Consider the following 110,886-nt stretch of genomic DNA (forward strand, 5'->3'; position numbering starts at 1 on the left):
CGCCCTGGCTCATTCCGCCGACCACCGCGGTTTCGACGCCGACCGCGTCGAGCACGCGCAGACCGTCCTCGGCCAGGTCCCAGTAGTCGAAGCGCGGGTCGGCGCCGTAGCCGGTCCGGCCGTGACCGCGGGCGTCCCAGGCGATGACGTTGATGCCGTTGTGCGCCAATATGGTTCGAATCGGATCGAACATGGATTCGTCCATCAGGAATCCGTGGGCGAGCAGCAGGGTGGGCCCGCGAACCGCGCCGGTACGGAAATGGATGTTCACCGAGTCGGAGTGCACATAAGGCATGTTCGAAACATACAAGTGCTGACGACCATTTCGCCCCGCCGTCAGAAATGTGGTCACCGCCGGTTCTGTGAATTCACTGGCGAGTGTATGTACCTCGAGGGGGTGTGCCGATTTACCGCCTGCTATGGACACATGTGTTCACGGCCGATTGGATCGAAGGACAACGACGTACGGCTCGATCAGAGAATTTCGGGGAGTGAACTGATGAGGGTGACGGAGTACGGAAATCACGCACATATATGGCTTGCCGCCGCGGGCGACGGGCTCTCGGACACCTTCGCGGTGTGCGGTGCGGAAGGCAGGGCCATCTGGTATGGCCCCTATCTCGACGCCGATGTCGACCATCCACGCGGTGACCGCCACGCCGCGGCCATGGGTGCCGCGGGCCGCGCGATCTGGCTGGCCGGCCGGGCCCGCGACGATACGGGCGTCGACAAGGCGACCCTGCACCTGTCGGTCAGCGACGACGAGCTCGACGCCGTCACGCTGGCCTGCACCGCATCGATGGCCGGTCTGGCCCTCGATCTCCTTGTCACCGAGGACAATCCAGCCCAGGACTGGTGCCATGCCTTCGGCAGGCTCGACTGGAACTCGGGCCCACTGACCAGCCTGGTCGATCCCGCCGAGCCGCCGAGCGCGCCGGTGCTCCGCTCGATCACCGGCGGCCTCGAACAGCAGTCCGAACCACAGGAAGGGCCTGTCATGCACGAAAACGCCACGGATCACTGGTCGGAACTGCGCTCGGCGTTGGAGGGGCTGCTGCTGCACGACGCGATCGGCATGGACGCCAAGATGCGCCACGCCGTCTCCGCCGTCGTCCACCTCACTGTCGACACCCCGCACGGCCCGCCCGAGGACGCCGAGGAGTTCCTCGGCCGCTTCGACGCCTCCTGGCTGGTGGCGTCCTGGCTCGGCCACGACACCGAGCTCTCCCTGATCGCCACCCTCGCCGCGGGCGAGATCCCGGCCCTGTCCTGGTGCGAACTGATGTTCACCACCACCCTGGCTCCGTGGTCGACCAGCCCTGTCGCCGTGCACGCCCGCCGGGTATTCACCACGGTGCAGCGCGGAAAGCTGGGTGCGGTCCGGGCGCACGTCAGCTGACCGCGCCCGGGCCGATCGGTCAGACCGCCGCGCCGACCTCGACCTCGGTGAACGACCCGACCCAGCGATGCGGCGGGCGCGGCGGGTTGGGTTCGCCCGTGCGGTGCACGCCGACGGCCTGCCATCCGGCGGCCACGGCGGCATCGAGTTCGTCCGGGTGGTCGGACAGGAACAGGATCTGCGCGGCCGGGACGCCGATGCGCTCGGCGATGACGTCGTAGGACGCGGCCTCGCGCTTGGGGCCGGCGCTGACCAGATCGAAGTGATCGGTGATCAAGCCGGACAGGTCGCCGGACTCGGCGAAGGCGAACCAATCCCGTTGGTTGCGTTCGGAACCCGACGAGTACACGTACAGGTCGAGCCCGGCCGCGTGCCAGGCCGACAGCGCGGGCACCACGTCGGCGAAGAACCGCCCGTGCAGCGCGCCCGCCCGGAACCCCTGGGCGCAGATCGCGCCCTGCGCGGCCTTGAGCGGCTCGGCCTTGACATCGGAACGCAACCAGCCGATGAGGATCTCGGCGATCCGGTCGGTGCCGGCGTAGGGCTCACCGGCCAGCTCCCTGGTCTGGGCGAGCACGGATTCCGCAGCGCCGGCAGCGTTCTCGGCCAGCCAGGCGGGCAGCCGCTGCTCGGTGTAGCCGTAGAGGTCGTTGCGCACCGAATCGGTGGGGCTGGTGGTGCCCTCGATGTCGAGGACGACGGCGCGGGTCACGACGCGGCGAGCAGTTCGTCCAGCGTCGGGAAGCCCGCGCTGATCTTGTCGCCGGTGAAGTCGCCGATCCAGCCGTCGGCCTCCTCGAAGAAGCGGATGGCGATGAAGTCGGGCCGGGTACCCATGTCGAACCAGTGCAGGGTGCCCGCGGGGACCGAGAGCAGATCGCCGGCTTCGCAGACCGTCGCCAGCACGGCGTCGCCGAGGTGCAGGTAGAAGCAGCCGCGACCGGCGGCGAAGAAGCGCACCTCGTCCTCGGCGTGGCGGTGCTCGTCGAGGAACTTCGCGCGCGCGCCCGCCGCCGTGGCGGGCCATTCCGGGTTGTCGTCGTCGGGGTGGATCCGGGCGACGTCGATGTGCTCGTAGCGGCCCGCCGCGTTGAGTTCGCCGATCTGCGGAGCGTAGTGGGCGAGCAGGGTGTCGGAGTCGGTGTTCGCGGCGTCGGCCAGCACGTCCCAGCGTGAGAAGGCGATGCCGTGCTTGTCCAGCTCGGCGGCGATCTCGGCGGTATCGGTGGTGCGTACGCGCACGTCGGCGGCGTTGTCGGCGGCCATCACTTGCAGCAGGGTCATTGTCTATCCGATCTCGAGTGGCGTGGCGTCGGTGCGCCCCGTGCGGGCGATCAACTCGCACAGGGCTTCCAGGCATTCGGCGCGATCGCGCGCCTGGGCAAGAGTGTCACCCCAGGTGGTGATGCCGTGCCCGGTGATGAACAGAATCGGTGGGGCGCCGGGGTTATCGCGCAGATAGGTCTCGATGTCGGCGCCGATGCGCGCGACCTCGGGCCAGTTCGGGAACACCGGGACCGCCACCGCGGCCGGGTCGGCCAGGCCGAAGCCCTTGAGCAGCTCGTATCCGGTGATCGACAGCGTACTCACCGCGTCACCGGGCCGCGCGGCGGTGGTCGCCAGCGCGGTCGCGAACGGCGAGTGCACGTGCACGACGGCCCCGGCCGCGCGGGTGCGGTAGACGGCGGTGTGAATGCTGGTCTCCGCGGACGGTTTCCGGCTCTGGCCCGGGCGCGGCGTCGTGTCGGCCACGGCGACCAGGACCATATCCCGTTCGGTCAGTTCGCCTTTGGACAGCCCGCTCGCGGTGATCAGCGCGTCCTCGTCGAGCCGCACCGAGATATTGCCCGCGGTGCCCGGCATCCATCCGCGCTCGTAGAGCTGGCGCGCGGTGGCCGCGATCGCCGCGCCCTGGGTGGCATGCGGCTGCGAAATCCCGTAGACCACACCGTTTTCGGTGACGACGGCGGTCACCAGATCGGCGGGGGTCACGTCGAAGGCGGGGTTGAACACGGCGGTACCCGCGGGTGCTGTCGCCACTGCGCCGAACCCGGTGACCTCGGCGGCGGCCCGCTGCTCGACCACGATCTGCGCGCCGGTCGCCATCGCGGTGTCACGGGTGGACTCCGGCGCGACCACGATGAACGGGATGCCGTGGTGGCGGGCGGCCAAAGCCAGGGTGAAGGTGCCGATCTTGTTGGCGACGTCGCCGTTGGCCGTGATCCGGTCGGCCCCGACGAGCACGGCGTCGACCTGCCCGGTGGCCATCGCCCAGGCGGCGGCGGAATCGATGGTCAGCCGGTGCGGGATGCCCGCCTCGGCCAGCTCCCACGCGGTGAGCCGGGCGCCCTGCAGCAGCGGCCGGGTCTCGTCGACGATCACGTCCGCGACCGCGTCGCGCTCGTGCAGCACCCGCAGCGCGCCGATCGCGGTGCCGACGGCACTGGTGGCCAGGCGGCCGGTGTTGCAGTGTGTGAGCAGCCGCAGCGGCCCGTCGCCACACAGCCGCTGCACCAGGTCGGCGGCGTGGGTGGCGGCGGCCAGGTTCACCCGGCCGTCCTCGGCGAGCAGGTCGAGGGTCTCGGCCAGCACTGCGTCGGCGCCGTCGGCGATCCGCCCGCGCACCCGCTCGACCGCCCAGGCCAGGTTGACCGCGGTCGGCCTGGCCGCCGCGATCCGATCGGCCTCGGCCTGCACGGCGGCCTCGTCCACCACCCCGCCCGCGGTGTGCGCCCTGGTCGCGATGACCACGCCGAACGCCCCCGCGATCCCGATCGCCGGGGCGCCGCGAATGGCCAGCGTGGTGATCGCGTCGATGATCTCGTCGACGGTACCCAGGCGCAGCTGCCGCGCCTCGTGCGGCAGCCCGCGCTGGTCGATGGTGAGCAGCGCTCCGTCGTCCCAGGTGAGCGAGCTGTCGTCCATCGGTGTCCTTACTTCGGGTCGGTCATCGTGCCTGATAAACGGTATCCGACCTGGTCCGGGCACGAAGCCCGGGCCCGGTCGCCCCGGTCACTCGGCGACGTATTCCGCCTCGCGCTCCACGGCGTCGATCGTGGCCTGCGGTACCTGGATCGGACCGGGGGTGTAGGTGATCGCCCGCAGCGACCCCGTGTACCGGAACGGCCCACGGCGCTCGCGCAGCTCCCCGTCGACCGGACCGCGCGCGTCGACGCCGACCGAGATGCCGGTCCACGGCGCCATGCCGACCAGCTGCACCTGATCGGTGAGCTCGGCGACCGCCGCCCCGTCGACCTCGACCACGAAGTCCCAGCGCAGGTGCGGCCGGATCGCCGCGCGCACGGTGATCTCCCCGGCCCCGCCCGGCAGTGCGGCCGCCACCGACGCGTAGCGGCCGTAGCTGTTGACGCCGAACACCACCTCGTCGTTCTCGACATAGAGCAGGTAGCCGCCCAGCGGGTCGCCGTGCGCGACGAGCACGCCTTCGTCGCCCGGCCGGAAGCCGGTGACCGTGGGACTGTCCCCGGCGGGCGTCGGCGACTCCGCCCGGCGACCGGTGAGCTCGGCGGTGATGGTGAAATCGCGGTAGGCGATCAGGCGCTGTGAGCGGTAGCGCTCCAGGGTCGGCGTGCCGGGCAGCAGCCGCACCGGTGCGGCGAACCGGGCTTCCTCGGGACGGCGCCGGAACAGGTCGGCGCGGGTGAGCAGCGGGAACACGGTATTCGCCCAGGCCGATTCGTCCCAGGCCGCGGCCAGCTCGGCGGCCTTGTCCGGGTACTGCGCCGAGAGATCGTGCAGCTCGGTCGGATCGGCGCGCACATCGAACAGCTGCCAGTGCGGCGCGTCCAGATCGGCCCCGGCCTCGTACAGCGACAGCAGCTTCCACCCATCGCGATAGAACCCGCGATGCCCGGTCATCTCCGAGTACTGCTCGGTGTGGCGGGTCGGCGCGGCCGGATCGCGCAGCAGCTCGGCCGCCGAGACACCGTCGAACTCTTTGGCGGGCAGCCCGTTACGCACCGACGGCCGCTCCAGTCCGGCCAGCTCGAGCAGGGTCGGGGCCAGATCGGTGACATAGGCGTACTCGTGCCGGATGCCGGTGTCGGCGTCGGTGCGCGGCAGGCCCTTCGGCCACGACACCACCAGCGGCACCCGCACGCCACCGGCGAAGGTCTGGCCCTTGTAGAAGCGGAACGGCGTGTTGGACGCCTGACCCCAGCCGCGCGGGTAGTGCACACCCAGCTCGGCGGTGCCGATCAGGTCCTCGTCGTGCGGGACGTCGCCGACCCAGTCCGGATCGTCGATATGGGCGAACTCGGCGAAGTACGAGCGGGTGCCCTCGGGGCCGCCCTCGGCGGTGCCGCCGTTGTCGGAGGTGAACACGATGATGGTGTTGTCGAGTTCGCCCAGGTCCTCGAGCAGATCGACGATGCGGCCCAGGCTCTGGTCGATGCTGTCGACCATGCCCGCGTACACCTCCATGTACTTGGCGTAGCGCCTGCGCTCGTCGTCGGAGAGCGAATCCCATTCCGCGGCTTCGTAACCGGGCTCGGTATTGCGCGGCTTCTGCTGCGTGCCGGGCGGGAACAGGCCCTGGGCCAGCTGTTCGGCGAAACGCTGGCGGCGCAGTTCGTCCCAGCCCTCGGCGTAGCGGCCGCGATACTTCGCCTGGTCCTCGGCCTTGGCCTGCAGTGGTCCGTGCATCGCCACGTGCGCGAAGTACAGGAAGAACGGCTTGGTGGCATCGTGGGCGCGCAGGTCCTTGAGGTAGGCCAGCGCCTTGTCGGTGAGATCGTCGGTGAGGTAGTAGCCCTGCGGGTACTCCTCGATATCGACCACCGAACTGTCGGAGACCAGCTGATTCGGGTAGTAGAACGAATTCAGCCCCTCCAGCGATCCGTAGTAGCGGTCGAAACCCCGTTGCGTCGGCCAGGAATCGCGATGCGCCGACGGATTCATCGTGGCGTCCCGCACGAGATGCCATTTCCCCACGGCGTAGGTCGCGTATCCGTTGCCGCGCAGGATCTCCGGCAGCGTGAGCACGTCGTCGGCCAGTTCCAGGCGCAGTCCGGGATAGCCGGGATCGGCATTGGCGACGAAGCCGAAACCCGCGCGGTGGGAATTGATTCCGGTCAGCAAGGCCGCGCGCGAGGGTGAGCACAGCGGCGTGGTGTGGTAATTCGACAGGCGCACGCCCTGGGCGGCCAGCCGGTCCAGCGTCGGCGTCTCGATCTCGGAGCCGAACGGGCCGATATCGCTGTAGCCCATATCGTCGACGAGCACGACGACGATATTGGGCGCGCCGGCGGGCGCGGTCGGGGGAGAGGTCCATTCCGGGGTGGAATCGGCCGAGGTGCGACCGGCCGAACCACCGAAGGATTCGTAACCGCGAGCGTGGGGTGGAACAGGCATTCTGGCAGTAAAGGTGACATATTCCCTGGTCACCAGGGTTATATGCATCTTGCGCGGAATCGGTGACCCCTGCGGCGCAACTTGTTAGCGTCACTGCCGTGCCCACGAATCAGCCCTCTCGCTGCTGTTCGTGTCGCGTCCTGCGTGGCTGACGTACGTCTGCTGACGTACGCGGCCGAACGAGCCGATGTGTCCCCTTTCCCCGGTGCGCTCCTGTGCTGCGCGCCGTTCGGCCCGCAGCGCGGGTCGACGTGTCCTCGAGGAATCCCACGATGAGCTTTACCCCCGGCGGCCTCGATCGCCGTAACTTCCTGCGCGCAGGCGGCATCGCCGCGGCGGCCATCTTCGGTGGCACGGCGCTGGCGGCCTGCACCTCGGCCGTCTCGGAGCAGAAGGCCGGCGGTGACAACGCGACTCCGGTGCGCGGCGGCACCCTGAAGGTGGGTATCCGCGAGGACCTGGTGCCCGCCAACCTGCTGACCAACACCGCCGCGACGCCGGTCGTCATCGGCCTGGTCTACGAATCGCTGATCCGCTACCCGAACGACACGCTGGAACCGCGACCGCTGCTGGCGAAGTCGTGGCAGCTCGCCGCCGACGGCCGCTCGATCGCGCTCGACCTGCGCGACGACGTGAAGTTCCACTCCGGCAGGCCGTTCACCGCCGAGGACGTGGAGTTCTCCATCCGCACCTACGCCGACGCCAAGTGGTCGGCCCAGCTGCGCAGCACCGCGGCCGCGGTCACCGGCTTCGACATCGTCTCGCCCACCCGCATCGTGTTGCAGCTGGCCCATCCGCTGAGCAACATCTACGACCTGCTCGACACCGTGCCCATCCTCGACAGCGAGACCATCGACCAGCTGGGCACCGGCGACACCTACATCGGCACCGGGCCGTTCGAATACGTCCAGCGCGTACCGAATTCGCAGATCGTCTTCGAGAAGAACCCGAACTACTGGGTCCCCGAGCGCCCCTACCTCGACCGCGTCGAGGTCTCGATCATCCAGGACCCGCAGGCGCTGCTGAACGCGCTCAAGTCCGGGCAGATCGCGGTGGCCAGGGAACTCGGCTACCGCGACGCCGAGAACCTCGCCGAGGCGGGCGGCTACCGGGTGCTCGACCTCGAGGGCGCGGAACTGCAGGCCTACGTCGGCGTCAACGTCACCGAACCGGCGCTGGCCGATGTGCGGGTGCGCCAAGCCATCGCCTACGCCCTGGACCGTGAGCGGATCATCGCCGAGGTCTTCCGCGGCGCGGGCTATCCGCTGAACGTGCCGTGGCCCAAGACCTCGCCCGCCTTCGACGAGTCGCGCAACACCAAGTACAGCCGCGATGTCGCCAAGGCCAAGGATCTGCTCACCCAGGCGGGCAAGCCGCCGAAGCTGCCGCTCACCTTCGCGCCCGGCTACGAGGAGACGGCCCAGATCGTGCAGGCCAACCTCGCCGAGGTCGGTATCGAGGTGACCCTGGACCCGGTCGACGCCGCCACCTTCGTCAAGCAGCTCACCGGTCAGCAGTTCCGTGGCCTGTGGGTGACTGATCACTCGTGGGCGCAGTTCGTGCCGTCGACGCTGACCGTGAGCGCCTACCCGTTCAACGCCCGCCGCAACGCCTCCCGCTACGAATCGCCCGCCTACACCGCGGCGGCCGACGCGGCCTGGCAGCTGCCCCAGGGTACCGGCCCGGACGCGGTGCGCGCCTTCCACACCGTCAGCGACCAACTGCTGGAAGGACTGTTCCTGATCGAGATCGGCGTGCGTTTCCAGCAGTACGCCACGGCGAACAAGGTGCACGAGCTCGCCTGGACCAAGCGCCGTGAGCCCGTGCTCACCGACACCTTCCTGTCATGACCCGCTATCTGCTGCACCGGCTGCCGTCGGCACTGCTCGTGCTGTTCGGCGCCTCGGTGCTGATCTTCCTGCTGCTGCGCCTGGTGCCCGGTGATCCGGCCACGATCCTGGCGGGCAACGACGCGACGCCGCAATCGATCGCGGCGATCCGCCATCAGCTGGGCCTGGACCGGTCCATCCCGGTGCAGTACCTGAACTGGCTCGCTGACCTGTTCACCCTCGATCTCGGGCGTTCCTACATCATCGGCGGGCAGATCACCGATCTGGTCGGCCGCGGTCTCACCAACACCCTGGTCCTGACGGTGACCGCGCTGATCCTGGCCGTCGTGGCGAGTCTGGCGGTCTCGCTGGCGTCGGTGCTGTGGCCGAGCCGGTGGCTGAGCGCCGTTGTCGCCGCGGCCAATACGGTCGCGGTGGCCCTGCCGACCTTCGTCGTCGGGCCGCTGCTGGTGCTGGTCTTCGCGGTCGCGGTCCCGGTGCTGCCCGCCGGTGGTGTGCCGCCGGACGGCTTCATCGCCCGGCCCGATATCGCCGTGCAGTATCTGCTGCTGCCCGCGATCTGCCTCGCGCTGCCGGTGGCGGCGGCGCTGACCCGGTTCCTCACCGAGTCGCTGCGCACCGAACTCACGAAACCGTATGTGCTGACCGCGCGTTCACTCGGCGTCCCGCACCGCGAGATCGTCACCCGAGGCGCGCTGCGCAACGCGCTGCCGACCCTGCTCACCGTGCTCGGCCTGCAGACCGGGCAGTTGCTCGGCGGTGCCGTACTGGTGGAGGCGGCCTTCGTCTGGCCGGGCATCGGCCAGCTCATCGAACAGGGCATCAGTCGTCGCGACTACCCGCTGGTGCAGGTGCTGTTGCTGCTGTCGGTGGCGGTGTTCGTGGTGATCCAGCTGGTGACCGATATCGCGCACGCCTGGCTGGATCCCCGCATCCGGATCGGAGGACGGTCATGACCGCGACCATCGAGAAACCGGCTGCCGCCCAGGAGGGGTCGCCTCGTCGCGCCGGTGCGCTCGCGGCGCTGGGCACGGGGCAGGGGCTCGCCGGTGTCGCGCTGATCGCGGTGATCGCGCTGGCGGGTGTGTTCGCCGGTGTGCTCAGTTCCTACGACCCGCTCGCCCAGATCCCCGGCGCCAATCTGCTCGGCCCGAGCGGGGAGCACTGGCTCGGCACCGATCACCTGAATCGGGATGTCGCGGCGCGGGTGCTCGCCGGCATCCGCGTCGACCTGCTGATCGTGCTGCTCGCGGTGCCGATCGGCGCGCTGATCGGGTCGCTGGCCGGGCTCGCCGCCACCGTGAATCCCTGGGCCGATGTCACCGTGCAGCGGGTGTTCGACCTGATCCTGGCGTTCCCGGCGCTGATCTTCGCGATCGCGCTCGCCGCCGTCACCGGACCCGGCTGGCACGCGGTCGTCATCGTCATCATCGCCACCGAGATCCCGATCTTCGGTCGCCAGATCCGCACCGCCGTCCTGGCGGTGCGCGAGCAGCCGTTCGTCGAGGCGTCCGAGGTGATCGGCGCCGACACCTGGTGGACGCTGCGTAAGCATGTGCTGCCCAACGTGATCGAACCGCTCGGCGTGCAGCTGGCGCTGTCGCTGTCGCTGGCGGTGTTCATCGAGGGCGCGATGAGCTTCATCGGCATCGGGGTGCGTCCGCCGGAACCCTCGCTCGGCTCGCTGATCGGCGAGTCCATCGCCAACCTCGACGCCAACCCGTGGATGGCGATCGGCCCGCTGACCGTCGTGGCCGGGCTGACGCTCGGCTTCCTGTTGATCGCCCAGGCACTGGGCCGGGCAAGGAGACTGGCATGACCGACGAGCTGGTGCTCGATATCGACGGCTTGACTGTCGGTTTCGGCGATCGAACCGTGGTCGACCGGGTGAGCCTGCGGGTCCGCCGCGGCGAGGTCGTCGCCCTCGTCGGCGAATCCGGCTCCGGGAAGTCGCTCACCGCGCGGTCGGTGCTCGGCCTGCTGCCCGGCACCGCGCACGCCACGGGTTCCCTCCGGCTGGCGGGCACCGAGGTCATCGACGCGTCCGAGACGGCCCTGCGAGAACTGCGCGGCACCAAGGCCGCCATGGTGTTCCAGGAGCCGCAGACCGCGCTCAACCCGGTGCAGAAGATCGGTACCCAGATCCGGCAGGCGCTGCGAGCCCACGGCGTCACCGACAAGGCCGCCGCCAAGGCCCGCGCGATCGAACTGCTTGCCGCCGTGGACATCCCGGAGCCGGCGAAGCGGCTGGACTGGTATCCCCACCAGCTCTCCGGCGGGCAGAAGCAACGCGTGGTGATCGCGCTGGCCCTATCCGGCGACCCGGACCTGCTCATCGCCGACGAGCCCACCACCGCGCTCGACGTCACCGTCCAGGCGGAGATCCTCGACCTGCTGCGGACCCTGCGGCGCGAGCGGGGCACGGCGATCCTGTTCATCACCCACAACCTCGGCGTGGTCGCCGAGATCGCCGACCGGGTGGTGGTGATGCGGGCCGGGCAGGTCGTCGAAGAACAGACGGTGTTCGGGCTGTTCGGCGCACCGGAGGCGGAGTACACGCGGACCCTGCTGGCGTCGGTGCCGCGGCTGCCCGCGGTGTCCGAGCGTGGGGCCGGGGCCCGTACGGGTGAGATCGTCGGCGCCGCGAGTGAAATCGACGCGGCGCAGCCCGATCCCGCCGGAGTGAGCGGTACCGCGAGTGACGGCGACGCCGAGCGCGCCGAGATCGACGGCGACGAGCGTGCTGCGGGCGACGGTGGCGAGCGTAGTGCGGGCGATGGCGTCGGTGCTGCGGGTGGCGATGTCGTGGGATCGGCTGCGGGTGAGGGCGTGAACTCCGCGGACGATGGTTCGTCCGAGGGAGCGACGGCCGGTGATGCCGAGGAGCCGGAACCGGCTGCCCGCCGGATCCTGCGGCGCGTCGTCGTGCGCGGTCCGGCTGTTGTCGCCGAGAAGGGCGGCGGTACCGACGAACCCGACTATCGCGACGTGTTGCGCATCGACGACCTGTCGGTGACCTACCCGGGCCGCCACGGCGCGGCACCTTTCCCCGCGCTGCGCGACATCGCGCTGGCGCTGGGCCCGCGCGAAGTGCTGGGCTTGGTCGGCGAATCCGGCTCGGGCAAGAGCACACTGGGCCGCACCGCGCTCGGACTGGTGCCCGCGACATCGGGCACCGTGGAACTGCAGGGTGTCTCCCTGGCCGGGCTGTCACGACGCGAACTACGGGGCCTGCGCAAGAACGTCGCGCTGGTGCATCAGGACGTGAGCGCCTCGCTCGACCCGCGGCGCAGCGTCGCCGACGCGATCGCGGAACCGCTGCAGGTGCATCGCGCCGCCTCGGGCGCGCTGCTGCGGGCCAAGGTCGGGGACCTGCTCGAGTCGGTGCGGCTACCACGGGATTACGCGCAGCGGCGGCCGGGCGAGCTCTCGGGCGGTCAGCGTCAGCGGGTGGCACTGGCCCGTGCGCTGGCGCTGGCGCCACGGCTACTGGTGGCCGACGAACCGACCAGCGCGCTCGATGTCTCGGTGCAGGCCCAGGTGCTCGACCTCTTCGCCGACCTGCGCGCCGAATACGGCTTCGCCAGCCTGTTCATCAGCCACGATCTGGCGGTAGTGCACCAGGTCGCCGACCGGGTGGTGGTGTTGCGGCAGGGCCGGATCGTCGAAACCGGCGAGGTCGGTGCCGTCTTCGCCGCACCGGCCCAGGAGTACACCCGCCGCCTGCTCGACGCGGTGCCGGCTCCCGACCCGTCGACGGCTCGCCGTGGCCGGGACGGATCCGCGGCGAGCGCGCTCCAGCGCATCGGGGCCTGACGTGGACGAGCCGCCGGAAGGGGAACCGGCGGCTCGTCGACACACGTGGATCAGCGATGGTCGGGGCGGCGCGGTTCACGCCGATCGTCCTGACCTGCTCGCGTCATACCTTGCGAGTTCTCGCCCATCTGCTCCTGCCGCTGTTGCTGCTGCTGCCGCGGCATCTGCTTGGGCATTTTCTTAGGCGTTTTCTTGGACTTGTCAGCCATCTCCACACGGTCCTTTCCGAGGGATAGTGTTTCGCCTAACGCGCCAACGATAGCCAGCGCAAATGCACTTCGGTAGAGGTGTGCGCAAAATGATGGTCCGACCAGGGGAATTCCCGGCGTGTCGATTGTTCGGGAGAATTCTCGAACATTATTTGCCGACGCATTAATCGTGGCAATTCGCCGCCTGGACGGCGGTTTTCCGGTCAATTTTCTTCGGCACGGTAACGACGTTGCGCGCGCAGCAGCATCTGGCGAATTCCCGCGATCATCCGGGTGCGGTCCAACGGCTCGGCGATGATCGGATCGCCCGTCCTGGCGTAGTAGCGCCCGTCCGGGAAGTCCATCCACCAGAACGTGCGCTCCGGTGTCGACGGGCGAGCGTCCACCGCGCCCCCGGCGTAGGCGGCGATCTCGCCGTGTCCCGAACGTGGCCGCCGGAACACCCGGGAGATCTGATCCGCCGCGCTGACCGCGCCCCTGCGGTACTCGAAATGCTCGTCCTCGTCGGCGATCCGCGCGCGCGGGATCTCGATCGGCGCGAGCCTGCCCGGCCCGCGTTCCGGCAGGGCCGCCACCGCGGTCTCGGCGACCTCGTCGATACCGCACCAGGTGAGGACCACGTCGCCGCCGGTGTCGTCGCCGCTGTCCGGCTCCTGGGTCAGCGTGGCGCCCGACGCACCCCGGATCGCGCCGTGGAATCGAATGATCTGCGGACTATCCTGTCCCGCATATCCTTTCGACTCCAGCCGGGCATCGGGATGCAGCAGGGTATGGATGGCGCGCTCGACCATCGGGTCGTACTTGTCGAGCAGCGAGCGCACGGCCAGCTCCCGGTCGCGTTTCAACTCGTCGAAATCGCTGATGCGCGTACGGAATCGCAGCGGATACGGCAGTCGGTCCCGGCCGTAGGCGGCCCACAGGATCTCAAACTCCTGCCCGGTGAAGCTACTGCTGGGCACTGTCGTTGTCCGCTCCGATCACCGGCGGCACCGTCCTGATGTCGCCGAGCCCGGTGAGGATCTCCCCGTTCTCCTGATTGACGAGATAGTCGGGGACGGTGTGGGTTTCGTCGTCGTTCTGCCCACCACGTCCCGCGCCCGCGCCCATGCCGCCCATCCCCGGCATACCCGCGCGGCCCGCGGCGCCCGCCGCCGCGCGCCCGGCGGCGGCAGCGGTGGTCGCGCCCACCGGGGCGGCGGTGACGGATCGGCCAGCGCCCGGCGCGGTCGCCCCGCCGCGCCCGCCGGTCGACCCACTGCTCCCACCCCGGCCGCCGCCGGGAGTCGTGCCGATCGGTGTGGTGGTCCCCGGTGTGGACGGATTCGTGCCCGTCGGCGATCCCGACGGGGTGGTGGTCGTGGGCGAGGTCGTCGTCGGCGACGTGGTCGAGGCCGCCGTGGTGTCGTCGGTCGACGACGACGTGGTCGAGTCGTCGGCCGTGCCGCCGTCGTCGGTGGTGGTCGTGCCCTCGGTCCCGGTGTTCTCCGACGCCTGCCCGTCCTCGGTCCCCGCCGTGGTCTGCCCGTCCGTGCCCGCCGTATCCCCGGTGGTGCCACCGGACTGCGTGCCCTGGTCGCTGCCGCCGCCGCCCGGAATCGACGGGTCGCCGCCGTCGCCGCCGACGACCTTCGGCGCGGTCGGCATGAACGGGACACCGGTATCGGATTGCACCGCGACCTGGCTGTACACGGTGCGCAGGATGCGACGCGCTTCCTGTAGCGCCTCGTCTCCCTCGAACTGGTCCAGCTTCATCTCGCCGTCGGCAGGCAGGGTCTTGCCCGCGACGGTCGGACGCTCGGTGAGCCCCGGCATCAGCGCCTGCGTCTGCTCCAGACCCGTCTTCATCTCGGCGAGTTTGAGGCTGACCGCCGTCGCGGCGGCGGGCAGCGTGGCCGACTGCGCGGCGTAGTTCTTCACCGCCGTGACCGCTGCCGTCGCCGCTTCGCCGACCCATCCGTTCGGCCCGTTCGTCGTCGCCTCGAACGCCTTGTTGAACGCGACGATGGTCGTCGACAGATCGGCGCCGATCTTGCTCCACACCTCCGAAGCGCTGTGCACCACAGCCGGTTTCATCGCGGACACCGCGCTCAGAATCTCCGGCAGCTGCATGTGGTCGTAGCTGTCCACCGTTCCGACGAGATGGTTCGGCTGGGTCTCGCCCGCGAAGATCTGGGAGAAGTTCGCCAGGTTCTGCGTCAGATAGATGACGCTGCGCTCCTGGTTCCATTGCTCCTGCGCGGCGATCACCCGCGCTTTGTACTCCTCATAGGTCATCAGTTCCCCCCGAGACCGGTGTATTGCCCAGCGTTGTCGTCGTCTTGGGCTTGGAAGTTGGCGATCGCCTTGAGGACAACTTCTTTGGCGGTTGTGACGGCCTCGATGTGCTGCGTGATGGTGTCGCGGAGCGACCGGTCACCGCCTGCTGCCGTCTGCGAGAACTTGTTTTCGAGGATCTTGCTGGAGTTGAACGAGCCGAATCCGGTGATCTGTTCGATCTGCAGGAGTCGCGTCAGCACTGTCTCCAGCGCATCGAGATGGTCGTCGCACACCCGTGCGAGGTTCGTGCCGACTGCTGGATCGATGGACAATTGGCCCGCGGCAGCCTGCGCGTCCAGCTTCGTCCATTCGGCCGGGTCGATGTTCGACAGCATCGGTCCGCCTCAGTGTGCAGGAACGTTCTGAACCAGGGCATCGGCGAGCCGTCGTGTCTCCTGGCAGGCTTCCTTGGCGACAGCGCGCGCACTATGTCGGTTCAGGACGCTGAAGTCGACCATCTGGCTGCCGATCGGCAGGCTGATGAAGCACCCGGCGTCATGCGCAGATCCTGACGGGCGATATTGGAGACCTTCGTACGGGCCGACTCGGACGGTGACGAAATCGGTCCGGTCGGCACGTGAGCGGACCTCGTCCAAAGTGTGGCTACTCGCGTAGATGGTGAACGAGTACGTCTTCGCCGAATCCTGCCAGGCGCAGACCTTCCACCCCTCGAACGCCACTCCCGCGACATCTTTTTCCTTGGTGGCGGTGTTCAGCCCGGCGGCGGACAGTGCTGAATCGGGCAGGGTGCAGGGGTCCCAGAGCCCGGCACTCGGATCGACACTCGTCGTAGCCGCTGCTGCGGTAGTGGCGGGCGGTGCCGTCTGGACCGGCTCGGCCTCATCGCACCCGCTGACCAGCGCTCCGACCACGATCGCGACAGCTGGGACAGCCTTTCGCCACCTGTGCATGATTCCCCCGAATGGTTCGATTCTCCCCGCCGGATCCCCGGCGCCGACTATCGCGACGACTCTACCGGACCGTCGTCCCAGCTCAACCGACCTGGTTCGGCGGGGTTTCGCCCGCGACGATGGTCGAGAGCTGCGCTAAGTGCTGTGTCGGTCATCAGTTCCCCCCGAGACCGGTGTCTTGCCCAGCGTCATAGTCGTCTCGGGCTTGGATCGCGCCGAGTACATCGGCCAATGCGCGCCGAACCTCCGCACACGGCTCGGGCGCGGTGTCGCGGGCGGTGTGCTTGGCGCGGTTCCACCAGCCGCCGATCTCCTAGGTGTCAGGCCAGTCCTGGTTGGGCAGCAGGCGGAGCAGGGATGCGCGGACGAGGGGTTCGACCGCTCGGCCGCGCCATGACGTCCAGGACCGCTAGGGCGAGGTCGCCACGGCCGCGTTCGACGAGGGGAATGCCGCGTTCCAGGAAGGCCGGCCAGAAACGCAGGTAGGAGTCGGTGATTCGGTAGCGCTTGTTCTTGGTGTCGGTGGCGGTCGACAGCGGGAGGTCGGCCGCGACTATCCGCTTGTCCCGCAAGGTCGTCAGGTGACAGCGGGTCGGCGGTGGCGACGTCCGGTGATGATGACCGCTCGCCCGCTCAATGGGGCAGTGGGAGGAATTCGACGATGGTGCCGTCGGGGGCATCCGGCGGGACGATGACGAGGCCGTCGCGGTCGATGAGGCCGGCCAAATGGGCGGTGCGGACGGAGGTGTCGGCGGTCCAGCCGCCTTCGGGGGTGTAGCGGGCGGGGGTGATGCGCTGGACGGGGCCCGCTGTTTCGGCGGCGTTGTGGAGGGGGCCGTAGGCCGGGCGGGGTGGGGGTGCGGCGGTGCGGGCGGCGACGATGGCGGGGGTCAGGGCGAGCAGGACGGCGATCGCGGCGAAGGGATTGCCGGGGAGGCCGAGAACCGTGGGGCCGGTAGGGAGTTCGGCGACGATGGTGGAGCCGCCGGGGCGCATGGCCAGTCGCGGGACGACGACACGAGCCTCGGCGCGGGCGATGGCGGAGCGGAGCTGGTCGGCGGCGCCGCCGCCGGTGGCGCCGACCACCACCAGGAGATCGAAACCGGCGGTGGCGGTGAGCATGTCGTCGAAGCCGTGGTCGGTGTCGCGCAGGTGGACGCGGTCGAGCACGGTGACGCCGAGGCCGGCGAGCAGGTCGGGCAGGACGGGGCCGATCGAGTCGCGGGTCTGACCGGCTTGCAGCGGGCCGCTGCTGCGGATCTCGTCGCCGGTCATGACGATGCGGGCCCGGACGGGACCACGGACCAGGCCCGCGGTGACCTCCACGGAGGCGGCCGCCGAGCGCAGGGCGGCGGTGACGCGCGTGCCTGCGGGAGCGAGGAGATCGCCGACCATCTGGTCCTCGCCGCGGGTGCGGATATCGCCGCGGATCGGGGTGTCGGGGCGGCGGGTGAGCTCGTCGCCGGTGACGTCGGCGAACTCGTCACGCAGGACGGAGGTGGTGCCGTCGGGGACGTGCGCGCCGGTGGCGATGCGCACCGCTTCGCCGGGCAGCAGGCCGACCGGGCGGGCGCCGCCCGCGAAACCGATATCGCGGCGCAACTGCCAAGGCCCGTCGCCACACACGGCGTAGCCGTCCATCGCGGAGACGTCGAAGCGGGGCAGCGCGCCGGCGGCGACGATCGGGGCGGCGAGGGCGGCGCCGCTCACTTCGCCCAGCTCGGCCTCGTAGGCGACCAGCGGGGTCAGCTCGGCGGCGATGCGGGCCCTGGCCGCGGTGAGGTCGAGGCGGGTGGCGGCGCGGTCGGCGATCGTCTCGCGGGCGCGGCGGACCTCCTCCTCGGTGTCACAGTCGCCGGTGCCGGGCAGTTCGATCAGGGTGGTCTCGGTGGGGACGATCGCCTTCATCGGCTGGTTCTCCAGCGCGTCCAGCCCGGCCAGTGCCGCGGCCAGGGCGGTGCGACGCCAGACCCCGACGAGGTATTGGGGTCGGCCGGAGGCGTCGATCGCGAAGACCGCGTCGGTGGTCGATTCGGCTGCGCGGCGCAGTAATTCGCGCACGGTGTCGGGAGTGAGGAACGGCATGTCCGCGGCGAGGACCACGATCCACGGCGCCGGGTCGGGGCCGAGCGCGCTGAACCCGGTGCCGATCGCCGCGACCGGGCCGGAACCCGGTGGGACCTCCCTGACCTGCTGCACCCCGGGATCCAGCGCGGGCCGATGTGGACCGACCAGCACGATCCGGCCGCAGTCGGCCACCGCGGCCAGCGCGGCGTCGAGCATCGATCGGCCGCCGATCACGATCGCGGGTTTGTCCACCCCGCCCATCCGGCTCGCGCGTCCGCCCGCGAGCACGATCGCATCGGCGGCGGTCATCGACTGATCCGGCGTAGGGTAATCGGCACGAAAGTCATGCTAGCGGGGCGTGACGTCGATGCTCGAGCGCCCGACGGCGGCGTCGCGTCGCGGTCCGGCAAGGGGGTGGGGATGTCCGGTGCAGGTGGACCGGGTCAGCCGACGATGCTCGGCGACGTGATCCGCGGATTCCTGTTCGTGGTCGTCACACTCGGCGGGTTGTTCGGCGCGCTCGGGGTGGTGGTCGGACTCGTCGAACGCGATATGGGAATCCTGGTCGTCTACCTCGTGTGGTCGGTGGTGTTCGCGATCCTCGGTGCGCTGGTGTTCTGGTGGATCAAGTCCTCGCGGTCGCCGACGAAACGTGGTGTCGGTGCGGGGCGATTGTCGGCGTATCCGCCGGGGAGCGCACAGGCGGGAGCGAGTCCTTCGCACACTCCGGCGGCGGCGTACGAGCAGCCCGGCCGAGCGCAGTCGCCCGCGATCCAGCAGCCCGGCATGGCGCAGCCGCCCGGATATCAACAGTCGGGTGGGGTGCATCCGCCCGCGCCTCAACAGTCGGGCATGGTGCAGCCGCCCGTGCCTCAACCGTCGGGTGGGGCGCATCCACTCGCACCTCAACAGTCCGGTGGGGTGCAGACGCCCGGGCGTGAGCAGTTCGGTGGGGCGCAGACGCCCGGGAACTGGCGGGGTGGGGCCGCGGCATCGGGGAGTGGGCCCCACCCGGAGCGGACGCCGAAGCGCCCAGATGCGGGAGCACGGCGACCGCAGGACGCGCCCAGCGGAGCGGCGGCGCGACCTGGTGAGCTGAGCGCGCCGCCCGGTGGTCTCGATTCGCGGCCCAACGGTCCTGCCGTGCGGCCCAACGGCACTGCGGTGCGGCCCAGCAATCCTGACCTGAGGCCCGGCGGTCCTGACACGGGGCCCGGCGCCTCGGGCCTGAGGCCTGGCGGTCCTGACCTGAGGCCCGGCGCCCCGGAAACGAGGCCCGGCGGTCCTGACCTGAGGCCCGGCGCCCCGGACACGAGACCCAGCGCCCCGGACGCGCGAACCAGTGCGCCGAATGCATCGAAACCTGCTGTAGACGAACGGCACTCGGCGCCGACCAAAACAGCGGGGCCCGTGCGGCGCTCCGATGTCGGTGCGCCGTTGACGCCGCCGCCGGTGCGGCCGGGGGACCGGCCCCCGGTGCACTCGCCCTCGGCGGATACCTACGCGGAGGACCCGGCTCGCCGCTCCTCCCCGGTCACACCTCCGGCTAGACCGGTAGCGCCCTCGGATCCGACTGTGCAGCAGTCCTTTCCGGACGAGCACTGAGTCGCCGCCCGGCCGACGGCCATCGCTTCGGGGCGGGTCGGATCGGTCGCGGATCGAGCACGACCGGCGGGCATTGCGTGATCGAGCGCGAACCGACGGCCGGGTAACGCTCAGAGCCGGGCTGTGCGGAGGTCGACGCGACCGTCGACGATCGGCACCCCTTCTTCGGCGAGCAGACGCAACTGCCGGGCGGCGAGGTGGGCGGCGGGGCGGCCGGACGCGCCGATCACCCGGTGCCAGGGGAGGTCGGCGGAGTCGGTGCGCATGATCCAGCCGACGGTGCGCGCCGAGGACAGACCCGCACCCTGGGCGATATCGCCGTAGGTCGACACCCGGCCGGGCGGGATGGCCGCGACCAGTGCGCGGACTCGTTCGACCTGCTCCTCCGTCGTCGCCGCCATCGCCGCTACAGTGCCGCGGCGATCAGCGCGGCCGCCTCGGCGGGGCGGGCCTGGGCGATCATGTGATCGCACTCCCACACCTCGACGGTGAGCCGGTCGCCGAGGTGAGCGGACAGCGCGGCCAGGAACTCGGCGGTGACATAGGGCGGCTGCACCTTGGCCGCGCGGACCAGCACGGTGGTCAGGTCGGCGGGCGGCAGCACGAACGGACGCGCGAGCTGACCCCAGTACGAGGTGATCGCGGGCTGGAAGACGCGCCAGCCCACCCGGCCGCCCTCGGTGGGCACCAGATGCTCGGCCAGCTCGCGTTCGAGCAGCGCCGGGTCGACCTCGTCGGGGCTCCACGCGCTGTGCTGCTTGTCGGACCTGGCCTCGGCGAGGTCGGTGTAGTCGGGGGAGGCGAGGTTGGCGAGGGCGACCTGTTCGATGAGCTTCGGATCGATGCCGATCGCGGGGTCGAGCAGGATCAGCGACCGCACCAGGTCGCGATGACGACGGGCCAGGTGGATGCCGATCGCGCCGCCGAAGGAGTGGCCGACGACGACCACCGGACCGTCGGTCTCCACCCGCACGAGGGCCGCCAGATCGTCGACGATCGTCTCGAAGTCCCACGGTGGCAGCGAGGTCGAGCGGCCGTGTCCGCGCAGGTCGGGAGCGATGACCCGGGCCTGGCGCAGGTGCTCGGTGGCCAGGGTTTCCCAGCGGTTGCCGTGGCCGGTGAGACCGTGCAGGGCGAGGACGGCAGGGCCGTCGGCGGGACCGAAACGGTACACATGAAGCGAGGACACGACAGCCATTCTGGCCGGTCGCGCACCATCGCGCAGCGTGTCCCCCCGGCAGGGGAGTGCTGGCGTGTCGTACTGGTCTGTTGCAATAGCCGACGTGGTGCGATCGGATAGCTCGGTGCGACTCGTGCGCCGGACGACGCGGGCGCCCCGGCCGCGAGCCTGGGGCGCCGCTGTTCGCGCGCTGTTCGCCGAGCAGGCCCAGCCCGCGCCGTCGCGCCCCGGCTGGCTGCCCTGGCAGGTCCTCGGCGGCCCTGGTACCGGCAAGACCGCGCTGTTGGTCGACCTGGTGACCGCGCGGATCACCGACGGTGCGGACCCCTCGTCGGTGCTGGTCCTCACCCACACCAAGCAGGCCGCCGCCGCGCTGCGCGACGCGATCACCGTCCAGCTCGGACCGCACGCGGGCGGCATCCCGGGCGCGAGCCGGGAACCGATGGTGCGCACACTGCACTCCTACGCGTTCTCGGTCCTGCGCCGCCACGCCGAGCTGCACGGCAACCCGCCGCCGAGACTGCTCACCGGCGCCGAACAGGACGCCGTGCTGCGCGAGATGCTGCGCGGCGACCTCGCCGACATCGAGGCGGGCGCGCGCGGACTGTGGCCGCCCCGGCTGCACCCCGCGCTCGCGCTGGGCGGATTCGCCGAACAACTGCGCGACCTGATGCTGCGGGCCACCGAACGCGGGCTCGGCCCCGAGGATCTGATGGCGCTGGGCCGGGAACACGACAACGACGCCTGGGTGGCGGCGGGGCGGTTCTTCCAGCGCTACGAACAGGCGTCGATGCTGCGCTGGTCGGTCGGTGTCGCGGCCCCGGAGGCGACAGCGCCCGCCCTCGACGCCGCCGAACTCGTCGGCGCGGCCCTCGACGCGCTGGCCGGTGACCGGAATCTGCTCGCCGCCGAACGCGATCGGATCCGCTACCTGCTCGTCGACGACGCCCAGCACCTCGACCCGCAGGCCGCGACCCTGGTGCGCGCCATCGGCAGCGGCAGCGCGAGCACGGTCGTCACTGGTGACCCGGACCAGAGCGTGTTCACCTTCCGCGGGGCGGACTCCCGCTTCCTGATCGATATCGACACGGTGCCGCAGCGGCGAATCATCTTGCGGCACAACCACCGCAGCGGCGAACCCATCCGCCTGGCCACCGCGCGGATCGCGGCGCGACTGCCGGGAAGTGCGCGTCACCGCGTGCTACCCGGGCAGGCCGCTCCGCCGGAATCCACCGAGCACGGTGGTACCGAAGGGGATTCGGCTGGTCATCGGCCGATGCCGGAGTTGTTCGACACGAGGGGCCACGCCGAGTCCAGGCGCCGCGGTGAGTCCCGGCCATCGACGTCCAGCGACACCGACGACGCGGGACCGGATCGGTCCGGCAACTTCGGCGGTGGTTCGACGGCGGCACCGGGCCGGGCCGACGAGGTGCCCGACCACGAGGTCGAGTCGAGCGTGCGGGTCCGGGTGTTGTCGACCGCGGCCAAGGAGGCGGCGCTGATCGCCGATCACCTGCGCCGGGCGCATCTGACCGACGGCATCCCGTGGTCCGCCATGGCGGTGATCGTGCGCTCGGTCCCGCTCTCGCTCGCACCGCTGCGGCGCGCACTGCTGGCCGCGGGTGTTCCGGTGCGCCGACCGGCCTTGGCCGAACCGCTCGCCCGCAGGCGCGGTGCGGCGTGGATGGTGCTGGCGCTGCGTGTGCTGCTGGCCGGTGACTCGTCACGACCTGGTTCGCGGCGCGCGATCGATGGCATGTTCTCGCCCGAGGACGCCATGGATCTGCTGTCCGGCCCGCTCGGCGGCGCCGATCAGATCGCCCTGCGGCGGCTGCGCCGCGGTATCCGCCGCACGGTCCTGGACCTGGAGCGCACCGGTGCGCTGGCCGCCGCCGACCCCTACGCCGACGCCGACCAATTCCTGCTCTGGGGCGAAACACCGCCGCCCCCACCGGAAGCGCCCGAACCGGAACCGGATCCGATCGACGGCGAATGGCTGCCGCCGCAGGCCGACCCGGACGATCCGCTGCGCCCGGAACCCGAACCGGACTGGGACATCGCCGAACGCCTGCCCGACGACATCGACCTGCTCGACGCCGAAAACCCGCCCGCCGCACCGCCGCCCGTCGTCGGCCCGCCCCGGCCCGAACCCGAACCCCCGGCGGTGCCGCTCATCGACCAGTCCTCGGCGGAGGTCCTGCGCGACCTGATCGTCGGCATCGGCGAGGAGCGGCTGCTCGACGGACTCACCGAAGTGGAGGCCGCGCCGCTGCAGCGGGTGCTGCGGGCGGTGCGCAAGGCGAGGGAGACCCAGGCCAGAGGCCAGGGCGTCGAGGACGTGCTGTGGACACTGTGGACCAGTTCCCGCCTGGAACGGCGCTGGTTCCGCCAGTCCCGGCGCGGCGGCGCGGCGGGCATGCAGGCCGACCGCGACCTCGACGCCGCCGTCGAATTGTTCGACGCCGCGGCGGGTTACGTCGACCGGCTGCCCAAGGCGAGCATCGACGGTTTCGTCGAATACTTGCTGCACCAGCAGATTCCCCAGCAGGGCAGGCCGCTGACCGCCGAGGGTGAGGCCGTGTCGCTGCTCAGCGCGCACGCGGCGGCGGGCCGGGAGTGGGATGTGGTGGCGGTGGCCGCGGTGCAGGAGGGGATCTGGCCCAACCCGCGCGCCAGGGGAACGCTGCTGCACACCGAGGATCTCGTCGACCTGGTCGCCGGTGTCGACCTCGGGGCGACCACGAGCCGGGCCGCGCCGATCCTGGCCGAGGAACGCAGGCTGCTGCTCGTCGCGTGCAGCCGGGCCCGGCGATCGCTGCTGGTCACCGCCGTCGAATCCGCGGCGGGCGACCAGGATCTGGTGCCCTCGCGCTTCCTCACCGAACTGCTCGGCGACGACGACACCGGCGAACCCGGCGCGCTGCCCGTCGCCGATCCCGGTCGCGCGCTGGTGATGCACGCCCTGGTCGCCGAACTGCGCGGCGTGGTCTGCGATCCCACCACCGCCCCGGACCGGCGGGACCGGGCCGCCCACCAGCTGGCCCGGCTCGCCGACGCCGGTGTCCCCGGTACCGATCCCGGCGACTGGTACGGCACCGCCGAGCTCAGCTCGGACAAGGGACTGTGGGACGACGACGATTCCCCGATCGGCCTGTCCCCGTCGACGGTCGAACTGCTGCGCACCTGCCCGCTGCGCTGGGCGCTGGAACGCCACGGCGGCACCGACGGCGACAATCCGCACGCCGTCAAGGGCAATCTCGTGCATACCCTGGTGCAGGCGCTGGCCGGTGACGTGCCGGAGGCACAGGTCCGCGCGGCGCTGGACCAGGCGTGGAAGTCGGTCGACCCGGCCACCGGCTGGCACTCCCGGCAGGAGCTGCGCCGCACCGAGGCGATGCTGGAGACCTTCCTGTCCTGGGTCAGGACCACCCGCGGCGAGCTCACCCAGGCGGGTGTCGAGGTGCCCGTGGACTGCGTGCTGCCCGCGCGGTCGGACGACGAACGCGCGGTGCGGATCCGTGGCCGGATCGACCGTCTGGAGCGGGACGCGCAGGGGCGCTTCGTGATCGTCGATGTGAAGACCGGCAAGACACCGGTCAGCGCGAAGGCCGTCGCCGAGCACGCCCAGCTGGCGACCTACCAGGTCGCCGCCGCGCACGGCGCGCTCGACGAGGCGGAATCGGCCGCGCCCGCCGATCCCGGTGGGGCCAGGCTGGTCTATGTCGCCAAGCCACATCACAAGACCGGTGCCACCGAACGCGCGCAGACCGCGCTGGACGCCGAGGGGCTCGACACCTGGCGCGAGACGATCCACGACGCGGCGGCCGCCACGCGTGGGCCCGGCTACCTGGCCGTGCGCAACGACGGGTGCAGGCACTGTCCGGTCGCGGGCAGTTGCCCGGTGCAGGACACCGGACGGCAGGTGACCGACGAGTGAGCGGCGTGCGCGTCACCCCGCAGCGGTTGGCCGACGCGCTCGGGCTGCCGCCACCGACCGCCGAGCAAGCGGCGGTCATCGCCGCGCCGCCGGGCCCGACACTGGTCGTGGCGGGGGCGGGCGCGGGCAAGACCGAGACCATGGCCGCGCGCGTGGTGTGGATGGTGGCCAACCAGCTCGTCGCCCCGGACGAGGTGCTCGGCCTCACCTTCACCCGCAAGGCCGCCCAGCAGCTGACCTCGCGTATCCGCACCCGCCTGGCCCGCCTGGCCGGCGCGCCGCTGGTGCGTGAGATCGACCCGACCGGCGCGCTGCGCACGCTGATCTCCGGCGCCGAACCGGAGATCAGCACCTATCACTCGTACGCGGGCAGGCTGCTCACCGCGCACGGCCTGCTGCTGCCCGTCGAGCCGTCGGCCGCGCTGCTCACCCAGACCCAGTTGTGGCAGCTCGCGCACGAGGTGGTGCGGTCCTGGGACGGCGACCTCGACACCGACCGCACCCCGGTCTCGGTGACCGAGGCGGTGCTGGCGCTGTCCGGCCAGCTCGCCGAGCACCTGGTGGAACCGGAGCAGCTCGCCGAGGCACACGCCGAGCTGGAGAAACTGGTGTACACCCTGCCCGCCGGGCCGCGGCAGCGCGGCGGGCCGAGCAAGACGCTGACCGCCGTGGTCGACGCGCAGCGGGAGCGGGTCGCGCTGCTGCCCTTGGTCCGTCAGCTCGCCGAGGCGCTGAACCGCCGTGGCGCCCTCGATTTCGGCTCCCAGATGTCGCTGGCCGCGCAGCTGGCCGTCGACCATCCAGAGGTGGCGGCCGCCGAACGCGCCCGGTTCAAGCTGGTGCTGCTCGACGAATACCAGGACACCGGGCACGCCCAGCGGGTTCTGCTGTCGGCGCTGTTCGGCGATGCCGACGCGGTGCGCCAGGATCGGCCGCGTCCGGTGCGGGTTCGCGGTGGTTCGTCGACAGCCCCGGCACCGGGACCCGAGACGCTCTGGGGCCCGGATCATCTCGGTGCGGGAGAGCCCGATCTCCTCGGCACCGGACCCGTCGACCCCGCGGATCACTCGCTCGCGGCGGCGGGTGATTTCGGTGTCACCGGGGCTGCGGCTGTATCGGCGAGCCGCGAGGGTGGTCGGCCGGAGAGCGGGTCGGCGGGCGGCCACGCGTCGAGCGGAACCGATAGGTCTCTCGCCGTCACCGCGGTCGGTGACCCGATGCAGTCGATCTACGGCTGGCGTGGCGCGTCGGCGGCCAACCTGCCCCGTTTCGCGACCGACTTCCCCGAAGCTTCCGGTGCCCCCGCGCCGATCCTGCCGCTGCTGACCAGCTGGCGAAACCCGCCGCAAGCCCTCGCCCTGGCGAACCTGGTCGCCGATCCGCTGCGCCTGCGGGCCAAGGCCGCGGGCGGGGCGACCGTCGACGCGCTGCGGGCCAAACCCGAGGCGCAGCCCGGTGTCGTCGAACTGGCGCTCACCGAAACCGTTGCCCAGGAACGGGACTGGATCGCCGAACGGATCGCCCACGAATGGGCGAACGCCAGGGCGGCCGACCAGCCGCCACCGACCTCGGCGGTGCTGATCCGGCGCAACGCCGACGCCGCGCCGCTGGCCGAGGCGCTGCGCGAGCAAGGACTTCCGGTCGAAATCGTCGGTCTCGGTGGGCTGCTCGCGACACCGGAGGTCGCCGACATCGTCGCCACCCTGCGGCTGATCGCCGAACCCGGCACCGGCAGCGCCGCCGTGCGCATCCTCACCGGCGCCCGCTGGCGGCTCGGCGTCGCCGATCTCGCCGCCCTGGCCCGGCGGGCGCGGATGCTGTCGATCGGCAGCCTGTCCGGCGACGCGTCCGCCGCCATCACCGACGCCGCCGGACTGGCGAGCGCGTTGCGGGAAGTGGCGCCGGAACCCACCGAACAAGCGGGCCTGGCCGACGCCATCGCCGATCCCGGTGCGCCCGATCAGTATTCGGAGGCGGGGTTCGCCCGCATCGTCGCGCTCGGTGCGGAACTGAGCGCCCTGCGCGAACGCAGCGGGCAGCCACTGGTCGAGCTCGTCGCCGATGTCGAGCGCACCATCGGCGTCGGCGTGGAGACCCAGGCCAGACGGGCCATCGCGGGCGGTGGCGCGGGCCGTGAGCACCTCGACGCGTTCGCCGAGGTGGTGGCCGGCTACGCGGCCGACTCGCGCGCCTCGCTCAGCGGTCTGCTCGCCTTCTTCACCGCGGCGGAATCGGTCGAGAACGGCTTGGAACCGGGCGAAGTGGAGGTCGCCCGTGATCGGGTGCAGGTGCTCACCGTGCACGCGGCCAAGGGGCTGGAATGGGAGGTCGTCGCGGTGCCGCACGTGAGCGCGTCGGTGTTCCCCTCGACGACCGCGCTGAGCACCTGGCTCGGCGCGCTCACCGAACTGCCTACCACCCTGCGCGGCGACCGCGCCCAGCCCGACGCGTCCGAGGGCGTGCCGGTGCTGGACCTGAGCCGGGTCGGGGACCGCGCCGAACTCGAACGCGCCATCGCCGACCACAAGGACGCGCTCAAGAGCCGCCGCCTCGACGAGGAACGTCGGCTGTTCTATGTGGCCCTCACCAGAACCGAACGGGTCCTGCTGGTTTCGGCCTACTACTGGCCCGAGACCGGTACCGCGCAGAAGGGTCCGTCGGACTTCCTGCTCGAACTGAAGCAGGCGAACGAGGACCCCGGCAGCGCCGCCTTCGGTGTCGCCACCATCGCCCGCTGGGACGACCCGCCCGCGCCCGACGCCGTCAACCCGTTCGCCGACAACCCGCCCACCGCCCCCTGGCCGCGCGATCCGCTCGGCGGCCGGCGCGATCCGATCGAACAGGGCGCGGAGCTGGTGCGCGCGGCACTCGAGCGGTTGCGTTCCCGCCCGGCCGATCCCGAGCCGACCGACGACGAGGACGATCCGGAGGGCTGGGCCACCGACGTCGACGCGCTGCTCGCCGAGTTCACCGCGGCCGAACTCGCCGACCAGCAGGTGGAGCTGCCCGGCCAGCTGCCCGCGACCGCGCTGGTGGAACTGCGCGCCGACCCGACCCGCCTGGCGGCCCGGCTGCGCCGCCCCCTGCCGTATCCGCCGAACCCGATGGCCAGGCGCGGCACCGCGTTCCACGCCTGGGTGCAGTCCTGGTTCGGCACCGAACAGCTGCTGGGTCTCGACGAACTGCCGGGTGCCGCCGACAGCGGCACCGAACTGGGCCGGGCCGACCGCGAACTCGCCGCCATGCAGGCCGCGTTCCGTCGCTCACCGTGGGCGCACCGCAATCCGATCGATGTCGAGGTGCCGTTCGAGACCAGCATCGCCGGCACCGTCATCCGGGGGCGGATGGACGCGGTGTTCGCCGAACCCGGCGGCCGCTGGGTGGTGGTCGACTGGAAGACCGGCGCCGAGCCCGGCCCCGCCGACGAAGCCGCCGTCGCGGTGCAGCTGGCCGTCTACCGGCTCGCCTGGGCGCGGCTGATGGCCGCGCGCACCGGTGCCGACGAGGCGACGATGCTCGAACGGGTCGGCGCGGCATTCCATTACGTCCGGTCCGGGCGCACCATCGCGCCCACCGACCTGGCCGGTCCGCGCGAACTGGAACAGCTCATCCGCGACGCGGCGCCGGTCCCTGATGTCGAATGAGCCCGAGACGCCCGCACGCAGTAGGCTCCCGGGTTGTGCCGGAGCCCAGCGGTGACGGGCCGAGCGAAAGGAGGGGGCGATGCTAGGCGACAAACGTGGCCCGATCGGGCTCAGCAGCAGCCCGGACTACGCGCTGGTCGGTCTCTTGCGGATTCCCGCCGTGCAGACCAGTCCGTGGGTGTCGCTCACCCGCCGCGTCCTGTTCGCGATCGCGCTGCTGTTCGCCGCGGCGACCGTGGTGTACATCGGCCGGGACGGCTACCGTGACAACTCCGGCGACGAACTGTCGTTCCTGGACGCGATGTACTACGCGACCGTCTCGCTCTCGACGACCGGGTACGGCGACATCGCCCCGATCACTCCCTCGGCGCGACTGATCAACACGATCGTCATCACGCCACTGCGCGTCCTGTTCCTGATCGTGCTGGTCGGCACCACCCTCAGCGTGCTCACCGAACGGTCCCGGCAGGCGTTCAAGATTCAGCGATGGAGGCACACCGTGCGCAATCACACCGTCGTCGTCGGCTACGGCACCAAGGGACGCACCGCGATCGACGCCATGCTCGCCGACGGGGTGCAGCAGGCCGACATCGTGGTCGTCGACACCGACGCGGTGGCGCTGGAAGCGGCGGCGAGCGCGGGACTGGTCACCGTGCACGGCTCGGCGACCAAATCCGATGTGCTGCGGCTGACCGGCGTCCAGCGGGCCGCCTCGGTCATCGTCGCCACCAACCGGGACGACACCGCGACGCTGGTGACGCTCACCGCCCGGGAACTGAACAAGACCGCCAAGATCGTGGTCGCCATCCGTGAGGCGGAGAACACCCACCTGGTGCGCCAGTCCGGCGCGGACTCGGTCGTGGTGTCCTCGGAGACCGCGGGCCGGTTGCTCGGCATCGCCACCACCACGCCCACCGTCGTGGAGATGATGGAGGATCTGCTCACGCCCGAGCAGGGCTTCGCCGTGGCCGAACGCGAGGTCGAACCGGCCGAGGTCGGTGGCTCGCCGCGCCATCTCAGTGACATCGTGCTCGGCGTGGTGCGGGACGGGAACCTGATCCGGGTGGGCGAGCCCGAGGTCGACGCGCTCGAGGCGAGCGACAAGCTGCTCTACATCCGGCACACCGGCAAGTGATCCGGGACCGCGCGACCGGCTAGGCTCGGACGTGTGTCGTTCCGGTTGAAAGACGTTCCGCTGCTGTCGCGTTCCACGATCGATCGAGCCGAGCACGTCCGGCTCGACCCCGACGCGCTGCGGGAGGGGTGGGGCAAGGCCAAGGTCCTGCGCGTCGACGCGCGGGGACGGGTGCGGGTGGAGAGCGCGGGCGTCGTCCTGGACGCGGCGATCACGATCGCCGACGAGCCAGGCGCAGGCGCGGTGTTCCTCGGTGTCGCCGAGGACAGTCACCTGTGGGCCGTGCGCGAGCCCGAGCTCGACGGGACGCTCAAGGACCTGCGGGCCCTCGGCGCTGTGGACGACTTCACCGCCGACCTGCTCGCCACCGCCTACGCGCTGCTCAACTGGCACGACCGGGCGGGCTACCACGGTGGCGACGGCACCTCGACGACCTCGGCGCGGGCGGGCTGGTCCCGGCTGACCGCCACCGGCGAGGAGGAATTCCCCCGGATCGACCCCGCCATCATCTGCCTGGTGCACGACGGCGCCGACCGGGTGCTGCTGGCCCGCCAGCACGCCTGGCCCGCGACCATGTTCTCGCTGCTGGCCGGATTCGTGGAGGCGGGCGAATCGCTCGAGCACTGCGTCGAGCGGGAGATCCGCGAGGAAGTGGGCGTCGACGTGCGCGAGGTCACCTACCTCGGCAGTCAGCCGTGGCCCTTCCCGCGCTCGCTGATGGTCGGCTTCGCCGCGGTCGGCGATCCGGAGCAGGAGCTGGTGTTCTCCGACGGCGAGATCGCCGAGGCGCACTGGTTCACCCGCGACGAGGTCCGCGCGGCGCTGCGGGCCGGAGATTGGACCGCGGCGCGCGAGCAGGGCGCGCGGCTACTGGTGCCCGGTTCCATCTCGATCGCTCGCACGATCATCGAATCCTGGGCCGAGTAGCCGGCGCGCGGCGCTCAGGCCAGGGCGGCCAGGGCCTGCTTGACCTGCGACAGTGACGGGTTGGTCGCCGTCGAGCCGTCCCGGTACTTGATGGTCGGGACGACGTGGTTGCCGTTGTTCACGCTGCCGACGAATTCGGCCGAAGCGGGGTCGTCCTCGATGTCGATCACGGTGTAGGTGATGCCCGCCTCGTCGAGCTGGGTCTTGAGGCGACGGCAGTAGCCGCACCAGGTGGTCGAGTACATCGTCAGATCAGTGGTTGCTTCAGTCACGGGATGTGCAACGTCTGAGGTGGGCGTGGTGTTCCGCTGGTGCCACCGCGGGCCGGCGTCGCGCTGGCCAACCGGGCGCTCGTGGCCGTGGAGAACTGCGACCGGAGCCTTTTCGGGCCGCCGGGCGGGCGTCGGCGGCTTCGCCGGTGCCCAGCGCACGTTGCGCGACGGCACGCCGTAGGCGCAGGTCGGCGGCCGTCGGGCCCGGTTGTCGGCGGGCGCTGTCATGATGGTGCCCGTGCCAGCACTCGATCTCACCGCCCTCGACCCGGAACAGGCCGCCGCGGTGCGGGCGCCACGAGGCCCGGTGTGCGTGCTAGCCGGCGCGGGGACCGGCAAGACCAGGACGATCACCCACCGCATCGCGCATCTGATCGCGGGCGGGCACGTGAAGGCCGACCAGGTGCTGGCGGTGACCTTCACCGCCAGGGCGGCGGGGGAGATGCGCAACCGGCTGCGCTCGATGGGGCTCGGCGGCGACGCCGGACAGGTCCAGGCCCGCACCTTCCACGCCGCCGCGCTGCGGCAGTTGCGGTACTTCTGGCCGCAGGTCGTCGGTGACGTGCCGTGGCGCCTGCTCGACAGCAAGTTCCCGGTGGTGTCGCAGGCCGCGCACCGCGCCGGCCTGGGAACCTCGACCGAACTGATCCGCGACCTGCTCAGCGAGATCGAATGGGCCAAGGCCTCGCTGATCGCGCCGGAGGACTACCCCGCCGCCGCGGCCAGGCACCATCGGGACGCGCCGGTCGAGGTCACCAGGGTGGCCCAGGTCTACGCGGGCTACGAATCGATGAAGACCTCCGCCGACGGTCTGCTGCTGGACTTCGACGATCTGCTGCTGCACACCGCCGCCGCGCTCGAGGACTACCCGGCCGTCGCCGACGAATTCCGCGGCCGCTACCGCAGTTTCGTGGTCGACGAATACCAGGACGTCACCCCGCTACAGCAGCGGGTGCTCGACGCCTGGCTCGGCGAACGCGACGACCTCACCGTCGTCGGCGACGCCAACCAGACCATCTACTCCTTCACCGGCGCCACCCCGAACTACCTGCTCGACTTCTCCCGTCGCTTCCCCGACGCCACCGTCATCCGGCTCGAACGCGACTACCGCTCCACCCCGCAGGTGGTATCGCTGGCCAACCGGGTGATCGGCGCCGCGCGCGGGCGCATCGCCGGGACCAGGCTGGCCCTGATCGGCCAGCGGCCCGACGGTCCCGAACCCGAGTTCGCCGAATATCCCGACGTGCCCGCCGAGGCGGCGGCCGTCGCGGGCCGGATCAAGAAGCTGATCGCGGCGGGCACCCCGGCCGCCGAGATCGCCGTGCTCTACCGGATCAACGCCCAGTCCGAACCGTTCGAGCAGGCACTGAGCGCGCGCGACATCCCGTTCCAGGTGCGCGGCGGCGAGGGTTTCTTCCAGCGCCAGGAGGTGCGCCAGGCGGTGCAGGCGCTGCGACAGGCCGACGCGCGCGACGACCTGCCCGACGAGTCGCGCAGCGGCGCCGAGCTGATCACACTGGTCCGCGCCGTGCTCGCCCCGGTCGGGCTCACCGCCGAGGAACCGGCGGGCGCGCAGGCCAAGGAACGTTGGTCCTCGTTGCTGGCGCTGGTGCAGCTCACCGAGGAACTGGTCGGCCACGACGAGGAGATCGACCTCACCGGACTGCTGCGCGAGCTCGCGACCAGGGCCGAGGCGAAGCATCCGCCGACCGTCGACGGCGTCACTCTGGCCTCACTGCACGCGGCCAAGGGCCTGGAGTGGGACGCCGTGTTCCTGGTCGGCGTCGCCGACGGCACCCTGCCGATCCAGCACGTCCTCGGCGACGACGGCAGTCCGTCCGATCAGGCGGCGCTCGAAGAGGAACGCAGGCTGCTCTACGTCGGCGTCACCCGGGCGCGCGAACACCTCGCCGTGTCCTGGGCGCTGGCCCGCACCGAGGGCGGCAGGCGGGTGCGCAGGCGCTCGCGGTTCCTCAACGGCCTTGTTCCCGACGACTCGCCCGCCTCCCGCATCGCCGCCACCGCGACCGGCCCGAAGGACGCCGACGGCAAGCGCCCGCTGTGCCGGGTCTGCGCGAAACCGCTGATCGGCACCTACGCCACCATGCTGGGCCGCTGTCGCCGCTGCCCGGCCGAACTCGACCCCCAGCTCTTGGACGCGCTCAAGGAGTGGCGGGCCGAGAAGGCCGAGGTCCTGCGGGTGCGCGACTTCGTGGTCTTCACCGACACGACGCTCACCGCGATCGCCGAGCAACTGCCCGCCGACGACGCGGCGCTGGCCGCGATCGCCGGCATCGGCGCGAAGAAGATCGAGCAGTACGGCGCGGATGTGCTCGCCATCGTCGCGTCCCGAATGCGGGCCACGACACAAAACCGCAGGTAGAAAATAGGTTGTTCGGTTCTCGATCATTGCCTATGGTGGAGAACACGCACCGAGAGTGATCTCGGCGCGAGTTTCTATCAGCACACGAGTTCAGGAGGGAGGCAGTCAGATGAACAGCAACACCACGTTCGACGCGATGGGCAATCGCGTCCTGGTGAACGCATCCATGGTGTCGGCCTCCCGGGGGGTCCTCGCTCTGCAGGGGACCGGTCTGTCCGGCGTCGATACCAAAGCTGTGCCGATGACTGTCGTCCATCAGCACACCCCGATTCGTCTCCAGGACAAGCCCAGCGTGGGTTGGCAGCCGGCGGCCTTCGAGGCACCGGCAGCTCCGGCCGTTGAATTCGGATACGCACCCGAGTTCGCCGGCGCAATCCGCCTCCGTGTCCACCCAGCGACCGTGATCAGGTCTCGGCAGAAATGTCGAACTAGGTAGGGAACTCCTCCCAGACCTCCTGGCCACGGATCGCGAGAAGCGAAATCCGTGGCCTTTTTCATTCGGCTCTTCAGCCGTTGGCACCGGGTTCGCACACCGAACGAACAACCGCTGCAAACGAGCTGAAGGAGAACGACGTGTTCACCGCCCAGGAATGGCCGACGGCCACTGCTGACGTGACATGCCGAAACGTGGCGTCCCTGCCCTGCCGGGCCGGAAACCCTGATCTGTGGTTCGCCGAGAGCCCGAACGACCTCGAGCAGGCCAAGCAACTGTGCGCGTCCTGCCCGATCCGTAAGGGCTGCCTGACCGCGGCCATCGACCGCGCCGAGCCGTGGGGTGTCTGGGGTGGCGAGATCTTCGACCAGGGTGTCGTGATCGCCCGCAAGCGCCCGCGTGGCCGTCCGCGCAAGGTCGCGATCCCGGCATGAACCCCGGAAAAGGCCTGTACCGCAAACGAACCGCTCACCGAGTCCTGGTGAGCGGTTCGTTTGTCATCGGCGGCCGGTACGTGTGACCGTGCGGTCGTCGGCGACAGCGACGACCAGGGTGGTGGTGTCCGGGGAGTGCGCCCACCACCGGTGGGTGACGCCGGCCCCGCGTGACGGACTAGGAGGCGCGTTCGGCGCGGAAACCCGGGACCCAGGTGCGAACCAGGTTCATGAACCCGAGTTCCGCGTCGAGCTGGGCCAGGATGCCGACCGAACCGCCGAGCACCCGGAAGATCGTCAGGTATTCGGCCGGAAGCTGCAGGGCACGCGCGGTCTTCATCTCCGGGCTGGTGAACTCCGAGGCCTTGCCCGCGACCCGCTGCATCCAGGAACGGGTGAAGTGGAAGGTGTCGGTGCGGATCGGGTCGCTGAACGGGCGAAGGTACGCCTCGATCTCCTCGTGGGTGACCGTGCGGCCCGGGATCACCCAGCCGTGCTCGTAGAGCAGTTCGGTGAGCGCGGCGTGGTCCTCCGCGACGGCCAGGGCGAGCATCCGCCCCAGGATCTCGGGGAAGCCGTCCGGCATCGGCGCGCAGGCGCCGAAATCGAGCACGGCCAGCCTGCCGTCGGTGAGCACCAGGAAGTTGCCCGGGTGCGGGTCGCCGTGCAGCAGGCCCACTCGCTCCGGGGAGGAGAAATGGAAGGTGCCCATCAGCTCGGCGATCCGGTTGCGCTGCGCCCGTGTGCCTTCCGGGTCGGCCGCGCCCGCGGCGATGAGCGCGGAGACGGGGGTGCCGTCGAGCCATTCGGTGACGATCACCTTCGGGGCGCCTGCCACCACCCGCGGCACCACGATCTGCGGGTGGCCCTCGAAGGCGGCGGCGAAACGGCGCTGGTTGGCGGCCTCGATGCGGTAGTCGAGCTCCTCCTCGGTGCGCTCGGTGATCTCGGCCAGCAGCGGCTTCACATCGGCGCCGGGGATGACCGAGGACAGCAGGCCGGTCATTCGCGACAAGGTCTTCAGATCGGCGCGCAGCGCCTCGTCGGCGCCGGGGTACTGCACCTTCACTGCGACGGCGCGCCCGTCCGACCACACCGCCCGGTGTACCTGGCCGATGCTGGCCGAAGCGGCGGGGGTGTCGTCGAAGGACTGGAAGCGCTCGCGCCACTTGGTGCCCAGCTGCTGGTCCAGCACCCGGTGCACCGTCTCGGCAGGCATCGGCGGTGCGGCGGCCTGCAGCTTGGTGAGCGCCTCGCGATAGTGCTCGCCGAACTCCTCCGGGACCGCGGCCTCCATCACGCTCAGCGCCTGGCCGAACTTCATCGCCCCGCCCTTGAGCTCGCCGAGCACGGTGAACAGCTGCTCCGCGGCCTTCTGGTTCAACGTGGCGTTGATCTGCTGCTTGTCACCACCCACGAGCTTCTTGCCGAAGCCGACGGCGGCTCGTCCGGCGATGCCGAGCGGAATTTTGGCCAACTTGGCATTGCGGCTGGAACTGCGGCGCACGATCTCGGACACGCTACCCATCATGGCCGAACTTGCCGGTGGTGTGCCATAAGAATGCTCACACCGCACTGTGGGAGCCCTCATAGGCCCGTTCCCGGCTCGGTCGTGGACAGGGTGCGGCAGCCGCAGTCCGGATGCGGTGGCCAGGGGCGTCGCTGCACCTCGTGGGTGTCGAGATTGAGTTCCATGGTGGCGTCGAGCGTGCCCGGATCCTGGCGGGGTGAACAGGCGACGATGGTCTCCAACTCGCCCAGTGCGAGGGCGGTGGTCGCCGCGATCCCGGCCGGTGAGGCGTGCCCGGTGCGGCCGAGCAGCTGCGCCGCCAGGTGCGGCCAGTCGGCGTCGAACCCGGTGCGGGTCAGATCGGCGCAGCGCAGGCAGCTGGTCTCGCCCGGCAGCACGAGTGGACCGACCACGCCGATACCGTCCCGGATCCGGACCTGCAGGTGCGGTATTCGGCGCAGCACCAGGTCCACCGACAGCCGTGGATCGACCATCAGCGCGTCGGTGAGCACCACCAGATTGCCGCCGGCCCCGACCGCCGTGCCCGGGCGGTACTCCCGCGAGCGGGTCGGCCGGATGCCCATACGCCGCAACCCGATCGTCACCGCGTCCGACAGCGGCCCGAGACCGTGCACGGTGACACCGCGCACCGTGCCCTGTTTGCGCTCCGGTTGCAGCAGCAGCCCGGCCTCGTCGATCGCGCTGACGAGTGCGACCGTACGCGCCGGCGCGATGCCGAATTCACCGGCGCGCCAGACGATCTGGGGTAGCGATTGCAGGCCGTCGAGCAGGCGCAGGAACGCGAGGACGGTGCCGGTGTCGAGCTCGGTGGTCTCGAGCAGCAGCGCTCGTTCCGGGTCCCACCCCAGCTGCACGGTCCCGGAGGGCCGAACCAGGGTGATCACCCGCGGGTGCAACATCGGTCCGCGCAGTGGCGTCGTGGTCGTCATGGCGCAAGTATCGGCGCGGGCCCGGGTCCGACGGTGCGCGAAAAGTGCGGTTATCCACAGGCTTTCGGCGTGTCGTGCTCGGACGGTCAGCCTGTGGACAACTCGTGTCCGGCCGGTCGTGACGGCGTTTCTGGGCGGGTGTCACCCCGGAAACCGTGTCGCGCCACCATGATCCGCAGATTTTTCGGCGGTCGTGGTGGCGCGTCGGCTCAGCTCAGGACTGGTCGGTGTCGGGATCGGTCTTGCCGCGCTCGGCCTCGTCGCGTTCGCGCGCCTCGGTCTCGGCCAGCTGGGCCAGCGGATCGTCGAAAGCGCCGGTGCCGCCGCCGATCACGGAGTCGATGAAGCCGGCGGGGGAGTCCAGGTCGCTGGAGTCGGGCAGCAGGTCGGGGTGCGCCCACACGCCGTCACGGCGGTCCATGCCCACATCGGTGGTGAGACGGCGCCACAGCGCGGCGGCCTCGCGGACCTTGCGCGGACGCAGTTCCAGGCCGACCAGGGTGGCGAAGGTCTGCTCGGCGGGTCCGCCGGTCGCGCGGCGGCGGCGCAGCGTCTCCGAGAGCGCGCTCGCGCCGGGCAGTCGCTCGCCGACGGCGTCGGTGACCACCACGTCGACCCAGCCCTCGATCAGCGCGAGCAGGGTCTCCAGGCGCTCGAGTGCCTGCTTCTGCTCGGGGGTGGTCTGCGGCTCGAAGGTGCCCTGCGAGAGCAGTTCCTCGAGCTTGGACGGATCGCTCAGCGACATCGGGTCGATGTTCTGCGCGGCTTCCTCCAGCGCGGAGAAGTCCATCTTGATGCCGCGCGCGTAGTCCTCCACCGCGCCGAGCACCTGCTGACGCAGCCACGGCACGTGCGCGAACAGTCGCTGGTGGGCGGCCTCCCTGGCCGCCAGGAAGACCATGATCTCGCTTTCGGGCTGCTCGAGGCCCTCGCTGAACGCCGAGATCGCCGTCGGCAGCAGCGCGGCGGTACCGGCCGGGCCCAGCGGCAGACCGATATCGGTGGAGGTCAGCACCTCCTTGGCCAGCTGGCCGAGGGCCTGACCGAGCTGGGAACCGAACGCCAGCCCGCCCATCTGCCCGAGCATGCCGACCATCGGCCCGGCGAACTGCTTGGCCTCCTCGGGCAGCTGCGCGGTCCACATGCCCGAGATCTGCTCGGCCACCGGATCGCACAGGCGCTTCCAGGTCGGCAGGGTCTCTTCGATCCAGTCGTTGGCCGTCCAGGCGACGGTTTTGCTCGCGCCCGCGGGCAGCACGGTGGCGCCGTCGAGCCACAGCTCGGCCAGGTGCGCCGCGTCGGTCACCGCGGAGGTCGTCTTCGCCGCGATCGGGGCGACGGTGGCGCCGAGTTGCTGGCGGGCCAGCCGCTTGGCCACGTCGTAGTTGACCGGCCCGGCCTGCGCGCCGCCGGGGCCGCCCGCCTGGCCCATGCCGCTGATCATCTGCCCGAGCTGGGTCAGCATCTGTCCCAGCTGCGACGGGTCGAAGCCGCCCGCGCCCGCAGCTCCGAACCCGAACGGATCGTTTCCGCCGGGGCCGTTCGCCTCGTCGCGACGCTTGCCCGATTCGTCGTCGTCGCGGTTCGAGAAGCCGAAGGGGAGATCGCTCATACCTCATACGTTACGCGGACACCAGGGGGCCACGGTGTTCGCGCATCGCGAAATCGATGGCACCGGGTACCCGGCAAAAGCGTGCCACTCCCGTCGGTCACGGCCGGTGATCACTACTGTGGTCCGAGTGAATCGTCGGATCCTCACCCTGATCGTGGCCCTGGTACCCGTGCTCGTCCTCGGTGTGGTCGGCAGCGTGGTCACCGTGCCGTTCGTCGCGCTCGGACCCGGGCCGACCTTCGACACCCTCGGCGAGGTCGAGGGCAAGCAGGTGGTCGACGTCACGGGCGCGCCGCTGGATCCGACGAGCGGGCACCTCAATATGACCACGGTGTCCGTCCGCGACGGACTCAACCTGTTCGAGGCGTTCGGCTTCTGGGTCAGCGGCGAGCACGGACTGGTCCCACGCGCGGAGGTGTACCCGCCCGGGGTGTCGCGCGAGGAGGTCGACAAGTCCAATCAGCAGGACTTCAAGGACTCCGAGAGCAACGCCGAGGTCGCCGCGCTGCACTACCTGAAGATGCCGACGGTCGTGCTGGTGCGCGGACTCGGGGACGAGGGCCCGGCCAAGGACGTGCTGCAGGTCGGCGACGAGCTGATCAGCATCGACGGCACGCCGATCACCGCGCCCAAGGACGTCGTCGACCTGGTCTCCACCAAGGGCCCCGGCACCACCATCACCGTCGTCTACCGCCGCGGTGACGCCCAGCAGACCACGCCGATCACCCTCGCGCCTCGTCCCGACGACTCGACGAAGGGCTACCTCGGCATCACGCCGGGGGAGGGCGGCCGCCCGCCGCTGCAGGTCGAGTTCAACCTCGCCGACATCGGCGGACCCTCGGCAGGGCTGATGTTCAGCCTGGCGCTGATCGACAAGCTCTCGCCCGGTGAGCTCAACGGCGGCCGGTTCGTCGCCGGGACCGGCACCATCGACCAGGAGGGCAAGGTCGGTCCGATCGGCGGCATCCAGTACAAGATGATCGCCGCCCGGGAGGCGGGTGCCGAGACGTTCCTGGTCCCGGCCGACAACTGCAACGAGGCCAGGCAGCGCGCCCCGGAGGGGCTGCGCCTGGTGAAGGTCGACACGCTCGACAGCGCGGTGACCTCGCTGGCCGACATCGACGCCGGCCGCGAGGCCGTCAGCTGCGGCTGATCACTCCAGCGTGTGGTGCAGGGCCTCGACCAGGCCCGGCGCCAGATTCGGGTAGGTGCGCAGGTCGAGGTCGCCGAAACCGTCGTCGTCCTCGGGGCGGATCTGCAGCAGGCACAGCGAGGTGCCCTGGCGCAGCACGCCGGCGATGAGCCGCGCGTCCCGGCGGCCGGGATGGGCGTGCGCCGCGGCGCGCCCGGCCGCGTCGGCGGCTTCGTCGTCGGCCAGCAGCGGAACGAGCGCCTCGTCGAGGTCGCTCTCGGCGTCGGGCGGGAGCACCACGATCTCCTGGACCAGCACGCAGCCCTCGACGGCGGGCGGCCAGGTGGTGGTCGCGAGGAATTCGTCGAGCGCCATCGACCCGCCGGTGATGTCGTCGGGAAAGGCTTCCTGCGCGATCGGGGTGAGTTCGCTGCCGTCGTCGAGCTGATCCTGGAGATCGGGTTCGGCCGCGGCGAGGTCGGCGGTCGGCACCAGGGCGAACATCTGCGGCGGGTTACCCCAGCCCTCGGCGTCGGCGAACTCGACGACCTCGCGCACACAACGGGCGAGGACGACTTCGGCGTGCTGGTCATCGGTCACCCGCCCATCCAATCATTTTCGGCCCAGGCGCTTGCACGGTGTCCGATTTCCGTAGAGTGGGCGCCAACGGTCCGGCAACGGACCATCCGCAACATCGGACTGCGGTGCTGCGCCGATCAGCGGCGCGGTTGCCGCCGGACCCTTGGAGAGTGGCACCGTGGGCATGCGGCCCCCCACCGGTTTACCTTCGTTGTCCCGACGCAGCCGAGTGCTGCTGGTGACAGCAGTCGTCCTCGCGGCGTTACTGCTGCTCGGGCCCCGGCTCACCGACGCCTACACCAACTGGTTGTGGTTCGGCGAGGTCGGCTATCGCAGTGTGTATCTGGGTGTGCTGCGCACGCGGTTGCTCCTGTTCGTCGTGGTCGCGTTGTTCGTCGGCCTGGTGGTCTGGGCCGCGCTGCTGCTGGCCTACCGGTCGCGGCCGGTCTTCGTGCCCGTCGCCGGGCCCAACGATCCGATCGCGCGCTACCGCACCACCGTGATGGGCAGGCTGCGGCTGTTCGGCATCGGCATCCCGGTGCTGCTGGGTCTGCTGTCGGGACTGGTGGCGCAGTCGAACTGGGCGACCGTGCAGCTGTTCCTGCACGGTGGTGAGTTCGGCCAGCAGGACCCGCAGTTCCATCTCGACATCGGCTTCTACACCTTCGATCTGCCGTTCTACCGGATGGTGCTGAACTGGCTGTTCGTCGCCGTGGTGATCGCCTTCTTCGCGAACCTGGTGACCCACTACGTCTTCGGCGGCCTGCGCCTGGCCGGTCGCGAGGGCACGCTGACCCGGGCCGCGCGCGTGCAGCTGGCCGTGATCGCCGGTATCTTCGTGCTGCTCAAGGCGGTCGCGTACTGGTTCGACCGCTACGACCTGTTGTCGAGCACCCGCAAGGAGCCGACCTTCGGCGGTCCGTCGTTCACCGACATCAACGCGGTGCTGCCGGCCAAGCTGATCCTGCTCTCGATCGCGGTGATCTGCGCGATCGCGTTCTTCGCCGGCATCGTGCTGCGCGATCTGCGGGTGCCCGCGATGGCGGCCGCCCTGCTGGTGCTCTCGTCGATCCTGGTCGGCGCGGTGTGGCCGATGGTGGTCGAGCAGTTCTCGGTGCGCCCGAACGCCGCCGACAAGGAGAGCCCGTACATCGAGCGCAACATCATGGCGACGCGCCAGGCGTACGGCATCACCGACGACAGGGTCGAATACCAGGACTATCAGGGCGAGAGCAAGAAGAGCCCGCTCGAGGTTCCCGCGGACGCGGCCACCATCGGCAACGCCCGCCTGCTCGACCCGAACATCCTCTCGCCCACGTTCACCCAGCTCCAGCAGCGGAAGAACTTCTACGGCTTCCCCGAGTCGCTCGACATCGACCGATACACCCTCAACGGCGACACCCAGGACTACATCGTCGCCGCGCGTGAGCTGCATCCGGCCGCGCTCTCGGGCAACCAGAAGGACTGGATCAACCAGCACACCGTCTACACCCACGGCAACGGTTTCGTCGCCGCGCCGGCCAACCGGGTGAACAAGCCGCAGTCCGACGCGCCGAGCGTGGTGGGCGGCAGCGATTCCGGCTATCCGCTGTTCATGGTGAGCGATCTGTTCACCAAGATGGACGATCAGCAGATCAAGGTCGAGCAGCCGCGGATCTACTACGGCGAGCTGATCGCCCAGACCGATCCCGACTACGCGATCGTCGGCACCGCCGAGGGCCAGGCCCCTCGCGAATACGACTCCGACCAGGCCTCCTACACCTATGAGGGCAGCGGCGGCGTGCCGATCGGCAACTGGTTCAACCGGCTGGCCTTCGCCGCCAAGTACGCCGAGCGCAACATCCTGTTCTCCTCGGCGATCAGCGACGATTCCAAGATCCTGTTCAACCGTGGTCCGCGTGACCGGGTGCAGAAGGTCGCCCCGTGGCTGACCACCGACGGCAACGCCTACCCGGCGGTCGTCGACAAGCGCATCGTCTGGATCGTCGACGCCTACACCACGCTGGACAAGTACCCCTACGCCCAGTCGACTTCGCTCGACGGCGCGGTCGAGGACAGCATCGACAAGAAGACCGGGCGCGTCATCCCGCGCAAGGAGGTCAGCTACATCCGCAACTCGGTGAAGGCCACCGTCGACGCCTACGACGGCACCGTCACCCTGTACGAGACCGACTCCACCGACCCGGTCCTCAAGGCTTGGCGCGGAGTGTTCCCGAACGCGGTGAAGCCGCAGAGCGAGATCTCGCCGGAGCTGCGGGCGCACTTCCGTTACCCGGAGGATCTGTTCAAGGTCCAGCGCGACATGCTCACCAAGTACCACGTGGACAACCCGCGTGAGTTCTTCACCAACAACGCGTTCTGGTCGGTCCCCAGCGATCCCACGATCGAGGGCGGCACCTTCAACCAGCCGCCGTACTACGTGTTGCTCGGCGATCCGAAGACGAACAAGCCGGTGTTCAACCTGACCTCGGCGATGGTCGGCTACAACCGGCAGTTCCTCTCCGCCTACATCTCGGTGCGCTCCGACCCCGACGGGTACGGCAAGTTCACCGTGCTGCAGTTGCCGGTCGAGACCCAGACCCAGGGTCCGCAGCAGACCCAGAACTCGATGACCACCGCCGACGCGGTGTCTCGTGAGAAGACCCTGCTGTCGAACTCCAACAAGATCCGCTACGGCAATCTGCTCACGCTGCCGGTGGCCGACGGCGGCATCCTCTACGTGGAGCCGTTCTACAACGAACGCAACACTGGATCCTCGACGTTCCCGCAGCTGCTGCGCGTGCTGGTGAGCTACCGCGACGCGGCGGGCAGCGTGAAGGTCGGCTACGCGGCGACGCTGGCCGAGGCGCTCAACCAGGTCATGCCGGGCGCCGGTTCGCTGGCGACGCCGTTCGGCGGCGATCCGGCCGTGAAGCCGAAACCGGGCGTCACGCCGCCGGTGGACCAGGGCACCACCACTCCGCCGAACGGCGGCACGACCCCGCCGCCCGGGACGACGACCCCGCCGGGGTCGACCGCCCAGGAGGCCGCGGCCGCCGAGCTCAGCCGCAAGATCGAGGCGGTGCGCACGGCGATGCGCACGGGCAACTTCACCGATTTCGGTAAGGCGCTCGAGGAACTGGACGCCGCGGTGAAGGCGTACCAGGATGCCGGCGGCCGGTAGTCGTCGGTAGCGAGAGCGAGAAAGGCCCCGCTGGATGGCGGGGCCTTTCTCGTGCAGGGGGAACGGTGGATCAGCCGCCGATCGAGGCGATCAGCGGGGCGCCGGCGTTGAGCAGGTCCTGGTACTGACCGGCGACGCCGTACTGGTCGGCCAGGGCCTGACCCGCGGCCTTGGCCTGGTCGACGGCGTTCTGGACGTCGGTCTTGGTCTGGGCGGGCAGCTCGACCGGGAGCTCCGCGGCGGGCTCCTCGACGGCGGGCTCGGGCTCGGAGGTGCCTGCCTGCAGGTAGCGGCCGCAGTGCGGCCACGCGCCGACACCCTGGCTGGCGAGCACGTTCTCCGCGACGCGGATCTGCTCTTCCTTGCTGGCGTTGTGCGCCGAACCCTGACCGCCGTTGGCGGCCCAGGTGCTCTGCGAGAACTGCAGGCCACCGTAGTAGCCGTTACCGGTGTTGATACCCCAGTTGCCACCGCTCTCGCACTGCGCGACACCGTCCCAGTTGTGGGTCGCGGCGGAGGCGGTGCCGGTGGCCAGGCTGAACGGAACGGCAACCAGGGCGCCGGTGATGGCGGCGACGCCAAGGGCACGGGTGCGGAATTTCCGGGTCTCAGTCATGGGGGAGACGCTAACCAAGAAATCCATGACGATCACATCTTGATAACGAGACAATTGTATGAATGAAATAGCCGTCTTACCAATGTTTACGCTGCATAGCGTGGGGGAATACCTAGATCCCGGTCGGTCTGTTATTGGTCCGTTATGTGCGTGAGATCACGCCGAAATAGTGACCCCGGTCACGCGAATCCGGCTCTCCGCACGCGCCGCTCGTCGAGTCGAGCGAGAATATGACGTCGGTCACAATGTGCGGTTCCGCGCGGCCCGGCAGCTCGTCGAAGATCGCGTGCAGCGCCGGGAAAACCTGCCCTGACCTCACGATTTGGCATCCGCGCTAACCCGTGTGTAATGTTGTATTCACCGACGCGGGGTGGAGCAGCTCGGTAGCTCGCTGGGCTCATAACCCAGAGGTCGCAGGTTCAAATCCTGTCCCCGCTACAAGCGCCTCAGGCCGGAAGATCGAAAGATCTTCCGGCCTGAGGCATTTTCGTCGACTGACTGCGTGGATGCGGCACGCGATCTCCGCGCCTCGCGGTCCTGGCTAGGGGCCGGTAGTCCGGTCCTCAGTCGTCGGATGCGGTAGTGGGCAATCGAACCAGGGTGGAGTCGGTACCGGCGTCGCGCGGGTCTGCTCGATGTGACGGCGGGTCGGGCTCGAGGTAGTGGCCGGCGAGGATCTCGCCGAAGCGGGTTGTCTGGGCGACTATCCCGGCGGGGTCGATGGCGATGGTGCCCGCACGCCACGCGGTCGTCAACTCCACGAAACCGCCGACGGCCATCAGCACGGTGCGGTGGAACTCGTCGTAGTTCACGCCGTTTCGTAGCGACGGCCGCATGCCCGTCGCGAGCATATCGGTGACGAGGAATATCAGGTCGCGGCGACGGCGCTCGAGTACTTCGCTGCCCGCGTGGTCGCCGAACAGGACCTGGGTGCGGCGTTGGTCGGTAGCGAAGCTGGTGACCACGGCTTCGACTGCGCGACGCAGCACTTCGAGCGGTGGTGAACTCCCGCGATCACTGATCGCCGTGGCCAGGGTGGCCGTCGTTTCGTCGCGCACCTGGTCCCATGCCGCGGCAAGCAACGTGTCTCGATCGGCGAAGCTCTCCCGGAAGTATCGATCGTTCAGCCCTGCCCTGGCGCATACGCTGCGCAGGCTCACCGCCGCCCAGCCGCTGTCGGCCCAGATGTCGATGGCGGCGTCGATCAGCTGCTGGCGGCGCGCGGCACGGCGCGCCTGGGCAGTGCGCCCGCCCCAGGTCTGGGAGGTGGTCATGGCTCCATCTTGACAAAGGCGGGCGGCAAGAGAGCTAATTGGTGACGGAGTGTCACCAATTTGGTGGCTGTCACCGTGCCTCCGTCGAACCTTCGCAGCGTCGCGAAAGGACACCACATGCACCACGACATTCGCCGCAGGATTCAACAGCGTGCCGCCGACTTGGCCGACCTGTATCCGTCGAGAACCATGCCGCTCGCCGAGCCACCGGCTGGAAGCGGTCTGCTTCCGGTGCCGGGCAACGCGGGGTTACCTCTGATCGGCCAGTCGTTGCGGGTCTACACCGACCCGCTCGCATGGGCGCGCAGCACCTTCGACAAGTACGGCGAGGTCTCCTGGACGCAGGTGTTCGGCCACCGCGCCGTCTGCGCGCTGGGCCCGGCCGCGCTGGAGACCGTCTGGGCCGACCGGGACAAGGCCTTCTCCAGCGAGAAGGGCTGGGAATTCTGGATCGGGCCGTTCTTTCGACGTGGCATCATGCTGCTCGACTTCGATGAGCACATGTATCACCGGCGCATCATGCAGCAGGCGTTCACGCGGCCTCGACTGATCAGCTACCTCGACCTGATGGGGCCGGGCATCGATCGGGACCTCGCATCGTGGCGGCCCGGCAACGGCTTTCGGTTGTACGACGCCGTCAAGCAGATGATGCTGAACCTGGCGACCGAGGTTTTCGTCGGCGAGGAAATGGGTTCGCGCGCCGAACAGTTGGAGCGCGCGTTCGAGCACACAGTGGTCGGCGGCCAGGCGTTGATCCGGGCACAGGTGCCGGGCGGTACGTGGTCGCGGGGGTTACGTGGCCGCCGGGTCCTCGAGGAGTACTTCCGTGCCCGACTGCCCGCCAAACGCGCCGGGGAGGGGAACGATCTGTTCAGCGTGCTGTGTCGCGCGAGGAGCGAGGACGGGGAGGTGTTCTCCGACGCCGACGTCGTCAACCACATGATCTTCGTCCTGATGGCCGCGCACGACACCACCGCCGTCACGGCCTCCATGCTCACCTATCTGCTCGGCGCCGATCCGCACTGGCAGGAGCGGCTGCGCGCGGAATCGCTCGCGCTGGGGAAAGCCTCGCTCGACTACGACGACCTCGATCGCCTGCCGTCGCTGGATCTCGCGTTCAAGGAAACACTGCGCATGTACGCCCCGGCGGGAATGCTGATTCGCCAGGCGATCGAGGACACCGAGATCCTCGGTCACTACATCCCGGCGGGTACCGACATCCTCCTCGGCGCGTATCCGTCGATGCGGCTGGCGCGGTGGTGGCCGCGACCGGACGAGTTCGACCCGGAACGGTTCGCCGCGGATCGGCGCGAGGACAAGGTGCACCGCTATGCCTGGTCCCCCTTCGGCGGCGGGGCGCACAAGTGTATCGGTCTGTACTTCGGCGGGATGACCGTGAAATCCATCATGCACCGAATGCTGCTTCGATACGAGTGGAGTGTTCCCGTCGGCTATCAGCCACCGTTGACCTGGGGCACCGGGCCCACTCCCGACGACGGCCTGCCGATCGACCTCCGGCCACGGCACGCCCGCGCGGCCGAATCGACCTCGGCCGTATGACGCCCAGGATCAGCGTCGACCGGAACCGATGCGAGGGCCACGCGCTCTGTGTCGCGTTGGCGCCCGACGTCTACGGGACCGACGACGAAGGCAAGGCGACCGTGCTGGTTCCGGTCAGCGAGGACCAACTCGACACCATCCGACTCGCGGTCGACACCTGCCCGGTCGCGGCCCTTCGCTTGGAGGCGCCGCGACCGCCCGCGTACTGACGACCCCCTATGGCGGCCGTTCTCGCCCGGCGCCGCCTCCCATCGGTCGGCCTTACCGTGACTACCGGCATGGCTGCGCGGCCCACGGTGTACGCGTCGAAAAGTGCGCACCGGCAATCGAGCCCGGCCGGGGTCCCCGATTCGGACGGCCGGGAGCCGGTCGACGGCACCGGCGGGTGTGAACAGCATCGTCAGCAAACCGATCCCGGCCGTTCGAGTGGCGGCCGGGAACCCTTGTCGGGCAGGGTGCGTGCCGCACAGTCGAGCCTGCGGGCGGGACGTCGGACGACCCCCGTCCGTCGGTCACGGCGGGACCGTTCCCGGCGACGTTCGCCGTGGCCGGTGGCGCTGCCACCAGTCCCCCGAGTTCCTCGGGTCCGAATCCCGAGGTGCGCAGGGCAATCCGGTAATGATGGGCCGGTGAGGCCCGGCGGAGCGCGAGCGCGGGCGGCCGGGCCGTCGCGCGATCGGCGCGGAACGGCCGAGCGGTACCAGTGCCGGGCAACATTCCAGCCACCGAACACTGCGAAGCGGCTCGGATCGTGGGAAGCTTTGTGAGTAATCAGCGCGATGAACGGGAAGAAACCGGACGGTTGACAAGCTCGAGATACCCCAAATACTGTGCAGTTCAATGAGTCCTGTTCTGCCGTTCGAACCTTTCGAGAGGGATCAGCGCGCCGGTTCGCCCGGCCGAGACGCCCTCAGACCCGCGCCTCGGGCCGCCGGAATGGCGACGTAGCGCGTCAGCTTTCCGGCCGAACGGCCGACTCCAGCCGGGCCCGCACCCACTGCGCGACCACGGCAATCCGCGGACGATCTCCGCGCCCCTTCTGCTCGACCGCATCGAGATTCGTTGTGTCGACGCACGAATCGTCTGAGTCGTCGAACTCATTAGTTAGTACTACGAATCGATGGTGACATGACCCGCTCCGCGATCTGGTAGCCCCCACACATACTCGGCAGGGGGCTCGGGGGAATTAGCGTGTTTCGCGGAAGGATGTTCAGAGGTGACCGGTTCGACGTTCGACGTCGCGATTGTCGGTATGTCCTGCAGATTGCCGGGCGCCGCTGATCTCGAGGGGTTCTGGCAGCTGCTCAGTCAGGGGCGGGCCGCGATCGGGACCGCGCCCGCCGGGCGGGACGCGATCACCGAGCGGGCCGGATTCCTCGACACCGTAGGTGATTTCGATGCCGACTTCTTCGGTGTCTCGCCCAACGAGGCACGTGCGGTCGATCCCCAGCAGCTGCTGGCGCTGGAGCTGAGCTGGGAGGCGCTCGAGGACGCCGGGCTGGCGGCGCCGGGGCACCGGTCGCGGCCCTATGGCGTGTTCCTCGGCAGCACCGGCAGCGATTTCGCCGAGGTCATGGCCCTGCGCGGCGGTCCCGGCGTCAGCAGGCACGCGCTGTGGGGGACCGGGCGCGGCATCATGGCCAACCGGATCTCGAACCACTTCGGTTTCGGCGGACCGAGTCTCGTGGTCGACAGCGCCCAGGCATCGTCGCTGGTCGCGGTCCACCTGGCCTGTGAGAGCCTGCGCAGCGGCGAGAGCGAGGTGGCGCTGGCCGGCGGCCTGAACCTGATCCTGTCACCGTCCAGCGGTGCGCGGATCGAGCAGTTCGGCGCGCAGTCGACGCGGGGCGCCTGCTACACCTTCGACGCCAGGGCCGACGGGTTCGTGCGCGGCGAGGGCGGCGGCATGGTGGTGCTGAAACCGCTGGACCGGGCGATCGCCGACGGCGACCGCGTCCACGCCGTGATCCGCGGCAGCGCGGTGAACACCGGCAACGAACGCAGGGTACTGAGTGCCCCGAGTCGGACGGGGCAGGCGGCGGCGATCAGCGCCGCATTGCGCGCGGCCGGGGTCGACGCGTCCTCGGTGCAGTACGTCGAATTGCACGGCACCGGAACACCGGCGGGCGATCCGGTGGAGGCTGCGGCCCTGGGTGACATCTACGGCGCGGACCGGGCGCCGGACGCCCCGCTGGCCGTGGGCTCGGTCAAGACCAACATCGGCCATCTGGAAGGCGCCGCCGGCATCGCGGGCCTGATCAAGACCGCCCTCTGCCTGAGTCGCGCAGACCTGGTACCCAGCCTGAACTTCGACTCACCCAATCCACGAATTCCCTTGAACGACTTGGGCTTGCGCGTAGTGACCGCCAACGAGGGCTGGTCGACCGACACCGTGCGCCGGGCCGGAGTGTCCTCGTTCGGCATGGGCGGTACGAACGCCCACGTGATCCTGGAGGAAGCCCCGGCGGTCATCCCTCACCACGGGACAGCTGTCGCCCCTTCTACCACTCACCGTGGGCAATTCGCCACCGCGCGCACTGCACGCGGTGGGGTCGACGTCGGGGTGGTGCCGTGGGTGTTGTCCGCGCGCACCGAAACCGGTGTGCGGGCCCAGGCGGAGCGGTTGCGGAAGTGGTTGGGCGGCCGTCCCGAGCTGGATGTGGTCGATGTCGCGCATTCGCTGGTGACCACCCGGGTCGCGATGGAGTGGCGCGGGTACGCGGTCGGCCGGGATCGTGCGGAGTTGCTGGCCTCGTTGGCGGCTGTGGCGGGGTCCGGGGCGACGATCGTCGAGGCGGCGCCGCGAAAGGTCGCGTTCGTTTTCCCCGGGCAGGGCAGCAGGTGGGCCGGTCTGGCGCTGGGGCTGTTGGCGTCGGACCCGGCGTTCGCCGAGTCGATCGCGGATTGTGAAGCGGCGCTGGCGCCGTACGTGGGCTGGTCGCTGCGCGCGGTGCTGCGCGGCGACGAGGGCGCGCCGTCGGCGGATCGCCCGGACGTGGCGCAGCCGGTGTTGTTCGCGGTCATGGTGTCGATGGCTCGGCGGTGGCAGGCGTCGGGCGTTGCACCGGATCTGGTGCTCGGCGACGGGCTGGGCGAGATCGCCGCCGCGCACATCGCCGGTGGGCTGTCGCTGGACGACGCGGCGCGCGTGGTGGTCGTCCGGTCGCGGACCGAGGACGCCGCCCGACAGCGGCGAGACCTGGCGTCGATCCGACCACGCTCGGGGGCGGTCCCGTTCCGCTCCACGGCCTCGACCGACCCGGTCGACACCGCGGACCTGGATGCCGAGTACTGGCTCCGATCGCAGCCAGCCCCGGGCCGGTTCGCCGAGGTGGTATCCGCGCTGATCGCCGACGGCATCACCGGATTCGTCGAGATGAGCCCACACCCGGCCCTCACCTCCGATCTCGCCGACGTGGCCTCCGACACCGTCGCGGTGCTCGGTTCGCGGCGGTTGGGTGAGGACGGTCCGGACTGGTTCGTCGCCCTGCTCGCCCAGGCCTACTGCGCCGGCCTGTCGGTCCGACCGGACGCACTCGTCACCGGCGGATCGCGAGTCGATTTGCCGCCGTACGCATTCCAGCGCCGGAACTTCTGGTCCGGAACCCCGAGGACCCTTCCCCCGGGCGTCTATTCCCCCACCGAGCGCGATGCCGCAGGACTCAGGGCACCGGATCTCAGCGGAGCGGGTGACGGCACCGCAGGGGTCCCGGCAACGCAGCTCGACGACCCGGAGCGCGACGGCACCCGGTTCAGCGCCTCAGGGCGGGGGGCTCTGGGCCACGAAGATCCGGCATTCGGAGTGGCGGGCCACAACGGCGCGCAGCCGACGACCACGGCGAATGGTGCTGGGGATCACGGTGATCAGGTCCGGGTAGATGCTCGGGACGACACCGACCTGGCGCGGACTCTCGCCGCCGCACCCGAATTCCAGCGCGACGCACTAGTTCTCGACATTGTGCGGCAGCAGGCCGCCGCGGTCCTCGGCCACGAGTCGCCGACGGCGATCCACCCCGACCTGCCGTTCACCGAGAGCGGCTTCGACTCGATCAGCGGTGTGGAGCTGCGCAATCGGTTGACCACGGCCACCGGTGTGCCGCTGCCCGACACCCTCGTCTTCGACTATCCGACCGCGACAGCGGTGGCGGGGCTGCTGCGGGCCCGTGTCGCCGGGCGCGGGCAGGACCGGCACCGGGTCTCGCGGCGCACGACCACCGACGAACCGATCGCGATCGTCGGCATCGGCGCGCGTTTCCCCGGTGGGGTGGCCTCCGCGGAGGATCTGTGGGACCTGATGATCGCGGGACGCGACGCCATCGGTGAATTCCCCACCGATCGCGGGTGGGACCTCGACCGCCTCTACAACCCTGATCCTGGTACCCCGGGCACCGTGTACACCCGCCACGGCGGATTCCTCGACGGTGCGGGCGATTTCGATCCCGGCTTCTTCGGCATCAGCCCGCGCGAGGCCTTGGCGATGGACCCGCAGCAGCGCGTGCTGCTGGAAACCGCCTGGGAAGCGCTGGAGGACGCGGGCATCGACCCGACCTCACTGCGGGGCGGCGACACCGGCGTGTTCGTCGGCGCCTGCTCCTCGGGGTACGCGCGCCGGGTGACCGGTGACCTGGAGGGGTTCCGGCTCACCGGTACCTCGCACAGCGTCATCTCCGGCCGGATCGCGTACGTGTTCGGCCTGGAAGGGCCCGCGGTCACGGTGGATACGGCGTGTTCGTCCTCGCTGGTGGCGCTGCATCTGGCGTGCCAAGCGCTGCGTCAGGGGGACAGTTCGCTGGTCCTCGCCGGTGGCGTCACCGTCGCGGCCAGCCCGTACCTGCACGTCGACTTCGCCCGCCAGCGCGGCCTGGCTCCGGACGGCCGGTGCAAGCCCTTCTCGGCCGCCGCCGACGGCGTGGCCTGGTCCGAGGGCTCCGGCGTGCTGGTGCTGGAACGGCTCTCGGACGCGCAGCGATCCGGCCACCAGGTGCTGGCCGTTGTCCGCGGCAGTGCCGTGAACCAGGACGGCGCGAGCAACGGCCTGACCGCGCCGAACGGTCCCTCCCAGGAACGGGTGATCGCGCAGGCGCTGGCCAACGCGGGAATCACGGCGGCCGACGTGGATGTCGTCGAGGCGCACGGGACCGGAACCGCCCTCGGTGACCCGATCGAGGCGCAGGCCCTGATCGCCACCTACGGCCAGGGTCGCGCGGACCGCGAGCCGCTGCGCATCGGTTCGCTGAAGTCGAACATCGGCCATACCGTGGCCGCCGCGGGTGTGGCCGGGGTGATCAAGATGGTGCAGTCGATGCGGCACGAGCGGTTGCCGCACACCCTGCATCTCGATTCGCCGTCGCCGCATGTGGATTGGTCGGCGGGCGCGGTGCGTCTGCTGACCGAACCCGAAGCGTGGACCGCCGGGGAGCGGCTCCGGCGAGCGGGTGTCTCGTCGTTCGGGATCAGCGGCACCAACGCGCATGTCATTCTCGAGGAAGCGCCGGCCGCACCGGTCACCGAGGACGCGCCCGCGCGGACGGCGACGATCACGCCGCTGCTGGTGTCCGGGAAGGGTGAGCCGGGTTTGCGCGCGCAGGCCGCGCGACTGCACGCGTGGCTGTCGGACCACCCCGAGGTGGAGGTCGCCGACGCCGCCTATTCACTGGTCAGCACCCGCGCGCACCTGGATGCGCGCGGTGTCGTGCTCGGTCGCGATCGCGATGAGATCCTCGCGCGGTTGGCCGACCTCGCCGCTGGGGGAACCGGAGCCGGTGTCGTCGACGGCAGCGCCGGTGCGGGACGGACGGCCTTCCTGTTCACCGGTCAGGGCGCACAGCGGATCGGCATGGGCGCCGATCTGTACGCGGCGTTCCCGGTGTTCGCGACCGCACTCGACGCGCTGTGCGAGCACTTCGATCCCGTGCTGGGCCAGTCGCTTCGCGAGGTGATGTTCCACGGCGACAGCGCGGTGCTGGACCGGACCGAATTCACCCAGCCCGCCTTGTTCGCCGTCGAGGTGGCGCTGTACCGGCTGCTCGAATCCTTCGGTGTGACACCGGATGCGGTGATCGGCCATTCGATCGGTGAGCTGGCCGCGGCCTATGTGGCGGGAGTGTGGTCGCTGCCGGACGCGTGTGCGCTGGTGGCAGCGCGGGGTCGGTTGATGGGCGCCCTGCCCACGGGCGGCGCGATGCTCGCCGTCGCGATCGACGAAGCGCGCGCGGTCGCGATCGTCGCCGCCGTCGGCGATCGCCTCGCGGTCGCGGCCGTGAACGGCCCGTCCTCGACGGTGCTGTCCGGCGATGCCGACGCGATCGAGGAGATCGAGCAGCGACTCGTGGCGGCCGGCGTCAAGACCAGCCGATTGCGCGTCAGCCATGCCTTCCACTCGGCGCGCATGGACCCTATGCTGAACGAATTCCGTTCTGTAGCAACAGCTATCGCCTACTCATCGCCCCGGGTGCCGATCGTGTCGAACCTGACCGGTGAGCTCGCCGGGAACGAGATCGTCGACCCGGAGTACTGGGTCCGCCAGGTGCGGGGCTGTGTGCGGTTCGCGCCGGGCGTGGACGCGCTCGCCGCCGGCGGCGTGCGCCGGTTCGTCGAGGTGGGTCCCGACGCGGTGCTGTCGGCGCTGACCCGGAACTGCCTGGCCGAGCACCCGGAGGTCGAACCGGAGTCGACGGTGGTCGCCACCGCGCGACGGTCGGCCGAGGAGGTGACGCAGTTCGTCACCGGTCTCGCGCAGGCACATGTCGCCGGTGTTCGGGTCGACTGGACTGCGCTGTTCGCGGATCGCGCGGCGCGACGGATTCCGCTGCCCACCTACGCGTTCCAGCATCGCCGGTTCTGGTTGCCGCCGGTGCAGGACGCGCCGCATTCGACCTCGGGTCACCCGATCCTCACCGAGGTGGTGGGCCTGGCGGGTACCGACGAGTGGCTGGTCACCGGCCGTCTGTCGTTGCGCGCGCAGCCGTGGATCACCGATCACGCCTCCTACGGCGTGGTGGTCGTGCCCAGCGCGGCCCTGGCCGAGTTCCTGCTCGCGGCCGGTGATCGAATCGGTTGCGGTGTGCTGGAGGAGCTCACGCTCCAGGCGCCGATCCTGCCGTCCGGCACGGACGAGGTCGAATTGCAGGTACTGGTGCGGGCGCCCGACGCGTCGGGATCGCGCCAGTTCGAGTTCTCCTTCCGGACCTCGCCGGAGGGGGCATGGACGCGCAACGCGACCGGTGCGCTGTCGGCGCGAGCCGGCGATTCGGCCCTGCTCGCGCGCCTGCGCGGCGAGCAGTGGCCGCCGGTGGATGCCGAACCGATCGCCGCCGAGGAGATTCCGGCGCTGATGTCGAACGGCTCCGGCCTCGAGTACGGCCCGGCGTTCACCGGCGTGCGCGCCGCGTGGCGACGAGACGACGTGGTCTTCGCCGACCTCGCCCTCGTCACCGACACGGCGGGGGACTCGGGCCGCTACGGCCTGCATCCCACGCTGCTGGATATGACCCTGCACGCCGGACTCGCCCAGCTGGTGTGGCGTGACGCCGCCGCCGACGCGGCCACCGGCAAGCTGCTCTTCCGCTGGGGCGGGGTCCACTTCCACGCGCCGACGGCCGAGGTCACCTCGCTGCGGGTCATCGCCGTGGCGACCGGCCCGGAGACCGTATCCGTCGCCGCCGTCGATCCGGACGGCACGCCGATCGTGTCGGTCGAGGCGGTGGTGATGCGTCCCTACGACGTGAACGCCTTCCGGAGCGCACTGGCCGACGACGACGCACAGCTGTACGAGGTGCGCTGGGAGCCCGTCGTGGTCACCGGTGGGTCCGCGCCGTCGATGGCGGCGCTCGCGGGCACGGTGGTGCGGGGGATCGACGTCTCCGTCACCGTGACCGATCTGGCTGCCGCTGAACAGCTTCCGGATGCGGTGGTGTGGCGGGCGCCCAGCGGTGAGACGCCGGCGGCGGTCCGCGACGGCGTCCTGACCACCCTCGCGACGCTGAAGTCCTGGCTCGCCCACGAGCGATCGCCTCGCCTCGTCGTGGTCACTACCGCGGGCGCCACCCTTCCCGGCGAAACGCCAGATCTGGGCGCGGCCGCCGTGTGGGGCCTCGTGCGCAGCGCGCAGTCGGAGCACCCGGGGCGCTTCGTCCTCGTCGACGAAGATCCCGCCGCGCCGCTGGACGCGGAGCGGATCGCGGCCGTCACCCGGTCGGGGGAGCCCCAGGTCGCGGTCCGCGGCGCGGAGCTCCTGGTACCCAGGCTGACGCGCACGTCCGCGTCGGCGGACACCGGCGCCACGTCGTTCGGCGACGGCACGGTGCTGATCACCGGCGGCACCGGCGGACTGGGCGCCCTGTTCGCCCGCCACCTCGTCACCGCGCACGAGGTCCGCAGCCTGGTGCTGACCTCGCGCCGGGGTCCCGCGGCTCCCGGCGCCGCCGACCTGGTCGACGAGCTGCGGCGCGCGGGCGCCGACGTCCGCGTCGTGGCCTGCGATGTCGCCGACGCCGACGACATCCGGTCCCTGCTCGACACCATCGCCGCCGACGGGCGGCTGACCGCCGTCGTGCACGCCGCGGGCGTCCTCGACGACGGCGTCGTCGAGTCGATGACCGACGACCAGATCGACCGGGTCCTGGCGCCGAAGGTCGACGGCGCGTGGCACCTGCACGAGCAGACCCACGAGCTGTCGGCGTTCCTCGTGTTCTCCTCGGTGTCCGGGCTGCTCGGCACGGCCGGACAGGGCAACTACGCGGCGGCCAACGGTGTCCTGGACGCGTTGGCCGAACAGCGTCGCGCCGCCGGTCTGCCCGCGACCGCGCTGGCCTGGGGTCCGTGGAACCAGGCGGGCGGGATGACCGGCGCGCTGGATCGCGTCGCCGTCGCGCGCTGGGACCGGCTGGGCCTGGGACAGCTCGGTGACGACGAGGGACTGCGCCTGTTCGACGCCGCGCTCGCTCGCCCGGACGCCCGCCTCGTACCGATCCGGTTCGACGCGACCGTCCTGCGTCGCGAGTCCGACCCCGACACCGTCCCCGCCGTCCTGCGCGGTTTCGTCCGCCGCCCGGCCGTGGCCCCCACGCCCACCCTCCACGCGGCGGGTTCGCTGGGCGCGCGCCTGGCGGGCGTGCCCGAGGCGCAGCGCCCCGCCGTGGTGCTGGCGGCGGTCCGCGACCAGGTGGCCGCGGTACTCGGCCACGATTCGGGTGAGGCGGTCGACGCGGGTAAACCGTTCCGCGAGCTGGGTTTCGACTCGCTCGGTGCGGTGGAGTTCCGCAACCGGCTGGGCAAGGCGACCGGCCTGACCTTGCCGTCGACCTTGGTCTTCGATCATCCGACCCCGGCGGCCGTGGCGAAGCTGGTGCAGTCGCGGGTCGAGCCGAAGGCGGCGAGCGACCCGGCCGCGCGGCCGGGTCGGCGGGCGCGGGCGGACGAACCGATCGCCATCGTCGGCATGGCGTGCCGGTACCCGGGTGGGGTCGCCTCCGCGGACGAGCTGTGGGAGCTGGTGTCCACGGGCACCGACGCCATCGGCGACTTCCCGGCGGATCGCGGCTGGGCGCTGGATCGGCTGATCGATCCCGACCCCGATCACGTGGGCACGACCTACTCCGGGAAGGGCGGCTTCCTGACCAGGGCGGCCGACTTCGACGCGGACTTCTTCGGGATCGCGCCCCGCGAGGCGATCGCGATGGACCCGCAGCAACGACTGCTGCTCGAGGTGTCGTGGGAAGCGCTCGAGCACGCGGGCATCGATCCGATGTCGTTGCGCGGCACCGATACCGGGGTGTACTCGGGCGTGATGTACCAGGACTACGAGACGCTGACCCGGCAGACCCCCGAGGTCGAGGGCTACGTCGTGACCGGGGCCGTGGGCAGTGTGGCGTCCGGGCGGGTGTCCTACGCGCTGGGGTTGGAGGGCCCCGCGATGACGGTGGACACCGCGTGCTCCTCGTCGCTGGTGGCCTTGCATGTGGCCTGCCGGGCCCTGCGCCAGGGGGAGAGTTCCCTCGCGCTGGTCGGCGGCGCGACCGTGATGGCGACGCCGATGGTGTTCCTGGAGTTCTCCCGGAATCGGGGGCTGGCCTCGGACGGTCGGTGCAAGTCCTTCTCGGCGGCGGCCGACGGCGTTTCGTGGTCGGAGGGCGCGGCCGTGCTGGTCGTGGAACGGCTTTCGGACGCGCGGCGGCTCGGCCACAACGTGCTCGCGGTCGTGCGGGGCACCGGCGTCAACCAGGACGGCGCGAGCAACGGCCTGACCGCGCCCAACGGACCGTCGCAGGAACGGGTGATCGCGGCGGCGCTGGCCGACGCGGGCCTGACGCCGGCGGACGTGGATGTGGTCGAAGCGCACGGCACCGGCACCACCCTGGGCGATCCGATCGAGGCGCAGGCCCTGATCGCGGCCTACGGGCAGGACCGCGACGAGCCGCTGCGCATCGGCTCGCTCAAGTCGAATATCGGACACTCGCAGGCCGCGTCCGGCGTGGGTGGCGTGATCAAGATGGTGCAGGCCATGCGCCACGACACCCTGCCCAAGACCCTGCACGTGGACGCGTTGTCGCCGCATGTGGACTGGTCGGCCGGGTCGGTGCGGGTGCTGGCGGAGGCCGAACGGTGGCCCGCCGGTGCGCGGCCGCGGCGGGCGGGGGTGTCCTCGTTCGGGATCAGCGGCACGAACGCGCACGTCATCCTCGAGGAACCGCCGGTGGTTCCGCTCGCCGCGCGAGCGTCGGCCGCCCCCTCCGGGATCGTCCCGCTGCTGGTGTCGGCGAAGTCCGAGCAGGCAATGCGGGCGCAGGCGGATCGGCTGCGGCAGTGGCTGATCGAGCGCCCGGACGCCGACCTGCGGGACGTGGCGTCGGCCCTGCTCGACACCAGGGCGCTGCTGGAGTGGCGCGGTGGCGCGCTGGGCGTCGACCGCCAGGAGCTCCTGGACGGGCTCGCCGACCTCGCGGCCGGGACGGGATCGTCCATGTCGGTCACAGGTGTTGTGGGACAGGGCAAGACGGCCTTCCTGTTCACCGGGCAGGGCGCGCAGCGCCCCGGCATGGGCGCCGAATTGTCCCAGGACTTCCCGGTGTTCGCGGCCGCGCTGGACGAGGTCTGCGCCGAGCTCGATCGCCACCTCGGCGGATCGTTGCGCGCGGTGATGTTCGACGCCCCCGAGGCGGGGCTGAGCCGCACCGAGTTCACCCAGCCCGCGTTGTTCGCCTTCGAGGTGGCGATGTTCCGGCTGCTCGAATCGTGCGGTGTGCTCCCGGATGTCGTCGCCGGTCATTCGATCGGCGAGCTGGCGGCCGCCTATGTCGCCGGTGTCTGGTCGCTCGCCGACGCGTGCGCGCTGGTGGCGGCCCGAGGCCGGCTCATGGGCGCGCTGCCCGAGGGCGGGGCGATGCTGGCGGCGGCGGTGTCCGAGAACGAGGCGATGGAACTGGTGGCCGGATACGGTGACCGGCTGGCGGTGGCCGCGGTGAACGGCCCGGAGGCGGTGGTGTTCTCGGGCGACGAGGACGCGGTCGACGAGCTCGCCCGCCTGTTCGCCGAACGTGGCGGCCGCACGCACCGGTTGCGGGTCAGTCATGCGTTCCATTCGGCCCGGATGGATCCGATGCTGGCCGAATTCCGCACGGTCGCCCAGGGTCTGACCTATCGCGCGCCGCTGCTGCCGATCGTGTCCAATGTGACCGGCGCCGCGGCGGGCGACACGGTACTCGACCCGGAGTACTGGGTGGCCCAGGTGCGCGGCTGCGTGCGCTTCGCGCCCGGGGTGGACGCGCTGGTCGAGTCCGGAGTGCGCCGGTTCGTGGAGGTGGGCCCGGACGCGGTGCTCACCGCGATGACCCGGTCGTGCCTGGCCGAACACCCCGAGCTGGAGGCGAAGTCGGCGGTGCTGACATCGTCGCGGCGCTCGGTCGCGGAGACGGCCGGGTTCGTCACGGCGCTGGCCCAGGCGCACACCGTGGGGCTGCCGGTGGACTGGACGCCGGTGTTCGCCGGCCGGGCCGCACGACGAGTGACCCTGCCCACCTATGCCTTCCAGCATCAGCGGTACTGGGTGCGGCCGGTCGAGGCCTCGGATGTCCGGCAGTCGGGCCTCGACGACGCGGCCCATCCGCTGCTGAGCGCGATGGTGCGGCTGCCGGATTCCCCGGACGTGGTGTTCACCGGCAGGCTCTCGCAGGCCGGTCATCCCTGGCTGGCCGATCACGCCGTCGCCGGGGTGGCGCTGCTGCCCGGCGCCGCGCTGGTGGAGCTGGCTCTGCACGTGGGCACCGTGGTGGAGTGCCCGCTGCTCACCGAGCTGGTGATCGAGGCGCCGCTGCCCATCGCGGCCGAGTCCGCCGCCGAACTGCGTGTGGTGGCGGGCGGCCCGGACGACACGGGCGCCAGGACGGTGTCGATGTATTCGCGGGCGGCAGAAGAGGATTCGGACCGGTGGGTCCGGCACGCCGTCGCGACGATGACCGCCGCGCCGACCTCCGCCGCCGGATCCGACCTGGTGACCTGGCCGCCCCCGAACACCGCCCCGATCGCGCTCGCGGACGCCTACGCGGGCCTGGCCGAGCGCGGCTACGAGTACGGTCCGGCCTTCCGCGGGCTCACCGCGCTGTGGGGTGGCGAGGGCGAGGTGTTCGCCGAGGTCGTCCTGCCGGAGTCGGTGCGCGCGGACGCCGCCGCCTTCGGCCTGCATCCGGCACTGCTCGACGCGGCCCTGCACGCGATCCTGCTCGGTGGCCTGGTTCCCGACCAGCCCACCGGCACCGTGGCCGTCCCGTTCACCTGGGAGAACGTCGTTCTGCGTGCCACGGGAGCGACCACGCTGCGCGTGCGCGCGACCTCGGCCGGGACCGGTCCGGGCGGTGCGCGGATCACGTTGACCTTCGCCGACCAGGCGGGTTCGGCGGTCGCCGAGGTCGGCCTGCTGACCCTGCGGTCCCTGTCGACCGACGCGCTCGGCACGGTCACCCGCCGCGCGGACAGCGTCGGCTACGAGCTGGACTGGGTCGCCGCCCCCGAGCCCACCGTCGCCCTCGGCCTGGGCGACTGGACCACCTCCGACGACGCCGAGACCGTCACGATCGACGGTCGAACCGCCACGGTGGTGCGCCTCGACGGCGCGTCGACCGGCACCGATCTGCCCGCCACCGTGCGTGCTGCGATGACGGAGCTGTCCGTGCGGGTCCAGCGCCTGCTGGCCGACGACGGACGCATCGTCGTCGTGACCAGCCGGGCCGTCGCCGTGCACCCCGGCGAGCAGGTGGCCTTGGCCGTCGCGGCGGCCTGGGGACTGCTGCGCACCGCGCAGAGCGAGAACCCGGACCGGATCCTGCTCGTCGATGTCGACTCCTGGGCCGACTACCGCGCCGCCGTGGCCCTGGCTGTGGCGACCGACGGCGAATCCCAGCTGGCCGTGCGGCGGGGCAGCGCGTACCTGCCCCGGCTGCACCCCGGCGGGGGCGCGCTCGAGGTGCCGGACGCGGTGGAGTGGGCGCTGACCCCGCTCGACCAGGGCACGTTGTCCAGCGACAACTTCGCGCTGGTCGAGCGCCCGCGCACCGCTCTCGCCCCGGGACAGGTGCGAGTGAGCATGCGGGCGGCCGGGCTCAACTTCCGTGATGTGCTCATGGCCTTGGGTACCTATCCCGATCCGAACGGCCGCATCGGCGGCGAGGGCGCGGGCATCGTGCTCGAGGTCGCGCCCGACGTCATCGAATTCGCGCCGGGTGACCGGGTGTTCGGCTTCACCCCCGGCGTCGCCTCGGTCGCGGTGACCGATCACCGGCTGCTCGCGCGGATGCCGCGCGGCTGGTCGTTCACCCAGGCCGCGGCCGTGCCGATCGTGTACGCGACGGCCTACTACGGCCTCGTCGACCTGGCCGCCGCGCGACCCGGCGAGACCCTGCTGCTGCACGCGGCCACCGGTGGGGTCGGTATGGCGGCTGTCCAGCTCGCCCGGCACTGGGATCTGCGTCTGCTGGTCACCGCCAGCACACCGAAGTGGAATGTGCTGCGGGAGATGGGCTTCGACGACGATCAGATCGGTGACTCGCGGACCCTGGACTTCGAGCGGAAGTTCCATGCCGTCACCGGCGGTCGCGGCGTCGACATCGTGCTCGATTCGCTGGCAGGCGATTTCGTGGACGCGTCGTTGCGGCTGCTTCCGCGCGGTGGCCGGTTCGTCGAGATGGGCATGATCGACCGCCGCGATCCCGCCGCCGTGGCGGCCGCCCACCCGGGTGTGCGGTACGCGAGTTTCATGCTGATGGAGGCGGGCCCGGACCGGCTCCGGGAGATCCTGGCCGCGCTCGTCGACCTGTTCGAGCGCGGTGCGCTCACGCCGAGCGCGACCACGGCGTGGGACCTGCGCCGGGCGCCCGAGGCATTCCGGCACCTCAGCCAGGCCAGGGGGATCGGCAAGAACGTCCTCACCGTGCCGACACCGTTGCGGCCCGAGGGCACTGTGCTGATCACCGGCGGCACCGGCGGGCTCGGCGCCGTGGCCGCGCGCCACCTGGTCACCGCGCACGGCGCGCGGCGACTCGTCCTGGCGGGCAGGCGGGGTCCGGCGGCTCCCGGTGCGGCCGAACTCGTCGCCGAGCTCACCGAACTCGGCGCACAGGTCGACGTGGTCGCCTGTGACGCGGCCGACCGCGCCGCCCTGGACGCGGTGCTGGCGGCGATCCCGGTGGAGCATCCGCTGACCGCCGTCGTCCACTGCGCGGGCGTGCTGGCCGACGGCCTGCTCGCCACCATGACCGCCGACCGGATCGCCCGAGTGCTGCGGCCGAAGGTCGACGCCGCGTGGAACCTGCACGAGGCGACCGCGCACCTGGACCTGTCGGCGTTCGTGCTGTATTCGTCCGTCTCCGGTGTCATCGGCAATCCGGGGCAGGCCAACTACGCCGCAGCCAACGTCTTCCTCGACGCGCTGGCCCGGTACCGCCAGGTGCGCGGGCTGCCCGCGACCTCGGTGGCGTGGGGTCCGTGGCAGCAGAGCAGCGGCATGACCAGCGGCCTCGGCGAGGCCGACCTCGTCCGGTTGCGGCGCGAAGGTCTGCTCCCGCTGGGCACCGACGACGGCATGGCGCTGTTCGACGCGGCCCTGGCGGGCGGCAGGTCCGCGTTCGTCGCGGTCCGGATCGACCCGGGCGCGTTCGGTGCGGTCGATCCCGGCGAGGTCCGGCCGGTCATGCGCGCCCTGGCCCGGCCGACCCGGCGCAGGGTCGGCGACGCCACCGGGTCGCGGGCGGCGTCGAACGACGCGGCGTCGTTGGCGGCGCGGCTGCTCGGCCGCGGTGTCGCCGAACAGGACCGGCTCGTCCTCGACGTCATCCGTGCCCAGGCCGCGGCCGTGCTCGGTCACGCGAGCGCGGACGCGACGGCCCCGGACAAGCCGTTCAGCGATCTCGGATTCGACTCGCTCGGCGTCATGGAATTCCGCAACCGGCTGAAAACCGCTGTCGGCCTGCAGTTGCCCGCGACCGCCATGTTCGACTACCCGACCCCGGAAGCGCTGGCCGGATTCGTCCGCCGGGAGATCGCCCCCGTCGACGACCCCGCGCAGCGGATCACCGACGAGGTCGACGCGCTCGCCCGCAGCTTCGACACCGCCGACCTGTCCGCCGCGGACCGGTCCGGGATCGCCGACAAGCTGGCCGCGCTGGTGCGCAGGCTCGAAGGCAGAGACCCCGGCGAGGTCGACATCGCCGGCCTCGACGCCGCCGACGACCGCGAGCTATTCGACTTCATCGACAACCTCAGCTGAGCTGAACGAGCAGGAGTTCCACCGATGGCCGACAACGACGAGCTACGCCGGTACCTCAAGAAGACCGCGAAAGAGCTGTACGAGACCAAGCAGCAGCTTCGTGAGCTCACCGACCGGTCGCAGGAGCCGATCGCCATCGTCGGCATGGCCTGCCGGTACCCCGGCGGCGTGCGGTCACCCGAGGACCTGTGGCGGGTGACCGCCGACGGGGTGGACGCGGTCGGGGCCTACCCGGCCGATCGTGGCTGGGACCTGGACCGGCTCTTCGACGAGGACCCCGACGCGCCGGGCACCGTCTACACGCGCGACGGCGGATTCCTCGACGCCGTCGGCGAATTCGACGCGGCGTTCTTCGGGATCGGCCCGCGCGAGGCGGCCGCGATGGACCCGCAGCAGCGGCTGATGCTCGAAGCCTCCTGGGAGGCGCTCGAGGACGCGGGCATCGACCCGGTGTCGTTGCGCGGCAGCGACACCGGCGTGTTCGCCGGTGTCATCCACCAGCACTACGGTCCGCGCATCGGCTCGGCGACCATCGGCGCCGAGACGGAAGGCCATGCCTACCTGGGTGTGTCGAACAGCGTGCTGTCCGGGCGGATCGCCTATTCGTTCGGGTTCAAGGGCCCGGCGATCTCGGTCGACACCGCGTGCTCGTCCTCGCTGGTGGCCCTGCATCTGGCCTGCCAGGCCCTGCGTCAGGGCGACGCCACGCTCGCGCTGGCCGGTGGCGTCACCGTGATGTCGGATCCCTCCCTGCTGATCGCGTTCGCGCGGCAGCGGGCCCTGTCCCCGGACGCCCGCTGCAAGGCGTTCGCGGCCGCGGCGGACGGAACCGGGTTCTCCGAGGGGCTCGGCGTGCTGGTGCTGGAGCGGCTGTCGGACGCGCGGCGGCTCGGCCACCCCGTGCTGGCGGTGGTGCGTGGCAGCGCGGTCAACCAGGACGGCGCGAGCAACGGCCTGACCGCGCCGAACGGTCCGTCCCAGGAGCGCGTCATCGCGCAGGCGTTGGCCAACGCGGGGCTCGAGCCCACCGACATCGACGCCGTCGAGGCGCACGGGACCGGCACGATGCTCGGTGATCCGATCGAGGCACGGGCGCTGATCAGCGTCTACGGCGCGCGGCGCGCGGGTGCGCCACTGCGGCTGGGCTCGCTCAAGTCGAACGTCGGCCACACCTCGGCGGCAGCGGGCGTCGGCGGCGTGATCAAGATGGTGCAGGCGCTGCGCCACGAGGTGCTGCCGAAGACCCTGCACGTGGACGCACCGACGCCGCATGTGGATTGGTCGGCGGGCACGGTGCGGCTGTTGCGGGACAACGAGCCGTGGCCTGCGGGGGAGCGGACCCGGCGGGCGGGGGTGTCCTCGTTCGGGGCCAGCGGCACCAACGCGCACCTGATCCTCGAGGAGGCGCCCGCCGAGCCGGTCGTCGACGACACCGAGCCACTCGCGACACCCACCGAGACGGAGATCGTTCCGCTGGTGCTGTCGGCCAAGTCTCCCGACGCCCTGCGCGCCCAGGCGGATCGCCTGCGGCAGTGGCTGATCAACGATCCCGACCGGGACGTCCGCGACGTCGCGCACGCGCTGACGACCTCGCGGGCGCTGCTGGAGTGGCGGGGCGCGGTCGTCGGCCGCGACCGCGACGACGTGCTGGCCGGGCTGGCCGAGCTGGCGGCGGGCGCGCCCGGCGTGCTCGAGGCGAAGGCCACCCAGGAGCGCACCGCCTTCCTGTGCACCGGTCAGGGCGCGCAGCGAATCGGTATGGGCGCGGAGCTGTATCGGGCGTTCCCGGTGTTCGCGGCGGCGCTCGACGAGCTCTGCGCGGCATTCGATCCGCTGCTCGGGCGGTCGTTGCGCGAGGTGATGTTCACCGACACCGACGGTGTGCTCGACCGGACCGAATTCACCCAGCCCGCGCTGTTCGCCTTCGAGGTCGCGATGTGCAGGCTGGTCGAATCCTTCGGTGTGACACCGGATTTCCTGATCGGGCACTCGATCGGTGAGCTGGCGGCCGCGTTCGTCGCCGGGGTGTGGACGTTGCCGGACGCGTGCGCGCTGGTGGCGGCGCGGGGTCGGCTGATGGGCGCGCTGCCGGTGGGTGGGGCGATGCTCGCGGCGGCGGTCACCGCCGACCGGGCGGGCGAGATCGTCGCCGGCCTCGGTGACCGGGTGTCGATCGCGGCGGTGAACGGGCCGACGTCGTCGGTGTTGTCCGGGGAGGCCGACGCGATCGAGGAGATCGAGCGGCGGCTCGGCGCCGACGGGGTGCGGACCAGTCGGTTGCGGGTCAGCCATGCCTTCCACTCGGCGCGCATGGAGCCGATGCTTGCCGAATTCCGCGCGGTGGCCGAGGGCGTCGCGTACGCGACGCCGCGGGTGCCGATCGTGTCGAACGAGTCCGGTGCGCTCGCCGACGCCGCGGTGACCGATCCGGAGTACTGGGTGCGGCAGGTGCGCGGCTGCGTGCGGTTCGCGCCGGGCGTGGACGCGCTGGTCGCGGCGGGCGCGCGGCGCTTCGTGGAGCTGGGCCCGGACGCGGTGCTCACGGCGATGACCCGGGAGTGCCTGGCCGAGGTTCCCGAGGTCGAGTCGGTCGCGACCGCGGCGGCGACATCGCGTCGGTCCGCCGACGAGGTGGCGCAGTTCGTCACGGCGCTGGCGCGATTGCAGGTCGCGGGTGTGCCGGTGACGTGGGCTCCGCTGTTCGCGGGCCGGCCGGTGCCACGGATGTCGTTGCCCACCTACGCCTTCCAGCGTCGGCGCTACTGGCTACAGCCGGACCAGGGCGCTGCGGCGGGCGCGTCGGATCATCCGATCCTGACCGGTGTGGTCGGGGTGGCGGGTACCGACGAGTGGCTGCTCACCGGCAGGCTCTCGCTGCGCACCCATCCGTGGATCGCCGATCATATGACCTACGGCGTGGTCGTCGTGCCGAGCGCGACCCTGATCGAGTTCCTGCTCGCCGCCGGGGCACGGATCGGTTGCGAGGTCGTCGACGAACTCACCTTGCAGGCACCGATCCTGCCGACCGACGACACCGAGATCGAGCTGCAGGTCCTGGTGCAGGCCGCCGACGACTCGGGTCGCCGCCCGTTCGAGTTCTACTTCCGCACCTCGCCGGAGTCGGACTGGGTGCACAACGCCACCGGCGTGCTGGCCGCCCGCTGGGACGGCGACTCGGCCTTGGCACAGCGCCTGCGCGACGAGGACTGGCCGCCCGCCGACGCCGACATCGTGGACAGCGCGGGACTTCCGGCGCGGATCTCCCGGGACGCCGGGCTCGAGTACGGTCCCGCCTTCCTCGGTGTGCGCGCCGCGTGGCAGCGTGACGACACGGTCTTCTCCGAGATCGCCCTGAACCTCGACGCGGCACCCGAGGCGGGCCGCCACGACCTGCATCCGGCCCTGCTGGACATGGTCATGCACGCCGGGTTCTCCCGATTGCTCTGGGACGAGGGGAATCCCGATCCCGACACCGGCAGATTGCTGTTCCGGTGGGGCGGCGCGCGATTCCACAAGTCGGGGCCCTGGCCCGCGGCGGTGACCTCGCTGCGCGTCATCGCGGTCGCGTCCGGGCCGGAGACCATCTCCGTCGCGGCGATCGATCCCGAAGGCGCACCGATCGTCTCGGTCGACGCGGTGGTGATGCGTCCCTACGACGTCAAGGAATTCCGGAGCACGGTCGCCGGTGCCGAAGCCGAGCTGTACCAGGTGCGATGGGAGCAGGCGGACAGCGCGGGCCCGGCGCCCGTGCCCGCGATGGTCACGCTCGCGGGAACCGCTGTCCCGGGGCTCGACGCGGCCGCCTCGATCGCGGATCTCGCTGCGGCTGAACCTGTTCCGGCTGTCGTGGTGTGGCGGGCTCTCGGGGCACAGGTCTCCGACGACCCGGCAGCGGTGCGGGCGAGCGTCCGCGACACCTTGGCGACGCTGCGACGCTGGCTCGCCGAGGACCGGCTGTCCGACACCCGGCTGGTCGTCGTGACGACCGGCGGCGCGGGCCTGCCCGGTGAGACACCCGATCTCGCCGCGGCCGCGCTGTGGGGCTTGCTGCGGAGTGCGCAGTCGGAGAACCCGGACCGGTTCGTCCTGGTCGACGAGGACCCGGCCACCCCTGTCGACGCGGACCGGATCGCGGCCGTGGTGCGCTCCGGCGAACCGCAGGTCGCGGTGCGTGGTGGTCGGCTGCTGACACCGCGACTGGTGCGCGCGGCCACCACGGACGCGGCACCGGTGTCCTTCGGCGACGGGACCGTGTTGATCACCGGCGGGACCGGGGGGCTGGGCGCCCTGTTCGCCCGCCACCTCGTCACCGCGCACGGTGTCGGTGACCTGGTGCTGACCTCCCGTCGCGGCCCCGCGGCCGCGGGCGCCGCCGCCCTGGTGGCCGAGCTGGCGCGCCTGGGCGCCCAGACGCGGATCGTCGCCTGCGATGTGACCGATCGGGACGCGGTGCGCGACCTGCTCGACAGCATCGGCACCGGGCTGACCGGTGTGGTGCACACCGCGGGCGTGCTCGCGGACGGCACGGTGGCGACGCTGACCGACGACCAGGTGGACCGGGTACTGGCCCCCAAGGTCGACGGCGCCTGGCATCTGCACGAGCTGACCCGGGACCGGACTCTGGCGGCGTTCGTGCTGTTCTCCTCGATCGCGACTGTGCTCGGCTCGGCCGGGCAGGGCAACTACGCCGCCGCGAACGGCGTCCTCGACGCCCTGGCACAGCGGCGACGGACCGCGGGTCTGGCCGCCACGTCACTGGCGTGGGGGCCGTGGAACCAGGGCAGCGGGATGACCGGTGGTCTGGACGAGGCCGCCCTCGCGCGGTGGGATCGGCTGGGCCTGAGCCCGCTCGCCGACGTCGACGGCGTGCGTCTGTTCGACGAGGCGCTCGCGCACACCGAGGCGCGGCCGGCACCGATCCGGTTCGACGCCGCGGCATTGCGCCGCGAGACCGACCCCGCCGCCGTGCCCGCCGTCCTGCGCGGCTACGTGCGACGCTCGACCCGCCCGGCGCACGCGGCGGCAGCGCCGGTCGGCGCCCTGGCTGCCCAGCTGGCCGAGGTCCCCGAGGCGCGTCGCGGCGAACTGATCCTCGATGTCGTGCTGACCCAGGCCGCCGCGGTACTCGGCCACGAGTCGGGCGGCGATATCCGGCCGGACCAGCGCTTCGACGAGATCGGCTTCGACTCCCTCGGCGGCGTGGAGTTCCGCAACCGGCTCGGCAAGGCCACCGGCCTGCAACTGCCGTCGACCCTGGTGTTCGACCACCCGACCCCGACGGCGGTGGCCGAGCTGGTGCGCTCCCGCGTCACCCCGGCGACCGGCGGTCCCACCGCCAAGACTGTGCGCCGGGTACGGGCCGACGAGCCGATCGCGATCGTCGGCATGGCCTGCCGCTTCCCCGGCGGCGTCGAATCACCGCAGCAGCTCTGGGATCTCGTCGCGTCCGGCATCGACGCCACCGGCGAATTCCCCGCCGATCGCAGCTGGGATCTGCCGCGCCTGCTCGACGCCGACCCCGACAAGCCCGGGACCGTCTATACCAATCGCGGCGGATTCCTTTACGACGCGGGCGATTTCGATCCCGGCTTCTTCGGGATCAGCCCGCGCGAGGCGTCCGCGATGGACCCGCAGCAGCGACTGCTGCTCGAGGTCTCCTGGGAGGCGCTCGAGGACGCGGGGATCGACCCGATCTCCCTGCGCGGCAGCGATACCGGCGTGTTCGCCGGCGCGGGAGCCTCGGGCTACGTCGACCGGGTGGTCGGCGACCTGGAGGGCTACCGGCTCACCGGCACCACCAGCAGTGTGATCTCCGGGCGCGTGGCCTACGTCCTCGGACTCGAAGGGCCCGCGGTCACCGTGGACACCGCGTGCTCGTCGTCGCTGGTCTCCCTGCATCTGGCCTGCCAGGCGCTGCGCCAGGGCGAGAGCTCGCTGGCGCTGGCCAGCGGCGTGACCGTCGCGGCGACCCCCTACCTCTACGTCGATTTCGCCCGGCAACGCGGCCTCTCGCCGGACGGGCGGTGCAAGGCGTTCTCCGACGCGGCCGACGGCGTCGCGTTCTCCGAAGGCGTCGGCGTGCTGGTGCTGGAACGGCTCTCCGACGCCCGGCGCCTCGGCCACGATGTCCTCGCCCTGGTGCGCGGCACGGCCGTCAACCAGGACGGCGCCAGCAACGGGCTGACCGCGCCGAACGGCCCCTCCCAGGAGCGGGTGATCGCCCAAGCGCTGGCCAGTGCCGGACTCACCCCCGCCGACGTGGACGCGGTGGAAGCGCACGGCACCGGCACCCCGCTGGGCGACCCGATCGAGGCCAACGCGCTGATCGCCGCCTACGGCCAGGACCGCGGCGAGCGCGAACCGCTGCGCATCGGCTCCATCAAATCGAATATCGGGCACACGGTCGCGGCGGCCGGTGTCGGCGGCGTGATCAAGATGGTGCAGGCGCTGCGGCACGAAACGCTGCCCGCCACCCTGCACGCCGACGTGCCCTCTCCGCATGTGGATTGGTCGGCAGGGTCGGTGCGCCTGCTGACCGCGCCGGAACCGTGGCGTGCGGGCGGGCCGGTGCGCCGGGCCGGTGTGTCGTCGTTCGGTGTCAGCGGGACCAACGCCCACGCCATCCTCGAGGAAGCACCCGCCACCCGGTCGAGCGTCGCCGCGCGCGCCGCCGACGGTCCGCGCACGGTGCCGCTGCTGGTGTCGGCCAAGAGCCGGACCGCGCTGGCGGCCCAGGCGGCGCGCCTGCGGACCTGGCTGCTCGAGCATCCCGACACCGATCCGGTCGACGTCGCGTACTCGCTCGCGACGGGCCGCGCGCAGCACGAGTACCGCGCGGCGGTCCTCGGCCGTGACCGCGACGACCTGCTGGACCGCCTGGGCAAGCTGGCCGCCGGTACCGCCGCGACCGGCGTGCTGTCCGGCACGGTCGGCGCCGGGAAGACCGCGTTCCTGTTCACCGGTCAGGGCGCGCAGCGGGTCGGCATGGGCGCGGGTCTGGCCGAGGCGTTCCCGGTCTTCGCGACCGCCCTCGACGAGGTGTGCGCCCGGTTCGACCCGCTGCTGGGGTGCTCGCTGAAGCAGGCGATGTTCACCGGAGGCCTGGTCGACGATCAGGGCGTCGCCGCGGCGAGCGGGGTCCTGGACCGGACCCGGCTGACCCAGCCCGCGCTGTTCGCCTTCGAAGTGGCGCTGTACCGGCTGGTGGCGTCGTTCGGGCTCGTCCCGGACCTGGTGATCGGACACTCGATCGGGGAATTGGCCGCGGCGCATGTCGCGGGGGTGTGGTCGCTCGACGACGCCTGCGCGCTCGTCGCGGCCCGCGGCGCGCTGATGGACGCGCTGCCCGAGGGCGGGGCGATGCTGGCCGTCGCCGCGACCGAAGCCGAAGTCGCTACGGCCATCGCGGAATTCGGTGATCGGGTGTCGATCGCCGCGGTCAACGGGCCTGCCGCTGTGGTGATCTCCGGCGACGAAGACGTCGTCGACGCCCTCGATCGGCGGTTCACCGAGCAGGGGCGCAAGACCAGCGGGCTGCGGGTCTCGCACGCGTTCCATTCGGCGCGGATGGAACCGATGCTGGCCGAATTCGCGACGGTCGCGGCGGGTGTCACTTACCACTCGCCGCGGATTCCGCTGGTGTCCAACGTCTCCGGCGCGCTCGCCGGCGATGAGATCCTGGCTCCCGCGTACTGGGCCGCGCAGGTGCGCGGCGCGGTGCGGTTCGCGCCGGGCGTCGAGACCCTGGTGACCTCGGGGGTGCGCCGATTCCTCGAGATCGGCCCCGACGCCGTCCTCGCGGCGATGACCCGCCAGAGCCTGCCCGCCGAGCTCGAGCAGCGCGCGGTGGTGGCCGCGGCGGCCCGGCGCGAGCACGACGAGGTCGAGCAGTTCCTGACCATGCTCGCCCAGGCCCACACCGCGGGCGCGAAGGTGGAGTGGAACGCACTGTTCACCGCGGGCCACGCAGCCCGAGTCACCCTGCCCACCTATGCCTTCGAGCATCGGCGGTTCTGGCTCGACCCAGCGCCGGGCGATTCCGGCACGGGGTCGGCGGACCACCCGCTGCTCACCGACGTGGTGCGGGTGGCCGATCGCGACGAGTGGCTGTTCACCGGCCGCTTGTCGCTGCGCACCCATCCCTGGATCGCCGACCACATGACCTACGGCGTCGTGCTCGTGCCGAGTGCCGCGCTCATGGAGATGCTGCTGGTCGCCGGGGCTCGCATCGGGTGCGGCGCGGTCGAGGAACTGACCCTCGAGGCGCCGATCCTGCCGCCGCCAGAGGGCGCCGTGGAGCTCCAGGTCCTGGTGCGGGAACCGGATTCGGCGGGCCGCCGGTCGTTCACCTTCCACTACCGCCTCGCCGACGCGGCCGACACCGCATGGACGCGCAATGCCAGCGGCGTGCTGAGCGGTCATCAGCTCACCGACATCGGGCTGATGGCGATGCTGCGCGCCGAACCGTGGCCGCCGGTCGGGGCCACACCCGTCGATCCCGCCTGGATTCCGGCCCAGGTGGGTCGGGTGGCCGGCCTGGAATACGGGCCGTCGTTCTACGGGATCGACGGCGCGTGGCGCACCGGGGACACCATCTTCTCCGAGGTCACCCTGAGCCCGGAGGTCCCGGTCGACCGGTTCCGGCTGCATCCGGCACTGTTCGACATGGTGATGCACGCCGGACTGGTCTGCCTGATCTGGTCCGCGGAAGCGAACAACCCCGCCGAGGGCAAACTGCTGTTCCGCTGGGGCGCGACCCGCTTCCACACCACCGCGACGGTGACGTCGCTGCGGGTGATGGCCATCCAGCGCGACAGCGAGACCATCACCGTCGTCGCCGTCGACCAGGACGGCAACCCGGTCGTCTCCATCGACGAAGTGGTCATGCGTTCCTACGACGTCCAGCAGTTCCGCGCCAACCTGGCCGGTGGCCGGGCAGGCCGATACGGAGTGCGCTGGACCGCGGCCGCGACGCCGGACGGCCTCGCACCGCCCGGCAGCGCCGCCGTGCTCGGTGTCGCACCGATCCTCGGTGTCGACGAGCGCTACCCGGATCTGGCGGCACTCGCCGCGGCGGCAGCGGTGCCCGACCTCGTCGTCTGGTCCGAAGCGGCGGCGGCGCCGCAGGACGCGCTGACGGGGGACCGGGTACGGGCCGCGCTGGACACGGTGCGCGGCTGGCTGGCGGACGACCGGTTCGCCCGATCACGGCTGGTGGTCGTCACCCGGCGGGCGGCCGGGCTGCCCGAGGAGACGCCCGAGATCGCGGCGGCCGCGGTCACGGGCCTGATCCGCAGCGCGCAGACCGAGTACCCGGGGCGGATCGTCCTGGTCGACGCCGACGCGGCACCGGTCTCGGCCGACGCGATCCTGGCCGCGGTCGCGACCGGCGAACCGCAGATCGCGGTGCGCGGCGATCGCGTCCTGGCGCCGCGACTGGAACCGGTGACCGCACCGGCCACCGCGCCGGTCTCCTTCGGTCCGGGCACCGTGCTGATCACCGGCGGCACCGGAGGATTGGGTGCGTTGCTGGCCCGGCACCTGGTCACCGAACACGGTGTGCGGCGGCTGCTGCTGGTGTCGCGGCGCGGTGAAAATGCCGAGGGCGCGGCAGAACTCGCGCGGACACTGGCCGGGCTGGGCGCCGAGGTGCGCATCGCCGCGTGCGATGTCACCGACCGCGACGCGCTGGCGAAGCTGCTCCACGACCTGCCCGCCGAGCATCCGCTCACCGGCGTCGTCCACACCGCGGGCCTGTTGGCGGACAGCACGTTCCACGCCCTGACCGCCGATCAGGTCGATCGGGTGTTCGCGCCGAAGGCCGACGCGGCCTGGCACCTGCACGAACTCACCCGGGACCTGGAGCTGTCCGCGTTCGTCCTGTTCTCCTCGATCGCCGGCGTGCTCGGCTCGGCGGGGCAGGCCAACTACGCCGCGGCGAACAGCTTCCTGGACGCTCTCGCCATCCGGCGCCGGGCCGAGGGGCTGCCCGCGCTGTCGCTGGCGTGGGGGCCGTGGCAGCCGGACCTCGGCATGACCGGCACCCTGGACCGGCTCGCCCTGAGCCGGATGGAACGCCTCGGCCTGGCCCCGCTGGACCGCGCCGACGGCCTGCGCCTGTTCGACGAGGCGCTGACCACCGCCGAACCGGTGCAGGCCCTGGTCCACCTGGACACCGACAAGCTCCGCATCGAAGCGCACACCGGCCCGGTGCCCGGCGCCCTGCGCGGCTTCGTCCGCACCAGGGACCGCGCCGCAGCGACCACGAGCACCGAACCCACGCTCGGGGAGCGCCTGCACGGGGTGGCGGAGGCCAAGCGCCGCGGACTCGTCCTGGATCTGGTGCGCGAGACCGTCGCCGCCGTGCTCGGCTACGCCTCGGCCGACGAGATCGCCCCCGATCGCGGGTTCGACGAACTCGGATTCGACTCGCTCGGCGCCGTCGAGTTCCGCAACCGGCTGGCGAACCTGACGGGTCTGTCGCTGCCGTCGACCCTGGCGTTCGACTACCCGACCGCCGCAGACCTCGCCGACTACCTGCTGTCTCGGACCACGGTGACCGCACCGGCCGCGCCAACGGCGGCGCCCGACGACATCGCCCGGCTCGAGTCGCTGCTCGACCGGATCCTGGCTACCGCGGGCGACGACGACGAGACCGTCGCCGGTCTGCGCGGTGTCAACAACCGCCTGCGCACCTACCTGTCCGGCCGCTGGCCGGACACCGAGTACGACGATCTCGACCTGCCGTCCGGCAGTGAGCTCTTGGATTTGATCGACGAGGAGTTTGGCCCAGCATGAGCAACCCCGGCACCAGCAACGAGGAACGACTCAGCCGGTATCTGCGCAAGCTCACCGGAGACCTCCGCGCCGCCAAGAAGCACATCGACCAGCTCGAGGAACGGGCCGCCGAACCGATCGCGATCGTGGGCATGAGCTGCCGGTATCCCGGCGGTGTCGAGACCCCGGACCAGCTGTGGGACCTCGTCGCGACCGGCACCGACGCGGTCGGCCCGTTCCCGGCCGATCGCGGCTGGGACCTCGAGCGCCTGTTCGACCCCGACCCCGATGCGGCGGGCAGCATCTACACCCGCGAGGGCGGGTTCCTGGACGCGGCGGGCGACTTCGACGCCGCCTTCTTCGGGATCGGCCCGCGCGCGGCCGAAGCGATGGACCCGCAGCAGCGGCTGTTCCTCGAAGCCGCGTGGGAGGCGCTCGAGGACGCGGGCATCGACCCGGTGTCGTTGCGCGGCAGCGACACCGGCGTGTTCGCCGGTGTGATCCATCAGGACTACGGTCCGCGCGTGGGTTCGCCCGGCCTGACGGCCGAGGCGGAAGGTCATGCCTATCCCGGTGTTTCGGCCAGCGTGCTGTCCGGGCGGGTGTCGTTCACCTTCGGCCTCAAGGGTCCGGCGCTGTCGGTGGACACCGCCTGCTCGTCCTCACTGGTCGCACTGCACCTCGCGTGCCAGGCGCTGCGGCAGGGCGATACATCGCTCGCGCTGGTCGGTGGCGTGACCGTGATGTCGGATCCCACCCTGCTCATCGCCTTCGGCCGCCAGCGGGCGCTGTCACCGGACGCGCGCTGCAAGGCGTTCGCGGCCGGGGCGAACGGCACCGGGTTCTCCGAGGGCCTGGGCATGCTCGTGGTCGAGCGGCTCTCCGACGCCCGCCGCCACGGCCACCCGATCCTCGCGGTCGTGCGCGGTACAGCGGTCAATCAGGACGGCGCCAGCAGCAGGCTGACCGCGCCGAACGGTCCCTCGCAGGAGATGGTGATCGCCCAGGCCCTGGCCAACGCCGGGCTGACGCCCGCCGACATCGACGCCGTCGAAGCGCACGGCACCGGCACCACCCTCGGCGACCCGATCGAGGCGCAGGCCCTGATCGCCGCCTACGGCCGCGATCGCACCGGCGAACCGTTGCGCATCGGTTCGCTCAAGTCGAACATCGGCCACACCTCCGCCGCGGCGGGCGTCGGCGGCGTGATCAAGATGGTGCAGGCGATGCGGCACGAGATGCTGCCCCCGACACTGCATGTCGACGCGCCCACCCCGCAGGTGGAATGGTCGCCCGCGACGGTCCGGCTGCTCACCGAGGCGGAGCCGTGGCCCGCCGGCGAGCGGGTGCGGCGTGCGGGTGTGTCCTCGTTCGGCGCCAGCGGCACCAACACCCACGTCATCCTGGAAGAGGCGCCCGCTCCGGTCGAGATCGCCGTCGAGCCGTCGGACGAGGACCCGCCGCCCGCCGTGGCGCTCGGTGTCACCCCGCTGTTGCTGTCCGCGAAATCCGCTCCGGCCCTGCGTGATCAGGCCGCCAAGCTGCTGCGATGGGTAACCGAGCAGCCCGCACTGCGGGTCGACGATCTCGGATACTCGCTGTCGACCACGCGTGCCCGGCTGGAGTGGCGCGGTGCGTTCGTGGCCGCCGACCGGGACGGGATGCTCGCCGGACTGACCGCCCTGGCGGAGTCCTCGCCCGCGCCCGGGGTGGCCACGGGCCAGGCGGTGCTGCGCAAGACCGCGTTCCTGTGCACCGGCCAGGGCGCGCAGCAGGACGGGATGGGACGTGCGCTGTATGCGGCGTTCCCGGTGTTCGCGGCCGCGCTGGACGAGGTGTGCGCGCAGTTCGATCCGCTGCTGGGAGTCTCGCTGCGGCAGCTGATGTTCGACGGCGCCGACGGCTCGCTGCATCGCACCGAGTACACCCAGCCCGCCCTGTTCGCCTACGAATTCGCGCAGTACCGCCTGTGGGAATCCGTCGGGGTGACACCGGATGTGCTGCTCGGTCATTCGATCGGTGAGCTGACCGCCGCGTACCTGGCCGGCGTGTGGTCGCTGCCGGACGCGTGCCGGGTGGTGGCGGCGCGTGGCCGTCTCATGGGGCGGCTGCCGGAAGGCGGCGCCATGCTGGCCGTCGCGACGAGCGAGGCCGAGGTCGCCGAGGCGTTGACCGCCGCTGTGGACACGGTGTCCGTCGCGGCGGTGAATTCGCCGACCGCCGTGGTGGTTTCCGGTGACGAAGACGCGGTGACCGCGCTCGAGCGGCTGTTCGCCGAGCGCGGCCGCAAGACCTCGCGGCTGACGGTGTCGCACGCGTTCCACTCGGCTCGGATGGACCCGATGCTGGCCGAATTCGAGTCCGTCGCCCGGGGCGTGACCTATCGGCGTCCGCAGGTTCCCCTGGTCTCGAACCTGTCCGGCGAGCTCGCCGGTGACGAGGTGCTCGAGCCCGCCTACTGGGTCCGGCAGGTGCGCGAGGCCGTGCGGTTCGCCCGCGGCGTGGACACGCTCGTGGCCTCGGGCGTGCGCCGGTTCGTGGAGATCGGCCCGGACGCGGTGCTGTCCGCGATGACCCGGCAGTGCCTGCCGGACGAGATCGAGGCGCGGTCACTGGTGGTCGCGGGCGCGCGGCGCGGACAGGCCGAGGTCGAACAGTTCGTGCGCTGCGCGGTGAGTGTCGACACGGTCGGCGTCGACGTCGACTGGGCGGCGTTCTTCGCCGCGCGGCCGGTCGCGCGGGTCTCGTTGCCCACCTATGCCTTCCAGCGCCGTCGCTACTGGCTCGAGACCTCGGCCGGTGCCGCCGACGTCGCGTGGGCCGGGCTGGGTGCCGTGCGCCATCCGCTGCTGGGCGCGGTGGTGTCGGAACCGGAATCCGGCGGTGTCCTGCTGACCGGGCGGCTGTCGGTCGCGACCCAGCCGTGGCTGGCCGACCACGTGGTTGCCGGCTCGGTCCTGCTGCCGGGTACCGGATTCGTGGAGCTGGCGCTGCGCGCCGGTGCCGAGGCCGGGTATCCGGTGGTCGAGGAACTGACCTTGCAGGCCCCGCTGCTGCTGCCCGCCGCGGGTGGGGTGCAGGTCCAGGTGGTGGTCGGCGGGGCCGCCGACGACGCCCCGCACCGGTCGGTCTCGATCTACTCGCGTGGCGAGCACGACCGCGACGGACAGTGGCTGCTGCACGCGCGCGGTCTGCTCGCCGGGGAGCCCGCGGCGAGCCTGACCGCCGCGCCGACCTGGCCGCCCGCCGCGACCGAGATCGACGTCGAGTCCGCGTACGCCGCGCTGCTGGTGCGGGGATACGAGTACGGTCCGGCCTTCCAGGGCGTGCGCGCGCTGTGGCGCCACGGTGCCGAGGTCTTCGCCGAGGTCGCCGTCGACGCCGAGACCGGCGCCCGCGCGGAAGGATTCGGTATCCATCCCGCGCTGCTGGACGCGGCCATGCAGGCCGGTCTGCTCGCCGGGGTAATGGACAGCGCTGCCGATGCGGCACGGTCGCCGTTCGCGATCCCCGCCGGACAGGTGGTGCTGCCCTTCTCGTGGGAGTCGGTCTCGCTGCACGCGGCCGGCGCGTCCGTGCTGCGCGTGCGGCTGGCCTCGACGGGATCATCGGTGGCCTTCACTGCGACCGACGAGCAGGGCCTGCCCGTGCTGTCGGGAACGCTGACCACCCGGCGGACGCCGCTCGACCAGCTGACCGCCGGCGTGGGCAAACCCGCCGCGCCGCTGCTGGAACTGACCTGGTCACCGGTCACGGCCGAACCCGCCACGACACCCGCGACCATCGGCCGATGGGAGCGGCTCGACGCGGCGTCGCCGGTCCCGCCGGTGGTCGTCGTCGACGCCGGAGCCGGCGGGACCGGGAGCACCGGCGCGGACACGGTGGCGACCACCCACACCGAACTCGCCCGGATCCTCACCGTGATCCAGCAGTGGCCGGCACAGGACCGTTTCGCCACGAGCACCCTGCTGATCGTCACGCGCGGCGCGATCGCGCTTCCCGGCGAAGACCTCCTCGACCTCCCCGGTGCCGCTGTATGGGGCCTGGTGCGCTCCGCGCAGTCGGAGGATCCCGGCCGGATCGTGCTGGTCGACGCGGACACCGTCGTCGACGAGCATCTCGCGGCCACCGTCCTGGCCGTGGGCGAACCCCAGGTCGTCGTCCGGGCGGGCGTCACCCACACCGCCCGGCTCACCCGGCGCACCGGCGTGAACACTACGAGTACCGCCGCTACCACCGCCTTCGGCGAGGGAACGGTGCTGATCACCGGTGGCACCGGTGGTGTGGGTGGCGTGATCGCGCGCCACCTCGTGGCCGAGCACGGGGTGCGGTCGCTGCTGCTGGTCAGCCGTCGGGGTCCGCGGGCGGACGGCGCGGCGGCGCTGTGTGCCGAGCTGGCCGAGTCCGGCGTCCAGGTGCGGGTGCTGGCATGTGATGTCACCGATGCCGCCGCCGTGGCCGCGCTGCCGGGTGAGGTGCCCGAGCAGTGGCCGTTGACCGGGGTGATCCATGCCGCCGGTGTCCTCGACGACGGGGTCATCGCCTCGTTGACCGGCGAGCGGATCGACACCGTTCTGGCACCGAAGGCGGATGCCGCCTGGTATCTGCACGAGGCGACCGCGGACCTGGACCTGTCCGCGTTCGTGGTGTTCTCCTCGGCCTCGGGCACCGTCGGCGGACCCGGGCAGGGCAACTACGCCGCCGCCAATACCTTCCTCGACGCGCTGGTGGCGCATCGCCGGGCCGCCGGGCTGGCGGGTCAGTCGTTGGCGTGGGGGCTGTGGGCCCGCTCGAGCGGGATGTCCGGGCAACTCGGTGACACCGACGTGGCCAGGATGAGCCGCAGCGGATTCACCGCCATGCCGGACGCGCAGGCGCTGGCCGGATGGGACGCGGCCATCGCCCACGGCGCACCGCATGCGGTGATCGCCGTCCTCGACACCGCCGCGATCAGGGCCCAGGCCGAGGCCGGGCTGTTGCCCCCGCTCCTGCGCGACCTGGCGCCCGCGCCGCGCCGCGCCGCCACCTCGACAATGGTGTCGGACTTGCGGATTCGGTTGGCCGGGGCGGACATCGACCGGCAACGGCAGCTGGTGCTCGACACCGTGCGCACGCACATCGCGGCCGTGCTCGGTCACGACAGCGTGGCCGCGATCGATCCCGGCCGGGCCTTCCAGGATCTCGGGTTCGATTCGCTGAGCGCGGTCGAGCTGCGCAACCGGCTCAAGACCGTCACCGGTCTCGCCCTGCCCGCCACGGTCGTCTTCGATTACCCGACACCGCAGGCGCTGGCCGAGCACCTGGCCGAGGAATTCCTGGGCACGGCCACCGAGATCGCGGTCGTCGCGGACCGGGCCGTCGACGGCGATCCGATCGCGATCGTGGGTATGGCCTGCCGCTACCCGGGCGGCGTCAGCACGCCCGAGCAGCTGTGGCGACTGGTCGCCGACGGCGTCGACGCGGTCACGGAGTTCCCGGTGAATCGCGGGTGGGACACCGCGCGGATCTACGACCCCACCGGTGAGACGCCCAACACCACCTACACCCGCGAGGGCGGATTCCTGCACGGCGCGGGCGAATTCGACCCCGCCTTCTTCGGCATCAGCCCCAACGAGGCCGCGGCGATGGACCCGCAGCAGTTCCTGCTGCTGGAGAGCTCGTGGGAGGCCTTCGAGCGGGCCGGGGTGGATCCGGCGGTACTGCGCGGCAGCGCGACCGGCGTCTTCACCGGCATGATGTATCACGACTATCCGGTCAACGCGAACTCCGGTTCCCTCGCCTCCGGCCGGGTGTCGTATGTGTTCGGCTTGGAAGGGCCGTCGGTCACCGTCGACACCGCGTGCTCGTCGTCGCTGGTCGCGCTGCACCTGGCGGCGCAGTCGCTGCGCTCGGGGGAGTGCGATCTCGCGCTCGCCGGTGGTGTCGCGGTGATGGCCACGCCGGAGACGTTCGTGGAGTTCAGCCGTCAGCGGGGGCTGGCGCCGGACGGGCGGAGCAAGTCCTTCGCCGATGCCGCCGACGGTGTCGCCTGGTCCGAGGGTGTCGGGGTCCTCGTGCTGGAGCGGCTGTCGGACGCGCGCCGCAACGGTCATCCGGTGCTGGCGGTGGTCGCCGGGTCGGCGGTGAACCAGGACGGCGCGTCGAACGGTCTGACCGCGCCGAACGGTCCGTCGCAACGGCGGGTGATCCGGCAGGCGCTGGCCAATGCCGGGGTCTCGCCGGTCGAGGTCGACGTGGTCGAAGCGCACGGCACCGGGACGACGCTGGGTGATCCGATCGAGGCGCAGGCCCTGCTGGCCACCTATGGCCGGGACCGCCCCGAGGATCGTCCACTGTGGCTCGGCTCGCTGAAATCCAACATCGGGCACTCGCAGGCAGCTGCCGGTGTGGGTGGTGTGATCAAGATGGTCATGGCCATGCGGCACGGTGTGCTGCCCAAGACGCTGCACGTGGACCAGCCCAGCACCAAGGTGGACTGGTCCGCGGGACACCTGCGACTGCTGACCGAGGCGGTCGAGTGGCCGCAGGTCGATCGGCCACGTCGCGCGGGCGTGTCCTCGTTCGGCATCAGTGGCACCAACGCGCACGTGATCGTGGAACAGGCTCCGGCGGTGGCGGATTCGGTGTCGCCCGGCGCTGCCGCCGGGCTGCTGCCGTGGGTGCTGTCGGCGCGCGGTGACGATGCCCTCGCCGCGCAGGCCGCGCGGTTGGGTGCGCAGGTGGATGAATTCGGTTTCACTCCACAGGATGTCGGGTTCTCGCTGGTCGCCACGCGCGGTGTGTTCGAGCATCGCGCCGTGGTCCTGGCCGAGGACGCGGCTGGTCTCCGGGCGGGAATCGCGGCGCTGGCCACCGGTTCGGCCGCCGCCGGTGTGGTGACCGGCCGGGCGGTGGCGGGCGCCACAGGTCTGGTGTTCTCCGGTCAGGGCGCGCAGTGGGCGGGCATGGCGGCCGAGCTGTGTGCCGCGTATCCGGTGTTCGCGCGGACTTTCGACGAGATCGTCACCGGCGTTAATCCGCTGCTGGAACAGTCGTTTTCGCTGGTGGACGCGCTCGCGGACGACGAGGCGGTCGACCGGACGGTGTTCGCGCAGGCGGGCCTGTTCGCCTTCGAGGTGGCCCTGTTCCGTCTGCTCGAATCCTGGGGCGTTCGCCCGGATGTGGTGGCCGGTCATTCGATCGGTGAGATCGCCGCCGCACACGTGGCGGGCGTGTTGTCCCTCGGCGACGCCTGCGCCCTGGTGGCGGCCCGCGGCCGGTTGATGCAGGCGCTGCCCACGGGCGGGGCGATGGTCGCGGTGGGTGCGCCGGAAGCCGAGGTGTCGCCCCTGCTGGGCGAGTCGGTATCCCTCGCCGCGGTCAACGCCCCCGGCGCTGTCGTGCTGTCCGGTCCAGGGGATGCCGTCGCGGCCGTGGCCGAGGTGTGTGCCGAGCGCGGATGGCGTACCCATCGGCTGCGGGTCTCGCACGCCTTCCACTCGACGCTGATGGAGCCGATGCTCGCCGAATTCGCCGCGGTGGTCGGGGAATTGCGGTTCTCGCGGCCGAGCATCGAGCTCGTGTCGACCGTGACCGGACGCCGGGTCGAGGACGAGCTGTCGGACCCGGCCTACTGGGTCGAGCAGGTCCGGGCGACGGTGCGGTTCGCCGACGCGGTCGCCACCATGGCCGAGCTGGGGGTCACGCGGTTCGCCGAGGTGGGACCCGATGCCGTGCTCACCCCGATGGTCACCCAGATCGTCGACGACACCGCCGCGACGGTGGTGGCGCTGGCGCGCCGCGACCGCGCAGACGCGTCGTCGGTGCTGAACGGCGTCGCGGGTCTGTTCGTCTCCGGCGGGGTCGTGGACTGGGCCGGGGTGTTCGCCGGGACCGGTGCGCGCCGCGTCGACCTGCCCACCTACGCCTTCCAGCACGAGCGGTTCTGGCTCGATGCCAAGCAGGCGCTGGCGACATCGTGGCTGGGCGCCGAGCTGGGTGGGGTCACCTCCGTCGGTCTCGACACGGTGGATCATCCGCTGCTCGGCGCCGTGGTGGCACATCCGGAGTCGGGCGGAATCAGTTTCACCGGCCGCTGGTCCCCGGCGACCGTGCCGTGGCTGGCCGATCACAGCGTGCTCGGTGTCGTGCTGCTACCGGGCACCGGCTTCGTGGAGCTGGCCGGCTATGTCGGCGGACTGCTCGGCTGTCCGATGGTGGACGAACTCGTCCTGCACACCCCGTTGACGGTACCGGCCGACGGCAGTGTCGCGGTGCAGGTCGTCGTGGCCGCCGCCGATGACACCGGCCGCCGACGGCTCGGTGTGTACTCACGGCACAGCGTCGACGGTCCGTGGGCCCGCCACGCCGAAGGCGTGCTGGCACCGGCGGACACGACCGCCGATTTCGAGCTGACCGCCTGGCCCCCGGCCGGCGCGCGGCCGATCGACGTCGACCGCGCCTACGACGAATTGCTCGATGTCGGTTACGGATACGGCCCGTTCTTCCAGGGCTTGCAGGCCGCCTGGCAGCGTGGCGACGAGCTGTTCGCCGAAGTGTCGCTGTCCGATCCGCGCGATGCCGCGGGCTTCGGCATCCATCCCGCGCTCTTCGACTCGGCGCTGCACGCGGGGATCATCCACGGGCTGCGCGGCGGCGTCGAGGGCTTCCCGGCACTGCCGTTCACCTGGAACCAGGTCGTCGTGCACGCGGCGGGTGCCGCCGCGGTGCGCGTTCGCATCGTGCTGGACGGCACCAGGTATGCCCTGCAGATCGCCGACGACCAGGGACAGCCGGTGCTGTCGGTGGGCGCCTTGATCTCGCGCCCGGTCTCGGCCGAACGACTCGGTGCGGACCGGATCGCGGAATCGCTGTTCGCCGTCGACTGGGTGCCGTACGCCATGCCGACGGCGACGGTCGCACCGGAGCGCATCGCTGTGCTCGGTGCCTCGAGCACGGGCGAGGTACGCGGGTACCCGGATCTCCCGGCCCTGCTCGCCGATCTCGACGCGACGCAAGAGCCGGTGATCCCCGAGCTCGTGCTGCTCGTCGCGCCGGACCCCGAGGGCGCGGTGCCGGAGGCGGCTCGCGCGGCCCTGGCCGGTGTCCTCGACACCGTGCAGCGGTGGCTCGCCGATCCCCGCTGCGACGATGCGCGGTTGGTCGTGCTCACCACACACGCGGTCCATACCGACGAGGTGAACCCGGTGCAGGCGCCGGTGTGGGGGTTGCTGCGCGCCGCGCAGGCCGAACACCCCGGCCGCTTCCAGCTCCTCGACCTGGATGCCGATCCCGACCCCGTCCGGATCGCGGCGGCCGTCGCGGCCGGGGAGCCCGAGGCGGCACTGCGCGCGACGACGCTGCTCGTCCCGCGCCTGACCCGCCAGACCGCCGGCACGATCACGCGGTCGCTCGATACCGGCACGGTCCTGATCACCGGTGGCACCGGCGGTTTGGGCGCGGTGTTCGCGCGGCACCTGGTCACCGCGCACGGTGTCCGGCACCTGCTGCTGACCTCGCGGCGCGGTGCGACCGCGGCCGGTGCGGCCGAGTTGCGTTCCGAACTGGTCGAACTCGGCGCCGAGGTCACCATCGCCGCGTGCGATGTGGCCGACCGCGCCGCCCTGGCCGCCCTGCTCGACTCGGTGCCCGCCGAGCATCCGCTGGTCGGTGTGGTGCACGCGGCGGGCACCGCCGACAACGGGCTGATCGAGGCGCTCACCCCGGAGCGGATCGAGCGGGTGTTCCGGCCCAAGGCCGACGCCGCCTGGCATCTGCACGAACTCACCGCCGAGCGCGCGCTGTCGCTGTTCGTCCTGGTGTCCTCGGCCGGCGGCCTGGTCCTGCCCGCCGGGCAGGCGAACTACGCGGCGGCCAACGTCTTCCTCGACGCCCTCGCCGCGCACCGGCACCGGCTCGGCCTGCCCGCGATCGCGCTCGACTACGGCATGTGGGCACGCGCCACCGGGCTCGGCGCCGAACTGTCCGAGGCCGACTTCGACCGGATGCGCAGGCAGGGCTTCCCGCCGCTGACCGAGGCGGAGGGGCTGGCGCTGTTCGACGCGGCCATCGCCTCCGACACCGCCCAGCTGGTACCCCTGCGCGTCGATCCGGCTGTGCTGCGCACCAGGGACGAACAGATCCCGGCGCTGTTGCGCGCGATCGCACCGGCCCCGGCACGTCGTCCCACCCGCACGGCGGCGGGCCAGGCGTTCCTGCGCAAGCTCGCCGGGCTCTCCGATGCCGATCGCGGCGGCGCCCTGCTCGACCTGGTCCGGTCGGTGGCCGCCGACATCCTCGGGCACGCCTCGGCCGAGGCCGTCGTCGCCGATCGGCCGTTCCAGCAGCTCGGCTTCGACTCGCTCGGCGCGGTGGAGTTCCGCAACAAGCTCAACGCGGCGACCGGTCTGCACCTGCCCGCCACGCTCATCTTCGACTACCCCACTCCGGGGATCGTCGCGGAGTTCCTCGATTCCCAGCTCTCCGGCACGGGGGCGGCCGAGGAACGCGTGGTCGGCCGGGTCCGCGCCGACGACGAGCCGATCGCGGTGGTGGCCATGAGCTGCCGCTACCCGGGCGGCGTCGCCTCACCCGAGGACCTGTGGCAGCTGGTGACCTCCGGCGGCGACACCACCGGGGACATGCCGCTCGATCGCGGCTGGGACCTCGACGGCATCTACGACCCCGAACCCGGCAAGCCGGGCAAGACCTACACCCGCCGCGGCGGATTCCTCTACGACGCCGCGGAATTCGACGCGGACTTCTTCGGGATCAGCCCGAACGAGGCCACCGTCATGGACCCGCAGCAGCGGGTACTGCTCGAGGTCTCGTGGGAGGCGCTCGAGCGCGCCGGTCTGGATCCGGCGGTGCTGCGGGGCAGCGCGACCGGGGTGTTCACCGGCGTGATGTACCACGACTACGCGCAGGGCTCCGGTACCGGCAGCAGCGCCGCGGGCAGCCTGGTCTCGGGCCGGGTCTCCTACGTGTTCGGGCTGGAGGGGCCGTCGGTCACGGTGGACACGGCGTGCTCGTCGTCGCTGGTCGCGCTGCATCTGGCGGCGCAGTCGCTGCGGTCGGGAGAGTGTGAACTCGCCTTGGCCGGTGGTGTGGCCGTGATGGCGACCCCGGACATGTTCCTGGAGTTCGGCCGTCAGCGCGGGCTGTCACCGGACGGGCGATGCAAGTCGTTCGCCGACGACGCCGATGGTGTCGGCTGGTCCGAGGGCGCGGGCGTGCTCGTGCTGGAGCGGCTGTCCGACGCTCGCCGCAACGGCCATCAGGTACTGGCGGTGCTCGCGGGCTCGGCGGTCAACCAGGACGGTGCGTCCAATGGGTTCACCGCGCCCAACGGTCCCTCGCAGCAGCGGGTGATCCGCCAGGCGCTCGCCAATGCGGGAGTCTCGGCCGTCGAGGTCGACGTCGTCGAAGCCCATGGCACCGGAACGACATTGGGTGATCCGATCGAAGCGCAAGCCCTGTTGGCCACCTACGGCCAGGATCGCGCCGAGGATCGTCCGCTGTGGCTGGGCTCGCTGAAATCCAATATCGGTCACGCGCAGGCGGCGGCCGGTGTGGGTGGTGTGATCAAGATGATCATGGCGATGCGGCACGGGGTGCTGCCGCGCACCCTGCACGCGGATCAGCCCAGTACCAAGGTGGATTGGTCCGAAGGACATGTCCGCCTGCTGACCGAATCGGTCGAGTGGCCCGCGCTGGATCGGCCGCGGCGCGCGGGGGTGTCCTCGTTCGGCATCAGCGGCACGAACGCACACGTCATCGTGGAACAGGCGCCGCCGGTGGCGGATTCGACCACGCCGACCGACCGGCCCGACGGCCCGACGCCGTGGGTGCTGTCCGCGCGCAGCGGTGCGGCGCTGGCCGATCAGGCCGCTCGGCTCGTCGCCCGAATGGACGATCTCGACCCGATCGACGTCGGCTACTCGCTGGCCGTGACGCGCGGCGTCTTCGAGCATCGGGCCGTCGTGCTGGCCGGAGATCGCGCCGACCGGTCTGCGGAGCTGCGGGCCTTGGCCGACGGCACCGAGCCAACGCGGGTGGTGCGCGGCCGGGTGGTGTCGGGTTCGACAGGCTTCGTGTTCTCCGGGCAGGGTGCGCAGTGGGCGGGCATGGCCGACGGACTGCGCGGCTACCCGATCTTCGCCGAGCACTTCGACGGCATCGCCGCTCGACTGGAACAACCGCTGGGACAGCCTGATTCGCTGACTGTCGCCCTGGGTGACGAGGAGCTGAGCGGCCGGACGGTATTCACCCAGGCGGGCCTGTTCGCCTTCGAGGTGGCGTTGTTCCGGCTGCTGGAGTCGTGGGGTGTGCGGGCCGAGGTGGTGGCCGGTCATTCGATCGGTGAGATCGCGGCCGCGCACGTGGCCGGGGTGTTGTCGCTCGACGACGCGTGCGTGCTGGTCGCGGCGCGTGGCCGGTTGATGCAGGCGCTGCCCACCGGCGGCGCGATGGTCGCGGTGGGCGCGCCGGAAGCCGATGTGCTGCCGTTGCTGATCGACGGGGTGTCGATCGCCGCGGTCAACGGCCCGTCCTCGATCGTGCTCTCCGGCATCGACGCCGAGGTCTCCGCGGTGGTGCAGCGCTGTGCCGAAAACGGTTGGCGGACCCACCGGCTGCGGGTCTCGCACGCGTTCCATTCGGCGCTGATGGAGCCGATGCTGGCCGACTTCGCCTCGGTAATCGAAGGTTTGACGTTCGGCCGGCCGAACGTGCCCGTGGTCTCCACCGTCACCGGTGCTCGGATCGGCGACGAGATGTCGGACCCGGCCTACTGGGTCGGGCAGGTCCGCGACACGGTGCGCTTCGCCGCCGCGGTCGCCACGATGGCCGAGCTGGGGGTCACCCGGTTCGCCGAGATCGGGCCCGACGCGGCGCTCACGCCGATGGTCGCGCAAGCTCTCGACACCGCGACGACGGTCGCGCTGTGCGCCCGCGAGCACGCCGATCCGTCGACCCTGCTGACCGGGTTGGCCCGGCTGCACGTCGCCGGCACGCCGGTGGACTGGTCCGCCCTGTACGCCGGGTCCGGCGCACGGCGAATCGACCTGCCCACCTACGCTTTCCAGCGTCGCCGTTACTGGATGACCGAAGGCGCGGCCGCGGGCGACGCCCGATCCATGGGACTGCTGGCGACCGGCCACCCCCTGGTGTCGGCGGTCATCACGCACCCCGATTCCGACGCGGTCACCCTCACGGGTCGCCTGTCGGCGCAGGCGCAGCCGTGGCTGACCGACCACCGGGTGCTCGACACCGTCGTGTTCCCCGGCACCGGGCTGGTCGAACTCGCGCTGCACGCCGCCGAGCAGGTCGGCTGCTCGACGGTGGCCGAGCTGGTCCTGCAGGCACCGCTGGTGCTCACCGAGACCGGTGGTCTCGCACTGCGCCTCGTGGTCGGTGACCAGGACCCCGCCGGACAGCGTGCGGTGCGGATCTTCTCCCGTCCGGACGACGGCGACGCGGCGTGGACCCTGAACGCCGAGGGCCTTCTCGCGACCGACGCGCAGGTCCCCACCACCGCGCTCACCGCGTGGCCGCCCGCCGGCGCCCAGCCCCTGCCGCTCGACACGGTCTACGACGACCTGCTGGACGCGGGCTACGGATACGGCCCGTTCTTCCAGGGCCTGCGCGCGGTATGGCAGCGCGGGGACGAGGTGTTCGCGGAGGTCGCGCTGCCCGAATCGGTCGGCGCCGACGGCTTCGGCATCCACCCGGCGCTGTTCGACTCGGCCCTGCACGCGCTCCTCGCCGCTGCCGACCTGCCCACGGACGGCATCGCGCTGCCGTTCGAATGGTCGGGTGTCACCGTGCACGCGGCCGGAGCGACCGCCGTCCGGGTCCGGCTCACCCGGGTCGGCGACCACGGCGCCACGCTCGAGCTGGCCGACCAGTGGGGCGCGCCGGTGGCCACCGTGCGTCACCTGGCGTCCCGCCCCATGGATCCCGCCCAGCTCACGGCGGGCGCGGCCACCGTGAGCAACGCGCTGTTCCGGGTCGAGTGGACGCCGATCGCGGTGTCGCGCACCGAGATCGACGCTGTCGCGTGGACCGACCTCGGTGTCGAGGTGCCGACGGTCGCGGTCCTGGACTGCCCGGCGGGCAACGAACCTGCCGACATCCGCGCCGCGACCCATCTCGTCCTGTCGGCGCTGCACACCTGGCTCGGCGACGAACGGTTCGCGGATTCGGTGCTCGTCGTCCGGACCGAGGGAGCGGTCTCCGTCGCCGGGGAGGACATCACGAATCTCGCCGGCGCGGCGGTCGGTGGCCTGGTGCGCTCGGCGCAGTCCGAGAGCCCCGGCCGGGTCGTCTCGATCGACGCGGACGCCGATCTCGACGGGCTGCTGGGCGGGATCCTGGCCACGGGTGAACCGCAGGTCGCGGTGCGCGACGGGCAGGTCACCGCCGCACGGCTGGCCCGCCTCGGTGCCGCCGCGAGCGGCACGGTCGCGAGTCCCGCTGTCGCGCCGGAGGAGACCGTGCTGATCACCGGTGCCGGTGGCCTACTGGGTCGGATGTTCGCCCGGCATCTCGTGGATGCGCACGGGGTCCGCCGACTCCGGTTGCTCAGCCGCCGGGGCGAATCCGCGCCCGGCACCGCCGAGTTGCGGGCGGAGCTCGAGGGCGCGCACGTCGACATCGACGCGTGCGACGTCGCCGACCGCGACGCGCTCGCCCGCGTCCTGGCCGACATCCCCGCCGAGCACCCGCTCGTCGCGGTGTTCCACCTCGCGGGCGTCCTCGACGACGGCGCCGTCGCCTCGCTCACCGCGGACCGGATGGACACCGTCCTCGCCCCCAAGGTCGACGCCGCGCTGCACCTGCACGCGCTGACCAGCGACCTGCCGTTGAAAGCCTTCGTGCTGTTCAGTTCGGCGGCAGGCGCGTTCGGCAATACCGGGCAGGGCAACTACGGCGCGGCCAACGCCACCCTCGACGCGCTCGCGGCGCACCGCAGGGCCACCGGCCGACCGGGTCAGTCCCTGGCCTGGGGGCTGTGGGACGGCGGCATGGCAGGCGAACTCGGCGAGGTCGATCGGCTGCGCATGACCCGCACGGGCATGCTGCCGTTGTCGCGAGCGCAGGGCCTGGCCCTGTTCGACGCCGCGACGCGCCTCGACACGGCGGCCCCGATCCTGGCCCGGCTCGACCTGGCCACCATGCGCGACGCGGGCTTCGCCCCCGCCCTGCTGGCCGGGCTGACCGCGCCACGCCGGACCGCAGCCGTGGACGCGAGCGCCGGGCTGCGCGCCCGGTTGGCCGAGACCCCGGACGGCGAGCGACACGGCGTGCTGGTCGAGATCGTCCGCGGTCAGGTCGCCGCGACCCTGGGCCACCGCGACGCCCACGCCGTCGACGCGGATCGGGCCTTCAACGAACTCGGCTTCGACTCGATCACCGCGATCGAGTTCCGCAACGCCCTCAAGACCGCCACCGGTCTGGCACTGCCCGCGACGCTGGTGTTCGACTACCCGACACCCGCGGCGCTCGCCGAGTACCTCCACGACGAGCTGACCGACCGGCAACCGCACGCCGATCACCCCGATGCCGAGATCCGCCGGGCCCTGCAGACCATCCCCCTCGCGCGGCTGCGCGACGCGGGCCTGCTGGACGCGCTCCTGCATCTTGCTCAGGGTCAGCACAGCCACGACGAGCCCGATCAGCCCATCACCGAGGAGTCGATCGACGACCTCGACATCGATGACCTGATCGATCTGGCTTACCACAACTCCTCAGAGGACTGACGGCGATGACGAAGCCCGACACCAACATTCAGAAACTCGCCGACGCCCTTCGGGTCTCGCTCAAGGAGACCGAGCGGCTGCGCGCCCGCAACCGCAAGCTCGACGCCGCCCTGCGCGAGCCGATCGCGATCGTCGGCATGGCCTGCCGCTACCCGGGCGGCGTCGCCTCGCCCGAGGACCTCTGGCGGCTGGTCGCCGACGGGGTGGACGCCGCCTCGGAGTTCCCGGTGAACCGTGGCTGGGACGCCGAGCGCCTCTACGACCACACCGGCGAGCGGCCGAACAGCGTCTACACCCGCGAGGGCGGGTTCCTGCATGCCGCGGGCGAATTCGACCCGGCGTTCTTCGGGATCAGCCCGAAGGAGGCCGCGACGATGGACCCGCAGCAGTTCCTGCTGCTGGAGACCTCGTGGGAGGCCTTCGAACGGGCCGGGCTCGATCCCGCCGCGCTGCGCGGGAGCAGCACCGGCGTCTACGTCGGCATGATGTATCACGACTATCCGGCCAACGCGAACGCCGGCGCCGTCGCGTCGGGGCGGATCTCCTATGTCCTCGGCCTGGAAGGGCCGTCGGTCACCGTGGACACCGCGTGCTCGTCGTCGCTGGTGGCGATGCACTCGGCCGCCCAGGCCCTGCGGTCGGGCGAGTGCGATCTGGCCCTCGCCGGTGGCGTCGCGGTGATGGCCACCCCCGAGACGTTGATCGAGTTCAGCAGGCAGCGCGGCATCTCCCCGGACGGGCGCTGCAAGGCGTTCGCCGAGGCCGCCGACGGCGTCGGCTGGGCCGAGGGCGCGGGCATGCTGGTGCTGGAGCGGCTGTCGGACGCTCAGCGCCACGGTCATCAGGTGCTCGCGGTGATCGCCGGGTCGGCGGTGAACCAGGACGGCGCCTCCAACGGTCTGACCGCCCCGAACGGTCCCTCGCAGCGGCGGGTCATCCGCCAGGCGCTGACCAACGCGGGCGTCACGGCGAGCGAGGTCGACGTCGTCGAAGCGCACGGCACCGGAACGACGTTGGGCGATCCGATCGAGGCACAGGCGCTGCTGGCGACCTACGGTCAGGACCACGACGCCGACCGCCCGCTGTGGCTGGGCTCGCTGAAATCCAACATCGGGCACTCGCAGGCCGCCGCCGGTGTGGGTGGCGTGATCAAGATGGTCATGGCCATGCGGCACGGTGTGCTGCCCAAGACGCTGCACGTGGATCAGCCCAGCACCAAGGTCGATTGGGCGGCCGGGCACGTGCGGTTGCTGACCGAGGCCGTGCCCTGGCCCGTGCTGGACCGGCCGCGTCGAGCGGGGGTGTCCTCGTTCGGTGTCGCGGGCACCAACGTGCACCTCGTCCTGGAACAGGCTCCGCCTGCGCCGGAGCAGCCCGAACCGGCCCCGGTCCCCGGGGTGCTGCCGTGGGTGCTGTCGGCCCGCAGCGGCGCGGCGCTGGCCGATCAGGCGGCCCGCCTGGCGGCCGTGGCGCCCGCGCTGGATCCGCGCGATGTCGCCTTCTCACTGACCTCGACCCGTGGCGTCTTCGACCACCGCGCCGTGGTCCTCGGCGAGAACAGCGCCGCCCTGCTGGCCGGTGTCCGGGCCCTGGCCGCGGACACCCGGGTTCCCGGCGTGGTGACCGGCCGGGCCGTCCCCGGCACCACCGGCGTGCTGTTCACCGGGCAGGGCTCGCAGTGGGCGGGCATGGCCGACGGACTCCGGGTCTACCCGGTCTTCGCCGAGCACTTCGCCGCGATCGTCACCCGGCTGGAACCGCTGCTGGCCCAACCGGAGTCGCTGCGCGCGGCCCTGCACGACGACACCCTGCTCGACCACACGGTGTTCACCCAGGCCGGTGTCTTCGCGTTCGAGGTGGCGCTGTTCCGGCTGCTCGAATCGTGGGGCCTGCGGGCCGATGTGGTGGCCGGTCACTCGATCGGTGAGGTGGCCGCCGCGCATGTCGCCGGGGTCATGTCGCTCGACGACGCGTGCGTGCTGGTGGCCGCGCGCGCCCGGATGATGCAGGCGGTGCCCCCGGGTGGGGCGATGGTCGCGGTGGGGGCGCCGGAAGCCGACGTGCTGCCCTTGCTGACCGACGGGGTGTCGATCGCGGCGGTCAACGGTCCGGCGTCGGTGGTGCTCTCCGGTGTCGAGGAGGCGGTCCTCGCCGCCAAGGACGCCTGTGCCGAGCGCGGGTGGCGCACGCACCGGCTGCGGATCTCGATCGCGTCGCACTCGGCGCTGATGGATCCGATGCTGGCCGAATTCGGCGCGGTGGTGCAGGGATTGACGTTCTCGCGGCCCACCATCGCGCTGGTGTCGTCGGTGACCGGCGCGCGAGTCACCGACGAGATGTCGGACCCGGCGTACTGGCCCGGCCAGGTCCGGGGCACGGTGCGCTTCGCGGACGCGGTCGCCACCATGTCGGCGCTGGGGGTATCCCGGTTCGCCGAGGTCGGGCCCGACGCGGTGCTGAGCCCGATGGTGTCGCAGACCCTCGACGATGCGGCCGCCGATGCCGAGGCCACGGTGATGGTTCCGTTGGCGCGCAAGGGCCAGGCCGACGCGTCGTCGGTGCTGGCCGGCGTGGCCGCGCTGTTCGTGTCCGGCGCGGAGCTGGCGTGGGCCGGCCCGGTCGCCAGCGGCAGGCGAGTCGACTTGCCCACCTACGCTTTTCAGCACGAGCGGTTCTGGCTCGACGCCAAGCGGGTGATCGCCGAGTCGTGGCTGGGCGCCGATCTCAGCGGCGCCACCTCGGTCGGGCTCGAGATCGCCGAGCACCCGCTGCTCGGTGCCGTGGTGGCCCATCCGGAATCGGGCGCGGTGAGTTTCACCGGCCGCTGGTCGGTGGACTCGATGCGGTGGCTGGCCGACCACAGCGTGTTCGGCGTGATGCTGCTGCCGGGTACCGGCTACGTCGAATTGGCTTGCTATGTGGGCGGTCTGGTCGGCTGCCCGGTGGTGGACGAACTCGTCCTGCACACTCCGCTCACCCTGCCCGCGCAGGGGAGTGTCTCGGTGCAGGTGGTGGTGTCCGACGCCGACGCGGCCGGACGCCGACGCCTGAGTGTGCACTCGCGTCAGATCGCGGGCGGGCCGTGGTCGATCCACGCCGAGGGCGTTCTGGCCCCGGAGGAGTCCGACGTCGATTTCGACCTCATCGCCTGGCCGCCCGCGGGCGCCCAGCCGCTGGTCATCGACGGCGCCTACGACGAACTGCTCGAAGCGGGTTACGAATACGGGCCGTTCTTCCAGGGCTTGCAGGCGGCGTGGCAGCGCGGTGACGAATTGTTCGCCGAGGTCGCGCTGCCCGATCGCCGCGATGCCGACGGGTTCCTGATCCATCCGGCGCTGTTCGACTCGGCGCTGCACGTCGGCATCGTCGAAGCCCGGCGCCGGGGTGAAGTCGCCGCGCCGGAACTGCCGTTCACCTGGAACCGGGTGGTGTCGCACGCGAGCGGCGCGGCGTCGGTGCGGGTGCGCATCGTGCGGGGCACCGGTAGCCACTCGATGCAGGTCGCCGACGAGCACGGCCTGCCGGTGCTGTCGGTGGGCGCCCTGGTCTCGCGGCCGGTGTCGGCCGAACGCCTCGGCGCCGACCAGATCTCGGAGGCCCTGTTCGGCATCGACTGGGTCGGCGTCCCGCTGCCCGCGACCGAGCCGGGTCGGGTGGCTGTGCTCGGCACCGGAAGTGCCGACACGACAGCGGCTTTCGCCGATGTCGACGCCTTGCTCGCCGACCTGGACGCCGCCGAGGATCCGGCGGTTCCCGAGGTCGTGCTGTACGACTGCGCCGACCACGACGGCGCGCCGCCCGCGGCCGTGCGCGCGGCGATCACCGCCGCCCTCGACACGGTGCAGCGCTGGCTGGCGGACCCGCGCCTGGTCGCCGCTCGCCTGGTGGTGCTCACCCGCAATGCCGTCACGATCGGCGCGACCGATCGGGTGAACCTGGCCCAGGCGCCGGTGTGGGGCCTGCTGCGGGCCGCGCAAGCCGAACACCCGGGACGATTCCAGCTGCTCGATCTCGACGGCGACTACGAGCCGTCGGCCGTCGCGGCGGCGAGCGCGGCCGGCGAACCGGAAGCTGCCCTGCGCGGCACCACCCTGCTCGTGCCCAGGATGACCCGCCACGCGCCCGGTGCGGTCGCGCGCCCGATCGAGTCCGGCACGGTGCTGGTCACCGGCGGCACCAGCGGCATCGGCGCGGTGATCGCCCGGCACCTGGTGGCCGTGCACGGTGTCCGCCACCTGCTGCTGACCTCGCGGCGCGGCCGGGACGCGCCCGGTGTCGCCGAGCTGAGCGCCGAACTGGTCGAGCTCGGCGCCCAGGTCACCGTCGCCGCGTGCGACGTGTCCGACCGTGACGCGCTGGCCGCGCTGCTCGCGTCGGTTCCCGCCGAACAGCCGCTGGTGGGCGTGGTGCATTCGGCCGCCACCGCGGACCACGGCGTGATCGAGGCGATGACACCGGAACGGTTCGACCGGGTGTTCCGGCCCAAGGTCGACGCGGCCTGGCACCTGCACGAACTCACCCGCGATCAGCCGCTGTCGCTGTTCGTCCTGCTGGGCTCCGTCGGCGGGCTGGTCCTGACCGCGGGCCAGGCCAACTACGCCGCCGCGAACGTCTTCCTCGACGCGCTGGCGGCCCACCGCCGCGCCGCCGGGCTCCCCGCGACCTCGGTGGACTACGGCCTGTGGGTACGCACCAGCGGGCTGGGCGCGGAGCTGTCCGCGGACGACTTCGACCGGATGCGCAGGCAGGGGTTCCCGCCGCTGTCCGAGGCCGACGGCCTAGCCCTGTTCGACGCGGCCGTCGCGACCGAGACCGCCCAGCTGGTGGCCCTGCGCGTCGACCCGGCCGTGCTGCGGTCCCGGGGCGAGCAGCTGCCCGCCCTGCTCCGCGGCATCGCGCCGATTCCCGTGCGCCGCACCAGCGCCCGCAGCAGCGCGGGCCGCGCCTTCGCGCAGAAACTGGCCGGGCTGTCCGACGCCGACCGGCACAGCACCCTGCTCGCCCTCGTCCAGACGGTGGCGGCCGAGGTCCTCGGGCATGCCACGGCCGAGGCAGTGGAATCGCATCAGGCCTTCCAGCAACTCGGTTTCGACTCACTCGGCGCGGTGGAGTTCCGCAACAAGCTCAACGCGGCGACCGGCCTGCGGCTGCCCGCCACCCTCATCTTCGATCACCCCACCCCGCAGGCGGTCGCCGAGTTCGTCGACTCCCAGCTCTCCGGCACGGTGGCGGAGGTCGCGGTCACCGCGACCAGGACGGTCGACGCCGAGCCGATCGCGGTGGTCGCGATGGGCTGCCGCTACCCGGGTGCGGTCACCTCGCCGGAAGACCTGTGGCGACTGGTCGTCTCGGGCGGCCACGCCACCGGAGGTCTGCCCACCGATCGCGGCTGGGACCTGGACGACATCTACGACCCCGAACCGGGCAAGGCCGGGAAGACCTACACCCGGCAGGGCGGATTCCTCTATTCCGCAGGGGAATTCGACGCCGAATTCTTCGGCATCAGCCCGAACGAGGCGCTGACGATGGACCCGCAGCAGCGCGTGCTGCTCGAGGTGTCCTGGGAGGCGCTCGAGCGGGCCGGGCTGGACCCGGCGGGCCTGCGGGGCAGCGCCACCGGTGTGTTCACCGGCGTGATGTACCACGACTACGCGCAGGGTGCGGGCACCGGTAACAGCGCGGGCGGCAGCCTGGTCTCCGGCCGGGTGTCGTATGTGTTCGGCCTGGAAGGGCCTGCCGTCACGGTGGATACGGCGTGCTCGTCGTCGCTGGTCGCGCTGCATCTGGCCGCGCAGTCGCTGCGGTCGGGGGAGTGCGACCTGGCGCTGGCCGGTGGTGTGGCGGTGATGTCGACACCGGACATGTTCCTCGAGTTCAGCCGTCAGCGCGGGCTGTCGCCGGACGGGCGGTGCCGGTCGTTCGCCGACGGGGCCGACGGGGTCGCCTGGGCCGAAGGCGCCGGCGTACTGGTGCTCGAACGGTTGTCGGACGCGCAGCGCAACGGGCACCAGGTGCTCGGCGTGATCACCGGGTCGGCGGTCAACCAGGACGGTGCCTCGAACGGCTGGACCGCGCCCAACGGCCCGTCGCAGCGCCGGGTCATCCGGCAGGCCCTGGCCAATGCCGGAGTCTCGCCCGTCGAGGTCGACGCGGTCGAAGCGCATGGCACCGGAACGACGTTGGGTGATCCGATCGAGGCGCAGGCCCTGTTGGCGACCTACGGCCAGGATCGCGCCGAGGATCGTCCGCTGTGGTTGGGTTCGCTCAAGTCCAACATCGGTCACGCGCAGGCCGCCGCCGGTGTGGGTGGCGTGATCAAGATGATCATGGCGATGCGGCACGGGGTACTGCCGCAGACGCTGCACGTGGATCGGCCGAGCACGAAGGTCGATTGGTCCGAGGGCCACATTCGGCTGCTGACCGAACCGACACCGTGGCCCGCGCTGGATCGGCCGCGTCGTGCCGGTGTGTCCTCCTTCGGGCTCAGCGGCACCAACGCGCACCTCATCCTCGAGCAGGCACCCGACGCGGCGCAGGCCGCCCCGGTGGAGACCGCTGTCCCGGCCGGTGGCGTGCTGCCGTGGGTGCTGTCGGCGCGCACCGGCGCGGCGCTCGGCGATCAGGCGGTCAATCTGGTCGCCCATGTGGCCGAGCACGATTCGGACGCGGTCGATGTCGGCCTGTCGCTGGTGACGGCACGCGTCGCGTTCGATCATCGGGCCGTGGTACTCGCGTCCGATCGGGCGGGTCTGCTGGCCGGCGCGCAGGCGCTGGGTCGTGCCGACATCCTGCCGGGTGTGGTGACCGGCCGGGCGGTGGCGGGCAAGACGGGTGTGGTGTTCTCCGGCCAGGGTGCGCAGTGGGCGGGCATGGCGGCCGGACTGCGAGCCTTCCCGGTCTTCGCCGAGCAGTTCGACGGGATCGTCGCCCAGCTGGAACCTTCTCTCGGACAGCGGATTCCGCTGAGCGAGGCCATGGACGACGAGTCGCGGATCGACGCGACCGTCTTCGCGCAGGCGGGTCTGTTCGCCTTCGAGGTGGCGTTGTTCCGGCTGCTCGAGTCCTGGGGTGTGCGAATCGATGTGGTGGCCGGTCATTCGATCGGTGAGATCGCGGCCGCGCAGGTGGCCGGGGTGCTGTCGCTCGCTGACGCGTGTGCGTTGGTGGCGGCGCGTGGCCGGTTGATGCAGACGTTGCCCACGGGTGGCGGGATGGTCGCGGTGGGCGCACCGGAAGCCGATGTGCTGCCGTTGCTGGTCGACGGGGTGTCGATCGCGGCGGTGAACGGACCGTCGGCGGTGGTGCTCTCCGGTGTCGACACTGCGGTAGCTGCGGTGGCCGAAGTGTGTGCCGAGCGTGGGTGGCGTACCCATCGGCTGCGGGTCTCGCATGCCTTCCATTCGGCGCTGATGGAGCCGATGCTGGCCGACTTCGCCTCGGTCGTGGAGGGTTTGACCTTCGCCGCGCCGAGTATCGCGCTGGTGTCGACCGTGACCGGCGATCGGGTCGGCGAGGAGATGTCCGATCCGGCGTACTGGGTCGGCCAGGTCCGTGACACGGTGCGCTTCGCCGACGCCGTCGCCACCATGGCCGCGTCGGGGGTGACCCGGTTCGCCGAGGTCGGGCCCGATGCTGTCCTCGTGCCGATGATCACGCAGATCGTCGAGGACGCGTCCGTCGTGGCGACGGCCCGCCGCGGCAGCGCCGACGCCGCGGGCGTGCTGAGCGCGGTCGCCGGGCTGTACGTCGTCGGCGGCGAGGTGGACTGGGCCGCGCTCTACGCCGGTACCGGTGCACGCCGAGTCGACTTGCCCACCTACGCCTTCCAACGGCGCCGTTACTGGCTGACCGAAGGCACGACCGGGACCAGCGCCAAGGCCCTGGGTCTCGTCGCCACCGGGCATCCCCTCGCCTCGGTCGTCGTCTCGCAGCCGGACTCCGACGCGGTGACCCTCACCGGCCGCCTCTCGACCGAATCGCAGCCGTGGATCGCCGATCACCGGGTCATGGACACGGTGCTGTTCCCCGGCACCGGATTCGTCGAACTCGCCCTGCACGCGGGCGATCAGGTCGGCTGCGCGACTCTGGCGGAACTGGCGCTGCGGGCGCCACTGGCGCTGCCGGACTCCGGTGGACTCGCGGTGCGCGTCGTCGTCGACGCGCAGGACCCGGCGGGCCGTCGGGCGGTGCGGATCTTCTCCCGCCCCGACGACGACGCCGACGCGGAGGCCTGGACCCTCAATGCCGAAGGCGTCCTGGCGGCCGACACCGACAGCGCCCCGGCGGAGTTCGCTCAGTGGCCGCCCGCCGGCGCCACCGCGCTCCCCGTCGAGGGCGTCTACGACGCGCTCGACGAGGAGGGCTACCACTACGGCCCGACGTTCCAGGCTCTGCGCGCGGCTTGGCGGGGGGCCGACGGTCTGCTCTACGCCGAGGTCGAGCTGCCCGAGGAGGCCAGGGCCGAGGCCCAGAGCTTCGGCCTGCACCCGGCCCTGCTGGATGCCGCCCTGCACGCCCTGCGGCTGGCCGGCGATGCCACCGTGGCGGGCGGCGAGCTGGCCCTGCCGTTCGAGTGGTCCGGGGTGACCGCGCACGCGAGCGGCGCCGACGCGCTGCGCGTCCGCCTCACCCGGGTCGGCGACCACGGGGTCGCGCTGGATCTGACCGACCCGACCGGCGCGCCCGTCGCGACCGTGCGGCACCTGGCAGCACGGCCGATCGATCCGGCGCAGCTCACCACGGGTGCGTCCGTTGTCTCCTCCGCGCTGTTCCAGGTCGTGTGGTCCCCGATCACGGTGTCCGACGCCGAGATCGGTGCGGTGTCGTGGGCCGACCTCGGCGAGCAGGTGCCTGCCGCGGTCGTGCTCGACAGCCCGAGCGGCAATGATCCCGCCGCTGTGCGCGCCGCCACGCATCAGGTGCTCGCGGTGCTGCGGGACTGGGGCGCCGAGGCGCGCTTCGCCGACGCGGTCCTGGTGGTCCGGACCGTGGGCGCGGTGTCGGTGGCGGGCGAGGACATCACGAACCTCGCCGGCGCCGCGGTCGGTGGCCTGGTGCGCGCAGCCCAGGCCGAGAACCCGGGCCGGATCGTCCTGCTCGACGCCGATTCGGCCGACACCGACGCGTCCCTGGGCGGGATTCTGGACACGGCCGAGCCGCAGGTCGCGCTGCGTGAGGGTGTGATCCACGTCGCCCGGCTCACTCGAATCGCCACTGCGGCACACACTTCGGCGGACGCCGAGCTCTTCGGGGCCGAGGAGACCGTGCTGCTCACCGGTGCCGGCGGTGCGCTGGGCGGGTTGTTCGCCCGGCACCTGGTGGCGCGGCACGGTGTCCGGCGCCTGCTGTTGCTCAGCAGGCGGGGCGAGTCCGGCCCGGGTGCCGCCGAATTGCGCGCGGCGCTCGAGGATTCGGGTGCCGAGGTCGAGTTCGTCGCTTGCGATGTCGCCGACCGCGCGGCGCTGGCCGCCGTGCTCGCCGATATCCCCGCGGCACAGCCCTTGTCCGGCGTCTTCCATCTCGCCGGTGTCCTCGACGACGGTGCGATCGCCGCGCTGACCCCGGACCGCATGGACACCGTCCTGCGCCCCAAGGTCGACGCCGCCGCGCACCTGCACGAGCTCACTGCCGGCCTCCCGCTCAAGGCGTTCGTCCTGTTCAGCTCGGTGGCCGGTGCGTTCGGCAATGCCGGTCAGGGCAACTACGGCGCCGCGAACGCCTTCCTGGACGCGCTCGCCACCCATCGCCGGGCCACCGGTCTGCCCGGTACCTCGGTGGCGTGGGGCATGTGGGACGGCGGCATGGCGGCCGAGCTCGGTGCGGTCGAGCGACAGCGGATGGCTCGCTCGGGCATGCTGGCGATGTCGGACGAGCAGGGCCTGGCCCTGTTCGACGCGGTGGCCGGCACCGAGGTCGCCGCGCCGCTGGTCGCCCGCCTCGATCTGGAGGTGCTGCGCGGTCACGGTCTCGCCCTGCCCGCGCTGTTCTCCGGTCTGATCGCGCAGCGTCGCAAGGCCGTCACCGGCACGGCGACCGCGCTGCGTACCCGGTTGGCGAGCACGCCCGACAGCGAACGGCTGGGCGTGCTGGTCGAGATCGTGCGCGGCCAGGTCGCCGCGATCCTCGGGCACCAGAACATGAACGCGGTCGCGGCCGACAAGGCGTTCAGCGAACTCGGTTTCGACTCGATCACCGCGATCGAGTTCCGCAACGGCCTCAAGGCCGTGACCGGGCTGCCGCTGCCCGCCACCCTCGTCTTCGACTACCCGACCCCACAGGCCCTCGCCCAGTACCTGGCCGAGGAGTTCACCGGAACCGGCCGGGACGTCGTGGTCACCGCCAGCCGGTCGGCCGGTGACGACCCGATCGCCGTGGTCGCGATGAGCTGCCGCTACCCGGGCGGCGTCGCCTCGCCCGAGGACCTGTGGGACCTGGTCACCTCGGGTACCGACACCAGCGGTGACCTGCCCGACGATCGTGGCTGGGACATCGACGGCATCTACGACCCCGTTCCCGGCACGCCCGGCAAGACTTACGCCCGCCGTGGCGGGTTCCTGTACTCGGCGGCCGAGTTCGACGCCGAGTTCTTCGGGATCAGTCCGAACGAGGCCATCGCCATGGACCCGCAGCAGCGTCTGCTGCTGGAGGTGTCGTGGGAGGCGCTGGAACGCGCCGGGGTGAATCCGCCGGAGCTGCGCGGGAGTTCGACCGGTGTGTTCACCGGCGTGATGTACCACGACTACGCGCAGGGCAACGGCGGCAATGTCACCGGCTCGCTGGTGTCGGGCCGGATCGCCTACACCCTGGGGCTGGAAGGCCCTGCGGTGTCGGTGGATACGGCGTGCTCGTCGTCGCTGGTGGCGATGCATCTGGCGGCGCAGTCGCTGCGGTCGGGGGAGTGTGACCTGGCGCTGGCCGGTGGTGTCGCGGTGATGGCGACGCCGGAGACGCTGATCGAGTTCAGCCGTCAGCGCGGGTTGTCCCCGGACGGACGCTGCAAGTCGTTCGCCGAGGCGGCCGACGGTGTGGCCTGGTCCGAGGGCGCGGGCGTGCTGGTGCTGGAGCGGCTGTCCGACGCCCGCCGCAACGGGCACCAGGTGCTGGCGGTGCTCGCGGGTTCGGCGGTGAACCAGGACGGCGCGTCCAACGGCTTGATGGCCCCGAACGGCCCGTCGCAGCGCCGGGTGATCCGGCAGGCGCTGGCCAATGCGGGCGTCTCCCCGGCCGAGGTCGACGCGGTCGAAGCCCATGGCACCGGAACGACGTTGGGTGACCCGATCGAGGCCCAGGCGCTACTGGCGACCTACGGCCAGGATCGGGCCGAGGATCGTCCGCTGTGGCTGGGCTCGTTGAAGTCGAACATCGGCCATGCCCAGGCCGCCGCCGGTGTGGGTGGCGTGATCAAGATGATCATGGCGATGCGCCACGGCGTGCTGCCCCGGACCCTGCACGTGGATCAGCCCTCCACGAAGGTGGATTGGTCCGAGGGCGAGGTGCGGTTGCTGACCGAGTCGGTCGCGTGGCCGCAGGTGGATCGGCCGCGGCGCGCGGGTGTGTCGTCGTTCGGGATCAGCGGGACCAATGCCCACGTCATCGTCGAGGCCGCGCCGGGGGCGCCCGTGCCCGCGGAACCGGTCGCGCCCGTCGGCGGTGTGCTGCCGTGGGTGCTGTCGGCGCGCAGCGACGCGGCGCTCGCGGAGCAGGCGAGCCGCCTGGCATCGCAGGTGACCGGGCGGGACGCGGCGGCGGTGGATATCGGGTTCTCGCTGGTGACCTCGCGCGTCGGATTCGACCATCGCGCCGTGCTGCTGGCCGCCGAGCGGGAAGATCTGCTGGCCGGTGCGGCCGCGCTGGGCCGTGGCGAAGCGTTCGCGGGTGTGGTGACCGGTCGCGTGGTGTCCGGTTCGACGGGTGTGGTGTTCTCCGGCCAGGGTGCGCAGTGGGCGGGCATGGCCGCCGGATTACGCGTCTACCCGGTCTTCGCCGAGCAATTCGATGGAATCGTCGCGCAGCTGGACCCGCTACTGGCGCAGCCGGTTTCGCTCTCGGACGCGCTCGCCGATCCCGATCGGGTCGACGACACGGTGTTCGCGCAGGCGGGGTTGTTCGCGTTCGAGGTGGCGTTGTTCCGGTTGCTCGAATCCTGGGGCGTGCACGCCGATGTGGTGGCCGGTCATTCGATCGGTGAGATCGCCGCCGCGCACGTGGCCGGGGTGCTGTCGCTCGCTGACGCGTGTGCGTTGGTGGCGGCGCGTGGCCGGTTGATGCAGGCGTTGCCCGCGGGTGGGGCGATGGTCGCGGTGGGCGCGCCGGAAGCCGATGTGCTGCCGTTGCTGGTCGACGGGGTGTCGATCGCGGCGGTGAACGGCCCGTCGTCCGTTGTGCTCTCCGGTGTCGACACTGCGGTACGCGCGGTGGTCGAGGCATGCGGTGAGAACGGTTGGCGCGCACACCGTCTGCGAGTCTCGCACGCGTTTCATTCGGCGCTGATGGAGCCGATGCTGGCCGACTTCGCCTCGGTGGTCGAGGGTTTGACTTTCGCGAGCCCGAGCCTGCCGCTGGTGTCGACCGTGACCGGCGATCGGGTCGGCGAGGAGATGTCCGATCCGGCCTACTGGGTCGGCCAGGTCCGCGACACCGTGCGCTTCGCCGACGCGGTCGCCACGATGATCGACGCGGGGGTCACCCGGTTCGCCGAGGTCGGGCCGGACGCCGTGCTCGTGCCGATGATCGGCCAGATCGTCGAGACGTCCACGGAGACCACCACGATGGTGGCCCTGGCCCGCCGCGACCACGCCGACGCGGTCACCCTGTCGGCCGGACTGGCCGGGCTGTACGTGTCCGGTGCCGAGGTCGACTGGGCGGCGATGTTCGCCGGGACCGGCGCGCGCCGCGTCGACCTGCCCACCTATGCCTTCCAGCGTCAACGCTACTGGCTGACCGACAGTTCGCCCGGTGGTGATGCCCGCGCGCTCGGCTTCGTCGCCAGTGCTCATCCGCTGGTATCGGCGGTGGTCGCGCAGCCGGAGACCGACGCCGTCGCGTTGAGCGGACGGCTGTCGACGCGGACCCAGCCCTGGCTGGGCGACCACGCCGTGCTGGACACGGTGCTGTTCCCCGGCACCGGGTTCGTCGAGCTCGCCTTGCAGGCCGGCGCCGAGGTCGGCTGCCCGACCCTGGCGGAGCTGATCCTGCGGGCTCCGCTGACGCTGCCGGACGCCGCGGGTGTCGCGGTGCGCGTCGTCGTCGGTGCCGAGGACGAGCCGGGCCGACGCGCCGTGCGGATCTTCTCGCGTCCCGACGGCGCGACGGCCACGTGGACCGTCAACGCCGAAGGCGTGCTCGCGGCGGACAGCGACACCGTGCCGGTGGATCTCACCCAGTGGCCGCCCGCCGGTGCCACCGTGGTCGACCTCGACGGCGTCTACGACACCCTCGACGGGCAGGGCTACCACTACGGACCGGCCTTCCGTGGGCTGAGCGCGGTCTGGCGCGACAGCGATGCCGTCTACGCCGAGCTCGCGCTGCCCGATCAGGCCCGCGTGGACGCGCAGCGGTTCGGCCTGCACCCGGCCTTGCTCGACGCCGCCCTGCACGCGCTGCGGGTCGCCGGTAATCTCCCTTCCGACGGCACGGGCATCGCGCTGCCGTTCGAATGGTCGGGCGTCACCGTCCACGCGACCGGGGCCGACGCCCTGCGTGTTCGGCTCGTCCGGGTCGGCGCGAGCGGGGTCGCCATCGACCTCGCCGACGCGACCGGCGCGCCGGTCGCGACCGTGCGACACCTGGCCTCCCGGCCGATCGACCTCGCGCAGCTCACCACCGGGACCGACATCACCGCCTCGGCGGTGTTCGGGATCGACTGGACACCGATCACGCTGCCGGACAACGAGATCGCCACGGTCGCGTGGCCGGACCTGGGTGCGCAGGTACCGCCGGCGGTGATCCTGGACTGTCCGGCGGGTGATGACCCGGCCGCCGTCCACGCCGCGACCCGCGACGTCCTCGGCGTGCTCCAGTCCTGGATCACCGAGCCCGCCTACGCGGAATCGGTGCTGATCGTCCGGACCAGCGGCGCGGTCTCGGTGGCGGGCGAGCCCCTCTCGAACCTGGCCGGTGCCGCGATCGGCGGTCTGGTGCGCTCCGCGCAGTCGGAGAACCCGGGCCGGATCATCCTGGTCGACGCCGCCCCGGATGCACTGCTGGACACCGTGATCGGCGGACTGCTGGTCGCCGGTGAACCGCTGGTGGCGGTGCGCGACGGTGCGGTGTACGCCGCGCGCCTCGTCCGGTCCGCCGCCACGGCGGGCGCGTCCGCCGAGGAGACGCTGTTCGGTCCGGACGAGACCGTGCTCGTCACCGGTGCGAGTGGGGCGCTGGGTGGTCTGTTCGCCCGGCACCTGGTCGCCGCGCACGGCGTCCGTCGTCTGCTGCTGGTGAGCAGGCGGGGCGAGACGGGTCCGGAGGCTGCCGAATTGCGTGCGGCGCTGGTGGATTCGGGTGCCGAGGTCGTGTTCGCCGCCTGTGACGTGTCCGATCGCGCGGCGCTGGCGGCCGTGCTCGCCGATATCCCCGCGGCGCGGCCACTGTCCGGCGTGTACCACCTCGCGGGTGTCCTCGACGACGGTGCCATCGGCTCGCTGACCCCGGACCGGCTGTCGACCGTCCTGCGGCCGAAGGTCGACGCGGCCGTGTATCTGCACGAGCTGACCACCGATCTCGCCCTCAAGGCGTTCGTGCTGTTCAGTTCGGTCGCGGGTGCCTTCGGCAACCCCGGCCAGGGCAACTACGCCGCCGCCAATGCCACGCTCGACGCGCTGGCCGCGCGCCGCCGCGCCGTCGGTCTGGCCGCGACATCGCTGGCGTGGGGCATGTGGGACGCCGGCATGGCGGGCGAGCTCGGTGACGTCGACCGACAGCGGATCGCCCGCTCGGGCCTGCTGCCGCTGTCACCGGAACAGGGCTTGGCCCTCTTCGACGCCGCCACCCGGATCGACACGGCCACACTGGTGCTCGCGCGGATGGACCTCGATGCCCTGCGCGGTGCCGGATTCGCCACGCCCGCCTTGTTCACCGGCCTGATTCCGCACCGCCGCAAGGCGGCCTCCGGCGCCGCGACTGCGCTGCGCACCCGGTTGGCGGGCACGCCCGACGGTGAACGTCCGGGTGTGCTCGTGGAGATCGTGCGCGGCCAGGTCGCGACGGTGCTGGGGCATCAGGACCTGAACGCGGTCGCGGCCGACAAGGCGTTCAGCGAACTGGGTTTCGACTCGATCACCGCGATCGAGTTCCGCAACTCGCTCAAGGCGGTGACAGGTCTGCCGCTGCCCGCCACTCTGGTGTTCGACTACCCGACCCCGCAGGCACTGGCCGACTACCTGGCCGCCGAGTTCGCCGGGACCGGTCAGGATGTCGCGGTCACCGCGAGTAGGTCCGCCGACGGTGACCCGATCGCCGTCGTCGGCATGGCGTGCCGCTACCCCGGTGGCGTCGCCTCGCCCGAGGATCTCTGGGACCTGGTCCGTCGCGGTGGGGACGCGATCACGCCGCTGCCCACCGACCGTGGCTGGGACATCGCGGGCCTCTACGATCCGGAACCCGGTCGGGCGGGCAAGTCCTACACCCGCGAGGGCGGCTTCCTGCACACCGCCGCCGACTTCGACGCCGACTTCTTCGGAATCGGCCCCAACGAAGCGACGATGATGGACCCGCAGCAGCGCCAGCTCCTGGAGACGACCTGGGAGGCCCTCGAACGGGCCGGTGTCGATCCCGCTGTGCTGCGCGGGAGTTCGACCGGCGTGTTCACCGGCGTCATGTACCACGACTACGCGCAGGGCAACGGCGGCAATGCCACCGGCAGCCTGGTCTCGGGCCGGATCTCCTACACGCTCGGGTTGGAAGGCCCCGCGGTGTCGGTGGATACGGCGTGCTCGTCGTCGCTGGTGGCCATGCACCTCGCGGCCCAGTCGCTGCGGTCGGGGGAGTGTGACCTGGCGCTGGCCGGTGGTGTGGCCGTCATGGCGACGCCGGAGACGCTGATCGAGTTCAGCCGTCAGCGTGGATTGTCGCCGGACGGGCGGTGTAAATCGTTCGCGGACAGCGCCGATGGTGTCGGCTGGTCCGAGGGCGCGGGTGTGCTCGTGCTGGAGCGGCTCTCCGATGCGCGTCGCCGGGGTCATCAGGTGCTGGCGGTGCTCGCGGGTTCGGCGGTGAATCAGGACGGTGCGTCCAACGGGTTCACCGCGCCGAACGGTCCCTCGCAGCGCCGGGTGATCCGGCAGGCGCTCGCCAATGCGGGGGTGTCGCCGGCCGAGGTCGACGTCGTCGAAGCCCATGGCACCGGAACGACGTTGGGTGATCCGATCGAGGCGCAGGCGTTGCTGGCGACCTACGGTCAGGATCGGGCCGAGGATCGTCCACTGTGGCTCGGCTCGCTGAAATCCAATATCGGTCACGCGCAGGCGGCGGCCGGTGTGGGTGGCGTGATCAAGATGATCATGGCGATGCGGCACGGGGTGCTGCCGCGCAGCCTGCACGCGGATCAGCCCAGTACCAAGGTGGATTGGTCGCAGGGGAACGTGCGGTTGCTGACCGAGGCCGTCGACTGGCCGGACGCGGATCGGCCGCGACGCGCGGGGGTGTCGTCCTTCGGTATCAGTGGCACGAACGCGCATGTCATCGTGGAACAGGCCCCGCCGGTGGCGGATTCGGCTCCGGTGGTGAAGGCCGCTCCGGCCGGTGGCGTCGTACCGTGGGTGGTCTCCGCTCGCGGTGGGGCGGCGCTCGCCGGTCAGGCTGCCCGCCTGGCCGACCATGTGGCCGAGCACGGTCAGGATCCGCTCGACGTCGCGTTCTCGCTGGTCGCCACGCGCGGAGCGTTCGAGCATCGCGCGGTGGTCCTCGCCGACGGACGCGACGGTCTGCTCGCGGGGGCACGGGCGGTAGCCGAGGGTGCTCCCGGTGTGGTGAGCGGCCGGGTGGTCGCGGGATCGACCGGTCTGGTGTTCTCCGGGCAGGGTGCGCAGTGGGCGGGCATGGCCGCCGGACTCCGGGTGTATCCGGTGTTCGCCGAGCATTTCGACGGCATCGTCGATCGCTTGGAACCGCTGCTGGGACAGTCGGTTTCGCTGGGCGAGGCCCTGGCCGACGACGCACTGGTCGATGACACGGTGTTCGCGCAGGCGGGGTTGTTCGCGTTCGAGGTGGCGTTGTTCCGGCTGCTCGAATCCTGGGGCGTGTACGCCGATGTGGTGGCCGGTCATTCGATCGGTGAGATCGCGGCCGCGCAGGTGGCGGGTGTGCTCTCGCTCGCCGACGCGTGTGTGCTCGTCGCCGCGCGTGGCCGGTTGATGCAGGCGTTGCCCGCGGGTGGGGCGATGGTCGCGGTGGGTGCACCGGAAGCCGATGTGCTGCCGTTGTTGACCGCCGGGGTGTCGATCGCGGCGGTCAACGGTCCGTCCTCGGTGGTGCTCTCCGGTGTCGAGGACGCGGTCCTGGCCGTGGTCGCGGTGTGTGCGGAGAACGGCTGGCGGACACACCGGCTGCGGGTGTCGCATGCCTTCCATTCGGCGCTGATGGAGCCGATGCTGGCCGACTTCGCCTCGGTGGTCGAAGGTTTGACCTTCCAGCGGCCCGGCATCCCGCTGGTGTCGACGGTCACCGGAACTCGCGTCGAGCACGAGATGTCCGATCCGGCGTACTGGGTGCGCCAGGTCGCGGCCACGGTGCGCTTCGCCGATGCCGTCACCGCGATGGCGGAGCTGGGGGTGACCCGGTTCGCCGAGGCCGGACCCGACGCCGTCCTGACGCCGATGGTGGCGCAGACCCTGGACACCACCACCGTCCTCCCGCTGACCCGGCGCGACAAGGCCGACCCCACGACCCTGGTGACGGGCCTGGCCCGGCTCCACGTCGCGGGCGGGACCGTCGACTGGGTGCGCTATCTCGACGGAACCGGGGCCACCCGAACGGAGCTGCCCACCTACGACTTCCAGCACCGCCGGTTCTGGGCCACCAGCCCGCTGGGCACCGGCGAGGCCGGCACCCTCGGCCTGCGCGCCACCGAACACCCCATGGTGGGTGCGCTGGTGGCGCAGCCGGAGAGCGGCGGAGTGCGGCTCACCGGCCGCCTGTCCACGGCGACCCATCCGTGGCTGGCCGACCACGACGTGCTCGGTGTAGTGCTGCTGCCCGGCACCGGATTCGTCGAATTGGCCACCTACGCGGCGGAACTCGTCGACTGCCCGGAGCTGGCGGAACTCACGCTGCTGGCGCCGCTCGTCTTCGATGGGCACGCGGGCGCGCACCTGCAGGTCATCGTGGGCGACGGCGACGACAACGGTCATCGCAGGCTCGACATCTACTCGCGCGGCGACGACGACGATCCGTCGATCCCGTGGACCCACCACGCGGAGGGCACCGTGCGCCCCGCCGCGGCGTCCGACGCCACGGCCTGGGCCGACTTCGCGCACTGGCCGCCCGCCGACGCCGCCGAGGTGCGGCTGGACGGCGCCTACGCCGAACTCGCCGACCACGGGTACAACTACGGCCCCGCCTTCCAGGGACTGCGGTCGCTGTGGCGGCGCGGCGAGGACCTCTTCGCCGAGGTCGCCCTGCCCGAACAGACCTCGGCACAGGGCTACGGCGTGCACCCGGCACTGCTCGACGCGGCCATGCACGCGCTGTCCTTCGGGCTGCCGGACGGCGTCGACGAGACCGCCGAGCGGCCAACGCTCGTGCCCTTCGCGTGGTCGTCGGTGCGGGTGCACGCCGAAGGCGCTCGGCGGGTGCGGGTTCGGTTGAGCTGGCTCAACCAGGGCACCGTCACTCTGACGATGGCCGACGCCGCCGGCGCGCCGCTGCTGTCGGTCGGGTCGCTGGCGCTGCGACCGATGTCGGCCGAACTGCTGTCCGCGCCTGCCCGGTCCGCGCGGGACGCGCGGTACGAGATGAGCTGGCGGCCCGGGCCGGCGCTCACCCCGGCCACGGCGTCCTGGGTCGAGTGGGACGCGCAGGCGGCGGCCTCGGTCGTCGTCCACCGGGTAGCGGTCGACGGTGCCGAGACGCCCGACCGGCTGCGGGCCGCGCTGCACGGGACGCTCGGCGTCCTCCAGGACTTCCTGGAGGAACAGCGTTACGCGGCGAGCACGTTGGCGATGGTCACCGACAGCGCGAACGACCCGGCCGCCGCGGCGGTCTGGGGGCTGGTGCGAGCGGCGCAAGCCGAGAACCCCGGCCGGATCGTGCTGGTCGAGGCCGCCGCGGATCAGCCGACGGACCAGCTGGTCGCCGCCGCGCTGACCGGCGAACCCGAAGTGGCTGTGCGGGCGGATGGGACCTGGGTACCGCGGCTCGTCCGCGCGGTCGCGACCACCGACCGCGCGACGCCGTGGGATCCCGACCGCACCGTCCTGATCACCGGTGGCACCGGCGGGATCGGCCGTCTCCTCGCCGAGCACCTGGTGGTGGAACACGGGGTGCGGCACCTGCTGCTGGTCGGCAGGCGCGGTCCGGACGCCGCGCCGGGGCTCGTCGACGAGCTGGCGGCGCTCGGTGCCCAGGCCCGCATCGCCGCCTGCGATGTCGCCGACCGGGACGCCGTGGCCGAGCTGCTCGCCTCGATCCCCGCCGCCCATCCGCTCGGCGCGATCGTCCACGCGGCGGGCACGGCCTACAACGGCCTCGTCGACACCCTGACACCGGAGCAGATCGACGTCTCCCTCGGCGCCAAGGCCGACGCCGCGTGGCACCTGCACGAGCTCACCCGCGATACCGCGCTGTCGGCCTTCGTGCTGATCTCGTCGGTGGCCGGGTCGATCCTGCCCGCGGGCCAGGGCGGCTACGCGGCGGCCAATGTGTTCCTCGACGCGCTCGCCGCGCACCGGCACGGCGCCGGGCTGCCCGCCACCTCGCTCGCCTACGGTCTGTGGGGCATCGATACGGGCATGGCGCAGTGGCTCGGCGAGGCCGACCGGCAGCGGATGCGTCGCCAGGGTCTACCGCCGCTGGCCGCGGACAAGGCGCTCGCCCTGTTCGATGCCGCGGTGGCGGCCGACCGACCGGCGCAGGTGCTGGTCGAGATCGACCCGGCCGTCCTGCGGACCAGGGCGACGGTGCCGCCGGTGCTCGGCGACCTGGTCCGGCGGGCCGGGCGCAGGCCCAGCGGCGGCGCACCCGACGCGGGCGCGGTGCGCGCACAGCTGGCGCACCTGTCCGAGGCCGAGCAGGAACAGTGGCTCCAGAAGCACATTCTCGAGACCGCCGCCCGACTGCTCGGGCACGAGAGCGCCGACGCGCTCGACGCCGAGCGAGACTTCCTCGAGTCCGGCTTCGACTCGCTGGCCGCGATGGAACTGCGCACCACGCTCAACGCTTCCACCGGGCTGACGCTGCCGACCGCCGCGATCTTCGACCAGAAGACACCGGCGGGGCTGGCCCGCTTCCTGCGCGCGGAACTGGCCGCGGTCGCGCGGCCGGGGCAGCGATCGGGCACCGACGAATCGCTGTACGGGATGTTCCGTGGCGCGGTGCAGGGCGGTCGGGCCCGCACCGGCTTCGCCCTGCTGCGGGTCGCCGCGCAGCTGCGGGAGCGGTTCGCCTCGGCGGCGGACCTGGACGAACTCCCGGCGCCGACCCGGCTGGCGGCGGGTTCGGATCTTCCGCGGATCATCTGCATCAACCCGCCGCTGGCCACCGGCGGCGCGCACCAGTACGCCAGGGTCACCGCGCAATTGCGGGCCGGTCGCGAGGTCGTGGTGCTGCCGCCGATCGGCTTCGCGGCCGACGAGCCCCTGCCCGCGACCCCGGAGGCGGCACTGGAGACGCTGGCCTGCGGTGTCCTCGACGCGGCGCAGGGCGAGCCGTTCGTCCTGCTCGGGTACTCCTCGGGTGGGCTGCTGGCCTACCTCGTGACCGAGTACCTGGAGGCGGCGCAGGGTCCGGTGCCCGAGGGCGTCGCGATGATCGACACCTACCGGGTGCACGACGGTGGCGAATGGCTGCTGCGGGAGATGGCCGAGCACATGGTGTCGCGGGAGGCCGAGTTCGGCCGATTCGACAGTGCCCGGCTCTCCGGTATGGGCTGGTACGTCCAGCTGATGCAGGAGATGGTGCCCGGAACGGTCGCCACCCCGGCCCTGCTCATCCAGTGCGCGCAGTCGTTCCTGGCGAGCACGGCGGAGCGGCCGGACTGGCAGGCCAGGGCCTGGGATCCGGCGCACACGGTGGTGCCGGTCGAGGCCGACCACTTCACCGTCCTGGAGAGCGGGTCCGCCGATACCGCCGCCGCCATCGAGGACTGGCTGGGGTCCTGAACCGCGTGGCCGGGTGCGCGAGCGGCGCACCCGGCCACGCGGTTACCGCGACAAGGCGCGGGCGCTGTGCTCGCGGATCAGGCGGCCGATGCCGTCGAGATTCGCGTCGAGGTAGAAGTGGCCGCCGGGAAAGGTCGTCGCGACGAAGTCGCCCGTGGTGTGGGTACCCCACGCCTGGATGTCGGCGAGCTGCGCGTCGGCGTCGCTCACGCCCGCGAGCGCGACGATCGGGCTCGCGACGGTGGTCTCGGGCGGGCACGTGTAGGTCTCGATGGCGCGGTAGTCGTTGCGCGTGATCGACAGGATCAACCGGCGGAACTCGGGATCGGCGAGCAAGGCAGGCGGGGTGCCGCCGAAGTCCAGCAGCTGGGCGGCCAGTTCCCGATCGCCCAGCAGATGCACGGTTCCCGGCTGCGGAGCCGAGGGGGCGCGGCGACCGGAGGCGAACAGCACGCGCGCGGTCGCGCCCGCGCGCTCCAGCCGACGGCATGCCTCGAACGCGACCACCGAACCCATGCTGTGGCCGAAGACGAAGAAGTTCTCGTCGCCGTCGACGGCTTCGATCAGCTCGGGCGCCAACCCGTCGACCAGGCCCGAGATGCTGTCGACGAGCGGTTCCTGCCGCCGGTCCTGGCGACCGGGGTACTGCACGGCGAGCACGTCGTAGTCCGTGCCGAGCGACTTGGCCAGCGGCCCGTACGCGAGGGCGGAACCGCCGGCGTGCGGAAAGCAGACCAGCTTCCGGGATTCCGCGCCCGGGGCGGGGGACAGGCGACGCAGCCAGCGAGTACCCATAGGGCAGAGGGCCTTTCGAGAGAACCGAAGTACGAGCTCCTCGAATGTACCCGGGAGTAACGCCGGTACGCCTGTCGGCGGCGGCGGCCGAACGCGGCGGGGGGGCCCCCCCCCCCGGGGGGGGGGGGGGGGGGGGCCCGGGCGCGGGGGGGGGGGGGGGGGGGCCCCGCCCCCCCGCGCGGGGGGGGGGGGGGGGGGGGGGGGGGGGTTAAAACCACAACGC

The 110,886-nt window shown here is 71.6% G+C and carries 41 protein-coding genes and 1 tRNA gene (1 of these 42 cut by a window edge); 20 read left to right on the forward strand and 22 right to left on the reverse strand.

All coding sequences use genetic code 11. The features are described 5' to 3' along the window. Positions 1-295 carry the start of an alpha/beta fold hydrolase gene (locus tag ACIO52_RS06190; protein ID WP_402642044.1) on the reverse strand. Its footprint begins 539 nt before the window's first position, so only the first 295 of its 834 coding nucleotides appear in the window; its start codon is at positions 293-295; the stop codon falls past the left edge of the window. Between the two features lie 204 nt (positions 296-499). On the opposite strand from ACIO52_RS06190, the gene ACIO52_RS06195 reads away from it, so the two are divergent. Beyond that, on the forward strand, positions 500-1,399 hold the full coding sequence (locus tag ACIO52_RS06195) for a hypothetical protein (protein ID WP_218717997.1): 900 nt from the start codon (positions 500-502) through the stop codon (positions 1,397-1,399). Positions 1,400-1,418: 19 nt separating this feature from the next. Here ACIO52_RS06195 and mtnC read toward each other — a convergent pair whose 3' ends face one another. The 4 genes from mtnC to ACIO52_RS06215 form a co-directional block, all read right to left on the reverse strand. Continuing rightward, positions 1,419-2,111: an acireductone synthase gene (gene mtnC, locus ACIO52_RS06200; RefSeq protein WP_402642047.1), complete on the reverse strand. Its 693-nt coding sequence runs from the start codon at positions 2,109-2,111 to the stop codon at positions 1,419-1,421. Next, positions 2,108-2,683: an acireductone dioxygenase gene (locus ACIO52_RS06205; protein ID WP_218717995.1), complete on the reverse strand. Its 576-nt coding sequence runs from the start codon at positions 2,681-2,683 to the stop codon at positions 2,108-2,110. Before ACIO52_RS06205 ends, mtnC begins: the two co-directional genes overlap by 4 nt. A gap of 3 nt (positions 2,684-2,686) precedes the next feature. Continuing rightward, positions 2,687-4,324: an S-methyl-5-thioribose-1-phosphate isomerase gene (gene mtnA / locus ACIO52_RS06210; protein WP_402642051.1), complete on the reverse strand. Its 1,638-nt coding sequence runs from the start codon at positions 4,322-4,324 to the stop codon at positions 2,687-2,689. Positions 4,325-4,411: 87 nt separating this feature from the next. Beyond that, positions 4,412-6,772, reverse strand: a complete 2,361-nt coding sequence (locus ACIO52_RS06215) for an arylsulfatase (RefSeq protein WP_402642054.1) — start codon at positions 6,770-6,772, stop codon at positions 4,412-4,414. A 272-nt stretch (positions 6,773-7,044) separates the two neighbouring features. On the opposite strand from ACIO52_RS06215, the gene ACIO52_RS06220 reads away from it, so the two are divergent. From ACIO52_RS06220 to ACIO52_RS06235, 4 genes are read left to right on the forward strand one after another with little or no spacing between them, the layout of a single operon-like run. Continuing rightward, on the forward strand, positions 7,045-8,622 hold the full coding sequence (locus ACIO52_RS06220; protein WP_402642057.1) for an ABC transporter substrate-binding protein: 1,578 nt from the start codon (positions 7,045-7,047) through the stop codon (positions 8,620-8,622). Continuing rightward, positions 8,619-9,578, forward strand: coding sequence for an ABC transporter permease (locus ACIO52_RS06225; protein WP_218717991.1), 960 nt, complete (start codon positions 8,619-8,621; stop codon positions 9,576-9,578). Before ACIO52_RS06220 ends, ACIO52_RS06225 begins: the two co-directional genes overlap by 4 nt. After that, a complete protein-coding gene (locus ACIO52_RS06230; protein ID WP_402642059.1) occupies positions 9,575-10,441 on the forward strand; it encodes an ABC transporter permease in 867 nt (288 codons plus the stop codon). Before ACIO52_RS06225 ends, ACIO52_RS06230 begins: the two co-directional genes overlap by 4 nt. Beyond that, positions 10,438-12,438 carry an ABC transporter ATP-binding protein gene (locus ACIO52_RS06235; RefSeq protein WP_342801162.1) on the forward strand — a complete coding sequence of 667 codons (2,001 nt, stop codon included), beginning with the start codon at positions 10,438-10,440 and terminating at the stop codon, positions 12,436-12,438. The genes ACIO52_RS06230 and ACIO52_RS06235 overlap by 4 nt, the downstream gene beginning before the upstream one ends. 50 nt (positions 12,439-12,488) lie before the next feature. On the opposite strand, the gene ACIO52_RS06240 is transcribed toward ACIO52_RS06235, so the two are convergent. From ACIO52_RS06240 to ACIO52_RS06280, 9 genes are all read right to left on the reverse strand, one after another. Beyond that, a complete protein-coding gene (locus ACIO52_RS06240; RefSeq protein ID WP_218717989.1) occupies positions 12,489-12,647 on the reverse strand; it encodes a hypothetical protein in 159 nt (52 codons plus the stop codon). 203 nt (positions 12,648-12,850) lie between these two features. Further along, complete coding sequence (locus ACIO52_RS06245; protein WP_402642064.1) at positions 12,851-13,606, reverse strand: ESX secretion-associated protein EspG; 756 nt, start codon at positions 13,604-13,606, stop codon at positions 12,851-12,853. Further along, complete coding sequence (locus ACIO52_RS06250) at positions 13,593-14,921, reverse strand: hypothetical protein (protein WP_402642068.1); 1,329 nt, start codon at positions 14,919-14,921, stop codon at positions 13,593-13,595. Before ACIO52_RS06250 ends, ACIO52_RS06245 begins: the two co-directional genes overlap by 14 nt. Then, on the reverse strand, positions 14,921-15,298 hold the full coding sequence (locus ACIO52_RS06255) for a hypothetical protein (RefSeq protein ID WP_218721978.1): 378 nt from the start codon (positions 15,296-15,298) through the stop codon (positions 14,921-14,923). The genes ACIO52_RS06250 and ACIO52_RS06255 overlap by 1 nt, the downstream gene beginning before the upstream one ends. A gap of 9 nt (positions 15,299-15,307) precedes the next feature. Beyond that, on the reverse strand, positions 15,308-15,835 hold the full coding sequence (locus ACIO52_RS06260; RefSeq protein WP_316575840.1) for a DUF3558 domain-containing protein: 528 nt from the start codon (positions 15,833-15,835) through the stop codon (positions 15,308-15,310). 359 nt (positions 15,836-16,194) lie between these two features. Next, complete coding sequence (locus ACIO52_RS06265) at positions 16,195-16,446, reverse strand: hypothetical protein (RefSeq protein ID WP_402642072.1); 252 nt, start codon at positions 16,444-16,446, stop codon at positions 16,195-16,197. 61 nt (positions 16,447-16,507) lie between these two features. Beyond that, the gene (locus tag ACIO52_RS06270; protein WP_402642075.1) at positions 16,508-18,250 is read right to left on the reverse strand and encodes an NTP transferase domain-containing protein; all 1,743 of its coding nucleotides are present in this window, start codon (positions 18,248-18,250) and stop codon (positions 16,508-16,510) included. Between the two features lie 1,406 nt (positions 18,251-19,656). Continuing rightward, positions 19,657-19,947, reverse strand: a complete 291-nt coding sequence (locus tag ACIO52_RS06275; protein ID WP_218721975.1) for an MGMT family protein — start codon at positions 19,945-19,947, stop codon at positions 19,657-19,659. Between the two features lie 5 nt (positions 19,948-19,952). Next, the gene (locus ACIO52_RS06280; protein ID WP_402642077.1) at positions 19,953-20,744 is read right to left on the reverse strand and encodes an alpha/beta fold hydrolase; all 792 of its coding nucleotides are present in this window, start codon (positions 20,742-20,744) and stop codon (positions 19,953-19,955) included. An 88-nt stretch (positions 20,745-20,832) separates the two neighbouring features. On the opposite strand from ACIO52_RS06280, the gene ACIO52_RS06285 reads away from it, so the two are divergent. The 4 genes from ACIO52_RS06285 (at position 20,833) to nudC (ending at position 30,369) form a co-directional block, all read left to right on the forward strand. Then, entirely contained in the window at positions 20,833-24,663 is a 3,831-nt protein-coding gene (locus tag ACIO52_RS06285; RefSeq protein ID WP_402642187.1) for an ATP-dependent helicase, read from the forward strand. After that, positions 24,660-28,307, forward strand: coding sequence for an ATP-dependent helicase (locus tag ACIO52_RS06290; RefSeq protein WP_402642079.1), 3,648 nt, complete (start codon positions 24,660-24,662; stop codon positions 28,305-28,307). Before ACIO52_RS06285 ends, ACIO52_RS06290 begins: the two co-directional genes overlap by 4 nt. Before the next feature lie 79 nt (positions 28,308-28,386). Further along, positions 28,387-29,442: a TrkA family potassium uptake protein gene (locus ACIO52_RS06295; protein ID WP_218721972.1), complete on the forward strand. Its 1,056-nt coding sequence runs from the start codon at positions 28,387-28,389 to the stop codon at positions 29,440-29,442. Positions 29,443-29,475: 33 nt separating this feature from the next. Further along, positions 29,476-30,369 carry an NAD(+) diphosphatase gene (gene nudC / locus ACIO52_RS06300; RefSeq protein ID WP_218721971.1) on the forward strand — a complete coding sequence of 298 codons (894 nt, stop codon included), beginning with the start codon at positions 29,476-29,478 and terminating at the stop codon, positions 30,367-30,369. A gap of 14 nt (positions 30,370-30,383) precedes the next feature. Here nudC and ACIO52_RS06305 read toward each other — a convergent pair whose 3' ends face one another. Further along, positions 30,384-30,614 carry a mycoredoxin gene (locus ACIO52_RS06305; RefSeq protein WP_218721981.1) on the reverse strand — a complete coding sequence of 77 codons (231 nt, stop codon included), beginning with the start codon at positions 30,612-30,614 and terminating at the stop codon, positions 30,384-30,386. A 253-nt stretch (positions 30,615-30,867) separates the two neighbouring features. Here ACIO52_RS06305 and ACIO52_RS06310 point away from each other — a divergent pair, with 253 nt between their 5' ends. Both ACIO52_RS06310 and ACIO52_RS06315 read left to right on the forward strand, forming a co-directional pair. Then, positions 30,868-33,024, forward strand: coding sequence for an ATP-dependent DNA helicase UvrD2 (locus ACIO52_RS06310; RefSeq protein WP_218721970.1), 2,157 nt, complete (start codon positions 30,868-30,870; stop codon positions 33,022-33,024). A gap of 573 nt (positions 33,025-33,597) precedes the next feature. After that, positions 33,598-33,891 (forward strand): WhiB family transcriptional regulator, encoded by a 294-nt coding sequence (locus ACIO52_RS06315; RefSeq protein ID WP_374104928.1) that lies wholly within the window; start codon positions 33,598-33,600, stop codon positions 33,889-33,891. Between the two features lie 178 nt (positions 33,892-34,069). Here the strand turns inward: ACIO52_RS06315 and ACIO52_RS06320 are convergent, their stop codons facing one another. The 3 genes from ACIO52_RS06320 to ACIO52_RS06330 all read right to left on the reverse strand — a co-directional run bounded on the left by ACIO52_RS06320 (position 34,070) and on the right by ACIO52_RS06330 (position 37,963). Beyond that, positions 34,070-35,419 carry an ABC1 kinase family protein gene (locus tag ACIO52_RS06320; RefSeq protein WP_374104927.1) on the reverse strand — a complete coding sequence of 450 codons (1,350 nt, stop codon included), beginning with the start codon at positions 35,417-35,419 and terminating at the stop codon, positions 34,070-34,072. 59 nt (positions 35,420-35,478) lie between these two features. After that, a complete protein-coding gene (locus ACIO52_RS06325; RefSeq protein WP_218721967.1) occupies positions 35,479-36,351 on the reverse strand; it encodes a TOMM precursor leader peptide-binding protein in 873 nt (290 codons plus the stop codon). 214 nt (positions 36,352-36,565) lie between these two features. After that, positions 36,566-37,963 carry a zinc-dependent metalloprotease gene (locus tag ACIO52_RS06330; RefSeq protein ID WP_218721966.1) on the reverse strand — a complete coding sequence of 466 codons (1,398 nt, stop codon included), beginning with the start codon at positions 37,961-37,963 and terminating at the stop codon, positions 36,566-36,568. A 127-nt stretch (positions 37,964-38,090) separates the two neighbouring features. Here ACIO52_RS06330 and ACIO52_RS06335 point away from each other — a divergent pair, with 127 nt between their 5' ends. Continuing rightward, a complete protein-coding gene (locus ACIO52_RS06335; RefSeq protein ID WP_218721965.1) occupies positions 38,091-39,116 on the forward strand; it encodes a PDZ domain-containing protein in 1,026 nt (341 codons plus the stop codon). Here ACIO52_RS06335 and ACIO52_RS06340 read toward each other — a convergent pair whose 3' ends face one another. Continuing rightward, positions 39,117-39,695 (reverse strand): PPA1309 family protein, encoded by a 579-nt coding sequence (locus ACIO52_RS06340; protein WP_218721964.1) that lies wholly within the window; start codon positions 39,693-39,695, stop codon positions 39,117-39,119. Positions 39,696-39,852: 157 nt separating this feature from the next. Here ACIO52_RS06340 and ACIO52_RS06345 point away from each other — a divergent pair, with 157 nt between their 5' ends. Beyond that, complete coding sequence (locus tag ACIO52_RS06345) at positions 39,853-42,837, forward strand: UPF0182 family protein (protein WP_218721963.1); 2,985 nt, start codon at positions 39,853-39,855, stop codon at positions 42,835-42,837. Positions 42,838-42,907: 70 nt separating this feature from the next. Here the strand turns inward: ACIO52_RS06345 and ACIO52_RS06350 are convergent, their stop codons facing one another. Then, the gene (locus ACIO52_RS06350; protein WP_316575834.1) at positions 42,908-43,453 is read right to left on the reverse strand and encodes a transglycosylase family protein; all 546 of its coding nucleotides are present in this window, start codon (positions 43,451-43,453) and stop codon (positions 42,908-42,910) included. A gap of 364 nt (positions 43,454-43,817) precedes the next feature. Between ACIO52_RS06350 and ACIO52_RS06355 the strand changes: the two genes are divergently transcribed. Further along, a tRNA-Met gene (locus ACIO52_RS06355) sits at positions 43,818-43,891 on the forward strand. Between the two features lie 125 nt (positions 43,892-44,016). Here the strand turns inward: ACIO52_RS06355 and ACIO52_RS06360 are convergent. Beyond that, on the reverse strand, positions 44,017-44,727 hold the full coding sequence (locus ACIO52_RS06360; protein ID WP_218721961.1) for a TetR/AcrR family transcriptional regulator: 711 nt from the start codon (positions 44,725-44,727) through the stop codon (positions 44,017-44,019). A gap of 117 nt (positions 44,728-44,844) precedes the next feature. On the opposite strand from ACIO52_RS06360, the gene ACIO52_RS06365 reads away from it, so the two are divergent. From ACIO52_RS06365 to ACIO52_RS06390, 6 genes are all read left to right on the forward strand, one after another. Continuing rightward, on the forward strand, positions 44,845-46,287 hold the full coding sequence (locus tag ACIO52_RS06365; protein ID WP_402642089.1) for a cytochrome P450: 1,443 nt from the start codon (positions 44,845-44,847) through the stop codon (positions 46,285-46,287). Next, positions 46,284-46,496 (forward strand): ferredoxin, encoded by a 213-nt coding sequence (locus ACIO52_RS06370; RefSeq protein ID WP_402642092.1) that lies wholly within the window; start codon positions 46,284-46,286, stop codon positions 46,494-46,496. The genes ACIO52_RS06365 and ACIO52_RS06370 overlap by 4 nt, the downstream gene beginning before the upstream one ends. A gap of 1,007 nt (positions 46,497-47,503) precedes the next feature. After that, positions 47,504-62,041, forward strand: coding sequence for an SDR family NAD(P)-dependent oxidoreductase (locus ACIO52_RS06375; protein ID WP_402642095.1), 14,538 nt, complete (start codon positions 47,504-47,506; stop codon positions 62,039-62,041). A 24-nt stretch (positions 62,042-62,065) separates the two neighbouring features. Continuing rightward, positions 62,066-72,838 (forward strand): type I polyketide synthase, encoded by a 10,773-nt coding sequence (locus tag ACIO52_RS06380; protein WP_402642098.1) that lies wholly within the window; start codon positions 62,066-62,068, stop codon positions 72,836-72,838. After that, on the forward strand, positions 72,835-88,557 hold the full coding sequence (locus ACIO52_RS06385; protein WP_402642101.1) for an SDR family NAD(P)-dependent oxidoreductase: 15,723 nt from the start codon (positions 72,835-72,837) through the stop codon (positions 88,555-88,557). Before ACIO52_RS06380 ends, ACIO52_RS06385 begins: the two co-directional genes overlap by 4 nt. 5 nt (positions 88,558-88,562) lie before the next feature. Further along, complete coding sequence (locus ACIO52_RS06390) at positions 88,563-109,868, forward strand: SDR family NAD(P)-dependent oxidoreductase (RefSeq protein WP_402642104.1); 21,306 nt, start codon at positions 88,563-88,565, stop codon at positions 109,866-109,868. Between the two features lie 42 nt (positions 109,869-109,910). Here the strand turns inward: ACIO52_RS06390 and ACIO52_RS06395 are convergent, their stop codons facing one another. Then, positions 109,911-110,663 (reverse strand): alpha/beta fold hydrolase, encoded by a 753-nt coding sequence (locus ACIO52_RS06395; protein ID WP_316575827.1) that lies wholly within the window; start codon positions 110,661-110,663, stop codon positions 109,911-109,913. Positions 110,664-110,886: the final 223 nt, after the last annotated feature.

The organism is Nocardia sp. NPDC087230 (assembly GCF_044744725.1).
Taxonomy (GTDB): Bacteria; Actinomycetota; Actinomycetes; order Mycobacteriales; family Mycobacteriaceae; genus Nocardia; species Nocardia canadensis.

Bases quoted from the DNA above. Each gene is read 5' to 3' on its own strand.
- ACIO52_RS06365 (WP_402642089.1), top strand. From the start codon at position 44,845: ATGCACCACGACATTCGCCGCAGGATTCAACAGCGTGCCGCCGACTTG.
- ACIO52_RS06380 (WP_402642098.1), top strand. From the start codon at position 62,066: ATGGCCGACAACGACGAGCTACGCCGGTACCTCAAGAAGACCGCGAAA.
- ACIO52_RS06195 (WP_218717997.1), top strand. From the start codon at position 500: ATGAGGGTGACGGAGTACGGAAATCACGCACATATATGGCTTGCCGCC.
- ACIO52_RS06350 (WP_316575834.1), bottom strand. From the start codon at position 43,453: ATGACTGAGACCCGGAAATTCCGCACCCGTGCCCTTGGCGTCGCCGCC.
- ACIO52_RS06270 (WP_402642075.1), bottom strand. From the start codon at position 18,250: ATGACCGCCGCCGATGCGATCGTGCTCGCGGGCGGACGCGCGAGCCGG.
- mtnA (WP_402642051.1), bottom strand. From the start codon at position 4,324: ATGGACGACAGCTCGCTCACCTGGGACGACGGAGCGCTGCTCACCATC.
- ACIO52_RS06280 (WP_402642077.1), bottom strand. From the start codon at position 20,744: ATGGCTGTCGTGTCCTCGCTTCATGTGTACCGTTTCGGTCCCGCCGAC.
- ACIO52_RS06385 (WP_402642101.1), top strand. From the start codon at position 72,835: ATGAGCAACCCCGGCACCAGCAACGAGGAACGACTCAGCCGGTATCTG.
- ACIO52_RS06275 (WP_218721975.1), bottom strand. From the start codon at position 19,947: ATGGCGGCGACGACGGAGGAGCAGGTCGAACGAGTCCGCGCACTGGTC.
- ACIO52_RS06330 (WP_218721966.1), bottom strand. From the start codon at position 37,963: ATGAGCGATCTCCCCTTCGGCTTCTCGAACCGCGACGACGACGAATCG.
- ACIO52_RS06225 (WP_218717991.1), top strand. From the start codon at position 8,619: ATGACCCGCTATCTGCTGCACCGGCTGCCGTCGGCACTGCTCGTGCTG.
- ACIO52_RS06205 (WP_218717995.1), bottom strand. From the start codon at position 2,683: ATGACCCTGCTGCAAGTGATGGCCGCCGACAACGCCGCCGACGTGCGC.
- ACIO52_RS06325 (WP_218721967.1), bottom strand. From the start codon at position 36,351: ATGACGACCACGACGCCACTGCGCGGACCGATGTTGCACCCGCGGGTG.
- ACIO52_RS06230 (WP_402642059.1), top strand. From the start codon at position 9,575: ATGACCGCGACCATCGAGAAACCGGCTGCCGCCCAGGAGGGGTCGCCT.
- ACIO52_RS06310 (WP_218721970.1), top strand. From the start codon at position 30,868: ATGATGGTGCCCGTGCCAGCACTCGATCTCACCGCCCTCGACCCGGAA.
- ACIO52_RS06255 (WP_218721978.1), bottom strand. From the start codon at position 15,298: ATGCTGTCGAACATCGACCCGGCCGAATGGACGAAGCTGGACGCGCAG.
- ACIO52_RS06305 (WP_218721981.1), bottom strand. From the start codon at position 30,614: ATGTACTCGACCACCTGGTGCGGCTACTGCCGTCGCCTCAAGACCCAG.
- ACIO52_RS06320 (WP_374104927.1), bottom strand. From the start codon at position 35,419: ATGGGTAGCGTGTCCGAGATCGTGCGCCGCAGTTCCAGCCGCAATGCC.
- ACIO52_RS06390 (WP_402642104.1), top strand. From the start codon at position 88,563: ATGACGAAGCCCGACACCAACATTCAGAAACTCGCCGACGCCCTTCGG.
- ACIO52_RS06395 (WP_316575827.1), bottom strand. From the start codon at position 110,663: ATGGGTACTCGCTGGCTGCGTCGCCTGTCCCCCGCCCCGGGCGCGGAA.
- ACIO52_RS06250 (WP_402642068.1), bottom strand. From the start codon at position 14,921: ATGACCTATGAGGAGTACAAAGCGCGGGTGATCGCCGCGCAGGAGCAA.
- ACIO52_RS06360 (WP_218721961.1), bottom strand. From the start codon at position 44,727: ATGACCACCTCCCAGACCTGGGGCGGGCGCACTGCCCAGGCGCGCCGT.
- ACIO52_RS06235 (WP_342801162.1), top strand. From the start codon at position 10,438: ATGACCGACGAGCTGGTGCTCGATATCGACGGCTTGACTGTCGGTTTC.
- ACIO52_RS06370 (WP_402642092.1), top strand. From the start codon at position 46,284: ATGACGCCCAGGATCAGCGTCGACCGGAACCGATGCGAGGGCCACGCG.
- ACIO52_RS06215 (WP_402642054.1), bottom strand. From the start codon at position 6,772: ATGCCTGTTCCACCCCACGCTCGCGGTTACGAATCCTTCGGTGGTTCG.
- ACIO52_RS06295 (WP_218721972.1), top strand. From the start codon at position 28,387: ATGCTAGGCGACAAACGTGGCCCGATCGGGCTCAGCAGCAGCCCGGAC.
- ACIO52_RS06220 (WP_402642057.1), top strand. From the start codon at position 7,045: ATGAGCTTTACCCCCGGCGGCCTCGATCGCCGTAACTTCCTGCGCGCA.
- ACIO52_RS06240 (WP_218717989.1), bottom strand. From the start codon at position 12,647: ATGGCTGACAAGTCCAAGAAAACGCCTAAGAAAATGCCCAAGCAGATG.